Below are 112,719 nucleotides of genomic sequence, written 5' to 3' on the forward strand. Positions count from 1 at the left end.
CGCTCCGCCCCGAGGCCGCGCTGGGCGCGCTGCTGCGCGCCACCGGGGTGCCGCCGGAGGCGGTCCCGGAGAGCCTGGAGGAGCGCTCGGCGCTGTGGCGGGCCCGGCTGGCCGACCGCAGGGTCTTAGTGGTGCTGGACAACGCGGTCGGCCACGCGCAGGTCGCCGCGCTGCTCACCGCCGGTCCCGGGTCGCTCACCCTGGTCACCACCCGCAACGACCTGCCCGGCCTGGGCGGGGCCGGGTACGTCTCGCTGGGCATGCTCGGCGAGGACGAGTCGATGCAGCTGCTCGGCACGGTGCTCGGCACCGGGCGGGTGGAGCGGGAGCGGGACGCCGCGGCCGAGGTGGTCCGGCAGTGCGGCGGACTCCCGCTGGCGCTGCGCATCGTCACCGGCCGCATGCTGAGCCGGCCCCGGTGGACGTTCGCCCACGTCGCGCAGCGGCTGAGCGAGCAGCGGCGGCGCTTCCGCGAGCTGCAGGTGGAGGGGCAGAGCGTCGAGGCGGTGTTCGAGCTCTCCTACCTGAGCCTCACCCCGGAGCAGCAGCGCTCGTTCTGCCTGCTCGGCATGATGATCGGCGGCAGCGTCGACCTGTTCGGCGCGGCGGCGCTGCTGGACATGGAGGCCCCGGACGCCGACGACCTGCTGCAGGAGCTGGTCAGCGTCTGCCTGCTGGACGAGCCCGGTGCGGACCACTACCGGTTCCACGACCTGATCGGCGTCTACGCCCGGCACAAGGCGAAGAGCGCGCTGCCGGAGAAGGAGACCGACGCGGCCCGGTGGCGGCTGGCCGAATATTATCTGGGCACCGCGAATAGGGCCGCGGATTTCCTCGGCCCCCGGGCGCACGAATACGAGGTGTCCGTCGAGAAGAGGTCACGCTACGAAAGCGAAATCACCGAACGGAGTCAGGCGGTTTCCTGGTTCGATATCCATCAGGACAACCTCGCCTCCGTGGTGGATTTCTTCGCCTCCGTTCGGGCCGGCGAGCACGCCTGGCAGATCGCCGATTCGGTGTGGCTGTACTACGCCTCGCACGGCCGCACCGAGCTGCTGCTCGCCACCCAGGAGAAGGCGCTGGAGGTCAGCCGCCGCCAGGGCAACGAGCGGGGCAGCGCGGTGACGCTGGTCGGGCTGGGCATCGCGCAGTTCATGGCCGGGCGGTTCAACCTCGCCCTCGACCTGCTCAACGACGCCCGGGAGATCCTGGACCGGATGGGCGACCACCGCGGGCTGATCCGGGTCGACGCCAACCTGGGCATGATCTACGAGCGCCTCGGCCGGTTCGCCGAGGCGCTCGCCTCGCTGGAACGGGTGCTGGGCTTCGCCGAGGAGTCCGGCGACCGGCGGCTGATCCTGCTGCAGACCCTGAACATCGGCGCGATCAACCAGGTCATCGGCGAGTACGGTGCGGCGATCGCGGCCGGGAGGGCGGTGCTCGGCGCCGCCGAGGAGGACGGCGGGGCGGATCTGCGCTCGCCCGCGCTGCGGGTGATCGGCGAGTCCAGCGCCGGCCTGGGCGACCACGAGGCCGCCGTGCAGCACCTGGAGGAGGCGGTGGCGGTCGCCCGGGAGGACGGCAACCACTCCGACGAGATCTACGCCCTCAACGGCCTGGCCATCGCGCTGCGCGGGTCGGGCCGCGGCGGCGACGCGGTCGACGCCCACCAGAGCGCCTACGACCTGGGGCGCAGGGCCGGGGTGCGGAACGCCGACGCGGAGATCCTCACCGAACTCGGCCGGACGCTGGCGGTGCTGGGGCGCCGCGAGGAGGCCCGGACCGCCCAGGAGAAGGCGCTGCGCATCGCCCGGGAGCGCAAGGAGCGCTACCCGGAGGCCCGCGCCCTGCTCGGCCTCGGCCTCCTCGACCGGGAGGAGGGGGCCGAGGCCACCGCCGAGGACCGGCTCACCGCGGCCGCCGCCCTCCTCGGCGAACTGGGCGTCCCCGAGGCGGCCGAGGCCCGCGCCGCCCTGAACCGCTGACCCGGCCCGCCGGGCCGGAGGGGGTGCGGTCTCCTCCCGGTCCGGCGGGCCGGCACCACCCGGGGGAGGGGTCCGGGCACCCCTGACCGGGGCCGCTCCGCGGAGGAGACTCGAGGCGGAGAGCGCGAGGACGAGCCCCGGGAGGCGGACATGGCGCACACGGTTCACGGAGGCCCGCGGGGTACCGCACGCCCCGGTCCCCCCGGAGGCGTCCCTGCGGCGCTCCGGGCGGCCTGCCTGATGTGGCTGGCCGCGATCGGCTCCGGGGTCGCCGAGTCGGTCATCGGGGCCTCGGGCGTGCTGGCCGAGGACGGGTTCGGCGCCGGACTGGCCGCGAACATCGCGCTGCGGGTCGCGGTCTACTCCGGGGCCGCGGTGCTGGTGCTGTTCCTGTACCGGCGCCGGCCGTGGGCCCGCACCGCGCTGGCGGTGCTGCTCGGCTGCATCGGCCTGGCGACCCTGGTGGTGCCGCTCGTCTCCTGGCTCGCCGCGGGCGGCGACGCCGGAGCGGCGCTGGCCGCGGCGGACGGCGCCGACCTGGCCTACTACGCGGTGCGGGCGGTGCACATCGCCGCGGTGCTCGGGGCGATGACCGCGATGTTCCTCCCGGCGAGCCGCGCCGCGCTGCGGCGCGGGGGTCAGTACCCGGCCCAGGCCTCAGGGTCCTGCTCGTAGCCGATGACCGCGGGGTCGAGCAGGGTGGAGGGGCGGACGTCGCCGGTCGCCTCCAGGGAGCGGTCCTCCGGGAAGACCTCGGCCGCCCGCAGCACGGAGCCGCTGAGGAAGCGCAGGTCGGGGGCGTCGGAGGGGAGGCCCAGCGGGGGGCCGTCCCCCTCGCCGCCGTCGGGGGCGGCCAGGAAGTACCCCCAGTCGCCGAAGCTGGGCACGTCCACGTGGTACGGGGTGGTGGCCCAGCCGGCCTCCTCCAGGGAGGCGCCGATGCTCCAGTAGGCCTTCGGCGCGAAGAACGGCGAGCCCGCCTGGACCGCGAGCCGCCCCCCGTCGGCCAGCGCGTTGCGGACCAGCCCGTAGAACTCCACCGAGTAGAGCTTGGCGGTGCCGACGTCGTCGGGGTCGGGCATGTCGGCGATGATCGCGTCGTAGCGCCGGCCGTTCTCCCGGAGCCAGTTGAAGGCGTCGGTGTTGACCACCTCCACCCGCGGGTCGTCCAGGGAGTCGCCGTTGAGCCCGGAGATCTCGGGGTCGGCGCGGGCCAGCCGGGTGACGGCCGGGTCGAGGTCGACCAGGGTCACCGACTCGACGTCGGGGTAGCGGAGGATCTCGCGGACCGCCAGCCCGTCGCCGCCGCCGAGCACCAGCACCGAGCCGCGCGCCCCGTCCAGCACCGGGTGCACCAGCGACTCGTGGTAGCGGTACTCGTCCAGCGAGCTGAACTGCAGGTCGCCGTTGAGGAAGAGCCGGGTGTCCCGGCCGTCGGAGGTGCGGGTGACCACGATCTCCTGGTAGTCGGAGCGCTCCGCGTGCACGATCGGGGCCCGGTACAGCGCCTGCCGGGCGGTGACCTCGAACCGGCCGGAGTAGGCGAACGCGGCCGCGAGCACCGCGACCACCAGCACCATGGCCGAGGTGGTCAGCACCCGCGACCGGCGCCGCAGCGAGGAGCGGAACAGCCACAGCACCACCCACATGCCCACCACGGCGTTGACCGCGCCGACGATGAGCGCCCCCTCGACCAGCCCGAAGACCGGGAGCAGCAGGAAGGGGAAGGCCAGGCCGCCGATCAGGCCGCCCACGTAGTCGGCGGCGAACAGGTCGGCGACCGCGTCGGCCGCGTCCTGCCGGCGGATCCGCTGGATCAGCTCCATCAGCAGCGGGATCTCCGCGCCGATGAGCGCGCCCACGGCGAACGCGCACAGCACCAGCGCCGGCTGGTACAGCGACAGGTAGGCGTAGGCCGCGTACAGCGCCAGCACCGACAGCCCGCCGACCAGGGAGAGCGCCCCTTCGATCACGGCGAACCAGAACGCGGGCCGGGCGGTCAGCCCCTTGGACGCCAGCGAGCCGATGCCCATCGCGAACACCATCACGCTGAGCACGATGGAGGCCTGGGTGATGGTGTCGCCCAGCAGGTAGCTGCCCAGCGCGACCAGGGCCAGTTCGTAGACCAGGCCGCAGGCCGCGCAGATGAAGACCGCGAGCAGCACCAGGAAGCGTGCCGCCCGCGGCGGGACCGGGAGCCGGAGAGGGGATCCGGAGGGGCCGGTCAAGAGATGGCCGCGGCGACCACGAGGGCGACCGCGATGTGCGCCGATGCGTTGATCCAGGCGGCGGGCTGGAGGTCGGCGTGGGTCACCACGGCGCCCAGCCTGCCGGGGGTGAGCAGGTCGATGACGATGAAGGAGAGCCCCATCAGCAGCAGCCCGATCACACCGTAGACGCCGGTCAGCAGCAGGCCCTCGGCGAGGGGGCCGGTGCTGGTGTAGACGGCCATGGCCACCACCAGGGCGACGCCCAGGGTGTTGGCGGCCAGCACCAGGGTGGCGTTGGGGTTCTTGTCGGTCCAGATCAGGGCGTGCAGCTTGCCCGGGGTGAGCAGGTCGACCAGCAGGTACCCGAGGGCCATCAGGACCATGCCGAGTACGCCGTAGGCGAGGCAGGCGAGCGCCTCGTACACGATGAACACCGCTATCCACTCCTTTTCATGATGCTCGCGTTCACTTGCCCCAGCCCGGTCCGCCGCCGCGGTACCCCGAGCCGTTCCGGTGGCCGTCGCCTCCGCCGAAGAACCACCAGCCGCCGGAGGAGGAGCCGCTGGAGGAGCCGTGGGAGGTGCTCCGGCAGCCCACGTAGATGTATTCGCCGTCTTCGTACTCGTAGTCGCCGCGGTCGTCGTTGTGCACGTACCGGCCGTCGACCAGGTCGTAGTCGCCGCATTCCGGGCGCCCGACCCCGCCGCCGCTGCTGCAGGAGGCGATCAGGAAGACACCCAGGACCGCCAGCAGCCCCAGGGTCAGGAAGATCTTTCCGGCGCCGGCCGCGCCGTTCTCATCGTTCACGGTCGCTCGGTCCTCCCAGGGATGTCGGGGGAGAGAGGTGCGTCTCGGTGCGCACCAGCTCACCGCTCTGCGGATAGGAGTGCCAGGTCGTCCAGTGCAGCCGCCCCGGCCCCGGGGAGCAGGCGGCGAGCGCGGTGACGGCGGCCGGGTCGCCGGGGAAGGCCGCGGCGACCGAGGCCGGGTGCGCCTCGGCGGCGGCGATCAGGGCGGCCACCCGCTCGGTGAGGGCGCCCGCGCCGTGCCGCTCGACGGTGCTGCGGAACCGGTAGCCGAGCGGGCCGGGGAGATCGCGCCGGGCCGAGCCGGGGAGCGGCGGGGCGTCCCGGCCGGGGCCGGCCAGGCAGGCCACGGTCTCGGTGAGCAGCTCGGCCCCGGTGTCCGCCGCGGCGATCGCGACCTGGTGCGAGGCGCCGAGGACGCGCAGCTCGATCCGGTACCCGGCGATCAGGGCGCGGGTCCGGGCCAGCGCGGGGAGCTCGGTGCGCTCCAGCGACCAGGAGAGGTCGGCGGCGCGGGTGTCGGCGAACGGAGTGTCCACGGCGACCGCGCCGAGCAGGGGGGCGGGGGATGGCACGCGTCAGGCCTCCGGGTCGGCCGAGGACGGGTAGACGGTGATGTCGCCGCGGTGCACCACGGTTCCGGTGGCCGCCTCCCAGCGGCCGTGGTCGAAGCGCTCGAAGGAGAGCAGCGACCCGTCGGCGGCCTCGTAGTCGGCGTAGTCCATGCCGCCCTGGGCGCGCAGGCCGGTGGTGCCCTCGGAGCGGTAGGAGGCGCTGCCGCGCTCGGTCAGCCGGTAGGAGGTGCCCTCCAGCTCGACGGTGCGGCCGTGCGGGGTCAGCTCCAGGTCGGGGCGGCCGGTCCAGAGCGCCATCTGCAGGTCGGGGTCCTCCTCCACGGAGAGCCAGCGGCGGCCGCCCTCGACCTCGATGAAGTGCTCGGCCCAGACCGCGCCGCCCTCGGAGAGCCGCAGCGTGCCGCGGATCCAGGCCTGCTCCGCGCCGTACTCCAGCATGTCCCCGGCGCGCAGCGCGAGCGGGTCGCCGCCGGTCTCGCCGATGTCGGCGAACGGGTCGCGGGGCGGCTCGGGCGCGGCCGGAGCCGCGGCGGGCCGCCTCCGCAGCAGAACCACCAGGAGCGCCACGACCACGACCGCCAACACGGCCACCAGCAGGAACAGGATCACTGGGGTGTTCAAGCGGGGGCTCCCATCGGTACTTCGGCGTGCGCTGTCCGGCCCCGCCACCCGGGGCATCGGGGGGTAGGACGGGGGAGGGGCCCGGCGGGTTCCCGCCTGGCCGCGACCGGACGTATCGTCTCAGACCGCCCCCCGACCTGGGGAGGCCGGTCCCGGCCAGTGCCGCCGCCCGGGGCCGGCGGCGCCCCCGGGCCCCGCCGACCGGTTCCGCCCTGTCCGCTCCGCCCGCCCGCGCCGGGGACCGGCCCCGGGCCGGGGCGGTGAGAACGGCGGGCGGAAAGGCCCGCTCCGCCCGCCGACAGGGCTCCCGGGCCGCCGCTCCCGGCGGGAGGGCGCCTCCGCATGCGGCCGGCCGCTCCGGGGAGGGCGCTCCGGCTCAGGCCGTCCGGCGGTCCGGGGTCGGCGGCACGTCCCACCGCCCGGCGGACGCCCGCTCCCGGAGCAGCGCGTCGTCCCCGTGCGCCCGGCACAGGCCGCCGTGCACCGGGCCGCCGTCCCGCGGCCGGGGGCACCCCTCCCGGGCGCAGCGCCGGCCGCCCAGCCGCGCCCGCCGCTCCCGCACGTCATCGGCGTGCTCGGCGCAGTACGGCGACCCCTCCGCCAGTCCGATGCAGTCCGGCACCGCGCACACCCGGTCCCGGTTGAGCCACCTTCCCAGCAGCACCCACCAGGGGGCCTGCCACTCCTCGCCGTCCATGCCCAGAAGGTCCGCCGGAACCCGGCCCCCGGCAACCGCCGCGGCCGCCTCCGGCCGTTCTTCTCCATAGAGGTTTCACCCCGCGCCCCCGCCTCCCCTCCCGCCCCGCCCGCGGAAGGCGCGTGCCCGCGGTCCCGGCCGGACGGGTGTCGGACCCCGCTCGTACACTCCGCGCCCATGACGACGCCTGCCCTCTCCAGCCGGACCCCCTCCCAGGAGGTCTGCGACTTCGACATCGTCGCCGTCGGCGACCGCCCCCTCTTCGTCTGCGCGGACGGAGGCTCGGGGGTGTACACCTGGGACCCCTCCGACGACCGGTGGACCGAGCACCGGTTCCGCCAGCCGCACCGCCCGGACGAGTTCCACGAGCTCTACGGGGTCCTTCCGGACGAGGATGACGACTACCGGATCAGCGCCGTCTGCGCGGCCGTCGTGGACGGCCGGATCGTGGTCGGCGGCGGCAACTACGAGGAGTCCTTCGCGCTCTGGGACCTGCACACCGGCGCCGTCCGCATGCACACGAGGCTCGACCAGGGCGGGGTGCAGACGGCGGTGGCCGCGGAGCTGGACGGGCGCCCGCACTTCCTGGTCGGCGACCAGAGCGCGTTCCCCGCCTTCCTCCGGGTCTGGGACGCGACGTGCAGCGACGGCGACGGCGGCGGTGCAGCGGCCGCCGAGCCCGTCCGGTACGACGGGCACCGGGACAGCATCGGCGGCATCACGGCCGGAACGCTGGACGGCCGCCCGGTCGTGGTCTCCGGGGGCTGGGACGGCACGGTGCTGATGTGGGACGCCGGCAAGGGGGCCCTCCTCAGGGAGTTCGAGCCGGCCGCCTCCGTGGTGGGCCTCGCCCTGGCGGCCGTGGGCGGCCGGACCCGGGTGGTGGCGATCGGCGACGCGGAGGTGCTCCTGGGCGACCCCGACACGGGCGAGTGGCGGTACTGCGTCGACGTCTTCGGAGAGCTCTGCGGCGATGAGGACGACGCAGACGACGAGGACGACGATGACGGCCCCTCCGTCACCTGCGGGGACGTCGGCGTCGTGGGCGGCCGCCCGATCGCGGTGACCGGTTCCGACGACGGCGCGGTCTGCGTGTGGTCCCTGGAGGAGGGGCGCCTCCTGCTCGGCCCGCTCACCGCGCACGACGGGGAGGTCCGAGCCGTCCGCATCACCGAGCTGAACGGTCGCCCCGCCGTCGCCGCCGCAGGCCAGGGCGGGTACATGCACGTGTGGCACCTCGACTGACCCGCCCCTCCGGCCGAACCGCCGGACCCTCTCCTCTTTCGCGTGTGCGAGCACCCCCGAACGTCCGCTAGACTTGGGCTCGTTGCCACGGGGTGTAGCGCAGCTTGGCAGCGCGCTTCGTTCGGGACGAAGAGGTCGTGGGTTCAAATCCCGCCACCCCGACGTGGCGAAACGCCGGGTCCATACGGGCCCGGCGTTTCGTATTGGGGCCGAATTCGTCTCCATCGAGAGCCCCGGCGGGCCCGTCGGCGGCCTTCCTTTCGGTGAGGGCACCGCTGCGCGGGCGGTGCGGCAGGGCCGGGCCGTCTCCGGGCCGGGAACCGTTCCGGGGCCGCTCGCGTCCACTCGCACGCGAGCGGTGCGGAGGCGGGAGGCGGAGGCCATGGCCGAGGAGGAATCCGGCGGCGCCGGGCAGGGGGCGGCCCCGGTCGGTCGGGCGGCGGTGGCGGTGGGTGCGCTCATCGGGCTCGTCTGGCCTGCGGTGCTGCTGCCGGTGACCGGCGTACTGGTGCCGTTCTCCGACAAGCCCTGGGCATGGGACGGCGGTGAGGCCGCCGCCGTCATCGTGCCGTCGCTCGGGGGAGCGGTCCTGGCGGTCCTCCCGGTGGTCGGGCTGCTGCGTCGGCTGCGGGTGCCGAGCCCCTGGGCGACCGCGGCGACCGGACTGCTGCTGGTCTGCCCGGCGGCGCTCGCCCTGGTGTGGTGGGCATCCGAGGAGCTGTGGCCGGACCTGCCCGGACTGGCGGCGGCACTCGCCGCCGCCATCGGCTCGGCGGCGTTCGCCCTGGTGGTCCGCTGCTCCTCGGCCGGATCGCGGCTGCGCGCCGTCGCGGCGGTCGGCGCGGTCGCCCTGGCGGCCGGCGCCTCGGCCGTGCTGCTGCGGCCGGCGGCGGAGGCCCGCGAGGAGGCCGCCGCGGACTTCGACGCGTTCCCCGGCACCATGGTGGTGATGGACCGGGAGGGGTGGGAGATGACCGAGGCGGCGGCGGTCGGGGACTCCTACCTGGAGATCACCTACCGGTCCACCGCGGAGGACCCCCGGACGCTGCAGGTCACCGGCTACGCGGACCGCGACTACGCGGACTTCGGCGACCCGTGCGCCGGCCTCAAGCGCGTCACCTGCGAGGACGAGGGGGACGGCGTCCTGAAGCGCTCCGACGCCGGCCCCGAGCTGTACACCGGGTACGACGGCACCCCCGTCACGATCCAGGCGCCGACCTGGATGCCGGACGCCCGCGAGTCCGACCTGCTCGCCGCCGCCGGGCACCTGCGCGAACCGACCCCGGCCGAGCGGGAGGAGCTGCGCGACGCGGTGATGCGGCACGAAGCGGACATGAACCTCCCCGGGTAGCCGCCCCGAGAAGGAAGCGCCGGAGAGGAACCGCCCGGAGAGGAAGCGCCGGGGTCAGCACGACGCCGTGTAGCAGTCCACCTGGGTGAAGTCGCCCGCCCGCAGCGCTTCGGCCGGGATGTCGGAGGAGACCGTGCCGCAGTCGGCCCAGCTCCAGCCGTCGTCGCTGTCGAGCTGGAGCAGGTGGACGCGGTCGGGGTCCGGGGCGGGGCCTCCCTGCATGGCCCACGGCCGGCCGAACGCGCGGTGCCCGCTCTCGTCCCGCCACTCGCCCACGACTTCCTCGGAGAGGTTGAGGACCTGGGAGAGGGCCTCTCCTCCCCGCCCTCGATCCCGGGGAGGAGGACTTCGATCCGCTTGAACGCCTCCCGCAGCTCCGTGTGGTCCGCCTCGGCCCCGCGCCGTCGCCGACGGGGGCGTGGGTTCAGGCCCGGGCGGCCGGGGCGAACGCCGCGGCGTGGTCCCGGGCGAAGTCGGCGATGTCCCGCGGAGGGCGGCCGAGGAGGTCGGCCACCGCGCCGGTGGTGAAGTCCCCCCAGCCGGAGGCGTACGCCTGCGCGTACTCCTCCAGCATGTCCGCGATCCACTCCGGGACGCCGTGGCCGAGCAGCGCCGCGCGCTTGGCGCCGTCGCCGACCGGGCGGTAGGCGACGGGCCTGCCGAGCGCCTCCCCCAGCCGCCCGGCGACCTCGTCGAAGGTCACCGAGTGCGGGCCGCTGAGGGTGTAGGTCGCGCCGTGGTGCCGGTCCGGGTCGTCCAGGAGCACCCGGGCGGCGCACTCGGCGACGTCGCGCGCGTCGACCATGCCGAGCCGCGCCGAGGCCATGTTCAGCGAGAACGCGCCGGTGGCGGAGATCTCGGCCGCCTCGTTCAGCAGGTTCTGCATGAACCAGAGCGGGCGCAGGACCGTCCACCGCAGGCCGGACGCCTCGGTCTCCCGGTCCGACAGGGCGTGCAGCCGGCCGCTGCGGGTCGGCGCGTCGTGCGCCGCGCCGACGGCGGAGAGCCGCACGATGCGCTCCACCCCGGCCCGGCGCGCCGCCCACACCGCGTTCATGCTGTTCTCCGGGGCGCGCGGGCCGTTCGGGACGAGCAGCCAGACGTCCTGCACGCCCTCGAAGGCGGGCGGCAGCGAGCGGGCGTCGCCGAGGTCGCCGGTGACGGCCTCGACGCCCCGGCGGCGGAGGCCTTCGGCCCCCTTCTCCCCGCGGACCAGGGCGCGGAGGCGCACGTCGGCGCCTTCCAGCGCCTTCAGCAGTTCGGTGGAGACGGTCCCGGTGGCCCCGGTGACCAGTACGGTGCGCGGCATGCTCATGCTCCTTTTCGGGGGGAGGGGAGGCGGATCAGGGCGCGGGCGGCGCCGGGGGTCAGCTGCGCGGCGGCGATGGCGGCCAGCGCGAGCGCGAACCCGAGGCACTGCCACGGCGTCAGGGACTCGCCGAGGAACAGCAGCCCCAGGAGCGCGGCGACCACGGGGGAGAGCAGGGGGAGGAACGAGACGGCGACCACGGGCATCCGGCCGAGGCCGCGGAACCAGAGCGGGTAGGTGAGCAGGGCGCCCGGGATCGCCAGCCAGGCGTAGCCGCCGATCGCGGCGGGGTCCGGTGCGGGCGGGAGCCCTTCGAGGGCGAGGGCGAGCGGGAGGAGTACGAGGCCGCCGGCGGTGAGCTGCCATCCCGCGAAGGCGGCCGGTCCGGCGCCCCGGGGGAGCCCCCACCGCTTGGTCAGTACGAGCCCGCAGGCCATCGAGGCGGCCGCGGCGATACCGGCCAGGACGCCCCACGGGTCGACGGAGACCCGGCCCTGCAGGACGATCAGCCCGACCCCCGCCGCGCCGGCCAGGCCCCAGCCGAGCCGCCACCGGGTCGGCCTCTCGCCGAGCAGCAGGAACGCCAGGCCGACGACGAGCAGCGGCTGGATCGCGAAGAGGGTCGCCGCGACGCCGCCCGGCAGCCGGTAGGCGGCGGCGAACAGCAGCGCGAAGAGCGCCCCGATGTTGAGGGTGCCGAGCACCAGCGAGCGCCACAGCCACGCGCCGCGGGGCGGCGTGCGGGTAGCGGCGAGCAGGACCAGCCCCGCCGGCAGTGCGCGGATCACCCCGGACGCCAGCGGGTGGCCGGGCGGGAGGAACTCGGTGGTGACCAGGTAGGTGGTGCCCCACAGGGCCGGCGCGAGCGCGGTCAGCGCGGTCAGCGCCGGGCCGCCCGGAGGGGAGGCGCTGCCGGGGTCCGACCGGTTCGAGACCTGCGTCATCCCTGACTCCTTAATGTTGAAATGTTCAACGTTCGCGAGTCTAGGCGGGCCCTTAGAATGGCGTCAAACATTTTGATGTTGAGATGTCTCGGGGGTGGTGGAGCGTGCAGGACAACGTCGACCGGCGGCTGGAGCAGTGGCGGGCCGAGCGGCCCGACATCGACCCCGCGCCGATGGGGGTGGTGAGCCGGATCCAGCGCGCCTGCCGCCTGCTCGAACGCGAGCTCCGCGACAACTTCGCAAGGTTCGACCTGCAGATATGGGAGTTCGACATCGCGGGGACGCTGCTCCGGTCCGGGCCGCCGTACCGGCTCACCGCCGGGCAGCTGGTCGAGTCGTCGATGGTCACCTCCGGGGCGATCACCAACCGGATCGACCGCCTCGTCGCCAAAGGGCTGGTGACCCGCGAGGTCGATCCGGAGAACCGGCGCAGCGTGCTGATCACCCTGACCGAGCAGGGCAAGGAGCTGATCGACCGGGTCGTCGTCGAGCACGTCGCACTGGAGGCGCGGCTCCTCGCCGACCTGGGCGGCGGCGACCGGGAGCGGCTCGCCGGACTCCTGCGCGAGCTGCTCATCGGCCTCGGCGACCACGCGCCCGGCAACCCGCTGAAGCCGTAGCGGCGGCCCGGCGGAGCACCGCCCGGCCCCGGCCGCCGGGGCCGGGCGGCGGCCTGCACCCGCGGGGCGCCCGGACGGGGATCCCCGGACCGCTCCGCCCGGTGAAGGGCGTCACGCCGATATTCCCTCGACCCCGCGCCGGGCCCGGGGTAGTTTGACCCGCGTGTATGCGCAAACGGCGAGTACCGCCGCCGCCATGAGGCCCTGGGCCCGCGCCTGACGGCGCGGCACCGGCCCCCCTCCTTCTTCGCGTGTCCCGCCGTCCCGGCAGCCATGCCGGGCGGCCCTCTCGTGCTGCCCGGCTCCGCAGCGAAACGTGGAGCACACCGTGGACGCACTTCACTCACGCGACCGGCTCTCCGGCCGGTCGGCGCATGACATCCTCTCCGAACTGAACGCGGCCGGGCGGCTCCCGGCCGGCGCGAGCGCGCACGTCCGCGCCCGCGGGATCCGGGTGGCCCTCGGCGGGCGCACGGTCCTGTCCGGCGTCGACGCCACCGTCTCCCAGCGGTCCCGCCTGGCCCTCGTCGGCGAGAACGGGCGGGGCAAGACGACCCTGCTCCGCGTCCTCTCCGGCGACCTGGCCCCCGACGAGGGCCGGGTGGAGCGCACGGGCACGGTGGGCGTCGTCCACCAGTCGCTCGCCTCCCGCGGCGGCGAGACCGTCGGCACCCTGCTCGCCGGGGCGCTCCGCCTCCCGCACCTGGCGCTGCGCGCGCTGGACCTGGCCGCCGAGGGCCTGGAGAACGGGGACGGGGGCGCGGAGGAGCTGTACGCGGCGGCGCTGGAGGCCGCCGTGCGGCTCGACGCCTGGGACGCCGAGCGCCGGGTGGACGTCGCCCTGGACGGGCTCGGCGCCTGCACCGACCGGGACCGCGGACTGGCCGCCCTGTCCGTGGGCGAGCGCCACCGGGTGCGCCTGGCGTGCGTGCTCGGCGCCGCCCACGACGTCCTGCTCCTGGACGAGCCCACCAACCACCTCGACGCCGGCGCGCAGGCGTTCCTCGCCGACCGGCTGCGGTCGCACCCGGGCGGGCTGGCGATCGTCACCCACGACCGCGCCCTGCTCCGCGAGGTCGCCGAGGACTTCCTCGACCTGGATCCGAGCATGGACGGGCGCCCGCGGGTGTTCGCCGGAGGGTACGCGGGATGGCGGGAGGGCCGCCGCCGCGAGCGCGAGCGGTGGACCCGGGAGCACGAGGCCCAGCAGGCCGAGCACGCCAGGCTGGCGCAGGCCGCGGAGGAGGCGCGGAACCGGCTGTCCACCGGGTGGAGGCCGGACAAGGGGACCGGGAAGCACCAGCGCCAGTCGCACGCGGCGGGCGCGGTGCAGGCCTTCAAGCGCAGGCGGGAGGCGCTGGAAGCGCACCGGGTCACCGTGCCCCGGCCGCCGCTCTCGCTGCGCTGGCCGCGGCTGCCGGCCAAGCGCGGCGCCCCCGTTCTGAGCTGCGAGGGGGTGGCCGTCGAGGGGCGCCTGCACGGGCCGGTCTCCCTGGAGATCGAGGGCGGCGACCGGCTGCTCGTCACCGGCCCGAACGGGGCCGGGAAGTCGACGCTGCTCGCGGTGGTGACCGGCGCCGCCGCCCCGACGTCCGGGGAGGTGCGCAGGTCCGACGGCGCCCGGGTCGCCCACCTGTCCCAGGAGGCCCCGGACTGGGGGGATCGGCTCCAGCCCTGCGAGGTGCACCGGCGGCACACCGCGCGGCTCGTGTCGGAGGGGAGGGCGGCCGCGTCCGACATCGTGCCGCTGCGCGGCACCGGCCTGCTGGACGCCGAGGCGCTCCGCACCCCCGTCGGCCGGATGTCGGAGGGGCAGAAGCGCCGCCTGCACCTCGCGCTCTGCCTGGCCGAGCGGCCGCACCTGCTGGTCCTTGACGAGCCCACCAACCACCTGTCGCCGCTGCTCGTCGACGAGCTCACCGACGCGCTCCGGGAGACCCCCGCGGCCGTCGTCGTCGCCACGCACGACCGCCGGATGCTGGGCGACCTCGAGGACTGGCGGTCCGTCCGGCTCTCCCCGGACCCGGGAGGGAGCGGCGCCTGACCCGCCCGCCGGCGCGGGGGCGGGCTTTTCCGCCGACGGCGCCCGCACGGGCGCACGCCGCCCCGGCGGAGCGCCGGCGCACGGGCGCGGAGCGGGACGGCCGCCCGCGCCGGGGCCGGGGCGGCGGTCCGGCGTCGAGAGGGGCGCGGAAGGCGGAACCACCGGTCCGGGCCGCGGCCGGGACCCCGCTCCCGCGCCCCTCCGCCGGTATCCGGCCCGCCTGGGAAGCGGAGGCGCCGCCCCTGGGCGGCGGGGCCGATGCGGGCGGGGCGCCGCACCGCCCGCCGTCGATCGGGGCGCCGCCCCCTCTTCCCTGCTCCGCTTCCGGCGGGGAGCCGATGCGGGCGCCGCCCCGGCCCCTCCGACCCCGCGGGCGCCGCTCCGGCGGGAAAAGAGAGGGCTCGCCGGGATCCCCGCGCCGCCGGTGTGCGTCCGATCCGGGAGCGCCGCTCACGGCCGTGCGGCGGTCCCGCCGGGACCGCCCCCCGGAGCGGCGTGCGGCGCGGCGCCTCCGGGCCCGCCGCCGGCGCCGGGCGCCTCTCCCCGGCACACCCCCCGATACCCGGAAAGGCACGGTCTCCCCATGAGCGATGAGAGCTCCACCGCGGACGGCGGCCTCGGCGAGGCATCGCGCGGCGAGCGCCTGCAGCAGAGGCGGGAGCAGAAGCGCAGGCGGCTGACGGTCGCGGTGGTCCTCGGGGCCGGCACGGCGCTGACCGTCGCCCTGGCGGCCATGGCGCTGGGGTCCTCCCCCGACGAGCTGAGCACGTCCGCGGACGGCGGCGGCAGCGGCACCCCGTCCCAGAGCGCCGAGGCGAGCCCGCCGGCCCCCTCCGCGTCGTCCGGCCCGCCCGCCCCGCCCGTCTCGGCCCCGCCCTCCGCCCCGCCCCCGCCGTCCCCGACCGCCTCCGGACCCCCGGACCCGGAGCCCGAGGAGGAGCCGGAGGAGGCGCCCGCCGCCTCGGAGCCCCCGGCCGCCCAGGAGCCGGAGGCCCCTCCGGAGGACGCCCCCGAGCGCCCCGACCCCGCCCCCGGCGGCGGAGACGGGGACGGGGACGGCGGGCAGCGGCCCGGCACCACCCCGCCCGCCACCCCGCCCGGCGGCGGCGAGCCCCCGAAGGACGAGGACCCGGGCGAGAAGCCCCCGGGCGAGGACGACTGCTGGTGGATCTTCTGCTGACCCCGCCCCTCCGGCCCGGCGGCCCGCCGCCGGGCCGCGGCGCGGAAAGCGGAAAAAGCGGAGAGAACCGCCCGCGCGGGCCGGTCCCCCGTGCCTCCGCGCGGCCGCTCCCCTAGGTTCGGGTCAGGCGGAACGTGAGGGGGCCGCGGATGGGCGCGGGGATCAGGCGGGCGGCGGCGCACGGGGTGCTCGGCGGGGCCGGGCGGTGGGTCTCGTTCGTGGAGGCGGAGATGGCGGGGCTGCGCCGGGTGGTGCGGCCCGGGGACGTCTGCCTCGACGTGGGGGCCGAGTACGGGCTGTACAGCTACGCCCTCTCCCACCTGGTGGGGGAGGGGGGCGAGGTGCACGCGTTCGAGCCGCAGCCGGGGCCGTTCGGGGTGATCGGGGTCGGCGTCGCGGCGCTGGGCTGCACCAACGTGCGGCGGCACCGGGAGGCGCTGGGCGCGCGGGAGGGCGAGTCGGTGATGAGCGTCCCGGTCCGCCGGGGGCTGCCGGTGCACGGCAGGGCCTTCGTCACCGACGGCGCCTCCGGGAAGGGCCCGAACGAGGAGTTCGCCGGGGAGCGGTCGGTCCCGGTGGCGGTGCGGACCGTCGACGGCCTGCTCGGCTCCGGGGAGCTGGGCCGGGTGGACTTCGTCAAGGCCGACGTGGAGGGGGCCGAGCCGCTGGTGCTGGAGGGGGCGGAGAAGGCCCTGGAGCGATACCGGCCGGCGCTGCTGCTGGAGATCGAGGACCGGCACCTGGCCAAGTACGGCCGGAGCGCGGACGGCCTCACCGCCTGGCTGCGCGAGCGCGGGTACGCCATGCAGGCCTGGAGCCGCACCGGGTGGCGGCCGGTGGACAGGGTCGTCCCGCAGCGCCGCAACTACCTCTTCCGGGCTCAGTAGAATCCGGCCCGTGGCGTTCTCACGGATACGCAAGTCGCTGCGGGCGATGAAGAACCTGGAAAAGGTCGAGGCGGGGCTGCCCCCCGAGGACGCCGTCGTGCTCGACGCCGACGACGACGATCCGGAGCTGGTCGAGGCGGTGCACGCCGCCTGGGCCGGCGATCCGGGGCCGGTGGCGCGGCTGCTGGAGGCGGCCCGGCAGGCCGGCGACCGGGAGCTGTACGGGCACTACGCCGCCGAGGCGGCCGAGGCCGCGCTCGACCGGGACCGGTGGCTGCAGGACTGGCTGGCCGGTTCCCCCGACGACCCCGACGCGCTGCTGGTGTTCGGCGGATACCTGCTGGACCGGGCGTGGGAGTCGCGCGGCGGGGCCTACGCCTCCCGCACCTCCGACGAGCAGTTCGCCGGGTTCCACCACTACCTGGACCGGGCCGAGCCGGTGCTGCGCCGGGCGATCGCCGCGGACCCCGCCTCCCCCGCCCCGTGGGCCCTGATGATCACCTACGCGGTCGGCAGCCCCGGCGGGCGCCGCGACCTCTACGACGAGGCGTGGGCCGGCGTGCTCCGGCTGAACCGGTACGACCGGGAGGCGCACCGGGTGGCGCTGCAGTACAACTGCGCCAAGTGGCACGGGTCGAACGAGGAGATGTTCGCCTTCGCCTACGCGGCCTCCGACTCCGCCCCGGCCGGCTCGCCGCTGCACGTGCTCCCGCTGCGCGCCTGGGTCGAGCTGGACGTGCGGGAGAAGGGCAAGGTGCTGGACCGGCCGGAGTGCCGGGAGGCCGCCAACCGGGCGCTGACCGTGTGCCCGCCGGCCGCGCCGGCCGCCTACCGGTGGGACCGCGCCGACCGGAACATGCTCGCCCGGGTGCTCTGCGCCCAGGACCGCTACGACGAGGCCTACGCCCAGTTCCAGGCGCTCGGCGTGCACGCCACCTCGTTCCCGTGGACCTACTACGGGACCCGCGACGCCCGCGCCGACTTCCTGACCTTCCGCCAGGCGGCGGTGCTCAAGGTCGCCGAGGAGATGCGCTGACCGGTGCGCCGGACACGGCCGCGGAACCGGGTTTTTCCGGATAACCCCCGCGTGACCGGGGCCGCGGGCAATACGGTCGCTCTGTGCCGCCGCCCGCGGGCGGCGGCCGGCGGCGGGGCGGCGCCAGGACGGGGCTCCGCCCCGCCGCCCCGCCCCGCCCCGCCGGGTCACTCCCCGGCGAGCAGCCGCTCGAACGGCACCGGCTCCTCGTAGGGGTCCGGCCGGGCCGCGGCGGGCCGGCCCGCAACCAGGTCGGCGAACTCCCCGGCGGCGCGGTCGATCCGGGAGGCCAGGCCGCCGTGGGCGGCGCCGCCGGCCCCCCAGTCCTCCGAGGCCGCGTAGACCGCGGTCGGCACGGTCACCGCGCGCAGGTGGGCGAACATCGGCCGGAGCGCGTGCTCCAGCGCCAGCGAGTGGCGCGGCGTCCCGCCGGTGGCCGCGATGAGCACCGGCGTGCCCTGCAGCGCCCCCTCCTCCAGGACGTCGAAGAAGGTCTTGAACAGGCCGCTGTAGGAGGCGTTGAAGATCGGCGTCACCGCGATCAGCCCGTCGGCCCGGGAGGCGGCGTCCACCGCCGCCTTGAGGTCGCCGGAGGGGAACCCGGTGAGCAGGTTGTCGGTGAGCGCGTGGGCGTGGTCGCGCAGCTCGACCGTCTCGGCGGCGGGGGCCGCGCCCCGCTCGCGCAGGGCGCGGCCGGCGGCCCCGGTGAGCCGGTCGGCCAGCAGCCGGGTGGACGAGGGCACGCTCAGCCCGGCGGAGACGGCGGTGATGCGGGGCTCGGTCACTTCTCCTCCTTCGCGGTCGCCGGGACGGCGCCGCTCTCCTCGGCGGCGAGCAGGCTCGCGTGGGTGGGCGCGTCGGGAACGCCGGCCGGGCGGTTCGCGGCGAACTCGCGGCGGAGCACCGGGACGACCTCCTCGCCGAGCAGGTCCAGCTGCTCCAGCACGGTCTTCAGCGGCAGCCCGGCGTGGTCCATCAGGAACAGCTGGCGCTGGTAGTCGCCGAAGTCCTCGCGGAACCGCAGGGTCCGCTCGATGACCTGCTGCGGGCTGCCGACGGTCAGCGGGGTCTCCCGGGTGAAGTCCTCCAGCGACGGGCCGTGCCCGTAGACCGGTGCGTTGTCGAAGTAGGGCCGGAACTCGCGCACCGCGTCCTGGGAGTTCCGCCGCATGAACACCTGCCCGCCCAGGCCGACGATCGCCTGGTCGGCGCGGCCGTGGCCGTAGTGCTCGTAGCGGCGCCGGTACAGGTCGATCATCCGCTTGGTGTGCTCGGCCGGCCAGAAGATGTTGTTGTGGAAGAAGCCGTCTCCGTAGTAGGCGGCCTGCTCGGCGATCTCCGGGCTGCGGATGGAGCCGTGCCAGACGAACGGCGGGACCCCGTCCAGCGGGCGCGGCGTGGAGGTGAAGCCCTGCAGCGGGGTGCGGAACTTCCCTTCCCAGTTCACCACGTCCTCCCGCCAGAGCCGGTGCAGCAGGTGGTAGTTCTCCACGGCCAGCGGGACGCCCTGCCGGATGTCCTGGCCGAACCAGGGGTAGACCGGCCCGGTGTTGCCGCGGCCCATCATCAGGTCGACCCGGCCGCCGGCCAGGTGCTGCAGCATCGCGTAGTCCTCGGCGATCTTCACCGGGTCGTTGGTGGTGATCAGGGTCGTCGCGGTGGAGAGCACCAGCCGCTCGGTGCGCGCCGCGATGTAGCCGAGCATGGTGGTCGGCGAGGACGGCACGAACGGCGGGTTGTGGTGCTCGCCGGTGGCGAAGACGTCCAGGCCGACCTCTTCGGCCTTGAGCGCGATGCGCACCATCGCGGCGATCCGCTCGCCCTCGCTCGGCGTGCGGCCGGTGGTGGGGTCGGTCGTCACGTCGCCGACCGAGAAGATCCCGAACTGCATGTTCTCCGCCCCCTGGGCTCTCCGAGGTAGTTGGTTCCGTTTTCAACTACTTCCCAGGAACAGTATTGTCCGCCGATTCATTCCACAGCACCGCGGCCAGCGTGAGCAGCCCCCGCGAGGTCGCCGGATCGGCGCCGGTGAGCTCCCTGGTCCGGGCCAGCCGGTTGTCCACGGTGTTGGGGTGGACGCCCAGCGCCCGGGCCGCGGCCCGGCGGTCCATGTCGCACGCCAGGTAGGCCCGGACGGTCCCGGCCAGCTCCGGCCGGTCGAGCAGCGGGGCCAGCGCGGCGCGGAGCAGGGGCAGCCCGTCGCTCTCCCGGGCCAGGTGCAGCTCCAGCGCGACGTCGGCGGCCCGGACGGCGCGGCCGTGCAGGCCGCGGGCGCGCGCGGCCCGCAGCACCGCGCGGGCGGTACCGACCGCGCGGGCGACGTCGCCCGGTCCGGAGGCGTCCTCCGCGGCCAGCACCGCCTCGGCGCGGAGCGCGGCCCCGAGGTCGGCGGCGAGCCGGTCGAGCGGCTCGCCGGAGTGCCGGCCGGGCCCGGCGGGCCGCGCCCCGGTCCGCTCGGCGACCACCGTCCCGCCGCGCCCGGACAGGTCCATCAGCCAGGTCCCGGGCAGCGCCTGCTCGATCCGGGCGCGCATCCGCCGCACCGCGCGGCGCTCGGCCGGCCGGGCCGCGGCCGGATCCCGGTCCGCCGCATCGTCCGGCCCGGGGGCGCGCGCGGCCTCGACGACCAGCACCAGCGGCCGCTCCGGCAGCGGGCGGCGGGCGAGCCCGGCGGCCGCCCCGACCCGCCCCTCCGCCAGCGCCGCGACCACCCGGGAGGGCTCGGCGTCGGTGTCGTCCAGCAGCTCCAGGTAGCGCCGCTCGAACGCCTCCGCGGCGGCCCGCTCCACCGCGAAGTGCACCGACCGGATCCGCCGCAGCACCTCGCGGAGCAGGTCGGGCCGGTCGCCGAGGGCCGCGGTGAGCTCGTCGCCGAACACGGTGAGCGCGAGCTGCCAGGCGCGCATGTACTCGGCGAGCGGCACCCGCTCGTCGGCCCGGTCGGCGGCCCGCTCGGAGACCAGCCGGAGCAGCTCGGGATCGGGCGCCTCCGGCTCCAGGACGGCGCGCAGCGCCGACCGCAGCATCGCCCGGATCGTTCCGGCGGCGACCAGGTGCAGGTGGTCCAGCATCGCCGGGTCCCCGGTGCAGATCGGGGACTCCGCGGCGTAGCGCTCCACGATCAGCCGCGCCAGCGGCGGCACCCGCGGCTCCAGCGACGCGACGGTCCTGCGCAGCCGCTCCGGGTCCTCCATCGGCCTCCGCCCCCTGTCGCCTACCGCATCCGGCCGCCCGCGCGATCGTGACCGCGGCCGATGGCCCGGCGCCGGGCGAACCCGGTCGGCACCGGATGGAGCCGCGGCGGCGACCGACCGCCTGGTCGGTCATCGCGGGGAGGCGGTCGCACATGACCATGGTGGAGGAAGCGGGTCCGCCGAGCGGCGCCAGGGTGGCGGACTCCGGCCGGCGCACCGCCGTCCCGGGGCCGCCCGGCGGGGACCGCGCCTTGCGGCATCGGGGTCTGCGGCGAGGCGGCCATGCGCGAGTACGGCCGCCGGAAGGGACCGGTGCTCCTCGACCTGAAGGACCCGGACGGCCGGGCGCCCGCCCTGGAACCGGTGTGCGACGACGCCGGCGCCGCGCAGAACCCGCGCCCGGGAGGGACGGGCCGGCTCGGCCCGGACCCGGCGACGTGCACCGGGCCGAGACCCGCGCGGTCTGCCTGAGCGCCACCGGGTTCGGCGCCGCCGGCCCGTCCCGGGGGCGGCCCGGCCGGACATCGCCGCGCAGGCGGGGAGCGGCATCGCCTCCGTCACCGGCGGGGCCGGGCGCGGACCGCGGCGGGCCGGCCTCCCCCGGCGGACCACGCGACCTCGTACGCGGCGGCGCAGGCGGTGCTCGCCGCGCCGCCGCGCCGGGGGTGCCCGGCCGGGCGCCCCCGGGAGGAATCAGACGCCGATCTGGAACAGGGACCCGCCCAGCCTCTGCAGCTCCTCGACGGTGCCGGCGCCGCTCTGCGCGGCCCTGGACTCGGCGGCGGCCCAGCGGAAGACGCCCTGGGCCATGGTGGACCGCTCCGCGGCGACCCGGGCCAGGTTGACCTCGGCGCGGGCCTCGTGCGCCCCGGCGTCGTCCGGCGCGGCCTGCACCGCGAGCTCGGCGAGGTGCCCGGCCAAGCGGAGGTCGCCCTGCTCGGCGGCGGTGCGGGCGCGGGCGGAGAGCGCGGCCGCGCCGCCGCACAGCTCGGCGAGGGCGGCGGCCAGCCGGTCGGCCGGGGCCGGCTTGAGGTGCGACGGGTCGCCGTCGTACCAGCCGCCGTAGAGCCGCCAGACGTTGCGCACCACGAACTCCGGCTCGTCGTAGACGGGCTGGAGGTAGGGGCGGTCCGCCAGATGCGCGGGCGGTGCGACGGCGTGCACCGCCTCGTCCAGCCGGGCGCCGGAGTTCATCAGCGCCAGGGTCTGCTCGACCAGGCTCTCCAGGAACTCCGCGGTCTCGCTCAGCGCGGTGCGGACCCGGTCGGCGCCGATGACGGGCAGCCCGTGGCCGGGCAGCAGGACCTCGGCGCCGGTGGCGGCCATCGCGCGCAGCGCCTCCGCCCACTCGGCCGGGTGGCGCTGCGCCTTCTGCGGGTTGCCCGCGTTGGGCGCCACCCAGATGAACAGGTCGCCGGTGAGCAGCGCGCGGCGCTCCGGCAGGTAGGCCCAGGTGTGGTCGTCGGTCTCGCCCTTGGCGTGGAACAGCCGCAGGGCGGCGTCGCCCAGGTGCAGCTCCATGGAGTCCCGGTAGGTCTGGTCCGGGTAGCGGTAGGAGCGCGGCCAGCGCAGTTCGGAGCTGCCGAACTGGCGGCGGTTGACCACCTCGTTGTAGCCCGCGGTGCGCACGTAGCGGTCGAACCGGGCGGCCACCGCCTCGTGCGCGACGACCACCGGCCGGGGCAGGCCCGCGGCGTCGGCCTCGGCGTCGAACGGGCCGACGCCGAACACGTGGTCGACGTGGCCGTGCGAGTAGACCGCGAACCGCAGCGGCCGGTCGTCGTAGGCGCGGACCGCGGCGTGCAGCGCCTCGGCGGACGCCGCGGACCCGGTGTCGAAGAGGACCGGGCCCCGCTCGGAGCGGATGCAGAACGCGTTGCCGAAGCCCGGCCACATCCCGATCCCCTCGGCGACCTCCGCGATCCCGGCGCGCGCCGGTTCGCCCCGGTGGTATTCGGGGACCGGCTCGCCCCGCCATGCCTTCTCGGCCAGTTCCAGTACGGCGTTCACAGTGCCTCCGTCGGTCCGTTCGGTGCGTCGCGGCCGCGGGACCAGACTCGGCGGGGCGCGCCGCCCGGACAAGGCCCCGCCGTCACAGCGGGGTGCCGGAAACCCTGTCACGGGTCACAACGGGGCAGGCGGGGGAGGGGCGGGCACCGGGGCGGGCGGGGCGGGAAGAGGGGCGCCGAAAGCGGAGCGCCCCGCCCGCTCCGCGGTACCGGGGCACCGGGGAGCGGGCGGGGCGCTCCGGGGACCGCGGGGCCGGGGCCTCCGCACCGGGACGGTCAGCGGCGCTCCGGAACCAGGTCGATCAGGCTGGCCTCCGGGCGGCAGCAGAACCGGACCGGTGCGTAGGGCGAGGTGCCCAGGCCGCCGGAGACGTTCAGCCAGGCGTCGCCGTACCGGTTCAGCCCCCAGGCCCGGCGCCGGTCGATCCCGCAGTTGGTCACGAGCGTCCCGGAGAACGGCATGCAGATCTGGCCGCCGTGGGTGTGCCCGGCCAGCAGCAGCCGGTAACCGTCGGCGGCGAACCGGTCCAGGTTGGCCGGCTCGGGGGAGTGCAGCACGCCCAGCCGGAGGTCGGCCGAGGCCGCGGCGGGGCCGGCCACCTCCTCGTAGCGGTCCAGGCCGATGTGCGAGTCGTGCACCCCGGCCGCCGCGACGCTCAGCCCGCCGGCGCTGATCCGGCCCTTCCGGTTGTTCAGGTCCAGCCAGCCGGCGCCGGCCATCGCGGCGCCCAGCTCGCGCCAGGGCAGGTCCGGCTCGACCCGCTCGCGGTAGTCCTTCTTGCTGCTGCGCCACAGGTAGCGGGCCGGGTTCTTGGGGCGCGGCGAGAACAGGTCGTTGGAGCCGTAGACGAACGCGCCGGGCCGGTCCAGCAGCGGGCCCAGCGCCTCGATGAACGGCTCCACCGCGTCCGGGTGGGCCAGCGAGTCGCCGGTGTTGACCACCAGGTCCGGCTCGTACCGCTCCAGGCCGCGCACCCAGTCGATGAGCATCCGGCGGCCCGGGGTCAGGTGGGCGTCGGACAGGTGCAGCACCCGCAGCCGCGGGCTCCCCTCGGGCAGCAGCGGAAGCTCGTGCCGGCGCAGCCGGAACCAGTTCCGCTCGATGACCGCGGCGTAGCCGATCCCGGCGGCGCCGACGGCGCCGGCCACCGCCGCCGCCCGGGCGGCCCGCCGCCACCCCTCATGTCGCCTGCTCATTGCGGCTGCTCCCTCCGTGCCGCCCGGGTTCCGTCCACAGGCCGGGGAAAAGCCGTGGGGGCGCCGCGGGCGATCGCTCTATGATCAGTGCCATGTCCGAACTCAAAGACCGCCTGAAGTCCGACCTCACCGCCGCCATGAAGGCGCGCGACGCGGTGCGCCTCCGCACGCTGCGCATGGCCCTGACCGCCGTGTCCAACGAGGAGGTCGCCGGCGGTGCCGCGCGCGAGCTGGCCGACGACGACATCGTCCGGCTGCTCACCCGGGAGGCCAAGAAGCGCCGCGAGGCCGCCGAGGCCTTCGCCGCCGGCGGCCGTGCGGACAAGGCCGCCGACGAGCGGGCCGAGGCCGAGGTGCTCTCCGAGTACCTCCCGGCCCAGCTGGACGACGCCGAGCTCACCGCCCTGGTGGCCGACGCCGTCGCCGAGTCCGGGGCGACCGGCCCCAAGGGCATGGGCGCGGTCATGAAGCTGGTCAACCCCAAGGTCGCCGGGCGGGCCGAGGGCTCGCGGGTGGCCGCCGAGGTCAAGCGCCAGCTGGCCGGCTGAGCACCGCTCACTCGTCCTCGTGCGGAGGCCGGCCCGCCGGCACCACGCCGGCCTCGCCGCCGGTCTCCGCACCCTGCTCCGGCACCGAGCGGCCGGAGCCGCCGCTGAGGAACACGTTGACCGTGGCGCCCTCCGGCAGCACCGTGCCGGGGTCGGGGTTGATCGCGGCCACGGTGCCCTCGGCCTCGGTCGAGCGCACCCGGTTCGACGCCACGCTCACCTGGTAGCCGGCGTCCTCCAGGGCCGAGACGGCCGCGCTCTCCCGCTGCCCCACGACGTCGGGCACGCCGCCCTCGGCCGCCGCGTTGTTCGAGGTCGGCTGGGCGCTGCCGCCGCCCCCGCCGCGGTACTTGGACGGGGCGCCCGGGAAGCCCTTCTCCGGGACCTTCTTCACGGCCTCGGACATCGTCTCCTGCCAGATCGGGCCGGGGATGGTCGCCCCGTAGACCTGGCCGTAGTAGCGGTCGCCGATGGTGACGCCGCGCAGCGGGTAGTTCTGCGGGCCGCGCGGGTCGCCGACGAAGACCGCGCTGGCCAGGTTCGGGGTGAATCCGGCGAACCAGGCCGCCGCCGACCCGTCGGTGGTACCGGTCTTGGCCGCCGCCGGGCGGCCGATGCCCAGCCCGGAGGTGGTACCGCCCTTGAAGGTCTGCTGCAGCAGGTAGCTCACCCCGGCGGCGACGTCCTTGTCGATCGCCCGCTCGCACTCCGACTCGATCTCGATGGTCTTGCCGGCCTGGCGGTCGTTGATCGAGGTGATGGCCTGCGGCTCGCAGTAGGTTCCGCCGGAGGCGAAGACCGCGTAGGCGTTGGCCACGGTCATCGGGGAGACCTCTTCACTGCCCAGGGTGAAGGAGTTGTTGGCCTGGGTGTGCGGGTTGTCGAAGGACTGGCCGTCGGCCCGGTGCACGCCGAGCCTCTCCGACATCTTGATCACGTCGCACAGCCCGACGGACTTCTGCAGCTGCGCGAAGTAGGTGTTCACCGACCCCTTGGTTCCGGAGATCATGCTGCTCCCGCCGCCCTCGGTGTCGCCGGCGTTCTTCACCGGCCACGGGGCGAGCGGGTCGCCGTTGCAGTTGCGCTGCCCGGTCACCGTGGTGCTGCTGCCGCCCCCGAAGGAGGTGCCGAAGCCCTTGCCCTCGTCCAGCGCGGCGGCCAGGGTGAACGCCTTGAAGGTCGATCCGGCCTGGAAGCCGGTGCTGCCGCCCCGGTCGGCGTCGGTGGCGAAGTTGATCGAGGTCTCGCCGAGCTTGGACTCGTCCGGCCCGTAGTTGCGGCTCTGCGCCATCGAGCGGATCTCACCGGTGCCCGGCTCGATCAGCACCTCGGCGGCGACCTTCTTGGACTTGTTCTTGCGCGGCACCCACTTGTCGACCGCCTTCTGCGCGGCCTTCTGCATGTCCGGGTCGAGCGTGGTGTGGATCTCCAGGCCGGCGGTGCGCAGCCAGCGGGCGCGCTCGGTCTCGTTCTCGCCGAACTGCTCGTTCTTCTCGATCTCCTGGACCACGTAGTCGCAGAAGAACGGCTGCTTGCTGGGCACGCACCCGTTGGACTGGTCGGTGGGCTCCAGCTCGTCGGTGAGCTCGACCGACTTGGCCTCCTCGGCCTCCTTCTCGGTGACGGTGCCGACCTGCACCATCCGGTCCAGCACCACGTCCCGGCGGTCCTGGGCGTCCTCCGGGTTGAGCCGGGGGTTGTACAGGTAGGGGTAGCGCACCGCGCCGGCCAGCGTCGCCGACTGGGAGAGGTTCAGCTCGGAGGCGGGGATGTCGAAGAAGTGCCGGGCCGCGGACTCCACGCCGTAGGCGCCGTCGCCGAAGTAGGCGATGTTCAGGTAGCCCTCGAGGATCTCGTCCTTGCTCATCCGCTTCTCGATGGTGAGGGCGTAGCGCAGCTCGCGCAGCTTGCGGGCGAGGGTGGTCTCCCGGGCCTCCTCCTGCTCGGCCTGGGAGTCGGCGCTCTCCACCAGGACGTTCTTCACGTACTGCTGGGTGAGCGAGGAGCCGCCCTGGGTGGAGCCGCTCAGGGTGCGCAGCGCGGCGCGGAAGGTGCCCGAGATGTCGATGCCGCCGTGCTCGTAGAAGCGCGAGTCCTCGATCGAGATGATGGCGTCCTGCATCACCGGCGACATGTCGTCCAGCGAGACCAGCTCGCGGTTCTTGTCGTAGATCTCCGCGATCACGCCGCCCTCGCGGTCGTAGATCACCGACCGCTGCGGAGGCGGGGGCGTCTCCAGGTCGCTCGGCATGTTCATGAAGCCGGTGGCCACGTTGCGCGCGGTGATGCCCAGACCGCCCACGGCGGGCAGCACGATGGCCGCCACCAGCACGCCGGCGATCACGCCGACTCCCATCAGCTGACCGATTCTCTGCAGCATTCTCCCCTGACCCACCCCATCAGACTATGCGCCGCCCGACGCCGGCGCGGAGAGAGAAACGGACGGCCCGAATCGGCTGTGCCACAGGTCATTTCGGGCCCTGCTCCTCATCCTGGCACACCGTCCGGACCGGCCTCGCCCAGCGCCTCTCCCACCTCGCGCAGGGCGCCGATGTCGTACACGTCCTCCGCCCGCGCCGGGACCTCGGCGACCGGGATCCGCGGGTGCGCCGCGGTGAGTCGCCCGCGCAGCCCCGCCTCCCGGTCGCGCAGCCGGGCCGCGCGCGCGTGCAGCAGCAGCGCCGCCGCGGCCAGCGGGTGCTCGCCGCCGGCCTCCAGCTCCCGGGACGCGGCCAGCGCCTCCTCCGCCGGGGGGCCGTCCGCCTCGGGCCGGTGGGTCCGGTTCAGCACCACCCCCGCCAGCGGCATCCGGTCGGCCGCCAGCCGCTCCATGAAGTAGTCCGCTTCGCGCAGCGCGTCCGGCTCCGGGACGGCGACCACGAGGAACGCGGTCCCCGGGGCCTGCAGCAGCCGGTAGGTGCGCTCGGCGCGCTCCTGGAAGCCGCCGAACACCGCGTCGAAGGACGAGATGAACGACTGTACGTCCTTCAGCGCCTGGGCGCCCACGACCTTGGAGATGATTCCGGTCACCGCCCCGACGCCCGCACCGAGCAGCCGGAACGCCCCGGTCCGGGCGGGCGCGCCGAGGATCCGGATCAGCCGGCCGTCCAGGAACCGGCCGAGCCGCTTGGGCGCGTCCAGGAAGTCCAGCGCCGACCTGCTGGGCGGGGTGTCCACCACGATCAGGTCCCACTCGCCGCTCTCCCGGAGCTGCCCGAGCTTCTCCATCGCCATGTACTCCTGGGTGCCGGAGAAGCTGGAGGACATCGACCGGTAGAAGGGGTTGGCCAGGATCTCCCGGGCCCGCTCGGGGTCGGCGTGCGCCTCGACGATCTCGTCGAAGGTGCGCTTCATGTCCAGCATCATCGCGTGCAGCGAGCCGCCGGCCTCCGCGGCGCCCGGCAGCGGAACCGGGCGCGGGGTGTTGTCCAGCTCGGTCAGCCCCAGCGACTGGGCCAGCCGCCGCGCCGGGTCGACCGTGATGACCACCGCGCCCCGGCCCATCTCCGCGGCCCGAACCCCGAGCGCGGCCGCGGTGGTGGTCTTGCCGACCCCGCCCGAACCGCAGCACACGATGGTGCGCACCCCGGGGTCGGCCAGCAGGGCGTCCACGTCCAACCGCTCCGCGCTCACCCGGCGCCCCCCTGCCCGGCCAGCCGGTCGGCGAGCCGGTACAGCGCCGCGGTGTCGATCCCCTCGCCCAGGTAGGGCAGGTCCACCGCGGGCAGGCCGACCCCGTCCAGCCGGGCGCGGACGGCCGCCTCGGCCCGCACCCGGCGGGCGTGCGCGGCCACCTCCCGGGCCAGCCCGGCCGCGGTCTCGGAGGGCCGGTCCAGCCGGGCCGCCTTCACCCCCTGGACCAGCGACTCCACGTCGACCTCGCCGCGCTCCGCGGCGGCCAGCACCTCCGGGGGGAAGAGCGGCTCGCGGACCATGTTCACGATCAGCCGGCCCGGGTTCATCCCGGCCGCGCGGATCTCGGCCACCCCGTCCGCGGTCTCCTGGGCCGGCATCTCCTCCAGCAGGGTCACGAAGTGGACCGAGGTCCGCGCCGAGCGGATCGTCTCCATCACCTTGTCCGCCTGGGTGCGCACCGGACCGATCCGGGCCAGCCCGGCGACCTCGGCGTTGACGTTGAGGAACTGCGCGATGCGCCCGGTGGGCGGGGCGTCCATCACCACGGCCCGGTAGACGTGCGGCTCGTCGGCGGCCTGGCCGAGGGGGCGGCGGCCGCCCCGGCGGCGGCGCACCGCCTCCACCGCCTTGCCGGTGAGCAGCACGTCGCGCACGCCGGGCGCGATGGTGGTGGCGAAGTCGACCGCGCCGAACCGGGTGAGCGCCTGCCCGGCCCGGCGCATCCCGTAGAACAGCTCCAGGTACTCCAGCAGGGCCGCCTCCGCGTCGACGGCGAGCGCGAACACCTCGCCGCCGCCGCGGGCCTCGGCGACCTTGCGCTCCTCGTAGGGGAGCGGCGGCCGCCCGAACAGCTCGGCGATGCCCTGGCGGCCTTCGACCTCCACCAGGAGCACCCGCCCCCCGTCGGCGGCCAGGGCCAGGGCGAGCGCGGCGGCGGCGGTCGTCTTGCCCGTGCCGCCCTTGCCGGTCACCACGTGCAGCCGGACGCCGCCGCTCGGGTCGGGATCGCGTTGGCTCACCCCTCGGAGTCTATGTCGGGGCGCGGCGGCCGGGATGAGTAGGCTGGCGCCCATGACGAAGTGGGAGTACGCGACGGTGCCGCTGCTGTCGCACGCGACGAAGCAGATTCTCGACAACTGGGGCGAGGACGGGTGGGAGCTCGTCTCCGTCATCCCCGGCCCGTCCGTGGACGGAGACCCGCGCAACCAGCAGCTGGTCGCCTACATGAAGCGGGAGAAGTAGCGATGGCCACCCCCGAGGAGCGCCTCGCCGAGCTCGGCCTGGACCTGCCCGAGGTGGTCAAACCGCTGGCCGCCTACGCTCCGACGGTGCGCACCGGCGACCACGTCTACGTCTCCGGCCAGATCCCGATGGTGGACGGCGCCCCGGCCGGCACCGGCAAGGTCGGCGCCGAAGTGACCCCCGAGCGGGCCGCCGAGCTCGCCCGGATCTGCGCGCTGAACGGCCTCGCCGCGATCAAGGCCGAGGTCGGCGAGCTGTCCGCGGTGCGCCGCGTGGTCAAGCTGGTCGGTTTCGTCGCCAGCGATCCCCGGTTCAGCGGGCAGCCGCAGGTGATCAACGGCGCCAGCGAGCTGATCGGCGAGGTGTTCGGCGAGGCGGGCGTGCACGCCCGGAGCGCGGTCGGGGTCGCCGCGCTGCCGCTGGACGTCCCGGTCGAGGTGGAGATGGTCGTCGAGGTCGGCTGAGCCCTCCTCACAGGTCCCGGCGCCGCGGCCCCGCCAGAGCACTCTGGCGGGGCCGCGGCCTCATGGCCGCCGCTCCGGCGGCCGGGCCCGGCCGCACCCCGGGGGCCGTGCGCCCTCCTCCGGCGGGGTACCGTTCGGCCATCGCCCCCGGAGGAGGTCGAGGATGACGAAAGAGCCGGTGCGGCCGCGCGACGCCGCCACGGTGATGCTGCTCCGCGAGGCCCCCGGGCCCGGCGGCGGCATCGAGGTCTACATGCTGCGGCGCGCCCCGTCCATGCCCTTCGCCCCGGGCGCGTACGCGTTCCCGGGCGGCCGGGTGGACGGGCGCGACGCCGACCGGGACACCGGCTGGACCGGTCCGGGCCCCGAGGAGTGGGCGCGCATCCTCGGCACCGGGGTGCCCGCCGCCCGCGCCCTGGTCTGCGCGGCGGTCCGGGAGACCTTCGAGGAATCCGGCGTGCTGCTCGCCGGGCCGTCGGCGGACCGGGTCGTCGCCGACACCCGCGGCGACGACTGGGAGGCCGACCGGCTCGCCCTCATCGACCGCTCGCTCTCCTTCGCCGACCTGCTCTCCCGGCGCGGCCTGGTGCTCCGCACCGACCTGCTGCGCGCCTGGTCGCAGTGGATCACCCCGGCGGGCGAGCCGCGCCGCTTCGACACCCGGTTCTTCACCGCGCTGCTGCCGGAGGGGCAGCAGACCCGCGACGTCGGCGGGGAGGCCGACCGGGTGGCCTGGATCCGCCCCGCCGAGGCGGTCCGCCGGTGGCGCGCCGGTGAGCTGGCGATGCTCCCGCCCACCGTCGCCACCTGCATGGACCTCGCCGAATGCGGGTCGGTGGCGGAGGCGACCGCCGGCCACCGCAGCATCTTCCCGATCGAGCCGGTGCTCCGCGAGATCGACGGCGAGCAGCGCATCGTCGTCCCGGACGGCGCCGTCTACCCGCTGCCCGGCGGGCAGGAAGGAGGCACCCGATGAGGATCGACGGTTCCGGGACGCTCCGCGCCGGCTGCGTGCTCTGCCCCAACCCGGGCCCGATGACGCTGGACGGCACCAACACCTGGATCCTGCGCGAACCCGGCGCGCGCGACGTCGTCGTGGTCGACCCCGGGCCGCACGACGAGCGCCACCTGGAGCGGGTCGCCCGGACCGTGCAGGAGCAGGGCGCGCGGGTGGTGGCCACCCTCCTCACCCACCACCACTTCGACCACGGCGAGGGCGCCCGCTACTTCTCCGAGCTCACCGGGTCGCCGGTGCACGCGGTCGACCCGGAGCACCGGATCGGCGGAGAGGACCTGGAGGACGGCCGGACCATCGAGGCCGGGGGGCTGGAAGTGCGGGTGGTCGCCGCCCCCGGGCACACCGCCGACTCGGTCTGCCTGCTGCTCCCGGCCGACGGGGTGCTGCTCACCGGCGACACCGTGCTGGGCCGCGGCACCACGGTCATCATGGACGGCGACGGCGGCCTCGCCGCCTACATGGACACCCTCTACCGGCTGCGCGGGCTGGCGCGCACCGAGGAGCTGCGGGCCCTGCTCCCCGGGCACGGGCCGATCCTGACCGACCCGCTCGGCGTGCTGGAGGGCTACATCGCGCACCGGGAGGAGCGGCTGGCCCAGGTCGCCGAGGCGGTCCGCGGCGGCGCGGCCTCACCGGCCGAGGTCACCGCGGTGGTCTACGCGGGGGTGGACCCGGCGGTGCTCGGCGCCGCGGAGTCGTCGGTCCGGGCGCAGCTGCGCTACCTGACCGAGCGCGGCGACATCGGCCGCCTCCCGGCGGAGGCGGAGGAGGCATGAGAGCGCCGCCGGGGAGCCCGCCCCGGGCCGGGGCGGGCTCCCCGGCGGCGGTCCGGGGCGGCCCCTAGCGGGCCCGGCGGCGCATCCGCTCGATGTCGAGCAGGACCACGGCCTTGGCCTCGATGCGCAGCCAGCCGCGCAGCGCGAACTCGGCCAGCGCCTTGTTCACCGTCTCGCGGGAGGCGCCGACGAGCTGCGCCAGCTCCTCCTGGGTGAGGTCGTGGTGCACGTGCAGCCCGTCCTCGCCCTCCTTGCCGAACTTCTCGGCGAGCTCCAGGAGCTGCTTGGCGACGCGCCCCGGGACGTCGGTGAAGACCAGGTCGCTCATCACGTCGTTGGTCCGCCGCAGCCGGGCCGCGAGCGCCTTGAGCAGCTGCAGCGACACCTGGGGCTGGCTGGCGATGAACGGGCGGAGGTCGTCGTGGCCCAGCCCCGCCAGGACCGTGTCGGTCACCGCGATGGCGCTGGCGGTGCGCGGGCGGGGATCGAACAGCGACAGCTCGCCGAACATCTCGCCCGGGCCGAGGACGGCCAGCAGGTTCTCCCTGCCGTCCACGGCGGAGCGGGTCAGCTTCACCTTGCCGCTCAGCACGACGTAGAGGCGGTCCCCCTCGTCGCCTTCGGCGAAGAGCGTCTGCCCCCGACCGAGGCGCACCTCGCTCACCGACGCGCGCAGCGCGGCGGTCGCGTCCTCGTCCAGTGCCTCGAAGAGGGGCGCCTTCCGCAGCACCTCGTTGGTTTCGTCCACCGCTTCCTCCTTGCAACCTGACCGTCAACTACTGTGACCTATATCGCATCCGCGTGGGAAGCCAGGTCGTCGTTTCGGCTTGTCGTCCGTTCGGGCGACCGGCCCCGTCACAGCCGACGTCAGCCCTCACGATCTTAAACGGCTTCTCCCGCCCATGCCGTGCTGGCAGCGCCGTTCTCACGACATTGCGGACATAATCTGGATCACCGTCCGGGCGCCTCCCCTTCCAGGCCCTACCCTGGCGGCATGGCGACGAGTACGGCCGGGGCCGGGCGGATCCGCCCCAGGAAGCCCGAGACGCGAACGGGACTGGTGCGCAGGGCCCGGCGGATCAACCGCACCCTGGCCGAGCTGTACCCCGACGCGCGCTGCGAACTCGACTTCGAGAACCCTTTCCAGCTGCTGGTCGCCACGGTGCTCTCCGCGCAGACCACCGACACCCGGGTGAACCGGGTCTCACCGGCGCTGTTCGCGGCCTTCCCCGGACCGGACGACATGGCCGCCGCCGACCCGGAGCGGATCGAGGCGATCATCCGCCCGACCGGCTTCTACCGCGCCAAGGCCGCCTCCCTGCTCGGCCTGGCCGCCGCGCTGCGCGACCGGTTCGGCGGGGAGGTCCCCGGGACCCTGGAGGAGCTGGTCACCCTGCCCGGCGTCGGACGCAAGACCGCCAACGTGGTTCTCGGCAACGCCTTCGGGGTACCGGGGATCACGGTGGACACCCACTTCGGCCGGCTCACCCGCAGATGGGGCTGGACCGCCCGGACCGACCCGGTCAAGGCGGAGAAGGAGGTCGCCTCCCTGTTCCCGCCGAAGGACTGGACGATGCTCTCGCACCGGGTGATCTGGCACGGCCGCAGGGTCTGCCACGCGCGCAGGCCGGCCTGCGGCGCGTGCGCGCTGGCCCCGATGTGCCCGTCCTACGGAGAGGGGCCCACCGACCCGGAGACCGCCCGGTCGCTGCTGCGCGACGGGCCCCGGGCATGAGCGCCGGCACCGAGGAGAGGGAGCGGATGGACGGACGGACCCCGCCGGGATGGCTCACCGCGCTGGCCGAGGCCGGTGCCCGGATGGAGGTGCCGCCGATCATGCGCCCGCCCGCCGAGGGCGGCCGCCGCTCGGCCGTACTGGTGCTGTTCGGCTGCGGCGCGGCCGGCCCCGAGCTGCTGCTGATCCAGCGGAACGACGGGCTGCGCCGCCACTCCGGCCAGCCGGCCTTCCCCGGCGGCTCGTTCGAGGAGGGCGACCGGACCCCCGAGGAGTGCGCGGTCCGCGAGGCCGTGGAGGAGACCGGGGTCGACCCGGCCGGGATCGTGCCGCTGGGCCTCCTCCCCGAGCTCTACATCCGGCACAGCGGGTTCCGCGTCCGGCCGGTGCTGGCCTGGTGGCGGGAGCCCTCCGCGGTGCACGCCGCGGACGCCGGAGAGGTCGCCAACGCCGTCACCGTGCCGGTCGCCGAGCTCGCCGACCCGGCCAACCGGGTCGTGGTCGAGGTGTCCGGCCGCCGGACCGGCCCCGGGTTCCGCGCCGGCGGGATGCTGGTGTGGGGCTTCACCGCGGCGGTGCTGGACGCCCTGCTCACCCTGGGCGGATGGCAGCGGCCGTGGAACGAGGCCGGGCGGGCGGAGGTGGTGCGGCTGGTGCCGCCCGCGGAACCGGCCCGGACCGCCGCCGGCGGGCAGGGATAGCGTAACGGGATGGAAGGCATCGTGCTGGACGTGCTCCTCGTCGTCCTGGTGCTGCTGTTCGCGGGCTCCGGGTACCGGCAGGGGTTCATCGTCGGCATCATGAGCTTCGGCGGCTTCATCGGCGGCGGCGTGCTGGCGGCGCTCGGCGCGCCCCCGCTGATCCAGCAGCTGGTCGCCGACCCGGGGCGGCAGGCGCTGCTGGCCATCGCGGTGGTCTTCCTCTCCGCGGCGATGGGCCAGTTCCTCGCCTCCTACCTCGGCGCCCTGGTGCGCAACCGGGTCACCCGGGACTCCGCGCGGGTACTGGACGCGATGGGCGGCGCCCTGGTCAGCGCCGCGTCGGTGCTGCTGGTGGCCTGGCTGGTGGGCAGCGCGGTGGCCAACTCCTCGCTGCCGGTGGTCACCGGCCAGGTGCAGAACTCCCGGGTGCTGCACGCGGTCGACCGGGCCATGCCGGAGGCCGCGAGCACCTGGTTCTCCACCTTCCGCAAGATCGTCGACCAGAGCGCCTTCCCGCAGGTCTTCAGCGGCCTGGGCACCGGCGAGCCGGCCGAGGTCGCCCCGCCCGACCCCGCGGTGCTCACCACCGAGGAGCTCCGCGGCGCCAGCCAGAGCATCGTCAAGGTGCTCGGCACCGCGCCCAGCTGCCAGCGCCGGGTGGAGGGCACCGGCTTCGCCTACGAGCGGGACCGGATCATGACCAACGCGCACGTGGTCGCCGGCGTCACCGAGGACCTCCGGGTGGTCACCCGGGCGGGCAAGCAGCTCCCCGCCACGGTCGTGCTGTACGACCCGGAGATGGACATCGCCGTCCTGGACGTGCCGGGGCTGGGCCTGGACCCGCTGGAGTTCGAGCACGAGGCGGAGAAGGGCGACGACGCGGTGGTCGCCGGGTTCCCGAAGAACAACGGGTTCACCGCGGTGCCGGCCCGGATCCGGGCCGAGCAGACCGCCCAGGGCCCCGACTTCTACCACGAGAACCAGGTCAGCCGGGAGATCTACCAGGTCCGCGCGCTGGTCCGGCCGGGCAACTCCGGCGGCCCGCTGCTCTCCGCGGAGGGCACCGTCTACGGGGTGGTCTTCGCCGCCGCCACCAACGAGGACGAGACCGGCTACGTGCTCACCGCCGACGAGGTGGCCGGGAACGCCGCCGCCGGGGCCGAGGCGAGCGCCCCCGTCGACACCCAGAAGTGCGACTGACCCGCGGCTCCGGCCGGGGACCCGGCCGCGGAGCCGGCAGGGAGCGAACAGGAACGGAGCCCCGGTGGAACTGACCGTGCTCGGCAGCGCCTCGCCCTACGCCCGCCCGGGCGACCCCTGCTCGGGCTACCTGGTGCGGCACGGCGGCCCGGTCGCCTGCTGCTGATGCGCCCAGGCCCGGGCCCGAGCCCGCCGGAGAGGGCGCAGGGGGGCAAGGGGGCGCGCTTCCGTGTGGACCCGGGACGGAGCCTCACACTCGGCCGGGGCCTTCGCTACAGGCCGAGGTACAAGATGACCGCACGCTCGATCTGGCCCATCTCGTAGGGATCCAGGTAGTGGACGGGATCGCCGTGGATGTAATCGGTGTCGATGCTGCGGATCTGATCGATGAGAAACAAAGTCAGCCGACCGTCGACCTCCAACTCGGGGCGGAAAACGGCGGCCTGGGCACTCGTCGAGGTCGGAATGACCGTCGCGGTGCTCCACGGCATCGATGTCGGGCTGAGAACAAGGCCGTAGCGGCGTCCTCGCTGCTCGTGCCCGCGCTTGGCCTCTCCGAGATCAACTCGGTAGAGGGCCCCTCGGATCACCAGGCGTCCTCTTCGCTTGCAAGGTTCTCGTCGCTGAGCCGCTCGGCGTCCTTGCGCGCGCTCTCAAGCCAGCTTTCCCGCTCCAGGGCACGCAGCGCCCGGCGGATGACATCGCTGGTACGTTCCCCTTCTTGCAAGGCGAACCGGATGATTCGCTGATCTTCTTCCGTCGGGCGGAAACCGATCGTCTGAGCCATGACTCCGACTCTACGCGAGCGTTGCACACGCGTCTAGCAAATGTTGAACATGGCCGACTCGGTTCACTTCTCTGGAAGGCGGTGCCGTGCTTCGCGTAGGAGGGCGGGATCCAGAAAGGGGCATGTGATCGGAGATATTCGAATCAGCCTGTCTTGCGGTGGATCTCCACCGACTCCAGCACCACGTCCTCGACCGGGCGGTCCGCGCCTTCGGTCGGCACCCGGGAGATGGCGTCGGCCACCTCCAGGCTCTCCCCGTCGGCGACCTCGCCGAAGACGGTGTGCCTGCCGTTCAGGTGCGGGGTGGGCGCGGTGGTGACGAAGAACTGCGACCCGTTGGTGTCCGGCCCCGAGTTGGCCATGGCCAGCATGCCGGGCTCGGCGAAGGTGAGCGACTCGTCGATCTCGTCGTCGAAGGTGTAGCCGGGGCCGCCGGCCCCGGTGCCGTCCGGGTCCCCGCCCTGGATCATGAAGTCGGGGATGACCCGGTGGAAGACCGTGCCGTCGTAGAACCCGGGGTCGCCCTCGGCCAGCTCGGCGAAGTTGCCCACCGTCTCCGGGGCGCGGTCGGGGAAGAGGACGAGCTCGATGTCGCCCTCGCTGGTGTGCAGGGTGGCGCCCCGCACATCGGCGACGGACCCGCCGCCCGCTTCGGCGGAGGGGCCGCAGCCGGCGGCGAGCAGCGCCGCGGCGCAGCCCAGAGCGGCGGCCGTGAGGTGTCTGTGCATCACGGAGCAGAGTACCCGGGCGGAGCGCCACCGGCGCCCGGCGGTGCGGCCGAGCCGGCCGCCGGGCGGGGCGTCAGCCGACGAGCTGGGGGCCCTGGCCGTCCGGGGGGGTCAGGGGCCAGCTCATCCGGACCACGGTGCCGTCCTCGGCGGGCTCGATGCTCACCTCGTCGGCGAGCCCGATGATCACCGCCAGGCCGACGTCGGGGGAGAGGCCGGAGACGCCGCCGGGCGGCGTGTGCTCGCCCGGGTAGACGCCGTTGGCGGTGCCGCCGAGGGAGGCGGGGGAGCTCCGGTCGGCGTCGGGCTCCTTGGCCGGGGCCCGGTCGGAGACGACGACCTCGAACCGCTTGGCGGCGCGGCCGTTGGCGGGGGCGGGGATCGTCGGCCCGCCGCGCCCGGGCGGCCTGGCGTCCGATCCGTCGATGAGCTCGATCTCGATCGGCCGGCCGGGGCAGTGGGCTCTATGCGCCTCCACGGCGCGCGAGCATGCCTCACCGACGGCGAGCCTGATCTCGTCGAGGGCGGATTCGGCGATGCCCGCCCGGCGCGCGACGGCGGTCGCCATCAGGCGGGCCGTGCGCACGTGGGCGGGCAGCGCGCTGATCGTGAGCTGGACGAGGGCCATCTTCTCGCTCGCTAAGCGGCCGGCTACTTGGCGGCGCGCTTGTCGATGGCCTCCTGCACCGACTCATAGATGCCGAAGACCTTGGTCAGCCCGGTGATGCGGAAGATCTTGAGGATCCGCTCCTGGGTGCAGACCAGGTCCAGGGTGCCGTCGTGGGCGCGCACCCGCTTCAGGCCGCCCACGAGCACGCCGAGGCCGGTCGAGTCGAGGAACTCCACCTTCTCCATGTTCACCACGAGGTGGAAGTTGCCCTTGTTGACCAGGTCGATCAGGAGCTCACGCAGCCGAGGCGCGGTATAGACGTCGATCTCACCCTCGACGACGACGATCTCGGTGTCGTCCTTGGTGTAGTGATCCAGCTTCAAGTCCACTAGTCCTCCAGCGCCGAACCGCGAAAAACCGCGAGTGATCTGTGCCGGGCGTTACCCCACAGAGCGGCATTCAACCACGCTTTCACGTCCCGGCTTCCCGCTTCCCATGAGAAAACCGTGACACCGCGCGTCCCTTCCCCCGGATGCCACACTGAAACCGGTGGTCACCTGCCACTGCGCCGTTTCCGGTGCGCCGAAGGAGGGCTCCAGGTGGATCTGTGGGAATCGACACTCGGGCGATCGTGGCGTGACCATACCCCGAACCCGCAGGTGACACATGTGGAGCGGCTGGCGCGTAGCGAACCGGTAAGTGAAGAGTGGCCGGCATGGACACCGTCCTCGGTGCGGCGGAAGATGGCCGGCGCGGGCGTCGAGGCCCCCTGGTCGCACCAGGTGGCGGCCGCGAATCTGGCACGCTCCGGCGACAACGTGATCATAGCGACCGGTACCGCCTCGGGGAAGTCGCTGGCCTTCCTGCTCCCGGCGGCCGAGGCGGTGATCGGCGGCGGGACCGTGCTCTACCTCTCACCCACCAAGGCGCTCGCCGCCGACCAGCTGCGCGCGGTGCGCGAGGCGGGCCCGCCGGAGCTGATCGGCGCGGTCTACGACGGGGACACCCCGCGCGAGGAGCGGGCCTGGGTCCGCGCGCACGCCAACTACGTGCTCACCAACCCGGACATGCTGCACCGGGCGGTACTGGAGCGGCACCCCTCCTGGGCGGGCTTCCTGCGCCGGCTCCGCTACGTCGTGGTCGACGAGGCCCACCACTACCGGGGCGTGTTCGGCTCGCACGTCGCCCAGATCCTGCGCCGGCTGCGCCGGGTCTGCGCCCGGTACCGGGCCGCGCCCGTGTTCATCCTGGCCTCGGCCACCACCGGGGCCCCCGAGGAGAGCGCCTCCCGGCTGACCGGCCTGCCGGTGCGCGCGGTGACCGAGGACGGCTCGCCCCGCCCGGCCGTCGACTTCGCCCTGGTCGAGCCGGAGCTCACCGAGCAGACGGGGGAGCGCGGCGCCCCGGTGCGGCGCACCGCCACCGCGGAGGCCGCCGGGATCCTGGCCGAACTGGTCTCCCGGCGGGTCCGCACGCTGGCCTTCGTCCGCTCCCGGCAGGGCGCGGAGGTGGTCGCGCTGACCGCGCGGCGGGCGCTGGCCGACGCCGGCCGCCCGGACCTCGCCGAGAAGGTCGCCGCCTACCGGGCCGGCTACCTCGCCGCGGACCGCCGGGAGCTGGAGGACGGGCTGCGCGGCGGCGGGCTGCTCGGGCTGGCCACCACCAACGCCCTGGAGCTCGGCGTGGACATCACCGGGGTGGACGCGGTGCTGGTGGCGGGCTGGCCGGGTACCCGGGCCTCGCTGTGGCAGCAGGCCGGGCGGGCCGGCCGGCGCGGCACCGACGCGCTGGCGGTGTTCGTCGCCCGGGACGACCCGCTCGACACCTACCTGGTGCACCACCCGGAGGCGATCTTCGGCCGCTCGGTGGAGGCCGCCGTCATCGACCCGGACAACCCCTACGTGCTCGGCCCGCACCTGTGCGCGGCCGCCGCGGAGCTGCCGCTCACCCCGGAGGACCTGGAGCTGTTCGGCCCGGCGGCCGGGGAGGTCGCGGCCGGCCTGGTCCGCCGGGGCCTGCTCCGGCGCCGCCCCCGCGGCTGGTTCTGGACCCGGCGCGAGCGGGCGAGCGACCTGGCCGACATCCGGGGCGCCGGCGGCCCGCCGGTGCAGATCGCGGACGCGGAGACCGGGCAGCTGCTCGGCACCGTCGACGAGGCGGCGGCCTGCGGCACGGTGCACGAGGGCGCGGTCTACCTGCACCAGGGGGAGAGCCACGTGGTGCAGGAGCTGGACCTGGAGGAGCGGGTGGCGCTGGTCCGCGCCGCGGAGCCCGGCTACTCGACCTGGGCCCGGGAGGTCACCGAGATCGAGGTGCTGCGCTCCCGGGAGCGGCGCCCCTGGGGGCCGCACGAGGTGCACTTCGGCGACGTCCGGGTGGGCCGCCGGGTGGTCGGCTACCTCAAGCGCGACGTGCGCACCGGCACGGTCCTCGGCGAGCACCCGCTGGACCTGCCGGAGCGCTCGCTGGACTCGCGCGCGGTGTGGTGGACGCTGGCCCCGGAGACCGCCGAGCGGCTGCGCGCCGAGGGGGTGGAGCTGCGCGGCGCGGCGCACGCGGCCGAGCACGCCGCGATCGGCCTGCTGCCGCTCTTCGCGACCTGCGACCGGTGGGACATCGGCGGGGTTTCCACAGCGATGCACGCCGACACCGGGAGGCTGACGGTCTTCGTCTACGACGGCCACGAGGGCGGCGCGGGCTTCGCGGAGCGGGGGTACGCGGCCGCCCGGGAGTGGCTGGCGGCGACCCGGGCGGCCATCGCGGACTGCGAGTGCGCGGCCGGCTGCCCCTCCTGCATCCAGTCTCCGAAGTGCGGAAACGGAAACGATCCGCTGAGCAAGCCGGGGGCGCTGCGGCTCTTGGACGCACTGCTCGACGCGGCGGTGAACGACGCGGGAACGGGCCGTGATCGGGCCGTGATCGGCGGACCGGAAACCCCGGTAGAGGGAAGCTCGGAAAGCCGCCCGCCGAAGTTTTCCACAACGTAATTCACAGCCTGTGGGTAATCCGGCGGACGATTCCCCGGGTTGTCCACAGGTCGTGGATTTCCCATTCCGGTTCACCCCCTCCGCGGCCACCGTGGACCCGTGCCGCGCGCTCCGAGCACGTCGCGCGGCCCGGAACGGCCCCCAGGAGGTCCCAGTGAACCACCCCCGCCCCCTTCGCCCCGCGCGCACCGCGGCGCGTTTCCCCGACCGGGGAATGTCCACCGCCGAGTACGCGGTGGGCACCGTTTCCGCGGTGGCCTTCGCCGCGGTTCTCTACGCGATTCTGACCAGCGCCGAAGTGCGCGACGCGCTCACCCGGATCGTCATCGATGCGCTCCAGGCCGCCGGCTGAACCGCGCCGCGAACACGGGCAGGCCACCGCGGAGACCGCCGCCGCACTGCCCGCGCTCGCCGCCGTCCTCGCCCTGTGCCTGGCCGCGATCCAAGCGGTCGCGGCCGATCTGGCCTGCGTCGACGCGGCCCGCGCCGGTGCCAGGGCCCTGGCCCGCGGCGACGACCGGGCCGCCGTGCTCGCCGCGGTCGCCGAGGCCGCTCCGCCCGGAGCGGACGCCTCCGTCGTCCGCTCCGGCGGCTACGCCCGGGTCGAGGTCACCGCCAGGGTGCGGCTCGGCCCGGGGCTGCCGGCCCCGGTCGAGGTCGGCGGCCGGGCCGCCACCCCGCTGGAGGGCGTCGGCGCGGCCCGCCCGCCGGAGGGCGCCCCCGCGCCCGCGGAAGGCGCCCCGCCCGCCTCACCGGCACCGGAGGTACCGGACACGTCGGAGGAGCCCGGACCGGCGGAGGCGGCGGAGGAGCCCGGAACCGCGGAGGCATCGCCATGACCCGGCCCCGCCGCGACACCGGATCCGGGACGGTGTGGGTGCTCACCCTGTGCATGCTGCTCTGGTTCGCCGCGGCCGTCGCGGTGACCGTCGGCGGTGTCCGCACCGACCGGCACCGCGCCGCCGCCGCGGCCGACCTCTCCGCCCTGGCCGCGGCGGCCCGCGCCGTCGAGGGCCCCGAAGCGGCCTGCGCCGCCGCGGCCCGGACCGCCGCGGAGAACGGCGCGGACCTCACCGACTGCCGCGTCTCCGGCCCCACCGCCGCCGTCGAGGTGGCCCTGCCCGCCCGCACCTGGCCCGCCCCCATCACCGCCCGCGCCCGCGCCGGCCCCGCCACCCCCCTCCCGACCGGCGGCCCGGCCCCGGCCCCCGGCACCACGGCGCCGAGCACCGCCGCCCCGACGGCACACCGCCTCCCCCCCCGGACCCCCGAACGGAGCCCGCGAGAGCACGCCCCGGCGCCGCTCCGTCCCGTCCCGGCCCCTTCCACGCCGAAGCCGATGCCCGGGTCGGCCCGCCTCCTCCCCCCGACCGGTCGCCGAAGACCGCCGCCGCTGCCCCGAGCCGGGGCCGGGCGCCGCCCCGGGGCCGAGCGGCAGGAGGCGGGCCTGCCCCGTGGGAACGGCGCTCCCTCTCGGCCCCGGGCCCGAGTCGGCCGCTGGGCCGGGGCGGTCCGGCCGCTCTCCCGGGCGATCGGCCGGGGCGACGGCGGAGACGGATTCCGGTGCGGCGCTGCCGGAGCCGGACGGGGCCGCTCCCCGGCGCCATGCGGCGACCCCCCTGCAGCGGAGGGCGGGGCGGGCAGACCGTTCTCCGCGGTCGGCCCCCGGCCTCGGCGCTCGTGTCGTCCGGCCATCCGTGTCCCGCCACCACCGACTGCGCCCCGGGCCGGGCACCGCCCCCGGGCCGGGCCCGCTCACGAGGCGGTGCCGCCGGTGCTCTGCGGCGGGGCGGAGTCCCCGTCGGCCCGCCGCAGGTGCGTCGGCACGGCCCTTCGGCCATCCGAGGAAGACGAAGCGGAAGAGGAGGACGGCGGCATGCCGCCCAGGACACGCCGATCCCTGACCTCGCGGGCGGTGCCGCTGCTGTGCGCACTGTGCGGTGCCCTCGCCCCCGAACCGACGCCCACCGCGCCCCCGGACGGGCCCGAGTGCTCCTCCCCGGCGGCCCCCACCGAGACCCCCGCCGAGGAGAGCCCGCCGGAGCCGCCGCCCGCCCGGCCGGCGCCGCCTCCGCCCCGGAAACCCGCCCTCCCCGAGGAACCGGCCGCCCGGCCCCGGACCCCCGATCCGCGCTCCTCCGCCGAGGAGGGCGGCGCCCCCTCCCCGGCCCCGCCGTCGCCCTCCCCATCCCCCTCCCCGTCGCCCTCCCGGTCCGCGGCCCCCTCTCCGTCCCCGGCGTCCTCGGCGCCCCGGGCGGAACCGCCGGCCCGGTCCGGGCCCGCTCCGCGCATCGAATACGGGCACCTGGCCCCCAAGGCGGCCCTCGCCGACCCGCTGGCCACCGCCGCCGCATGGGCCGCCCCGCTGCTCGCCGCGGCCGTCCTCGCCCTCCGGCTGACCGTCGGCTGGCCCCGCTTCCCGCCCCGCTACCGGGGGCGGCGCAGGTCACGGCGGGGCGAGGCCGCCGAGCAGGCCGGCGACGAGGGGGACCACCCCGATGAGCACGAAAGCGGGCAGGAAGCAGAGCCCCAGCGGGGCGACGACCAGCACCGCGGTGCGCCGGGCCCGCTCCAGGGCCCTGCCGTGCGCCTCGGACCGGGCCTCGGCGGCCTGCCGCTCCAGCAGGTCGGCCAGCGGGGAGCCGGTCTCCGCGGCGCGGGCCAGCGCCCGCCCCACCGCGGCCGGCGCCGGTGCTCCCCCCGCCGCCCAGGCCTCCGCGGGGTCGGCGCCCAGCCGCTGCCGCTCGGCGATCTCGCCCAGTACCCGCCCCAGCGGCCCGTCCAGCGCGGCGGAGAGCACGGACAGCACCTCCACCGGCGCGCCCCCGGCCCGCACCCCCGCCGCCAGCAGATCCAGCGCGAGCGGGAGTTCCGCCGTGATCCGGGCGGCGCGCTCGCGCTCCCCGGCCCCCGCGGTGCGCCGCAGCCCCCACCACAGGGCCGCCCCCGCCGGCGCCCCCAGCAGGACCGCCGGCCCGACCCCGGCGACCGCCCACAGCGCGGCGGCGGGTGCGCACAGCACCGCCCCCGCCGCGGCCCGACGGGCGGTCCGGCCGTGCCGCGCCCCCGGCCGCGACCGCACCGCCGTCCGGCCGGGCACCGCCGCGGCCAGCCGCAGCCGCCCCACCGACGTCCCGGGAAAGAGCAGCAGGCGCACGGCGGCCCCGCCGAGCACCGCGACCGCGATCAGCAGCAGCACGGCGCCTCCCGCACACCACCGGTACCGCCTCCCGGGCCCTGGGGGCGTCCCGCCCCCGGAGCGCCGACCGGCCGCCTCCGCCGGCCCGGTGGCGCGCTCACCGGAGGCCGCCCTCGTCCAGGGAGCGGCGCACCATGCGGTGCACCCAGTAGAGGCCGGCGGCGTCCAGGGCCGCCCCGGCGGCCAGGCAGCCCAGGCCGGCGGGGGTGGTGAACAGGAACGCCACCGGGCCGCCGCCCATCGCGCCGGCCATCCCCAGCCCGGCCGCCGGCAGCACCGCCAGCAGCAGCGCGGTGGTGCGCGGGCCCGCCAGCTGGGCGGAGAGCTCCCGGCGGCGGCCCTCCTCCAGGTCGAGGGCGGCGGCCAGGCGCTCGGCGACGCCGGCGAGGCCGGCGCCGGACCGGGCCGCCACCGCCCAGCAGACGGCCAGCCGCGCCATACCGGCGCACCCGGGCGCGGCGGCGGCCCGGCGCAGCGCGCCTCCGGGGTCGGCGCCGCTCCGCCCCGCCGCGGCGACCGCGCCCATCCCCGCCGCGCCGACCGCCTCGGCCTCCGCGGCGGCCGACGCCAACGCCGGCCCCGGAGGCCGCCCGGAGCGCAGTTCCGCGGCGAACACCCGGCACAGCGCCACCGTCGCCCGCCGCCCGCGGGCCCGGGACCGGCCGGCCGCCGCGGCCGTCCGGGCGCGGACCCGGGCGGCGGCGGAGGCCAGGACGCCGGTCCGGCGCGGGGCCGGCCGCCGCACCGCGGCCCGCAGCCGGAGCAGCCCGCGAGGCGGGAGGAGCGCCAGCGCGACCAGGCCGAGCAGCCCCGCCCCCAGCGGCCACCACCCGCTCACCGGCCCTCCCTCCACCCGGTGCCCACCCGGGCCGCCAGGTCGGGGAGGCCCTCGCCCTCGGTCCACCCGCCGCCGGCGTCGAAGCGGACCGCGGGCACCGCCAGGGCCAGGCCGTCGGAGGCCCGGCGCAGCACGCAGACCTCGGACGGCGCCCGCCGCCCGTCCGGACCGCGCACCATGTGCACCGCCACCGCCCGGGTCGCGCACAGCTGGCCGTGCGCGGCCTCCCGGCCCAGCCCGGCCGCGCAGGCCAGCGCCTCGATCCGGGCGGGCAGCTCCGCGGCGGCGTTGGCGTGCACCGTGCCCGCGCCGCCCTCGTGGCCGGTGTTCATCGCGGCCAGCAGGCTCACCACCTCCGGGCCGCGCACCTCGCCGACGACCAGCCGGTCCGGCCGCATCCGCAGGGCCTGGCGGACCAGCTGGTCCAGGGTGACCTCGCCGGTGCCCTCGATGTTGGGCGGGCGGGCCTGCAGCCGGACGACGTGCGGATGGTCCGGGCGGAGCTCGGAGGAGTCCTCCACCAGCACCAGGCGCTCGCCCGGGTCGGCCAGTGAGAGCAGGGCGGACAGCAGCGTCGTCTTCCCGCTCCCGGTGCCGCCGGTGAGCAGCAGGGCGGCCCGGGACCGGACCAGCGCCGCCAGCAGCCGGGACGCGGCCGGAGGCAGCGCCCCGCGCGCGCTCAGCTCCGCCAGGCCGAGGCCGCGCCGCGGCGGAACGCGCAGCGACAGGCACGCCCCCTCCGGGGCGATCGGCGGGAGCACCGCGTGAAACCGGGCGCCGGACGGCAGCCGGGCGTCGCACCAGGGGGCGGAGGCGTCCAGCCTCCGCCCGGCCTGCGCGGCCAGCCGCCGGGCCAGCCCGCGCACCGCCTCCTCGCCGGAGAAGCGGACCCCGGCCGGGCGCAGCCCGCCGGCGCCGTCGACCCACACCTCCTCCGGGCCGTTCACCAGGATGTCGGTGACCTCCGGGTCGTCCAGCAGGGGCTCCAGCGGCCCGGCGCCGGACAGCTCGGCGCGGAGCGCCCGGACCACCTCCAGCACCTCGGCGTCGCCGAGCACCCCGCCCTCGGCGCGCAGCGCCGCGGCCACCCGGGCCGGACTGGGCTCGACCCCGTCGCGGGCCAGCCGGGTGCGGACCGCCTCCACCAGGTCGGGGCCGGGGCGCGGGGCACTCACCGGGCCCCGCTCTCCGGGGGACGGACCGGCCGGCCGCGCCGGTGCCGCCGCACCCGCGGAACGGCCACCGCACCGGTGGCTCCGCCCGCGCCGGGGCCCGCGGGCGCCCCCTCCGCCGGTCGGCGCCCCGACCGCCGCGGTCCGCTCCGGCCGGCGGCGCCCACCGCGGCCGCCGCCTCGGCGTGCGCGGGCGGTATCCCGGGACGGCGGCCCCGGAACGCCGATCCACGAGCACGGCGCCCGAACGGGGGCGAACCGGGCCGCGGAGGTCGGCTCCGCGGGCAGGGACCGGGGCGCCGCCCGCGGCTTCGGCCGGCCGGGGGATTCCCGGGGGCCAGGGGCCCTGGGCGCCGTTCCTCCAGGCGGAGGCAGCCGTCCCGGGGAGATGCGTCGGCGTTCCGCCCGCGCACCTGCGCGGCCGCAGGGACTCCGGCCGCCGTGCACCGCCGGGTTCCGCGTCCCGGCGTCAGCATCGGGCCCCCTCCCCGGACCGGGCCGCCGCCAGCAGCCGGTCGGCGGCGCGGGCCAGCACCGACGGCGGCCGCGCCCCGGGCAGGTCGCCCCGGTCCAGCGCGCGGACCAGCCGGGGGTCGTCGGGAACGTCGCCGAGGAGCGGCAGCCCCAGCGCGGAGGCGACCGCCGCGCCGGGCAGCGAGGCGTCCGCACCCCGGGTGACCAGGAAAGGGGACGCGGCCAGCGCGCGCAGCGCGGGCACCGCCCGGTAGGCGGCCATGACGGCCAGGAAATCGGCGGGCACCACCAGCAGGGCGGCGGTGCAGCGGCGCAGCGCCTCCTCCGCGCACGGGCCCAGCGAGCGGGGCAGGTCCAGGACGACCAGGTCGCAGCCGAGCGCCGCGGCCCCCAGCACCGCGCGCAGCGCGGCCGGCGGGACCTCCGCGGCCGGCCCGCGCGGCCAGGTGACCAGCGGGCACCCGCGCACCGACGGCAGCACGCCGCGCAGCGCGTCCCAGCTCATCCGGCCCTCGCGCGGGACGAGCGCGTCCCACCGGGTGCCGCCCAGGGAGTCCCCGCCGCAGAGCAGGTCCAACCCGCCGCCGAGCGGATCGGCGTCCAGCAGCGCGGTGCGCAGTCCGGCGCGCACCCCGGCCAGGGCGAGCGCGACCGAGAGCACGCTGGCCCCGGCGCCGCCGCGGCCGCCCAGCACGGCGAGGACCGTGCACGGCCCGGCGCGGTGCTGCGCGGAATCGGCCAGCAGGCCGGCCAGCCGCTCCTCGTCCTCGGGCAGCCGGAGCAGCGCCCGGGCGCCGATGCGCAGCGCGTCGGCCTCGGCGGGCGGGCCGGCGCCGTCCGGCTCCCCGCGCAGCGCGACGACCGCGTTGGGGTGCCGGTCCGGTTCCAGTCCGGCGAGGCCGGCCAGCAGGTCGCCGCCGACCACGGCCAGCGGGGCGCGGCCCCAGTCCCGCCCGGCCAGGGCGGCCGAGTCGGCGACGGAGACCTCCACGGACGCGGCGGCGGCCAGCCGGAGCAGGTCGTCCAGGAGGTCGGGGTCGGCGGTGGCGATCAGGGGGCGGGCGGGAGAGGCGTCGTTCATGGCCCGACCATCGCCCAACGGGCCGGGAGCCGGGAAGAACCGATCGGGGCCCTGTGGACGGACGGGGCTGTGGACAAGGACGGCCCCCGCCGGGGGGAGGGCGGGGGCCGTCCGCGGTCCGGCTCCGGGGGGGTAGAGCCGGCTCCGTTCCAGGAGAGGTCTGGGTCCGTCGGCGCACAGGGCGGCCGGTCACGGGCGGGAGAGGCGGGGGGACGTCCGCGAGCGGCGCGGGCGCTCGGTCGAGGTAACAAATCCGATACGCAACGTTACCACGCGGGCGGTGGGCGGAGGAGGGGAACGGAGACTCCGCCCCCCCTTTCCAAAGTGCCTGATCAGGCGTACAAAAGAAGACAGGAGGTGGGTGAGGACCCACTGGGCACGGCAACCGGGTACCCACGCGTCACTCAGGCCGCGGAAGGCCCGTCCAGACCAGGTCGCTCCTGGTCGGACCAGATATGGAGCACGCTTGATAGCCCGGGGCGACGTGCTCGCGGCGGCGCTCCGTCCGCACCCGTGGCGGATGCGGGGAGCGCCGTTCGCCGTGTTCGGGATGTGACCCAACCGAGACCTGCGCCGAGGTGCGGCCGGACTCCTTCCCCCGCTCCCTCCCCGGACCCGCCCGCATCCGCCGCCCCCGCCGACCAGGGAGACGAGAGGCGGGGCACCCCCGGAACCGCCGCCTTCCACCGCGCCCGGAGGGCCCGGGACCGGAGGCCGGATCCGGGCGGCGGCCCCGCGTCCTAGCCGCGCTTGAGCGCCTCGCAGGTGGCCAGGGAGTCCCGGGCGCCGTCGGCGACCGCGGTGCAGCAGTGCACCACCCAGGCGCCGACCCCCTCCGGGGTGCCGGACGTGTACCCGCGCAGCGCCCCGGCGTACTCCTCGTGCCGCTGCCGGTGGCCCAGCTCCGGCGGGACCAGCGACTTCGGGTCCAGGCCGCGGTCGATCAGGGTCAGCCGCCCGGCGGCCCGGGCCACCAGCCCGTCGCCCCAGCCGAACGGGCGGAGCGCCAACAGCTCGCCGTGCACGATCGCCGAGACCACCAGCGCGGGCACCGACGCGGGCGCGTCCAGCAGCCCGTCCAGGCCGTCCAGGCGCGCGGCCACCGCCCCGGGGGACGGGGGCCCGCCGAGGCCGAGCGGGTCCTGCGCCGGCTCCCCGGCGGCGCGCGGCCGGCCGAGCGCGTCCGCGCCGACCCCGTCCGCGGCGGCCAGCGTGTGCAGCCGGGCCAGTACCTGCCGAGGGGCCTTCCGCCAGACGTCCACCAGCTGGCCGAGCTCGCCGGAGACGCGCAGCGCGCCCTTGATCAGCGGGTCGTCCGCGGCACCGGAGCGGACCTCCTCCAGCTCCGCCCGGGCGCCGTCCAGCACCGCCGAGGCGTGCGCTCCGCGCAGCGCGGACTCCAGGGAGACGTCGGCGCTGCGCCGCCGCAGCACCCGATGGCCGAGGAGCCGGTCGACGACGGTCCGGGTCTCCTCGACCGCCTCGCCGACACCGGGAAGTTCCGCGATCCGCCGGAGCGGATCCGCTGTCACCGCGTTCACGGCCCCAACCCTACGTGAACGCTACGCGCGAGTAACCCCCGACCGGGGGTTTTCGCACCTGCGAGCACTTGTCGCACCGGCCACCCGGTTGATGGAGTGGGCCCCGCCACGTGATTCAGTACATACGTCGGCAACGGCCTTCGAGACGCTTAAGGAGCTGTGCACCGGTGGCTGAGACTTCGCAGGGGCAAGAGGCCCTGTCCAATCTGCTTCACGAGTCGCGTCGCTTTCCTCCGCCCGAGGACCTCGCCGCAGCGGCCAACGTGAAGGCCGATGCCTACGAGACCGCCGCCGCGGACCGCACCGCCTTCTGGGCGGAGCAGGCCGGCCGCCTGCGCTGGGAGAAGCCCTGGGACACCGTCCTGGACTGGCAGCCCCCCTTCGCCAAGTGGTTCACCGGCGGCGAGATCAACGTCGCGGTCAACTGCCTGGACCGGCACGTCGAGGCGGGCCTGGGCGACCGCGTCGCCTACCACTGGGAGGGCGAGCCGGGCGACACCCGCACCATCACCTACGCCCAGCTCAAGGACATGGTCTGCCAGGCCGCCAACGCCCTGCTCGAACTGGGCGTGACCAAGGGCGACCGGGTCGCCGTCTACATGCCGATGATCCCGGAGACGGTCGTCGCGATGCTGGCCTGCGCCCGCATCGGCGCCGTGCACATGGTGGTCTTCGGCGGCTTCTCGGTGGACGCGCTCGGCACCCGGCTCGACGACAGCGAGGCCAAGGTTGTCGTCACGGCCGACGGCGGGTACCGGCGCGGCGCGCCGAGCCCGCTCAAGCCCGCGGTCGACCAGGCGGTCGCCGAGCGCCCCGCCGTCGAGCACGTGCTGGTGGTCCGGCGCACCGGCCAGGAGGTCGACTGGACCGAGGGCCGCGACGTGTGGTGGCACGACATCGTCGACCGGCAGAGCACCGAGCACGCCGCAGAGGGCCACGACGCCGAGCACCCGCTGTACATCATGTACACCAGCGGCACCACGGCCAAGCCCAAGGGCATCCTGCACACCACCGGCGGCTACCTCACCCAGGTCTCCTACACGCACTGGGCCGTCTTCGACATCAAGCCGGAGACCGACGTGTTCTGGACCGCGGCCGACATCGGCTGGGTGACCGGGCACTCCTACATCGTCTACGGGCCGCTCTCCAACGGCGCCACCTCGGTCATGTACGAAGGCACCCCGGACACCCCGCACAAGGGCCGGTTCTGGGAGATCGTCGAGAAGTACAGGGTGACCATCGCCTACATGGCGCCCACCGCGATCCGCACCTTCATGAAGTGGGGCGCGGAGATCCCGGCCCGGTTCGACATGTCCAGCCTGCGCATCCTCGGCTCGGTCGGCGAGCCGATCAACCCCGAGGCCTACGTCTGGTACCGCAAGCACATCGGCGGCGACCGCACCCCGGTGGTGGACACCTGGTGGCAGACCGAGACCGGGGCGATCATGGTCAGCCCGCTGCCCGGGGTCACCGAGGGCAAGCCCGGCGCCGCCATGCGCCCGCTGCCCGGCCTGGCGGTGGACGTCGTCGACGAGAAGGGCGAGCCGGTCGGCAACGGCGAGGGCGGCTACATCGTCGTCCGCGAGCCGTGGCCGTCCATGCTCCGCGGCATCTGGGGCGACCCCGAGCGGTACAAGGACACCTACTGGTCCCGGTTCGACGGCCTCTACTTCCCCGGCGACGGCGCCAAGAAGGACGAGGACGGCGACCTCTGGCTGCTCGGCCGGGTCGACGACGTCATGCTCGTCTCCGGGCACAACATCTCCACCACCGAGGTGGAGTCGGCCCTGGTCTCGCACTCCGCGGTCGCCGAGGCCGCCGTGGTGGGCGCCAAGGACCCGGTCTCCGGCCAGGCCATCGTCTCCTTCGTGATCCTGCGCGGCGAGGCCGGCGAGGGCGGCGAGGCCCTGCTCAAGGAGCTCCGCGACCACGTCGCCTCCTCGCTCGGCCCGATCGCCAAGCCGCGCAAGATCATGGTCGTCCCGGAGCTGCCCAAGACCCGGTCCGGCAAGATCATGCGCCGCCTGCTCCGCGACGTCGCGGAGAACCGGGAGCTGGGCGACGTCTCCACCCTCACCGACTCCTCGGTGATGGAGGTCATCTCCGCCAAGCTGCCCGACGCCAAGGGCGACGAGTAGCGCTCCGCCGGCGCGCGGCGGGCACCGGGAAGCCGTTCCCGAGCGCCCGCCGCGCACCGCCGGCCGGGGCGCGGGGCGCGTGGAGGGCGTGCCGCAGAGAACCCCTGGGGCAGGGGATGTGGAAAGATGCGGGGGACGTTCGGCGGAAGGAAGGGAGCGACCGCGATGCCCGACAAACCGTCGGAAGGCCGGCCGGCCGACGAGTACGACGCCGCGGAGCTGTCCATCGGGCAGCTGGTCTCCGAGGCGAGCGGCGGCATGTCCAGGCTGGTCCGGCTCGAACTGGAGATGGCCAAGCTCGAACTGGCCCGGGACGCCAAGCAGGTCGGCAAGGGGTCGGGGCTGTTCGTCGCCGCGGCCGTCTTCCTCCACCTGGTCCTCGTCCTCGGCTCGATCACGCTGGGCTTCCTCTTCTACGAGGTGGTCGGCCTCTCCGCCACGCTGTCCTTCCTCATCGTCACGGTGATCTACCTCGTCGTCGCGGCGATCCTGATCGGCGTCGGCGTGCTCCACCTGCGGAAGATCCGCGGGCTCGAAGGCTTCGGCGCCACGATGGCCGACACCGTGGCGCTGTTCGACCGGGACCGCCCGGCCGCCGGGCGCTGACCGGGCCGGAGCCCGCCCCGCGCCCATGACCGACCCGACCGACGAATCGGCGGTCCTCATCGACGGGCCGTGGAAGCACCGCACGGTGAGCGCCGCCGGAACCCGGTTCCACATCGCCGAGGCCGGCGACGGCCCGCTCGTGCTGCTGCTGCACGGCTTCCCGCAGTTCTGGTGGACCTGGCACGGCCAGCTCACCTCGCTCGCCGAGGCCGGCTACCGGGCCGTCGCCGCCGACCTGCGCGGCATCGGCGCCAGCGACAAGCCGCCGCGCGGCTACGACCTGATCACCGCGGCCTCCGACGCCGCCGGCCTGGTCCGCGCGCTCGGCGCGGCCGACGCCGCCGTGGTCGGGCACGGCACCGGCGGGCTGATCGCCTGGACCATGGCCGGCTACTTCCCCTGGGTGATGCGGCGCCTCGCGGTGGTCTCCGCCCCGCACCCGGTCCGGCTCCGCCGGGCCGTGCTCACCTCGCCCGCCCAGGCCTGGGCGGCGCGCGGCCTCCTCGCCCACCAGGCGCCGATGGCCCCGGAGCGGATGCTGGCCGCGGACGGCGCCGCCCGCGTCGGGGCGCTGCTCCGCTCCTGGTCCGGGCCGGGCTGGCCGGACCCCGAGACCGAGCGGCACTGCCGGGCGGCGTTCGGCGTCCCCGGCGCGGCGCACTGCTCGCTGGAGTACCACCGCTGGCTGTTCCGCTCCCAGGCGCGACCGGACGGCCACCGCTACATGCGCCGGATGCGCGCCCCCATCGGCGTCCCCGTGCTCCAGGTGCACGGCGAGCGCGACCCGTTCCTGCTCCCGCGGGCGGCGCGCGGCTCCGGGCGGCACGTGGACGCGCCCTACCGGTGGCGGCTGGTCCGCGGCGCCGGGCACTTCCCGCACCAGGAGCGGCCGGAGGCCTTCGACGCCGCGCTGCTCGGCTGGCTCGGCGACGCCGAACCCGACGACTGGGGCCCGGAGCGGACCGGGCAGAATCGGTGATGCAGGGGGCGGAGAGCCGAGGAGGGGCCGTGGACGGGCAGCCGGGCGCACGCGATCGCAACATCGACGGAAGAGCGCAGAACCAGCGGCCGCGGGACCGCTACGGCCGGCCGCTCCCCTACGGCTCGCCCGGGGTCCCCCGGGTGCCCGACGACGCGGTCTTCGCCCCGGACGAGGGGCTGGACGAAGCACAGCGCCTGCTGGACGAGGGGTACGCCTTCCACGCGCACGAGGTCCTGGAAGCGGTGTGGAAGGGCGTCGAGGGGCCCGAGCGCGAGCTCTGGCGCGGCCTGGCGCAGATCGCCGTCGGGCTGACCCACGCCCAGCGCGGCAACCGGGTCGGGGCGGCGCGGCTGCTGCGCCGCGGCGCCGGCGCGGTGGAGCCGTTCGCCCCCGGCGCCCCGTTCGGCGTCGACGCGGCGGGCGCCGCGGCCTGCGCGCGCTCGGTCGCCGACGCGGTGGAGGAGGGGGCGGACGCCCCGGTGGACCCCGCGGCGCTGCGGCTCCGCCGCGGCGGCCGGGACCAGCCGGGCCTTCCGCCCGGGCCCTCCGGCCCGCCGCGGCCGCCCGGCCCCGCCTGAGTGCGCCGGCCCCTCCTTTCTCCCCGTCCCCGCCGGAACCGGCGGAAGGGGGAGCGGCGGGGTGTGCTGGGCCACACATGGGGCGAATCCGTGGCGCGCGGCGCCGAGGTCCGGTTTGCTGCGTTCGGGAGCCGTGCGCGGGAGCGCCGGCGGTGCCGCCGGGGACGGTGCGGCGCGGGGGGATGACGGGACGGATGGGGCCTCTGCCCGTTGAATGGGGCTTTGGGAATTTCCTCCGCATTTCATGTCAGAGGTTTCCGGGCGCACCGAATAGGGAATGACGTCGCCTATATAGGTAAATATCCTACCTGGAAGATCACCGGCGGGTCACATATTCCGCGTGGACGCGGTAACTCTGGACCCGGCCCTCACATTTCAACCCTCCGATGCGTAGAATCCCGGAACATCGTGCCCGTTGAAAACAGCGGAATCGGTGACCGGAAAAAGCTGTAAATGGTGGTGGCACCCGCATGACCCTGCTTCGTGCGCCGTCGGGCCGCTCCCACGGGCCCGTTCCGGGCGGCGGCGCGCCCTCGCGGGGCCGGAACGTGCCCGTCTCGTAGGAGGACGGATTGTCTGGGCTCAGCAGCCTCGCCGTTGACAACGGCCCGGCTCTCGCCCTGGACGGCATGAATTTCACGCTCGTCGTGGTGGTCCTGGCGGTGGCGCTGCTCGCGCTCGCCGTCGCCGGCGCCCTGGTGCGTGAAGTTCTCTCCGCCGGCCAGGGAACGGAGCGGATGCAGAACATCGCGCTCGCCGTTCAAGAGGGTGCGGGGGCGTATCTCAAACGCCAGTTCCGCACCCTGATCGTTTTCGTCGTCGTCATTCCGCTGCTCCTTCTGCTGCTCCCCGCGGACAGCGAAGCGGTCCGGTACGGGCGGTCGGTGTTCTTCGCGGTCGGCGCGGTCTTCTCCGCACTGACCGGATTCATCGGAATGTGGCTGGCGGTGCGGGGCAACGTCCGTGTCGCCGCCGCGGCCCGGGAGGGCGGACAGGCCGGCGAGCACCGCGCCATGCGGATCGCCTTCCGCACCGGCGGCGTGGCCGGCATGTTCACCGTCGGCCTCGGCCTGCTGGGCGCGGCCATCGTCGTGCTGGTCTACCGCGGCGACGCCCCCATCGTGCTGGAGGGCTTCGGCTTCGGCGCCGCGCTGCTCGCGATGTTCATGCGGGTCGGCGGCGGCATCTTCACCAAGGCCGCCGACGTCGGCGCCGACCTGGTCGGCAAGGTCGAGCAGGGCATCCCGGAGGACGACCCGCGCAACGCCGCCACCATCGCCGACAACGTGGGCGACAACGTCGGCGACTGCGCGGGCATGGCGGCCGACCTCTTCGAGTCCTACGCCGTGGTGCTGGTGGCCTCGCTCATCCTGGGCCGGGTCGCCTTCGGCGTGGAGGGCCTGGTCTTCCCGCTGCTGGTGCCGATGATCGGCGTCCTCACCGCGATGATCGGCATCTTCGTGGTCGCCCCGCGGGCCCGGGACAAGAACGCGATGGCGGCGATCAACCGCGGCTTCTTCATCTCCGCGGTCATCTCGGCCCTGCTGGTCACCGGGACCGCCTTCGCCTACCTGCCCTCCTCCTTCTCCGGGCTCACCGGGGTCGGCGAGGAGATCGCCGGACTGGAGGGCGACCCGCGGATCATCGCGGTCGGCGCGGTCCTGGTCGGGCTGCTGCTGGCCGCCGCCATCCAGCTGCTCACCGGCTACTTCACCGAGACCACGATGCGCCCGGTGCGGGAGATCGGGGAGAGCTCGCAGACCGGCGCGGCCACCGTCATCCTCTCCGGCATCTCGGTCGGCCTGGAATCGGCGGTCTACTCCGCGCTGCTCATCGCCGGCGCGGTGTACGCGGCCTTCGTCATCGGCGGCGCGTCCATCACGGTCAGCCTGTTCGCGGTGGCGCTGGCCGGCACCGGCCTGCTGACCACGGTCGGCGTCATCGTCGCGATGGACACCTTCGGGCCGGTCTCGGACAACGCCCAGGGCATCGCGGAGATGTCCGGCGATGTGGAGGGCAGCGGCGCCGACGCGCTCACCAGCCTGGACGCGGTCGGCAACACCACCAAGGCGATCACCAAGGGCATCGCCATCGCGACCGCGGTGCTCGCCGCGACCGCGCTGTTCGGCGCCTTCCGCACCTCGGTGGAGGGCGCCCTCGGCGACGCCGCGGGAACCTTCAGCCTCTCCATCGACCAGCCCAACGTGCTGGTCGGCGTGATCATCGGCGCCGCCGTCGTCTTCATGTTCTCCGGCGTGGCGATCATGGCCGTCGGCCGGGCCGCCGGCCGCGTGGTCCGCGAGGTGCGCGAGCAGTTCCGCACCCGGCCCGGGATCATGGACGGCACGGAGAAGCCGGAGTACGCCCGGGTGGTCGACATCTGCACCCGGGACTCGCTGCGCGAACTGGTCACGCCGGGCCTGCTCGCGGTGCTCACCCCGATCGCGGTCGGCTTCGCTCTCGGCTACGCGCCGCTCGGTGCGTTCCTCGGCGGTGCGATCGCCGCGGGCACCCTGATGGCCGTGTTCCTGGCCAACTCCGGCGGCGCCTGGGACAACGCCAAGAAGCTGGTCGAGGACGGCCACCACGGCGGCAAGGGATCGGAGGCGCACGAGGCCACCGTCATCGGCGACACCGTCGGCGACCCGTTCAAGGACACCGCCGGCCCGGCGATCAACCCGCTGCTGAAGGTGATGAACCTGGTGGCGCTGATCATCGCGCCGAGCGTGGTGCTCTACGCCGACAACACCGCCCTGCGGGTCGGCGTCACCGCGGTCGCGGTCGCGCTGATCGTCGGCGCGGTGCTCTGGTCCAAGCGGCGCGGCGGCGATGAGGCGGCGGCCCCGTCGGTCCCCGCCGCCCGGGAGGAGACCCCCGCCGTCGACTCCTCCGCGGCCTCCGCCCCGGAGGAGCCGGCCGCGGACGGCGGCCAGGAGGAGGAGCGCGACGCGGTCGGCGCGGCGCAGCACAACGGCTCCGCGTCCACCCGCCAGTCGAGCGAGGACGAGGCGCCGGTCTCCGAGGGCGGGTCCAAGGACTGAGGACCGCCCTGCGGCGAAGCGGCGGAGGGGCCGCCCGGACCAGAGGATCCGGGCGGCCCCTCCCGCATGGTGTCCATAGGCTTGGGGTGCGGCGCGGTTCTCAGGGGCGCCGCGGAACCGCGGGGAATGGGGAGAGTGGACGTGTCCGGAATGAAAGGCCTGGCCGTGGTCCTCGGGATCATGCTGGGCATGATGGCGGTGCTCGCGATCGTCGCCACGGTGCTGTCGCCGTGAGCGGGCGGCTGGTGATCCTCCGCCACGCGAAGGCGGAGCACGGGACGGGCGACGACCACGCGCGCCGCCTCACCGAGAAGGGCCGCGCCCAGGCGCGCGCGGTGGGACTGCGGCTGGCCGAGGCCGGCCTCCTCCCGGACCGGGCGATCTGCTCGACCGCGGCGCGCACCAGGGAGACCCTGGAACTCGCCCTGGGGGAGATGCCCGGCGGCCCGGCCCCCGGCTTCGAGGCCGAATACGAGGACGCCGCCTATGCCGCGGACGTGGACACCCTCTTCGACCTCGTCAACCTCGTCCCCCGGGAAGTGGGCACCCTGCTCCTGGTCGGACACAACCCGGCGGTGGCCCAGCTCGCCTCCGCGTTCGTCGACGGGGGAACCTTCGTCTCCTTCCCGCCGGCGTCGGCGGCGGTGGTCTCCCTGGAGGTCGACTGGCTCTACGCGGCCCCGGGAACCGGTACCGGGTACCTGCTGGAGGGGTGACGGCGCTGGTTTGTCAGGGGTTCACCTTGCGGCTATAGTCGTCCGAGTCGCCTGGAGCGGGGTCAACGACCCGGGGCCGGGCGGCGGTCTTCTGAGGCCGGAACGGACACCCGATCAGCGGAGCTGAAGAGGGTGGCCGGGGCCGCACCTTCTCCTGATCCTCCAGGAACCGGTACGAAGCACTGCTCCCAAGGTGGCATAATCATTTATGCCCACCGCAGCGGGAAACAGTCGCAAAAGACCGGAACCCGGAGCGAAAAGGGCAGGGCTTTACCGGGGGAACCGCGAGAAACCGCCGATTCGACGGGGCGCGGAACACCTGATAAAGTCGGAGACACAACAAAGCGGAAAGCGCCGCCTCTAGCGGAAGAGCCACCGGGCGAGGGGAAACCCGAGACCGGAGCTTGTACCAGATGAGCGGTTGTTTCTTGAGAACTCAACAGCGCGTGTTCAATACTTTATGTGCCATGTTTGTTTTGGCCCCGTCGGATCGCGGTCTTTCGGCCGATGGTCCGTAGGGTTCCTTTGATTGGATATCGGGTGGTTTTTCCGCCACCCGGGTTCGGTCAGGGTTTCTCTTCCAGGTTTCACCCCCGGCATCGCCCGGAGGGTGGGTTAGACCTTGATGGAGAGTTTGATCCTGGCTCAGGACGAACGCTGGCGGCGTGCTTAACACATGCAAGTCGAGCGGTAAGGCCCCTTCGGGGGTACACGAGCGGCGAACGGGTGAGTAACACGTGAGCAACCTGCCCCCGACTCCGGGATAAGCGGTGGAAACGCCGTCTAATACCGGATACGACCCGCACCCTCATGGGTTCGGGTGGAAAGTCTTGTCGGTCGGGGATGGGCTCGCGGCCTATCAGCTTGTTGGTGGGGTAACGGCCTACCAAGGCGATTACGGGTAGCCGGCCTGAGAGGGCGACCGGCCACACTGGGACTGAGACACGGCCCAGACTCCTGCGGGAGGCAGCAGTGGGGAATCTTGCGCAATGGGCGGAAGCCTGACGCAGCGACGCCGCGTGGGGGATGACGGCCTTCGGGTTGTAAACCTCTTTTACCACTCACGCAGGCCCCGGGTTCTCCCGGGGTTGACGGTAGGTGGGGAATAAGGACCGGCTAACTACGTGCCAGCAGCCGCGGTAATACGTAGGGTCCGAGCGTTGTCCGGAATTATTGGGCGTAAAGAGCTCGTAGGCGGCGTGTCGCGTCTGCTGTGAAAGGCCGGGGCTTAACCCCGGTTTTGCAGTGGATACGGGCATGCTAGAGGTAGGTAGGGGAGACTGGAATTCCTGGTGTAGCGGTGAAATGCGCAGATATCAGGAGGAACACCGGTGGCGAAGGCGGGTCTCTGGGCCTTACCTGACGCTGAGGAGCGAAAGCGTGGGGAGCGAACAGGATTAGATACCCTGGTAGTCCACGCCGTAAACGTTGGGCGCTAGGTGTGGGGGCTTTCCACGGTTCCCGTGCCGCAGCTAACGCATTAAGCGCCCCGCCTGGGGAGTACGGCCGCAAGGCTAAAACTCAAAGGAATTGACGGGGGCCCGCACAAGCGGCGGAGCATGTTGCTTAATTCGACGCAACGCGAAGAACCTTACCAAGGTTTGACATCACCGGTAAACCGCCAGAGATGGCGGGTCCTTCGGGGATCGGTGACAGGTGGTGCATGGCTGTCGTCAGCTCGTGTCGTGAGATGTTGGGTTAAGTCCCGCAACGAGCGCAACCCTTGTTCCATGTTGCCAGCACGTGATGGTGGGGACTCATGGGAGACTGCCGGGGTCAACTCGGAGGAAGGTGGGGATGACGTCAAGTCATCATGCCCCTTATGTCTTGGGCTGCAAACATGCTACAATGGCCGGTACAGTGGGCGTGCGATGCCGTGAGGCGGAGCGAATCCCTAAAAGCCGGTCTCAGTTCGGATTGGGGTCTGCAACTCGACCCCATGAAGGTGGAGTCGCTAGTAATCGCGGATCAGCAATGCCGCGGTGAATACGTTCCCGGGCCTTGTACACACCGCCCGTCACGTCATGAAAGTCGGCAACACCCGAAACCTGTGGCCCAACCTTCGGGAGGGAGCGGGTGAAGGTGGGGCTGGCGATTGGGACGAAGTCGTAACAAGGTAGCCGTACCGGAAGGTGCGGCTGGATCACCTCCTTTCTAAGGAGTCTTTTGCAGTCGGCTGTTTTCCAAGTTTGGCCGGCGGACTCGAAAGTGGACCCGGTGCCGGTGGGGGGTTTCCTTCACCTGGTTCGCCGGGATGGCCGTAGAGATTGAACTTCCCCGAGGTTTTCTGGAAGGCCTCGGGGCGCGCTGTTGGGTGTCTGAGGGAGCAACCGCTGGTTGTTTCCGGGTGCCACCCCGGTCGAAGACCCTGTCTTCCCTGGTTGTCCGGTTCCTGCCTGTTCGGGTTGGTGCGCCGGCTGGGTTGCGGGTGTTTTAGGCGGGTTCGTGGCTGGTGTTTTGATTCGTGGATAGTGTGCGCGAGCATCTTGTATCTGTGGTGGCCAAGTGAATGTGGCATACGGTGGATGCCTTGGCACCAGGCGCCGATGAAGGACGTGGGAGGCCGCGATAGGCCGCGGGGAGCTGTCAACCGAGCTGTGATCCGCGGGTGTCCGAATGGGGAAACCTAGCCCGAGTCGTGTCGGGTTGCCGCCGCCTGAATGTATAGGGCGGTCGGTGGTGACGCGGGGAAGTGAAACATCTCAGTACCCGCAGGAAGAGTAAACAACAGTGATTCCCTGAGTAGTGGTGAGCGAAAGGGGATGTGGCTAAACCGCGGGCGTGTGATAGACGGCGGTCGTTGCGTTCGCGGGGTTGTGGGATGTGCCTGTTCCCGGTCTGCCGGCCGGGTGCGCTGATGGTTCTTTTAGCCGAATCCGTTGGGAAGCGGAGCCGTAGTGGGTGAGAGTCCCGTAGGTGAAGGAAGAGCCTGGGCGTTGGCATGCTCCCGAGTAGCGCGGAGCCCGTGAAATTCCGTGTGAATCTGGCAGGACCACCTGCTAAGCCAAAATACGTCCTGGTGACCGATAGTGCACTAGTACCGTGAGGGAAAGGTGAAAAGTGCCCCGGTGAGGGGTCGTGAAATAGTTCCTGAAACCGTGTGCTGTCAAGCCGTCAGAGCCCCAAGCCGGGTGATGGCGTGCCTTTTGAAGAATGAGCCTGCGAGTTGTGGTGTGTGGCGAGGTTAACCCGGGTGGGGTAGCCGTAGCGAAAGCGAGTCTGAATAGGGCGCATGAGTCGCATGCTGCAGACCCGAAGCGGGGTGATCTACCCATGGCCAGGGTGAAGCGGCTGTAAGAGGTCGTGGAGGCCCGAACCCACCAGGGTTGAAAACCTGGGGGATGAGCTGTGGGTAGGGGTGAAAGGCCAATCAAACTCCGTGATAGCTGGTTCTCCCCGAAATGCATTTAGGTGCAGCGTCGCGTGTTGCCTGCTGGAGGTAGAGCTACTGTTTGGCTGATGGGCCCGACAAGGTTACTGACGTCAGATAAACTCCGAATGCCGGTCAGGTGGAGCGCGGCAGTGAGACTGCGGGGGATAATCTTCGTGGTCGAGAGGGAAACAACCCAGATCATCGGCTAAGGCCCCTAAGCGTGTGCTAAGTGGGAAAGGTTGTGGAGTTGCTGAGACAACCAGGAGGTTGGCTTAGAAGCAGCCATCCTTTAAAGAGTGCGTAATAGCTCACTGGTCAAGTGATTCTGCGCCGATAATGTAGCGGGGCTTAAGCACACCGCCGAAGCCGTGGAGCCTGCACGTTTGTGCGGGTTGGTAGGGGAGCGTCGTGCGTTCGGTGAAGCGGCCGGGTGACCGTGTCGTGGAGGGCGTGCGAGTGAGAATGCAGGCATGAGTAGCGAGAGCAACGTGAGAAACGTTGCCGCCGATTGACTAAGGGTTCCTGGGGCAGGTTAATCCGCCCAGGGTGAGTCTGGACCTAAGGCGAGGCCGACAGGCGTAGTCGATGGACAACGGGTTGATATTCCCGTACCCGTCCGTGCGCGTCCGATACCGAGTCCTTTGATGCTAACCACCACCGAAGCCGTTTTCTCCCTTCGGGGGGATGATGGTGGAGGCGTGGGACCCGATGGGGTAGTAGGTAAGTGATGGGGTGACGCAGTGGGGTAGCTCTACCCGGCGGTGGTTGTCCGGGGGTAAGCGTGTAGCCCGGGGTGCAGGTAAATCCGTGCCCCTCACAAGGGTGAGGCGTGATGCCGAGCTGTTTTCAGTGAAGTGAGTGATCCCGTGCTGTCGAGAAAAGCCTCTAGCGAGTTCGCGGGCGGCCAGTACCCGAAACCGACGCAGGTGGTCAGGTAGAGTATACCGAGGCGTTCGGGTGAACCATGGTTAAGGAACTCGGCAAATTGTCCCCGTAACTTTGGGAGAAGGGGAGCCCTGTCCGGTGATGGAACTTTGCTTTCTGAGCTGGGTGGGGTCGCAGATACCAGGGGGAAGCGACTGTTTATTAAAAACACAGGTCCGTGCGAAGTCGTAAGACGCTGTATACGGACTGACGCCTGCCCGGTGCCGGAACGTTAAGAGGACCGGTTAGATCTTTCGGGGTCGAGGCTGGGAATCTAAGCGCCGGTAAACGGCGGTGGTAACTATAACCATCCTAAGGTAGCGAAATTCCTTGTCGGGTAAGTTCCGACCTGCACGAATGGCGTAACGACTTCCCCGCTGTCTCAACCATGGGCCCGGTGAAATTGCACTACGAGTAAAGATGCTCGTTTCGCGCAGCAGGACGGAAAGACCCCGGGACCTTCACTATAGCTTGACATTGGTGTTTGGGATGGTTTGTGTAGGATAGGTGGGAGCCGGTGAAGCGGTCACGCTAGTGGCGGTGGAGGCGTTGGTGAAATACCACTCTGGCTGTTTCGGGCATCTAACCTTGGGCCGTGATCCGGTTCGGGGACAGTGTCTGGTGGGTAGTTTAACTGGGGCGGTTGCCTCCCAAAGGGTAACGGAGGCGCCCAAAGGTTCCCTCGGCCTGGTTGGCAATCAGGTGTTGAGTGTAAGTGCACAAGGGAGCTTGACTGTGAGACGGACGTGTCGAGCAGGTGCGAAAGCAGGGACTAGTGATCCGGCACCGGCGTGTGGAAGCGGTGTCGCTCAACGGCTAAAAGGTACCCCGGGGATAACAGGCTGATCTTCCCCAAGAGTCCGTATCGACGGGATGGTTTGGCACCTCGATGTCGGCTCGTCGCATCCTGGGGCTGGAGTTGGTCCCAAGGGTTGGGCTGTTCGCCCATTAAAGCGGCACGCGAGCTGGGTTTAGAACGTCGTGAGACAGTTCGGTCCCTATCCGCTGCGCGCGTTGGAGACTTGTGAAGGGCTGTCCCTAGTACGAGAGGACCGGGACGGACGAACCTCTGGTGTGCCAGTTGTTCCGCCAGGAGCATGGCTGGTTGGCTACGTTCGGGAGGGATAACCGCTGAAAGCATCTAAGTGGGAAGCCTGCTTCGAGATGAGGTCTCCTGCCCCTTCGAGGGGGTAAGGCTCCCGGTAGACGACCGGGTTGATAGGCCGGGTGTGGAAGCGTCGTGAGGCGTGGAGCTGACCGGTACTAATAGGCCGAGGGCTTGTCCGCCGCAGATGCTGGGTGTTCGCGCACACTGTTTTTCCCCCGCCGCCGGGGGTTCCGGGTTTTCTCGGGGCCGGGGTGGGGGGTCCGCGGGTCTGTTGGGTTTGCGGTGGTCATGGCGGGAGGGTCACACCCGGTCTCTTTTCGAACCCGGTCGTTAAGTCTCCCTGCGCCGATGGTACTGCCTCCATGGTGGGGGTGGGAGAGTAGGTCGCCGCCGCATTTCTTTTTCTGGGTTGGGCGGGGTTCTCTTCGGGGGGTCCCGCCTTTCCTTGTGCGCTTCCTTGTGAACATGTGAAAACTTGTCTGGGATTGAAGAAGGATTTGAAGGCCCGTCGGCTGCTTTTCTGCTCCGGGGGCCTTTCGGTGCCGTTATCGGATGTCTCTACTCTTGGGTTGCACATCCCCAGATCGGAGCACCATGCGCCCTATCCGCCTCACCTCCGCCCTCCTTCTCGTGGCCCTGGGTGCCACCGCGTGCGGCGGTGTCGAGCCCACCCCTGAGAACGCCGCGGCCGGGTGTGAGGACCACATCGAGCGCGCCATGGAGCGCGACCTGGAAACCCGGATCGATCTGGAGTTCGATGCCTCCCCCGAGGTCACCCTGACCAGTGCCGAATGGTCGGAGTACGAGGTCGTCGGCGGCTACGAAATGGAGAGCGGTCCCGGTGGGGCGGGGCACACCGACTACACGTGCGTGATCATCAAGCCGAGGTCGACCTCTGGCTGGACCGTGGTGGATCTGCGGACCACCGAGGAATAGCCGGACAGGACCGAGGCGGCCCCGGATCCCCTGTGATCCCGGGGACGCAGCCGCTTCTGGTGGGAATTCAGTCGGCAGGGCTCGCCCGGTCGGAGGGGCGCCCCGGGGTCAGCCGGCCCAGGGCGGGGCGACGATCGAGCCGTCGGCCAGTACGCCCGCCAGGCCGACACCGGTGGTCACCCAGGCCGAGGCGGGGCCGGAGGAGAGGTTGTCCAGACGGAGCTCGGAGCGGGCCGGGGCGATGGCGACGTCGCCCGCGCGGAGCCGCTCGGTCCGGCCTTCGATGGTCAGGTGGAGTTCCCCCTCGGTGACGAGGAAGACCTCCTCGCGGGTGATGGTGTGGGCGGCTCCCCGGGTGCCGGCCGGGGTCTGCACGCGCCAGGCGCACAGTTCCCTGCTTCCGGTGCCGGGGTTGGCGAAGGCGGTGAACGTGCTGCCGTGCATCTCGTGGACGACGGCGTCGGCGGGGCGAACGACGGGCATGGGGGCTCCTCGGGCGGTCGCGTCGAATGGTCAAGCTGCTTGACGGAAACTGATGGGAATATGGTCAAGGAACTTGTCTTTTCTGTCAAGATGGGGACATGGGCGATGACGACGGACTGAGGCTCGCGGCCCTGCTGCTGTCCGCGGCCGGGTCCCTGGTGGACCGGATCGACGAGGGGGTGGCCCGGCGGGGCTTCGGCGGACTGCGGCCGGCGCACGGCTTCGCCTTCGTGCGCCTCTCCCGGGGCGGGGCCTCCGTCACCGAGCTGGCCGAGCACCTCGGGGTGACCAAGCAGGCCGCCGGGCAGCTCATCGACGAGCTGGAGCGGAAGGGGTACGTGCGCCGCGGCCCGCACCCGGCGGACGCCCGGGCGCGCCTGGTGGTGCTCACCGACGCGGGGCGGGCCTGCACCCGGGCGGCGGAGGAGGCCGCGGCCGAGGCGGCCGCCGAGTGGGCCGGGGTGCTCGGCGAGCGGCGCCTGGCCGAGCTGCGGCGGAGCCTGGGGGAGGTCGCGCCCCCGGGGCTCATCCGGCCGACCTGGTGAGCGCGGCCCGCGCCGATTTGGCCTCGACCTGGGATGTTGCTATGCTCAGGGACAGCTGAAACGCACAGGTTTCCGCGCCCCTCACGGGGTGGCGGGCTAGGGTTTCGGCGGCCATAGCGGGAGGGCAACACCCGGTCTCATTCCGAACCCGGTCGTTAAGCCTCCCAGCGCCGATGGTACTGCCTCCATGGTGCGGGGTGGGAGAGTAGGTCGCCGCCGGACTTTCTTTCGAAGAGGGGATCCGCAAGGGTCCCCTCTTTCGTGTGCCCGGAGTCCCCTCCGGGGCCTCCCCCACGGCCGGCCCGTCAGGTGGAGGACCGGGGAGAACGGGCGCAGGGGGCGCCGCTCCAGGGGAACCGGATCCGGTGCGGGGCCGTCGGTACGGCCATGACCGGAGAAGGCATGACCGAAGAAGAGGACACCGCCGTCGGCCGGCAGGCCATCGGCGCCGCGCTGGAGCGGATCTACGGGGACGCGGTGCCGCTGCACGCGGGGACCGAGCACCCGTGGGCGCTGGGCGGGCCGGACCCGATCGACGGGATCGACTTCTACCCGCGCACCGAACCGGTGCCGCACTGGCACCTGGTCGGCTACGGCATGACCGAGCTCTACACCAAGCAGACCGACGACCCCGCCGAGTCCGGCTGGGGCTTCGAGTTCACCGTTCGGGTGGCCCGCGCCCCGGAGGACGAGCGGCCGCCGATGTGGGCGGCGGTCCTGCTGCAGAGCCTGGGAAGGTACGTCTTCCGGTCGGGCAACCCGTTCGCGGCCGGCCACACCATGCGGGTGGGTCGGCCCCTGGGCGGCCCGGACAGCACCTCGCAGGTGCACGCCCTGGCCTTCACCGAGGACCCGGAGCTGGGGGCGATCGGCACGCCGCACGGCCGCGTCCGGTTCCTCCAGGTCGTGGGCCTCACCCTGGACGAGTACGAGGCCGCCCGGGGCGGCAATGCGGCCGAGGTGCTCCGCGCCCTGGAACCGCGGCTGCCGCTGTACATCACCGACATCGGCCGGGGCTCCCTGCTGGCCGCCCCCTAGCGCCGCGCTCCGCCGCCGATCGCGGCCGCCCGCCCCATCGCCGGGGATTCCGGCGGGCGGCGCGGGCCGGGCGCCGTCTCAGGCCTGTTCGCGCGGCCGCCCGCCGGCCTCCGGCAGGCCGTCGAGGTCCTCCGGGGCGGGGGCGGGCCGAGCGTCCCCGCCGGCGTCGCCGCCGGGAGCGGTGCCGGTCCCGGTGCCGGGCTCCGGCCGTCCCCGGGTGCCGCGGCGGGCGGCGCGCTCGGTCGCCCAGACCGCCAGGACCACCAGCAGGCAGCCGGCGATCTGCAGGCCCGAGGGGTACTCGTCGAGGAACAGCGCGCCGACGCCGACCGCCAGCACCGGGGGCAGCACCAGCACGGCCGCGCCGGTGCTGGGGGCCAGCCGGGGCAGTGCGGCGCCGACCAGCAGCCAGGTCAGCACCTGCCCGGTGAGGGCGAGCAGGGCCAGCCAGCCCCATCCGGCCGGGTCCAGCTCACCGGGGTGGATCCCGGTCCAGAGGCCGCCGACGATCGCGGCGGCGACGGCGGCCCCCATGGTCGAGGTGCACACCGGGGTCGAGGAGTGCTCGCGGCCGCCGCCCAGCCGGGACAGGAAGAGGTAGCCGGCGTAGGCGACCCCCGCGGCGCAGCCGTAGACCAGTCCGAGGAGCGCGTCGCCGCCGTGCCCCGCGGTGCCGGAGCCGGGGTCGGCGATCCCGGCGGCCAGGGCCACCCCGGCGAGCATCACCGGGGCGGCGACCAGGAACGACCGGGGCACCCGGGCACCGGTGAAGACCAGGGCGAGCAGCGGGAACACCACCAGCTGGATGTTGAGCAGCACGGTGGCGATGCCCGCGCCGACCCGCTCGATGCTCGCGGTCCACAGCACGTAGTCGGTGCCCAGCAGCAGGCCGGCGGCGAAGTCGGCGGAGAGGAACCGGGCCGGGCGGCGGCCCAGCCGGCGCAGCTCGACGAGGGCCATCGGCGCCAGCAGCACCAGGGCGAGGGCGCAGCGCATGAAGGCCGCGGTGCCGGGGTCCGCCCCGGACGCCTTGACGAAGGCGCCGGAGACGGAGGTGCAGGCCGCGCCCGCGAGAGCGAGCAGTACCGGGTCGATTCGCTGGAGCATGATCCCTACTCTGGCCCCATCGACCGATCATTAAAAGCGATGATTCGTCGCCGGTATTCGGTAGATTCGGTGATGTGTTCAGTATCGAACGTCTCCGCGCCCTGGCCGCGGTCGCCGAGCACGGCTCCATCGCGAAGGCGGCGCAGGCCCGCAGCGTGACGCCGTCGGGCATGTCCCAGCAGCTCGCCAAGTTGGAGCGGGAGGCCGGGCGCCCGCTGCTCGAACCGGACGGCCGCACGGTCCGGCTCACCCTGGCCGGTCGGGTGCTGGTCGACCACGCCGAGCAGGTCCTCGACCGGCTCGCCCGGGCCCGCCGGGACCTGGACGACCTCGGCGAGGAGGTGATGGGGCCGCTGCGCATCGGCGGGGTGGGCAGCGCGGTGCGCTCGCTGCTGGTCGGGGCGCTCTCCCGGATGCTGGCCGAGCACCCCCGGGTCGAGCCGCGGGTGCGCGACGGAGAGGTGGTCGACCTGCTGCCCCGGCTGATGCGCGGCGATCTCGACCTGGTGCTGGTGGAGAGCTGGGCGTCCCGGCCGATCCCGCTGCCCGCCGGGGTCTCCGCCGTCGACCTGGTGGACGAGGAGGTCTACGTGGCCTTCCCGGAGGGGCACGGGCCGGCCGGGCGCGACCGGGTGGGCCTGGCGGAGCTCGCCGACGCGGTGTGGGCGAGCTGCCCGCCCGGCACCGGGCCCTGCGAGGGGCTGATCCAGGCGGCCCGCGCGGCCGGCTTCGAACCGCGGATCTCCTTCTCCCTCACCGAGCTGCCCACCCAGATGGCCCTGGTGGAGGCCGGGCTGGCGGTGGCGCTGGTCCCGGAGATGGGCCGCTCCCCAGGACCGGAGCGGGTCCGGTTCGTCCCGGTGCGGCCGTCGCTGCGCCGGACCATCAGAGCGGCCTGGCGGACCGCGGCCGAGGCGCCCCCGGTGACGGCCTGCGTGGACGCGCTGCGCGCCGCGGCCGCCGGCTGAGCGGGCCCCGCCGGCCCGCCGGGGGCGGTGATCGGGGGAGGGGGCTCACTCCACCAGGCCGGCGACCCGCTCGGTGAGGACGCGGCCGAAGGCGCGGGCGCGGGCGCCGGGGGCGGTGGCGGTGAAGGCGGGGGCGAGCTCCGGCGGCACCGGGTCGCCGTGCGGGTCGGGGAGCGGGGCGCCGATCGGGGTGTAGACGCCCCCCGCGGAGCGGACCAGGGCCGCGCCGCCGGCCACGTCCCAGGGATGGACGCCGGTGTTGCAGGCGGCGTCGGCGCGGCCCGCGGCGACCCAGGCCAGCGCCAGCGCGGTGGAGTAGATCCGGCGCACCTCGGCCAGGTCCAGCAGGTCGGCGAGGAAGCGCAGCTCCCGCTCGCCGGCCCGGCCGGGCAGCGGGATGTCGGTGAGGACCAGCGGGGCGGGCGCGCCGGCGGCGGCGATCGGCCGGACCGCGGCGTCGACCCGCAGCGGCAGCCCCGGCCCGCCGGAGAAGCACTCGTCCCGGGACAGGTCGTAGACGCACCCCGCGACCAGCCGCCCGCGCACCGCGGCGCCGACGGAGATGCAGGCGAGCGGGATGCCGCGCAGGTAGTTCCCGGTCCCGTCGATCGGGTCGACGTACCAGGTGACCCCGCCGGGGTCGGCGCGCCCGCCGCCCTCCTCGCCGACCACGGCGGAGGCGGGCACCGCGGTGCGCAGCGTCCGGCGGAGGTGCTCCTCGGCGGCGGTGTCGGCGTCGGTCACCGGATCGAACCTGCCCTTGGCGGCGACGGCCGGCGGCCCGGTGGCGGAGGCGAGCAGGCGCGCGGTGTCCCGTACGCAGCGCTCGGCCGCGGCGGCGAGCGCGGCCGGGTCGGGGCCGCCGGCGGTCCGGCGGGCGGTGCTGTCGGAGGGCAAGGGGGCCTCGCAGGGGAGGGGCGGAGGAGAGGGCCGGGGCCCATGTCGGTTCCGCAGCGTACGCGCTCGCTCACCCGTTGTGGAAGGGGTGGCCCGGTGCCGGGCCCGGCCGGCGTGCCCGCGATGGCCGCCGGAGGGGCCGGGTCAGCCCTGGCGGTCGGCGGCCTCGACCTCTTCGCGGGAGATGCCCAGCAGGTAGACGATGGTGTCCAGGTAGGGGACGTTCACCGTGGTGTCGGCCTGGGCGCGGACCACCGGCTTGGCGTTGAACGCGACGCCGAGGCCGGCGGCGCGGAGCATGTCCAGGTCGTTGGCGCCGTCGCCGATGGCGACCGTCTGGGAGAGCGGGACCCCGGCCTTCTCGGCGAAGCCCTCTAGGGCGACCGCCTTGCCCATCCGGTCGATGACCGGGCCGACCAGGCCGCCGGTGAGCTTGCCGTCGACGATCTCCAGGGTGTTGGCCGCGGAGTAGTCCAGCGAGAGCCGGTCCACCAGGGCGTCGGTGATCTGGGTGAAGCCGCCGCTGACGATGGCGAACTCGTAGCCGAGCCGCTTGAGGGTGCGCACCAGGGTGCGGGCGCCCGGGGTGAGGACCAGCCGCTCGCGGACCGCGTCCAGCGCGCTCGCGTCGAGCCCCTTGAGCAGGGCGACCCGGCGGCGCAGCGACTCCTCGAAGTCGAGTTCGCCGCGCATCGCCTCGGCGGTGACCCGGGCGACCTCGTCGGCGCAGCCGGCGTGCTCGGCGAGCAGCTCGATGACCTCGCCCTGGATCAGCGTGGAGTCGACGTCCATCACGATCAGGTGCTTGGCGCGGCGCTGCAGGCCGGCGGGCTGCAGGGCGACGTCGATCTGCTGGGTGGCGGCCTCCATGGCGAGGTCGCCGCGGAGCCGCTCCGGGTCGGCTCCGGAGACCTCCAGCTCGATGGAGGTGACCGGGTAGCTGGCCAGCCGCTCGATCCGCTCGATGTTGGCGCCGGCGCGGGCGACCGCGGAGGTGATCGCGCTCAGCGCGCCGGGGCGCAGCGGGTCGGCCAGCACGGTGACGTGCAGCCGGCCCTCGGAGACGGCGGTGACCCGGTCGTCGCCGGAGGCGAACTCGGCCTCCATCTCCAGGTCGATGGAGGTCTTCTCGACGGCGCTGCGGACCTCTTCGAAGACCCGGTCCCGGCTGACGCCGGGGGCGACGCCCTCGTCCACGGCGAGCAGTGCGCCGAGGACCAGCCGCCCTCCGATCACGACCTGGTCCAGGTCGACGAGGACCACGGGGAAGACGGAAAGAGTGGACAGCAGCCGGGCGCTCACGCCGGGGCGGTCGCGTCCGGTCACCGTGACCAGGAGGGTGGAGTGCTCGTTCATCGCGTTGACCACGGTACTCGGCCGCCCTGAGGCGCAGGTGTCCGGGGCGGCCGGGAGGCGCGCAGCGTTCCGCCCGACGTCACCCTGCCGTTACCTGCAGGTCACCACCAGGACGTGCCCTTCTTCCGCTTCGGTGACTTCGCCTTGGCGTCGATTCCGCCGAAGAGGCAGGTCCCGGTGAGCCGGACGACGGGCGCGTTGGGGTCGACCACGGCATCCGTGCCGTGCAGCGAGGTCCCCCCGAAGATCGCGGTTGTGTTGTTCACCACACGCACGCCCGGCGGGACGATGATGTCCACCCCGCCGAACAGCACCGCGCACTGGATGGTGACCTCGCGCTGGGAGAGCACCGCCTCGCGCAGGTCCAGCGAGATGCCGCCGAACATGGTGGAGGCGTTGGTGCGCGGCTCGACCAGCCACCGCCCCTTCCGCTCGGCCCCGCCGAAGACGGCGACGATGTTCTCCCGGCCCTGGCCCGAGGCGGCCAGCCGGCGGGCCTCGTCGGTGGAGAGGCCGGGGCGGTCCTGCCCGCCCGGCTCCTCCGCGGGGAGGTCCCGGGTGACCACGGCGAGTTCACCGACGGTCTTGGCCCGGTACAGCTCGTCCAGCCGCTCCTCGTGCTCGCCCTGGTCGAGCCGGCCTTCGGCGAGGGCCTCGCGGAGCCGGTCCGCGACGCGCTCCCGGTCGGCGTCGGAGGCGCGTATCTTCTCCGGGTCCATGACGGCCTTCCCCTGCTCGGTGCTGTGTGACGAATATGCCATGCCGGGGCTCAGGCCGGGGAGTCCGAGGGGGCCGCGGTGCGCACCGAGACCGAGCCGAGCAGGGTGATGCCGGTCAGGACGACCGAGGCGCGGCCGCCGCCGCCATCGGTGCCGGAGCGGGACACCTCGGAGTGGCCGAGCACGGAGGCGGTCCGGTCCTGGACGGTGACGCCGGGCGGCACGATCACCTCCAGGCTGCCGAGGAGCACGGCGCACTGGACGGTCGTGGAGGGCTGGGCGAAGACGGCCTCGCGCATGTCCAGCACCACGCTGCCCAGCAGGGTGGAGGCGTTGGTGCGCGGCTCGACCAGCCAGCGGCCGGTGCGCTCGGCGCTGCCGAGCACCGAGACGATGTTCTCACTGCCGGTCGACCGGGCCGGGTCGGCGGGGGCCGCCGCGGCCGCGCCGATCGGGGCGGCCTGGCCGAGGTCGGCGGTGAGCTCGGCCAGCTCGCCGACGGTCTTGGCCTCGTAGGCGGAGTCCAGTCGGCCCAGGTATTCCTCCTGGTCGAGGCGGCCGTCGCTGAGCGCGTCGGCGAGCACCGCGCCGGTCTGCTCGCGCTCGGCGTCGGAGGCGCGGATCCCGGACGGCACCGGCGTGCGGGGCGCGTCCGCGATGACGTGGGTTCCGGGAGAGTCGTTCATGGCTACGAGTATGGTCCGGCGGGCCGGCCGGGGGATCGGGAGGCGACCCTGGTGTTCCCCGGATCCGCGGACCGGGGCGCGTCAGGGTCGAGTAGGTTCGCTGGGGGTGGGAAGCCCGCGGCGTCAGGGAGGACGGGAGCGTCGATGAGGGGCCATGTACTGCGGATGAGCGGCGTGGGGGTGCGGCGCGACGGCGCCGATCTGCTGCGCGGTGTGGACTGGACGGTGGAGGAGGACGAGCGCTGGGTGGTGCTCGGCCCGAACGGGGCGGGCAAGACCACGCTGCTCGCCGTCGCCGCCACCGAGCAGCGCCCCGCCGAGGGCGCGGTGGAGCTGCTGGAGGAGTCGCTGGACGAGGCCGACCCGGCCGACCTGCGCCCGCTGGTGGGCTTCGCCAGCTCCGCGGTGGCCAACCGGATCCCCGACTCGGCCGCGGTGCTGGACCTGGTGATCAGCGCCTCCTACGGGCTGCTCGGCCGGTTCGGCGAGGAGTACCAGACCCCCGACTTCGGCCGGGCGCGGGCGCTGCTCTCCCAGTGGGGCGTGCTCTCCCTGGAGGGGCGGCGGTTCGGCACGCTCTCCGAGGGGGAGCGGAAGCGGGTGCTGATCGCTCGGGCGCTGATGGCCGACCCGGAGCTGCTCCTGCTCGACGAGCCGGCGGCCGGGCTGGACCTGGGCGGCCGGGAGGACCTGCTGCGCCGGCTGGGGCGGCTGGCCGGGACCCTGGACTCGCCCGCCCTGGTGGTGGTCTCGCACCACGTGGAGGAGATCCCGCCCGGGTTCACCCACGGGCTGCTGGTCCGCGGCGGCCGGGTGGTCGACGCGGGCCCGCTGGAGCAGGTGATGACGCCGGAGAACCTCGGCGAGACCTTCGGGCTGGCGCTGAAGGTGGAGCAGAACGGCGAGCGGTGGACGGCGCGCGCGGTGTGACGCGTGTAGCGGATGAGGGGAAAGGGGGCATCCCGGTCGGCCGCAATGGGCCGCCCTGGGATTTCCACTTCCTTTCCTGAACGGTGAAGAAGCAGGTTAGGGCGGGCGCCGGGCGGCTTTGCGGGGTACTTCCGCAAACGCCGCCGTTCTCCGGGTTTTATGATCGCGGCGTACGCCCGAACGTGCCGCCCCCGACAGGAGAGTCCGGAGTCGCCCCCGATGCTTCCCATAGTCCTCATCCTGCTGGTCTTCGTGGCGATCCTGCTCGTCATCGGCTGGCGCAGCGTGTGCATCGTCCCGCAGTCGATGGTGTTCGTGGTGGAGCGGTTCGGCCGCCACCACCGCGACATGAAATCGGGATTCAACATCGTGATCCCGTTCGTGGACCACATCCGGGAGCGCATCGACATGCGCATCCAGGTGGTGAGCTTTCCGCCGCAGGCGGCCATCACCCAGGACAACCTCTCGGTCAACGTGGACACCGCGGTCTACATCAAGGTGACCAATCCCTATAACGCCACCTATAAGGTCGCCAACTTCATCCAGGCCGTCGAGCAGCTCGCCTCGGCGACGCTGCGCAACGTGGTCGGCGGTATGGACCTGGAGCAGACGCTCACCTCCCGGGACCAGATCAACCGCGAGCTCCGGTCGGTCCTCGACGACGCCACCGAGGAGTGGGGCATCGAGGTCAGCCGGGTCGAGCTGAAGGCCATCGAACCCCCGGAGTCGGTCCAGGAGGCGATGGAGAAGCAGATGCGCGCGGACCGGGACAAGCGCGCCGAGATCCTCACCGCCGAGGGCCAGAAGCAGTCGGCCATCCTGCGCGCCGAGGGCGAGCAGTCGGCCGCGGTGCTCCGGGCCCGCGGCGAGGCCGACGCGGAGATGATCGCCGCCAAGGCGGAGGCCGACGCCAAGACGCTGCGCGCCCGCGGCGAGGCCGACGCCATCCAGATGGTGTTCAAGGCGCTGCGCAACGGCGACGTCAACAAGGACATGCTCGCCTACCACTACCTGCAGAAGCTCCCGGAGATCGCGCAGGGCGAGGCGAACAAGGTGTGGATCGTCCCCTCGGAGATGTCCCGGGCGATGGAGGGGATCGGTGACGCGTTCGGCCGGATGAGGCTCGGGGAGACCGACGGGGCCGGGCCCGGGGACTAGGGCGCCGGCCGCGGGGGAAGCGCCGCCTACCCGGCGGCGTCGACCCCCTCGTACTGGCGGCGGGCGCTCTCCAGCAGGTCCCACCACGAGGTCACATCGGGGCGGCGGCGCAGCAGCGCCCGCCGCTCCCTTTCCGTCATGCCGCCCCAGACGCCGTATTCGACCCTGTTGTCCAGCGCCTCGGCCAGGCATTCGGTGCGCACCGGGCAGCCGCGGCAGATGAGCTTCGCGCGGTTCTGCGCCGCGCCCTGCACGAACAGCGCGTCGGGGTCGGTCTCGCGGCAGTTGGCCTGGAGACTCAGTTCAGCGGTCCACATGTCGCCCCACTCCCAAGATCAGCATGTGTGTACACGTACGGGGGACGGGCGCCATCGGGCCGTGCGGGACGCGCTTGCTCCGGTCCGGTGCGGACACCGGCCCCTCCCGGAGAGCGGTCGAATCGGTCGTTTCGGCGCGCGGCGCCCCTCCGCACCGCTGGGGATGAAACTACGGACCTCGGCACATGATCAACAGTCCCCATTCGGCCCATTTCTGAAATAGCCCGTGTGGGCCATAGCCAAAACGGCGAAGAGCGATCACACGTCCACGGAACGTGATCGGGGCGCCCGGTGTCCGCCGGGGTGCGTCGAGTGCGTAGATTGTATGCAGTATTGCCCAGTGTGATCCGAACACCGAAGGTCGACCGATGGAACTGTGGGAAGCGCTCGCGATCCTGGCCGCGGGCATGGGGGCCGGCGCGATCAACGCGGTGGTGGGCTCGGGGACGCTCTTCACCTTCCCGGTGCTGCTCGCCCTGGGCTACCCGCCGGTGACCGCCACCATCTCGAACAGCATCGGGCTGGCCCCCGGATCGCTGAGCGGCGCCATCGGCTACCGGCGCGAGCTGCGCGGGCAGCGCCGCCGGGTGCTGCGCTTCGGCGCCATGTCGCTGCTGGGCGCGGTCACCGGCGGCGCGCTGCTGATCAACCTCCCGGCGGGGGTGTTCGAGCGGGTGGTCCCGGTGCTGATCGGCTTCGCCTGCGTGCTGATCATCGCCCAGCCGCGGATCGCCGCCTGGGCGCGGTCCCGCAGGGCCGCCGCCCGGCCGGACGGCGGCCCGCTGCTGCCCGTCGGGGTGTACAGCGCCGGGGTGTACGCCGGCTACTTCGCGGCGGCCCAGGGCATCGTCCTGCTCAGCATGCTCGGCACCGCGCTGGACGACAGCATCCAGCGGATCAACGCGCTGAAGAACGCGCTGGCCTTCATCGTCAACGCCACCGCGGCGGTCTTCTACACCGTCTTCGCCGACCCGGCCTGGGCCGCCGTGGGGCTGATCGCGGGCGGCTCGGTGGTCGGCGGCTACGCCGGCGCGAGCCTGGGCCGCCGGCTCCGCCCCGGGGTGCTGCGCGCCGTGGTGGTGGCGGTCGGACTGGCCGCGGTCGTGCAGCTGGTGGTGCAGTTCTGAGCGGGCCGGCGGCGGCTCAGCGGAAGTAGCCCCGCCGGTCGGCGTCCTCGATCAGCGCGGCCGCGTAGGCGCCCAGCGCCTCCGAGCCCTCGGCGATGACCTTGACCTTCTCCATCACCTGGGCGCGGGTGACCCCGTTGCGCACCCAGGTGCCGCCCTCGGTGTGCCAGTTGGCCAGCATCGGCGCCAGCCGGTCCACGGCCTTGGCGAACCGGGCCTCGGGGGTGGCGCGGGCCTCGAACTCGTCCCACAGCGCCCGGGTCTGCGCGGCCTGGTCCTCCGGCAGGATCGCGAAGATCCGGTCGGCGGCGGCCCGTTCCCGCTCGTCCTGGGTGGCGGCGCCCTCGCTGTCGTAGACGAAGGTGTCCCCGGCGTCGATCTCCACGATGTCGTGGAGCACCAGCATCTCCACCACGCGGTCGATGTCGGTGCCCGCGGGGGCGTACTCGGCGAAGATCCGCGCGGTCAGCGCCAGGTGCCAGGAATGCTCGGCGTCGTTCTCCCTCCGGGAGCCGTCGACCAGCAGATTCCGCCGGAGAATACGCTTGAGCTTGTCCGTCTCCAGGATGAACCGGAGCTGGGACGTGAGTCGTTCGTGGTCGACCCCGCCGGTGAATACCGGTGCCGGTTCCGTCACGTACGTCGCCCTCCTAGACAATCGTGGGTGATCACGGAGAAAGCCACCAAGTCGCCCGACCGTCGCTCAGGGATGATCCCATGGAACGCGGGCGGGCCGAAGCACCGGTATCCGGCGGGAGAGGCCGTATGAAGCGAGAGATGAACGCCCGGCCACGCCTCGTCGTCGTCGGCGGCGACGCGGCGGGCATGAGCGCGGCCTCCCAGGCGCGCCGACGGATCGGTCCGGAGGACCTGGAGATCGTCGCCCTGGAACGAGGCTCCCACACGTCCTACTCCGCATGCGGCATCCCCTACCTGGTCGGGAAAACCGTACCCAGTCCGGAGGACCTGATCGCCCGGACCCCCGCCGTCTTCTGGCGCGACCACGCCATCGAGGCGCGCACCGGAACCGAGGTCACCGCGATCGACACCGAGCGCCGCGAGGTCACCGCGACCGGGCCGGACGGCGAGTACACCGAGGGCTACGACCGCCTGGTGATCGCCACCGGGGCCCGACCCCGCCGCCCTGACCTGCCCGGATTCGACGCCTACGGGGTGTTCGGGGTGCAGACCCTGGACGACGGCACCGAGGTGTCGGCCTTCCTGGAGCGGCACGGGCCGCGCCGGGCCGTGGTGGTCGGCGGCGGCTACATCGGGCTGGAGATGGCGGAGGCGTTCCTCACACGCGGCCTGGAGGTCACCGTCATCGACTCCGGGCCCGAGCCGATGGGCACCCTCGACCCGGACATGGGCGCCCTGGTGCGCGAGGCGATGGAGGAGATGGGCATCGCGGTGCGCACCGGGGAGCGCGCCACCGCGGTCGCGGTCCACGGCGGCCGGGTGGGCGCGGTGCACACCGACACCGGCGGCGAGTACCCCGCCGACATCGTCTGCCTGGGCCTGGGCGTGCGCCCGGACGGCCGGCTGGCCGAGGAGGCCGGCCTGGAGACCGGCCCCACCGGCGGCGTCAAGGTGGACGCCCGGATGCGCACCTCGGTGCCGGGCGTGTGGGCCGCAGGGGACTGCGTGGAGGTGTTCCACCGGGTCAGCAGGGCGCCGGCCGCGATCGCGCTGGGCACCCACGCCAACAAGCAGGGCCGGGTCGCCGGCATCGACATCGGCGGCGGCTACGCCCGGTTCGAGGGGGTGGTGGGCACCGCCGTCACCAAGATCTGCGCGGTGGAGGTGGCCCGCACCGGCCTGAACGAGGCCGAGGCCGCGGCGGCGGGGTTCGCCTACGAGACGGTGGTGATGACGTCGGACTCCCGGGCCGGCTACTACCCCGGGGCCCGGCCGATGAAGCTGAAGCTGCTCGCCGAGCGGGACACCGGCCGGCTGCTGGGCGGCCAGATCGTCGGCCGGGAGAACGCGGCCAAGCGGGTCGACGTGCTCGCCACCGCGCTCTGGAACGGCATGGACGTCCTCGACATGAGCGGCATGGACCTCGGCTACGCCCCGCCGTTCTCGCCGGTCTGGGACCCGGTGCTGATCGCCGCCCGCAAACTCGCCGAGCGGGTGCACGGCTAGTCCCCGGCGGGATCCGATGATCTCGGCGTTGCGGGGGCATCAGAGCGCTCTGATGCCCCCGCAACGCCGAGATCATCGCCCTTCCGCGGGCCCGGTTCCGCGGAAGGGGCCGCGGGCTCAGTCCACGTGCCGGCCGAGGTAGGCGCGGAGCATCAGCTTGGTCTCCTCGATGAGGGCCGGGTCGCCGTCGGGGTCGCGGCGGAACGCCAGCTTCAGCACCGCGTCGGCGGCCTCCACCGCCACGGTGACCGCCCGGTCCAGCCGGTCCCCCTCGGAGGCCCCGGCCAGCGCGGTGAGCAGCTCGCGCAGGCGCGTCGCGATGACCCCGTTGTTGTCCGCGCCGGAATCGAGCAGGTTCACGTCGACCACGTCGCCGAAATGCAGGCTGCGGAATCCCGGGACGGTTCGGTGCATGTCGAGGTATTCGTCGATGACGACGTCGACGGCCTCGCTCCAATGGCCGAATCCGCCCTCTTCGATGCGGGCGCCCACCCGGGAGCTGAACATGTCCAGATAACGCAGGCCGAGGGCCTGGGTGATGGCGCGCTTGTCCGGGAAGAACTGGTAGACGGATCCGATGGCGACCCCGGCCCGCTCCGCGATCCGGGTGGTCGACAGCTCGCCGTAGCCGGCCTCGTCGAGCAGCTCGGCGCAGGCGTCGAGCATTCTGCGGACCCGCTCCCTGCTGCGCTGCTGCGCCGGGCGGCGGCGGAGCGGGGCGTGGGCCAGGGCGGGTTCGACGGACAGCGCCGTGCCGGTGGAACTGCGAGAGGTAGTCATCACGAACCTATGATGCCTTTCCGGAAACGGACGGTTCCCGTAATATCCGGGGCGGCCGCCCGCTACCGGCGGGGACACCGGTTTGGCCGATTCCGGCCTGTTAAGGAGCGCGCTTCGTGATCCCGTCCGGGCCGCAGAGCGTCCCGCAATTCCCGAGCGGTTTCCTGTGGGGCACCGCGACCGCCTCGCACCAGGTGGAAGGGGGCGCCGACGAGCGCGGCCCGTCGATCTGGGACGCCTTCGCCGCCGAACCCGGGCGGATCGCCGGCGGGGCCACCGCGCGCACCGCCTGCGACCACTACCGCCGCTACCCCGAGGACGTCGCGCTGATGGCGCGGCTGGGGGCGGACGCCTACCGGTTCTCGCTGGCCTGGCCGCGGATCCTGCCCGCCGGGCGGGGCGCGGTGAGCGGCGCCGGCGCCGCCTTCTACGACCGGCTCATCGACCGGCTGCTGGAGGCGGGCATCGAGCCGGTGCCCACCCTGTACCACTGGGACCTGCCGAGCCCGCTGGAGGAGGCGGGCGGCTGGCTCTCCCGCGGCACGGTGGACGCGTTCGCCGAGTACACCGCGGTCGCCCTGGAGCGCTACGGCGACCGGGTGCGGCGGTGGGGGACCCTCAACGAGCCGTTCGTGCACATGGCCTTCGGGTACGCCTTCGGTGTGCACGCACCGGGGAAGGCGCTGCTGGCCGGCGCGCTTCCGGCCGCCCACCACCAGCTGCTGGCGCACGCCCGCGCCGCGGCGCTGATCCGCGCCGCCGGCCGGGAGGCGATGCCGGTGAACAACCTGACCCCGGTGCGGCCGCTGCCCGGCGGCGGGGAGGCGGCCGAGGAGGCCGCCCGCGCCTACGACGCCCTGCACAACCGGGTCTTCCTCGACCCGCTGCTGCTCGGCGCCTACCCGGAGCTGCCGGACGGCTGGGCGGAGCCGCTCGCCGGCGCGGTCCGCCCCGGCGACCTGGCGGAGATCCACGGCTCGGCGGACGCGCTCGGCGTCAACTACTACAACCCGACCCTGGTCGCCCCGCCCGGCCCCGGGGACGGCCTGCCGTTCGCGCTGCCGCCCTACACCGACGCCTTCCCGGACACCCCGGTCACCGGCTTCGGCTGGCCGGTGGTCCCCGGCGGGCTGCACGAGCTGCTCACCGGGCTGCTGGAGCGGTACGGCGCCGCGCTGCCGCCGATCCTCGTCACCGAGAACGGCTGCTCCCGGGCGGACGCACCGGACGGCGCCGGACGGGTCGCCGACCCGGAGCGCATCGCCTACCTCGACGGGCACCTGCGCGCGCTGGCCCGCGCCGCCGCCGACGGGGTGGACGTGCGCGGCTACTTCGCCTGGTCGCTGCTGGACAACTTCGAGTGGGCCGAGGGCTACACCCAGCGGTTCGGCCTGGTGCACGTCGACTTCGGCAGCGGCGAGCGCACCCCCAAGGACTCCTTCGAGTGGTACCGGGCCTGGATCGGGCGGGCGCGGGCCGCCGACGCGGAAAGGACACGGCCATGACGGGCATCCCCGCCGACACCACCGAGGAAGCGCTGGACCGGGTGATGGAGCGGGCCGCCGGGGCGGCCCCGGTGCTGGCCGCGACGCGCCCGGCGGAGCGGGCGGCGCTGCTGCGCGCCGCCGCGGACGCGCTGGACTCCGCGGCGGAGGAGCTGGTCCCGATCGCGATCCGGGAGAGCTCCCTGCCCGAGCCGCGCTGCCGCGGCGAGCTCGGCCGCACCACCTTCCAGCTGCGGTTCTTCGCCGACCTGGTGGAGCAGGGCGGCTACCTGGAGGCCTCGATCGACCGGGCCGACGGCACCTGGGGGATGGGGCCGCGGCCGGACGTGCGCCGGATGCTGGTGCCGATCGGCCCGGTCTCGGTGTTCGGGGCGAGCAACTTCCCGTTCGCGTTCAGCACCGCCGGCGGCGACACCGCGTCGGCGCTGGCCGCAGGGTGCCCGGTGGTGGTCAAGGCGCACCCGGGGCACCCGCTGCTGGCCCGCGCGACCGGGGAGGCCGTCGCCGCCGCGCTGGCCGGGGCGGGCGCGCCCGAGGGGGCGTTCGCGGTGGTCTACGGGGAGGAGACCGGGCGCCGCGCGGTGCTGCACCCGCGCACCCGGGCGGTGGGCTTCACCGGGTCGATCCCGGGCGGGCGGGCCCTGTTCGACCTGGCCTCCTCGCGCCCGGACCCGATCCCGTTCTACGGCGAGCTGGGCAGCGTGAACCCGGTGTTCGTCACCCGGGCGGCGATGGCGGCCCGCGGCCCGGAGATCCTGGAGGGCTACGCCGGGTCGTTCACCCAGGGGGCGGGGCAGTTCTGCACCAAGCCGGGCGTGCTGCTGGTGCCCCGGGAGGCCGACCTGGGGCCGCTGGTCGCCGACGTCGAGGGCCGCGCCGCGGCCCGGCTGCTCAACGACCGGGTGGCCGGCGGCTTCGCCGCCGGGCTGGACCGGCTCTCCGCCCGCCCCGGCGTCGAGGTGCTGGTCCGGGGCGCCGACGGCGGGGCCGACGGGTGGACCCCGTCGCTGCTGGCCGCCGACGCCGACGCGCTGCTCGCCGACCCCGAGGGCCTGCTGGAGGAGTGCTTCGGCCCGGCGTCGCTGGTGGTCCGCTACGACGACGAGTCCCGGCTGCTGGACGTCGCCGGGGCGCTGCACGGCCAGCTCACCTCCACCGTGCACGGCGAGGAGTCCGACAAGGTCGCCCCCGCCCTGCTGGCGGCGGTCTCCGAGCACGCCGGCCGGGTGCTGTGGAACGGCTGGCCCACCGGCGTCTCGGTCACCCACGCCATGCACCACGGCGGCCCCTACCCGGCCTCCACCTCGGTGCTGCACACCTCGGTCGGCTCCACCGCCATCCGCAGGTTCCTCCGCCCGGTCGCCTACCAGTCCGTCCCCGACCCCCTCCTCCCGGAGGCCCTCCGCGACGCCAACCCGCTGGGCATCCCCCGCCTGGTCGACGGGGACCCGGAGTAGCCCCCGGCCCTGCTCCCCCCCGGAGAAAGAACGAAGAGAGCGGTGGTCGCCCGTTCCGTCCGCACCGCCGCGACCTCGCCCTGAACACGCCTGCCGGCCCGCCCGCCCTCCGGCGCCGCGGCGCGCGCCGTGCGCGCCGGGCCGGTCGGGGCGGGGCGCCGGGACCCGGTCAGAGGGGCATGGTGATGCGCTGGCCATGCGGGGTCACGCGGATCCGGTATTCGGCGATGCCGGGGCGCCCGGCCCTCCGCCAATCGCTGTGCGTGCTCTCGGCGACGGCCCACAGGTCCCGGGGGCCGGCCACGCGGACCTCGTCCGAGGGGGCGCCGATGATCGCCCAGGAGCCGTCCGGGGTGGAGAGGAGGCTCTGCGGCCCCGGCAGCAGGGTCATGTCCGGCAGCGCGTTCCACAGGGCGAAGGCGAAGCCCGGGTCCTCCAGGGCGCCGCTTCCCAGATCCGTCCGGCGCGGTGAGGCGTCGCGCAGGTCGAAGCCGGTGCGCCCGGTGAAGTGCGGCAGGCCCGTCCCGTTCCGGTCCGGCATGAACACGCCCGGGGCGGACACGTCGAAGCCGCCGTCGGCGGTCCCGTCGCCGCGGACGGTCAGCCGGGCGAGGTGGCCGATGCCGGGTGCGCCCACCGAGCGCACGTCGGCGAGGATCACCCCGCCGGGCCGGGTCTGGGCCACCCACGCGCAGGGCACCCGCTCGACCGCGTGGGTCGCGATCACCCGGTCGTAGGGCGCGTGCTCGGCGCAGCCGGCGGCGCCGTCGCCGGTCACGACGGTGGGGCGGTACCCGGCCTCGGCCAGGCGCTCGCGCGCGGCCCTGCTCAGCCGCGGGTCGATGTCCAGGGTGACCACGTGTTCGTCGCCGAGCAGCGCGGCCAGCACCGCGGCGTTGTAGCCGGTCCCGGTGCCGATCTCCAGGACCCGCATCCCGGGGGCCGGATCCAGGGCCTCCAGCATGGCGGCCATCAGGGACGGGCGGGTGGAGGAAGAGGCGGGGCGCGGCCCCAGCGGGGTCTCGCCGATCTGGACCGTCAGGGTCTCGTCGGCGTAGACGGCCTCCGGCCAGCGCGGGTCGCCGGAGGCCACTTCGCGGTGGTCCTCCCCGTCGCACTCATAGAAGGAGGGGACGAAGACGTGCCGGGGCACGCGAGCGAAGGCCGAGCGCACCGATGCGCCGGCGGGCAGCGGGTCGGCCAGTTCGCGGGCGAGGAGGCGCCACTCCCGCTCGGCGAGCGCCTCCGCTGAAGACTCTTCCGGCTCCGTCATCGCGGTGCCCTTCCCAAGGTGAGTTCGTCGGCGACCAGCCCGGCCATGGGCGCGCCGGTCTCCTCTTCGAGCCAGGCCCACTGCCCGGCCGGGTTGACCTCGTAGAACAGGAACCGCCCCTCGGGGGTGCGGGCGAGGTCGAACACGCCCAGCCGCAGGCCCAGTGTCCACAGCAGCCGCCGGCAGCACCGCTCGGTGCCGGGGTCGAGCCGGGTGCGCCGGTAGGCGAGCGCACCGTAGTGGGCGCGGTAGTCCAGGCGGGGGTGCCCGTCCGCGTAGCCGATCTCCACGGCCTCGCTGCCGTACGCGGTGACCAGCGCCCGCACGTCGCGGGCGCCGCGCACGCGCTGCTGGAGCTGGTGCATCGTCACCGCGATCCGCTCGTCGATCTCCTCTGCCTCGACGGGGGCGGTGTAGACGGTCTTGACGGCGCCCTCTTCGCTGAAGGCCTTGTGCATGATCGCCTTGTACACGGCGCCCTCCGGCTGCCCGGAGACGAACGCGGCGGCCCGCGCGGGGTGGTTGCCCGTCCACGTGGCCGGGACGGCGAATCCCGCGCGGGCGGCGGCCGCCAGCTGGAACGGCTTGTACTCGGCGTCGGCGACCGCGGAGGGCCGGGAGACCCAGCGCACGGGCAGGGAGGCGAGGACGCCGCCGATGCCGAAGCGCGCCTCCACCTCGGCGAATCGCCGCTCCGGAGGGCTCAGCGACGCGGGCGGGTCGAAGGGGGCCAGGTGCCGGTAGAAGACGGCGCCGACCTCCTCCAGGCCGATGCACCCTTCGGGGGTGCCGATCCGGCCCTCCCAGCCGCGGGGGCCCAGGCGCGCCGACACCTCGGCGCGCCGGGGGAACCAGGACAGGTCCAGCCAGGCGGGCTCCCGGCCGCGCTCCCGCAGGGCCCGGGCCACCCGCCGGGCTTCGCCGTCACCGGTGTCGGCGAGTACGAGGACGCGCCCGTCCATCAGTCGGTCACGGTGACGGTCTGGGTGTCGGGTTCCACCTTGTTGTCCACGTTGTGCTGGGTGGGGCGGGTCTCGACGCGGTTCTCGGTCGGCCTCTCGTGGCGCCCGTCGGCGGCGGCGGCGCGAACGGGGGTGACCGCGCGGTCCATGCCCCAGGGGCGGCCGGCGGTGGCGGCGTCGTCGGAGAGGGGGATGCGGCGGCCGGGCAGGCCGGTGGGGAAGCGGTCGCGGGACATGACCAAGGGGGAGTCCATGCTCGAACCTCGCGTTCAGAGTGCCTGATGGGAGGGGCTGCCGCGCCGGGCGCGGAGCCGGCCGGTCGAACTATTCCAGTCATGATGGCATAGCCCTCTACCCCCTGGAGGAGAAATGGCGCTGACCCGGATCGCGGGTGACTGTGACGATGGGCGTACCTGCCCCACCGTCTATGCGAGTGACCGCGGCACCCTGGTCGTTCAGGGCTGCGCTCTCGGAGCCGCCGACCTCGCCGAGATCACCCTGCCCGACGGCGAGCTCGCCGTGGAGATCCCCGTTTCCCTGCTGCTGGAGGCCGCCCGTGCTCACGGCCGATGAACTCGGAGCGTACTTCGACACCAAGCTGACCCGCTCCGCCTTCCGACTGGAGACGCTGGACCACTACGAGGTCGAGTCGGACGGAGGCGACTTCGCCCGGCACAAGGCGGGAGAGCCCGAGCCCGACTGGGAGCGGAAGAACGCCTGGCTCGAAGTCCTGCGTGCGGAGGAGAAGGCCGGGATTCGCGAGTACCGGGTGCATGTTCTCCGGACTCCGCTGAACGACTACCTCCGCTACGAGTGCGAGTGGGGTTACCTGTTCAACATCGAGGCCGGCGAAGAGGTCTTCATTCTCGACCTGGCCGAACGCGAGCTGCCGACCGAGGTCGTGGACCACGACTTCTGGCTGATCGACGACGAGCACCCGCTGCGCATGCACTACGGCGAGGCGGGCGAGTTCATCGGTGCGGAGCTGGTCCCCGATAGCCTGGATCGGTACCGGAAGGCGAGAGACGCCGCGCTCGCGGCGGCAGAGCCGTTCGAGCAGTGGTGGGCACGCCATCCGGAGGAATGGAGAGCGAACCGGAGCGTATGACCCCTGGTCAGGACAGCGCGGCCGGCCGCGGCCGGGAAGGCCGCGACCGGCTCGCCCGTGCACTGCGCGAGGCCCGCTCCCGCTCCGGGATCAGCGGGGTCCGCGCGGGCCGGGCGGCCGGCATGTCGCAGTCCAAGGTCTCCAAGATCGAGCGGGGGCTGCTGCTCCCCTCGGCGGACGACGTGGCGGCGCTGTGCCGGACCTACGAGGTTCCCGATGAGGAGCGCACCGGACTGGTGTCGCTGGCGGAGGCGCTGCGGGAGGAGACGGCCAGCCGGGTCATCCTGGCCCGCGGAGTCTCGGGCTTTCAGCGGCGGCTCAACCGGCTGGCCGCATCGGCGTCGCTGATCAGGTCGTTCCACCCGGTACTGGTACCGGGGGCGCTTCAGACGCGCGCCTACACCCGGGTGATCTTCGACGACCCCCGGGACAAGGTCTCGGACGAGGAGGCCGAGGCCGCGGTGGAGGCCAGGCAGGAGCGCCGCCGCATGCTGGCCGAGGGGGCGGTGCGCCAGCGCTTCGTCCTGCCCGAGGGGGCCCTGCGCTGGCAGCTCGGCTCCGCCGAGACCATGGCCGAGCAGATCGAGGACATCATCGAGACGGCCTCCCGGAAGGGCAGCGCGGTCATCGGCGTCATCCCGTGGACCACGCCCGTACACGTGCTGCCCGGCCACGGCTTCAACGTCTACGACGAGGACGCGGTGATGGTCGCGACCGAGACGGCCACGGCCACCCTCACCGGTGCCGCCGACATCGCGACCTACGCCGAGCTGTTCGCTGAACTGGAGAAGGCGGCCGACTTCGGGTCCGAGGCGGTGGCCCACCTGGAGCGCATCGCCGCGGACTACCGCCGACTGGCGGAAGAGCAGCGGATGCGCTGACGGCCATGCGGACCCGCTGCTTCGGGATGCGTGCGTCGACCGGGGAGGTCATTCCTGCGGGGAGTGAGAGGCCAGGTTTCCGCCCGCCCTGAACTCCCGCAGGTCCTCTGCCGTGTAGCAGACCGGCTCGTCTCCGGCCAGGCGCGCCATCACCCCGTCGAGCTCCGGAAGAGAGGCCTCCTCCAGGATCGGCTCGTGGAGATGGGCGGCCAGAGACCGCCCTCTGCGGGCGGTCCCGGCCGGACCCGGTCGGCGGGCGGGTCCGCGGATGCCCGCCGTGGTAGTACCGCATAACGGAGCTCATGGCGCCCAGGGCGGGGGAGAGCATGTCGGTGTTCGCGTGCGCAGGGTGCGGGGCCGTGCTGAGCGCTCCCGTGTCGCGGGTCGCGCTGCCCCTGCACGCCCGCCAGAGCTGGGGGAACGGGCTGCTGCTCCCGGCGCTGATGGAACCGGGCACCTATGCGGTCGACCCGGAGCCCTCCGGGCCTCCGTGGCGGCGGTGGGACGAGATCGGAGCGGACGAGGCGGCGGCCCGCGGCGTGTTCGCACCGGTGCACGCCCTGTCCTTCGGCGCCCCGGGGGCGATCGTCGTCGCGCCCGGCGACACGCGCGGCACCGCCCTGATCCCCGGAAGGTACGCGGGCAACTGCTGCGGGCTGGACGGAGGCGACGGGCCGAACCTCGCCTGCGAGCGGTGCGGGCGGGAGGTGGCCACCTGCATCGACGACTGCTCGTACTGGCGGGCGGTCTGGTTCGACCCGGAGGCCGTGCGCGATGCGGCGGACGGCGGGCCCGCCGCCCGGGCGACGGGCCGGGCGGCGGGCCGGGACGAGGCGCCGGCGTGCGAGCGGTGGGACGTGCCGCCGGTCGAGCAGACCGGGGGATGGAGCCCGGAGTGGTCGGCGGCCGTCGGCTCAGGCCTGGCGCACCTCCTGGCGGCCTCGGCGGGCGCTCCCGTGGCGGTTCCCGGCGGGCTTTTCGCCGAGCTGTTCACCCCGGCGCTGAACGCACTGCTGCCGGCCGACGAGCCGGTGCGAAGGGCGGTGTTCGCCGGTCCCGGCCTGCCCGCCCCGGCCGGCGCGTCCGACATCCCGGTGGTGCCGATCCACTCGCTGACCGGGGAGGCCTGGCGGCCGCCCGGTGCGGAGCGGCGGACCGTGCCCCTGCCCGCCGGCATGTGGGCGCGGCTGGTCGACCCCGAGGAGCGGCTGCCGGTCCCCGCGACGGGCGGACTGCCCGCCGGGGTCCTCCGCGACGATCCGCCGCCGATGCGCCCGATGACCCTGATGCGGCCGGACCCGCAGATCTTCCTGCACACCCTGGCGCGGCTGCCGGCGGTCCGGCGGCCGCGGCTGCGCGGAATCTACGACCGGGTGCGGAGCAGGCCGTACGGCCACCCGTTCTAGAAGCGGGCGCCTGCTCCGAGGTCTCGGAAAAACATGACGGCCCCTGTCCGGTTTCAACGGCACAGTCCTCCACGTCCCGATCACGGCGATCATCTGGAGGACCGAACCATGGCCAACCCGATCGTGTTCATCGTCTACGTCAACGACGCCCCCGCGGCCGCGCGCTTCTACGCCGACCTGCTGGAGGTCGAGCCGGCCTTCGAGACCCCGCGGTACATCTTCTTCGACCTGGCGGACGGCACCGGCCTCGCCGTGTGGAGCGGAGACGGGGCCGAGGTGGTGCCGGAGACGCGGCGCACCAGCGAGGTCTGCCTGACCCTGGACGGCGGCCCCGAGGCCGTCGACGCGAAGTTCAAGGAGTGGACCGGCAAGGGGGTCCGCGTGGTCAGCGAGCCGCGCGACGAGGTGTTCGGGCGGACCTTCGTCGTCGCGGACCCGGACGGCAACCTGGTCCGGGTGGCCCCCGTGGACTGACCCGGGCCGGCCGGGAGCCGGTGACGCGGGCGGGCCGAGGGCCGGAGGTGGCCGCCTCCGGCCCTCGGCCCGTTCGGGCGCTCTCAGCCGAGGAGGCCGAGGAGGTAGGCGGCGAAGAGCAGGCCGATGACGGTGCAGGTGTAGGGCGCGGTCTCGTGGCCGGGGAGGCGCGGGCCGGTCCAGCGGCGCGGACGGCGGGGTGCGCGCGGGGCCGCCTGCGGGACGGGCTTCCGGGGCGGGGCGGCGGAGCGCCGGACCGGGGGCGCGGGCGGCGCGGCGGCGTCGTCGGGCGCGAGTTCGGCGTGCAGCCGGGCCAGCCAGGGCGGGGTGTCGGTGCGGGCGTGGGCGGAGGCGCGCAGGGAGGCCGGGCGGTCGGGCGCGGTGGCCGGGCGGGGCCGGGTGTAGCGGCGCGGGTGGTTGAAGCGGCGCCCCTTGGGGGCGGTCAGCACCGCGCGGATGCGCGGGTCGATCGGAGCGGGGGACCCGGCGGGGGCCGGGGTCGGTTGCGTGTTCATCGCACTGGGTTCTGCTTCCCGCCGCCGGAGCGGCATAGGAGTGGTGGTCAGGAGGTGAAGACGTAGGGGTCCAGGCCGGTGGGGACGTGGTCGGGGTCGAGGGGGAAGTCGGCCCAGACGCACAGTCCGAGGTTGAGCGAGGTGTGCGGGAGGACGGGGTGGTAGCCCCAGGCGGTGGCGGTGGCGGTGAGCAGGAGGAGGCCGCGCTGGCCTTCGGCTTCGGCCCAGTCGTGTTCGCTGCGGTGGTCGGGGACGGCGGGGCGGCGCTGGGTCCAGCCGCCGTCGGTGACCTCCAGGCGGAGGAGGTCGGGGCGGAGCAGGTCGAGGCGGCGGACGACTTCGCCGCCGGGTTGGCCGGAGGCGGTGTGGGCGACGGCGTTGGCGAAGAGTTCGGAGCAGCAGAGCTGGAGGGTGTGGACGGCGTCGTCGGGGAATCCGGTGAGGTCGCGGCGGATGTCGCGGCGCAGGCGGGAGGCCTGGGCGAGGGAGCCGGGGTAGATGCGCGGCTCCCATCGGGTGGAGCGGAAGGAACGAGAGGTCTCGGGAGTAGCTGACATGGTGCCCCCAGAGGGTGATCCATGTTCGTGAGGCCACGAACGCTTAGAGTGAGCATCACGCTAAATGAGGCCGCCTCGTTTCTCAAGCGCCTCGGTTAGTATGTGCATCAAATTCGTTTTCGCACACTTCTGGGCATGGGAGTACTACGATCGCCACGTCGAAGACGCCGAGCGAGGAGAGAAAATGGCTGGTGGGATGCCTGTCCGGCGACGTCACCTGATCATTCAGCTCAGGCGCATGCGCCGGGACGCCGGCCTCTCACAGGATGAGGTCTGGAAGGCGCTCGGCTGGAGCAGGGCCAAGCTCCAGCGCCTGGAGGCGGGGGAGTTCCAGCGGCTCAAGGCCGGCGACGTCATGGCCCTCTGCCAGCTGTACGAGGCCGACAAGGCCGAAGCCGAAGAGCTGGTCCAGATCGCTCGGGACTCCCGCAAGAACCTGCCCTGGTGGTACCAGTACAAGGACGTGCTCCCAGGGGCGTTCATCGGCATGGAGGCCGAAGCGACCCTGATCCAGGATTTCAGCATCGGGCTGATACCCGGCCTGTTCCAGACTCAGGACTACATCACGGCCCTGTTCGAGCGAGCCGTCGGCGTTCCGAAACAGGAGGTCCCCAAGCGGCTGGAGATTCGCCTGGAACGCCAGAGGTCCGTCCTGGATCGTGAGCGGCCGCCCACGATCATGGCGGTCATCGATGAGTCCGCGATTCGCCGGGAGGTCGGCGGTGAAGAGGTCATGAAGGGGCAGATCCGGCATCTCCTGGATCTGTCAGAGCGACCAAACGTCGAGGTCCAGATCCTCCCGTTCAAAGCAGGTGCGCACGCAGGGACCTCCATCCCGTTCGTACTGTTCGGATTCGACGGAGGCGGCGCAGCCGGGAGTCTGGTGTACCTGGAGACGCGCAAGGACGGCTTCTATCTGGAAGAGGAGGAGGAAGTCACCGACTATAGGCTGGTTTTCAGCCGGATGCAGGGCACAGCGATGTCGGTTGAGGATTCCGCCGCTCTCTTGCGAACCGTTCTCTAAGTAGCAAGCAACGTTGAATCGAGGACACCATGGACCTGAGCGCGGCTGTGTGGCGCACGTCCAGTTACACCAGCCCGAACAGCAACAACTGCGTGGAAGTCGCGGATGTTCCGGCGGGAGCCGCTTTCCGCACGTCCAGCTACAGCAACGCCAGCAGCAACAACTGCGTCGAGGTCGCTGACACCCCCCGGGCCAGCGCCGTGCGCGACACCAAGAATCGCGGCCTCGGGGCGCTCCTCTTCACTTCCCCCGAGTGGCAGGCGTTCCTGGACGCGGCCAAGCGCGACGCCTTCTGACGGATCCTCGTCAAGTGCCGGGCCGAGGCATCGACGCCGGGGCCCGGCCGGAGTAGCTTCCCCGCATGGACCATCACCCCGAGGAACCGGTCGCGCCGGATGTCGAGGCGTTCATCCGGGAGCTGCCCAAGGTCGAGCTCCACGTCCACCTGGAGGGCTCGATGCGGCCGGAGCTGCTGCTCCGGCTTGCGCGGAAGCACCGCGTCGCCGGTATCCCGGCCTCCCCCGGCGAGCTGCGCGAGTGGTACGCCTTCACCGACTTCCCGCACTTCATCGACGTCTACCTCACCTCGGTCAACGCCCTCCTCGACGAAGAGGACTTCGCCGAGCTGGCCGCCGACGTCGCGAACAACCTCGCCGCGCAGAACGTCCGCTACGCCGAGGTGCACGTCAGCCTGTTCGGGCACCTGATGCGCGGGGTGGACGCCCGCACCGTCTTCGACGGGATCGAGCGCGGCCGCCGCGCCGCCGAGGCCGAGCACGGCATCCGGCTCCGCTGGATCCCCGACTTCCCCGGCGACTACGGCCTGGACAGCGCCGAGCAGACCCTGGACGCCACCCTCCGGCACGGACCGGACAGCGTGGTCGGGTTCGGCGTCGGCGGCATCGAGGTGTCCCGCGCCCCCTTCGCCGACGTGTTCGGCCGGGCGCGCGCCGCCGGGCTGCGCAGCCTGCCGCACGCCGGCGAGAACGGCGGCCCGGAGCGCATCCGCGAGGCCCTCGACCTGCTCGGCGCCGAGCGGATCGGGCACGGCATCGATGCGGCCCGCGACCCCGAGCTGCTGGCCCGGCTCCGCGACGAGCGGATCCCGGTGGACGTCTCGCCCACCTCCAACCTGCGCACCCGCGCGGTGGCCGAGCTCAAGGCCCACCCGCTGCCCGCCATGCTGGAGGCCGGCCTGATCACCACGCTGAACAGCGACGACCCGCCGATGTTCGGCACCGACCTGCTCGGCGAGTACCGCACCGCGCACCGGATGGGCCTGGGCCCCGCCGAACTCGCCGGACTGGCCCGCAACGGCGTGCACGCCTCCTACCTCGACCCGGCCGCCAAGCAGGCGCTGCTCGCCGAGATCGACGCGGTGGCCGCCCGGCACGGGGCCGGCTGAGAGGCCGTCGGGCATGCGGCCGCCCGCCCCCTTCGCCCCCGACCGCCCCAGTCCCCGATGATCTTGGAGTTGCGGGGGCATCAAAGCGCTTCGATGCCCCCGCAACTCCAAGATCATCGGGGGAGGCGCGGGGGGTCAGGCCTCCGGCTCCGCGGAGAGGCCGGTGGAGCAGGTCTCGCGGAGCGACTCCCAGTCGGCCGCGGCCCGCTCCGCCTCCTCCCCGGTGGCGGGGATCGGGACGCCGCCCTCCAGCCGGGCCGGGGTCCACTCGTCGCCGGTGACCTCGCCGTCCTCCAGGGTGAGGGTGAGCACGCCGCTCTCCGCGGTCGGCCCGGCGTGGCTGTAGAACACGAAGTTGCCCAGCCCGTAGTGGACGTAGCCGCCGCCCAGGTAGCCGCCGGGGGAGAGGACGTGGGCGTGCCCGCCGACGACCGCGTCGGCGCCCGCTCCGATCAGCCGCTCGGCCAGGTCCGGGGCGTGCGGCAGCGGGCAGTGGTCGCCCTCCAGGCCCCAGTGCAGGTTGACGATGACCGCGTCCGCCCGCTCGGCCGCGTCCTCCACCGCGGAGACGAGCCGGTCGGCCGCCCCGTACTTGGCCGACGCCAGCCCGGGGCGGTCCTCGCCGGCGGTCCAGGGCCCGATCAGGTGCTCGTCCATGACGTCGGCGGCACCGAGGAACGCCACGGTGTCCCCGCCCGCCTCGGCCAGGTGCGGGGCGTAGGCGGCCTCGGCGTCGCGGCCCGCGCCGACCAGCGGGAACCCGGCCCGGTCCGCGGCGTCCAGGGTGTCGGCCAGGCCCTCCCGGCCGTAGTCCATGCCGTGGTTGTTGGCGAGCGAGGCGACGTCGACCCCGGCCCCTTCCAGTGCGTCGAAGGCGGTGTCGGGGGCGCGGAACCGGAACTCCTTGCCGGGCGCCGGGGTGCCGCCGCCGGTCACCGCGGTCTCCAGGTTGACCAGGGCGAGGTCGGCCTCGGAGAGCACGTCCGCGATCGGGCCCATCGCGGTCGCCGGGTCCTTCTCCAGCCGGTCCCGCAGCACCCCCTCGAAGTGGACGTCGCCGCCGACGGCGATGGTGTACGGCTCCTTGGCCTCCGCCGACGGTGACGGTGACGGAGGGGCCTGATCGGTCGCGCTCTCCAGGTCGCCCTCGGCCCGGGTGCAGGAGGAGAGCAGTGCGGCGGCGGCCAGCAGGGCGGCGATCCGGATCGGGGTGGCGGGGGTCGTAGGCGTCACGCGCTGCTCCACGGGGGGACGGCGGCCGGGGAGGCCGTCGGGCGGGAGAGGGGGTGCGGGGCGGAGAGGGGAACGGGGGTCGTCAAGTGTGACGCCCGCCACTCGCCTCCGGTTGGCACGGTCTGCGCCGATATGGGGGGCATCGGCGGCGAGTGGGCCTGCGCGTGCGGTGAGCCGCGCCCCCTGTTCCGCGGACGGTCGAGGGGGTCGGCCGATCCCGCGCTTTCGGCCCGCTGTGCCCTGGAACGGGTCGCCTGTCCGTTCCGGGGCTTTTCCGTTGTACGGGGGAATGGCGGTGGTATTCGGCTTTCAGTGGCCGTTCGTCCGGCAAGGTGGCAGGGGGTTGCACGGAAAGGTCGAATGGGTGGACGGATCTCTTTTCGGGGGACTGAAAACCCTCGGTGACCTGCATAGTGCTACCGAGGGTAATGCGGGGCATACCCGGCCTCCGGTGGTCGAGCGGGGTGAATTCCGCAAAACTCCGGAGCGTTTCGGCCCGCGCTGCTAGCGTTGCGAAGCGCTGGAGGAGAAGGGCCCATTGCACCGGTTCGGCGGGATAAACCCGCAATCTGCGGACCCGGGCCCGTCCTCCCGCCGTGTCGGCGATCCACCGCGCCCGCTCTGGTGTGCTCTGCGGCATCGGTCAATCACCCGACGTAGTCTCGTTCGAAAGGCCATCCCTCACATGCACAAGCGGTTCTTCACCACCCCGGCGGCCCTGGCCCTGCTCACCGCCGGCCTGGTCGGCGCCTCCTGGCAGGCGGCCTGGGCCGACCCGCAGACCGACGGCTCCGGCGGCGTGGCCTCCGGGAACCAGATCAGCGTCCCGGTCGACGTCGAGGCCGACCTGTGCGGCAACTCCCTCGCGGTGCTCGGCATCTCCAAGGCCCAGTGCACCGAGGTGTCGAAGGTGCTCTACGCCTCCAGCGACGAGGGGAAGGAGAGCGCGCCGGCCACCGACGGCTCCGGCGGCGTCGCCTCCGGCAACCAGATCGACATGCCGCTCGACGCCGCCCTGGACATCTGCGGGAACTCCGCCGCCGTCGGCGGGGTCTCCGAGTCCGACTGCACCAAGGTGGTGAAGAAGCTCGCCGAGGAGAGCGGCGACGGCGGCTCCTCGCCGAGCACCGGCGGCTCCGGCGGCGTCGCCTCCGGCAACCAGATCAACCTCCCGGTGGACACCGCGGTGAACATCTGCGGCAACTCCGTCGCGGTGCTCGGCGCCTCCAAGGCGGAGTGCACCACCATCATCAACATCATCGGCGGCGACGGGGACGGCGGCGGCTCCTCGCCGGCCACCGGCGGCTCCGGCGGCGTCGCCTCCGGCAACCAGATCGACATCCCGGTCAAGGCCGCCGTGAACATCTGCGGCAACGCGGTGTCCGTGCTGGGCGTCGCCGAGGCCGAGTGCCTGGAGAAGGTCGGCCACCCCGGCGGCGACGACGGCGGCGAGGACGACGGGAACGACGACGGCGGCAAGGAGGACCCGCGCTCCGAGGACGGCGGGGACGACGGCGGCGAGGACGACGGCGGCGACCAGAACCCCGGCGGGGAGGACCCGGGCGAGGAGAAGCCGGGCGAGAAGCCCGGGGAGGAGCCCGGTTCCGACGACGGCGGGAAGTCCGACGACAAGCAGGCCCCGGCCGCCTCCTCCACCGGCTCCCTGCCGGTCACCGGCACCGCGCTGGGCGGCCTGGTCGCCGCCGCGGCCGCCGCGGTCGGCGTCGGCGCGGGCGCGATGTACCTCACCCGCAAGCGGCGCGCGGCCGCGGCCGGCGCCGCCGGCACCGAGGGCGCCGAGGACTGAGCCCCGACCGCGCATCGGCTCTCACCCAGGGCCGATGCGCGGTCCCCCGAGGCATCTCATAGCCTCGAAGGCGTGCTTCGCGTCCTGATCTCACCCCGCATGCTGGCGTTCCACGCGCTGGTGCTGGTGGTCGTGCCCTCCTTCATCTGGCTGGGCTTCTGGCAGCTGCACCGCTGGGAGGAGAAGTCCGCCGCGGCCGACCTCCAGGAGCACAACCTCGCCGCCGCCCCGGTGCCGGTGGACGAGCTCACCGCGCCCGGCACCGACCTCGACCCGGACGACCGCTGGCGCCGGGCCACCGTCACCGGCACCTACGACGCCGAGCACGAGCTGCTGGTCCGCAACCGGGACGGTTCGCAGGGCGTCGGCCTGCACGTGCTCACCCCGCTGGTCACCGAGGACGGCACGGCGCTGCTGGTCAACCGGGGGTGGGTGCGCCAGCCGCCCACCTCGACGGAGCAGCCCGAGGTCCCCCCGGCCCCCGAGGGCGAGGTGACCGTCACCGCCCGGCTCCAGTTCAGCGAGACCACGGAGAACACCGGGGTCCGGGACCGCGGCGGCCTGCCCGAGGGCCAGATCATGCTCATCGACGTGGACGGCCTCGCCGAAGACCTGCCCTACCCGGTCTACGGCGGCTACGGCGAGCTCACCGAGCAGGAGCCGGCCTCCGACCCGGCCCCGGAGCCCCTCGCCGCCCCCGAGACCAACCTGGGGATGAACCTCTCCTACGCGGTCCAGTGGTGGGTCTTCACCGTCATCGCCGTCGTCGGCTGGGTCTTCCTGATGCGCCGGGAGATCCGCGACGCCTCCGAGGAGGGCGCCGGGGACGCCGAGGGCGGCGCCGGGGAGTCCGGCGGCGAGGACCGCCCCGAGCGGTCCGACCGGGCGGACGAGTCGGTGGGATAGCCGCACCGGGGAGCCCCGCCGCCGGCCGCGCCCGGGGCCGCGGGGCGGTTCCCCGGCTCCGGTCCGTGCATACGATGGAGCGGGTGGACCACGACCCTTACCTGCGCGTACGCGGTGCGCGCCTGCACAACCTGCGCGACGTCGACGTCGAACTGCCCCGCGACGCGCTGGTCGCGTTCACCGGGGTCTCCGGGTCGGGCAAGTCGTCGCTGGCCTTCGGGACCCTCTACGCCGAGGCGCAGCAGCGGTACCTGGAGTCGGTCGCGCCGTACGCGCGCCGGCTGCTCCAGCAGGCCGCCGCCCCCGACGTCGACGAGGTCTCCGGGATGCCGCCGGCGGTGGCGCTCCGCCAGCAGCGGGCGGCGCCGTCCTCCCGCTCCACCGTCGGCACGCTCGCCCGCACCTCCAACACGCTGCGGATGCTCATGTCCCGCGCGGGCGAGTACCCGGAGGGCGCCGAGCGGCTCGACTCCGACGCGTTCTCCCCGAACACCCCGGCCGGCGCCTGCCCGCGCTGCGAGGGCATGGGCGCGGTGCCGGAGGCGACCGAGGCGTCCATGGTCCCCGACCCGTCGCTGAGCATCGCCGAAGGCGCCATCGCGTGCTGGCCCGGCGGCTGGCAGGGCAAGAACCTCCGCGAGATCCTGGAGACCCTCGGCCACGACGTGCACGCGCCCTGGCGGGACCTCCCCCGGGAGCTGCGCCAATGGATCCTGTTCACCGACGAGCGGCCGGTGGTCACCGTGCACCCGGTCCGCGAGGCGCACCGCATCCAGCGCCCCTACCAGGGCACCTACTCCAGCGCCGAGCGCCTGCTCATGCAGGCCTACGCCGGCTCCAAGAGCGAGGCGCGCCGGGCCAAGGCCGCCGCGTTCCTCTCCTCCGAGCCGTGCCCGGACTGCGGGGGCCGCCGGCTCCGGCCCGAGGCGCTCGCGGTGACCTTCGCCGGGCGCGACGTCACCGAGCTGGCCGCGCTCCCGATGAGCGACCTGGCCGCCCTGCTGGAGGAGCACACCGGGCGGACCGAGGGCGGCGCCGGGGTGCTCGCCGCCGACCTCGTCGGCCGGATCCGGGTGCTGGAGCGGCTGGGCCTGGGCTACCTGAGCACCGGCCGGCCCGCGCCCACCCTGTCCGCGGGCGAGACGCAGCGGCTGCGGATGGGCACCCAGCTGCGGTCCGGCCTGTTCGGCGTCGCCTACGTGCTGGACGAGCCCTCGGCCGGCCTGCACCCGGCCGACACCGAGGCGATGATGGAGGTCCTGGACGGGCTCAGGCGCGCCGGGAACGGCGTCTTCCTGGTCGAGCACGACATGGGCGTCGTGCGCCGCGCCGACTGGGCGGTCGACGTCGGTCCGGGCGCGGGCGCGCGCGGCGGCCGGGTGCTGTACAGCGGCCCGGTGGACGGGCTGCGGGGCGCCGCGGAATCGGCCACCCGCCGGCACCTGTTCGACCCGCCCCGGTACGCCTCCCGCGGCCGCGCCCCGAAGGGGTGGCTGAAGCTCCGCGGCGCCGCCCGGAACAACCTGCGCGGCCTCGACGCCGACCTGCCGCTGGGCGTGTTCACCGCGGTCACCGGGGTGTCCGGCTCGGGCAAGTCGTCGCTGCTGGCGGAGCTGGCGGCGGGCGGGCCCGGCATCGACCGGGTGGTCGAGGTGGACCAGCGCCCGATCGGCCGCACCCCGCGCTCCAACCCGGCCACCTACACCGGGATGTTCGACGCGGTGCGCCGGCTGTTCGCGGGCACCGGGGAGGCGCGGGCGCGCGGCTACGGCGCCGGCCGGTTCTCCTTCAACGTCGACGGCGGCCGCTGCGCCACCTGCCAGGGAGAGGGGTTCGTCTCGGTCGAGCTGCTCTTCCTGCCCAGCAGCTACGCGCCGTGCCCGGAGTGCAAGGGGGCGCGGTACAACGCCGAGACGCTGGAGGTCGCCTACCGGGGCGCCACCATCGCCCAGGTGCTGGAGATGACGGTGGAGGAGGCGCGGGGCTTCTTCGCCGACGTGCCCCCGGCCGCCCGCGCGCTGCGCGCCCTGGACGAGGTGGGCGTCGGCTACCTCCGCCTCGGCCGGCCCGCCACCGAGCTCTCCGGCGGCGAGGCCCAGCGCATCAAGCTCGCCTCGGAGCTGCAGCGCGGCCGCCGCGGCCACACCCTGTACCTGCTGGACGAGCCGACCACCGGGCTGCACCCGGCCGACACCGCGCTCCTCGTCGACCGGCTGCAGGACCTGGTCGACGGGGGCGCGACGGTGGTCGCCGCCGAGCACGACATGGACGTCGCGGCCGGCGCCGACCACGTCGTCGACCTGGGGCCGGGCGGCGGCGACGCCGGCGGCGCGATCGTCGCCCAGGGCCGCCCGTCCGCCGTCGCGGCCTGCCCGGAGAGCCGGACCGCCCCGTTCCTCCGCGCCCGCCTGGCGGAAGAGGGCTGACCGCCGGCCGGCGGCGGCGTCGTCCCGGTGCTGAAAAGTCCGGCGGGGACTGTGAAGATGGCTCCATGCCCGACGAAACGACGCCGCCGCAGACCGCCCCGTGGGCCGAGCCGCACGACGACCCGGCGGTCGCCCGGGTCTCCCGGCGCCCGGCAGGGGCGGCGGAGAGCGCCCGCGCCAACCGCGGGTGGTGGGACAGGGCCGCCGACGGGTACCAGGCCGAACACGGCGGGTTCCTGCAGGACAGCGGGTTCGTCTGGGGGCCGGAGGGGCTGACCGAGGCCGACGCCGGCCTGCTCGGCCCGCGCCCGGCGCTGCGCGGCGCCCGGGTCCTGGAGATCGGCTGCGGCGCCGCCCAGTGCGCCCGCTGGCTGGCGGCCCAGGGCGCCCGGGTGGTCGGCGTGGACATCGCCCTCGCCCAGCTCCGGCACTCGCACCGGATCGACGCGCGGACCGGCGCCGGCGTCCCGGTGGCCCAGGCCGACGCGCAGCTCCTCCCGTTCGCCGACGCCGCCTTCGACCTGGCCTGCTCGTCGTTCGGCGCGTTCCCGTTCCTGCCCGACGCCACCGCCGCCCTCACCGAGGCCGCCCGGGTGCTGCGCCCCGGCGGCCGGCTGGTCTTCTCCGTCACCCACCCGGTCCGCTGGATGTTCCCCGACGACCCCACCGAGGCCGGGATGACCGTGGTCCAGCCCTACTTCGACCGCCGCCCCTACATCGAGGAGGACGAGCGGGGCCGGGCCGTCTACGTCGAGCACCACCACACCCTCGGCGACTGGACCGCCGCGATCACCGCGGCCGGCCTCCGGCTGACCGCCCTCACCGAACCCGAATGGCCGAAGGAGAACCGGACCGTCTGGGGCGGCTGGGGCCCGCACCGCGGCCGCTACGTCCCGGGCACCGCGATCTTCACCGCGGAGAAGCCCGCCCGCCCGTGAGCGCGCCCGGACCGGGGCGCACGGGCGATCGGCGCCCCACCGCGCCGCCCCCGGTCCGGGCGCGGGCTCCGGGGGCCGCGCTTCTGAGCGGTGCGCTCCGAAAAACGGGGGTTCCGCGGTCGCCCCGTGCCCGGCGGCTCCGAATGAGGGGGAAGAGCGGGGCGACGGAGGAGGACGGCATGGGCGGGAACGGCGGAACCGGGCGGCGCGGCCTGAGGCGGCCGCTGCTGTGGGGGGCGGCCGCACTGGCGGCCGTGCTGCTCGCGGTGGGGCTGTGGGCGTTCGAGCCGTGGCGGCTGGTCACCACCAGGGTGGTCGACGAGGACCTGCCGGCGGTCAGCGGCCAGGCGGACCCCTCCCCTTCCGAAGGCGCCGGGGAGCCGGCCGGGGCGGGCGGCGGCAAGGAGGAGGCGCCCGCGGAGGAGGTCAGGCCCGAGGAGGCCGGGCCCGAAGTGCTCGCCGAAGGCGAGTTCGTCTCGCAGGAGCACGGGACCTCCGGCACCGCGAAGGTGATCGAGCTGGCCGACGGCACCCGGCACGTCAGGCTGGAGGGCCTGGCCACGAGCGACGGGCCGGACCTGTACGTCTGGCTGACCGACCAGGAGGCCGGCGGCGACTGGTTCAAGTACCGCGACGGGCGCCACCTCGACCTCGGCGACCTGAAGGGCACGCACGGCGACGCCAACTACGCGATCCCGGACGACGCCGACATCGACGGGATGACCAGCGTGGTGATCTGGTGCGACCGCTTCTCGGTGGCCTTCGGCTCCGCCCCGCTCGACCTGTGACGGAGCGGAGCCCGCGGCCGGCTACTGCCGGGAGACCGCCGAGGCGCCCTTGCGGAGGACGTACTTCTGGATCTTGCCGGTGGCGGTCTTCGGCAGCCGGTCGGCGAACTCGACCGAGGTGGGGGCCTTGAAGTGGGCCAGGTGGTCGCGGGCGAAGGCGATGATCTCCTCCGGGGTGGCCGAGCCGCCCTCGCGGAGGACGACGGTGGCCTTCGGGGTCTCGCCCCACCTCTCGTGCGGGACGCCGACCACGGCGGCCTCCTGGACCGCGGGGTGGCGCAGCAGCACCCCCTCGACCTCGATGGAGGAGATGTTCTCGCCGCCGGAGATGATGACGTCCTTGATCCGGTCCTGGATCTCCACGTAGCCGTCGGGGTGGGTGACGGCGGCGTCGCCGGTGCGGAACCAGCCGTCGCCCATCGCCCGCTCGGTGGCCTCCGGGTCGTTGTAGTAGCCGGCCATCACCACGTTGCCGCGCACCGCGATCTCGCCGATGGTGGCGCCGTCCCAGGGGACCTCCGCACCGTCCTCGCCGAGGACCCGCAGCTCGCCGGAGGTGATCAGCTCGACGCCCTGGCGGGCCTTGAGCGCGGCGCGGTCCGGCGCGGCCAGCCCGGCGTGCTCCGGGAGCGGCTCGCAGACGGTGATGAACGGCGCGGTCTCGGTCAGGCCGTAGACGTGCGTGACGGTCCAGCCGAACTCGTCCTCCAGCCGCTCGATGGTGGCCGCGGCCGGCGAGGCGCCCGCGGTGACGACGTGCACCCCCGGCGGGACCTCGCCGCGGGCCTCGGCCGAGGCGTTGGCCAGCATGATCAGCACGGTGGGCGCGGCGCACAGCCAGTTCACCCGCTCGGCGCGGACCAGCTCGAACGCCCGGGCCGGGTCGACGGCGCGCAGGCAGACGTGGGCGGCCGCGGCGGCGGTCGCCGTCCAGGTGTAGGTCCACCCGTTGGCGTGGAACATCGGCAGCGTCCACAGGTACCGGTCGCCGACGCCCATCCGCAGGTGCAGCAGGGTGCCGACCGAGTTCAGGTAGGCGTTGCGGTGGGTGATCATCACGCCCTTGGGGCGGGCGGTGGTGCCGCTGGTGTAGTTGATGGTCAGCAGGTCGGACTCGCCGATCTCGGGCCGGGGGAACTCCGGGCCGGCCGCGGCGACCAGCGCCTCGTAGTCCTCCCAGCCGTCCCGGGCGCCCTCCAGGGCGATGAACCGCTCCACCCCGGGCATCCGGTCGCGGACCGGGTCGACGGCGGGGATCTGGTCGGCGTGCACGCACAGCACCTTGGCGCCGGAGTGGTCGACGATGTAGGCGAAGTCCTCGGCGGTGAGCCGGAAGTTGATCGGCACCAGCACCGCGCCCAGCTGCGGGACCGCGTAGAAGGACTCCAGCTGGGCGTGGGTGTTGGGGGCGATGTAGGCGACCCTGTCGCCTTGGGCGACGCCCATCGCGTGCAGCGCGGCCGACCAGCGGTCGCACCGGTCGAAGAACTCCTCGTAGGTCAGCCGGAGATCGCCGTCGACCACCGCCTCGCGCTGCGGGTGCAGCCGGCGCGTGCGGCGGGCGAATTCCAGCGGGCTGAGAGCGGTTTCCATGGCGCCTTCCCTCCGGGTGAGACCTGCGCCACATGAAAATACGGGGCGGGTGCGCGGCGCGGCAAGGACCGGTTCCCGGGGCTGTGCACAGGGCTGTGCACGGCCGCCGGGTCAGGGAACGGGCGCGCCGAAGAGCCGCGCGGCGTTGCCGTACAGCACGGCGCGCAGCCAGTCGTCGCCCAGGCCCAGCCCGGCCAGCGCCTCCAGCTGCTCCAGGTAGGGGTAGGGGATGTTCGGGAAGTCGGTGCCGAGCAGCACCCGGTCGCGCAGCTCCGCCAGGCGGGGCAGCTCCCCGGCGGGGAACGGGGCCCAGCGCTCGGTGAAGGCGGTGAACACCATGGTGGTGTCCAGGTGGACCCCCTCGTACCGCTCGGCCAGGTCCAGGAAGGCGGCGTACTCGGGCGCGCCGGCGTGCGCGACGACCGCGGTCAGCCGCGGGTGCTCGCGCAGCACCTCCGCGAACGGCTCCGGCCCGGTGAACGGCCCCGGCTCCGGCCCCGAGCCGCAGTGCACCACCACCGGGGTGCCGGAGTCGGCCAGCGCGCCCCACACCCCGGCCAGCAGCGGATCCCGCGGATCGTACCCGCCGACCTGCAGGTGCGCCTTGAAGATCCGCGCCCCCGCGCCGATCGCCTCCGCGGTGCGGTCCGCGGCGCCCGGCTCCGGGTAGAACGTGGCGCTGTGCAGGCAGTCCGGGGTGCGCGCGGCGAACTCGGCGGCCCACCCGTTGAGCCACCCGGCCATCCCGGGCCGGTGCGGGTAGAGCAGCGAGGTGAAGCGCCGCACCCCGAACCCGCGGAGCAGCTCCAGCCGCTCGCCCTCGCCGACCCGGTAGGTGATCGGCCAGTACGGCTCGCCGTCGGCGCCGCGCACCGCGTCGAAGTAGGCCCACACCTTGCGCAGCACGTTGTCCGGCATGAAGTGGGTGTGCACGTCGATCAGGCCGGGCAGGCCGAGGCCCCGCCACAGCGCGCGGACCCGGTCCCGCTCGGCGCCTCCGGGGATGTGCCCTGCCGCCGCTCTGCTCACGGCGGCCAGGTTACGGGGCGCCCTCCCGGCCGGCCGAGGGCGGTCACCGGTTCCGCCGCAGCAGCCACTGCAGCCCCCGGATCGGGTGGCCGTTCATGCTGGTCATCTCCACCTCCTCGGCGTGCACCCGGGTGCAGCCGGGGAAGAGCGCGGCCAGGTGCGCGGGGTCGTGGTGGCGGAAGACGCCGCCGTCGGGGGTGGTGAAGACGCCGTGCACCGGGGAGGCGGAGGCCGCGTACCGCTCGGTGTGCCGGGGGTGGTCCTGCAGCGGGAAGTCGCAGAGGAGCACGGTGCCGCCGGGGGCGCAGAGCCGCTCCGCCTCGGCGGCGATCCGGCGCTGCTCCGCGCCGTCCGGGACGACGGCGAGCACCGAGACCAGCAGCACCGCGTCGAAGGAGCCGTCGGGGAACGGGAGCGGCGGCCCGGGGACGTGCCGCAGGTCCAGGTCGGGGCGCTCGCGCCGGCCGCGCGCGATGAGCGCCGCCGACGGATCGGTGCCGACCGCGCGGTACCCGGCGTCGGCCAGCTCCCGCAGCACCCGCCCGTAGCCGCAGCCCAGGTCGAGGACGCGCGCGCCGGGCCCCAGGTGCTCGCGGAGCAGCCGGTAGGGCACCGGGTGGGTGAAGTCCTTGGCCGCCCCCGGCCCCTCCCAGTACCCGCCGTGCTCCGCGGCCATGCCCGCTCCTCCCGCCGCCCGCCCCGGGCTCCCCGCCGGGAGCCCGGCCTCCGGGAAGGGTTCTGCCCCCCGTCCGCGCGGGCGAAGCGGCGGCCCCTCCGCCCGCCCCGGTGCGGCCGCGGAGCGGCACGGCCCGCGGAGCGCCGGCGGCGGGGTCAGCCGGCCGCCGGGTCCGCCGGGGAGGCGACGCGGCCGAGGAAGAGGACGGCCGGACCGCGGCGCAGCACGAAGCGGAACGGCCGGTCCGCGGTGAACCGCAGCGGCCGGAGCCGGACCGCGCCGCCGGGGGCGGCCGGGACGGCCGTCGCGGCCGCCCCCTCCGCGCCGTCCTCGTCCACCCGGAGCCGGGCCTGGTGGACCACGCTGTCGACGAGCAGCGGCGCGCCGGCGATCCCGGAGAGCTCCGCGGCCGGGGAGAACAGGGCGCGCACGCCGGCGGCCCGGAGCGGGCCGGCCAGGTCGGTGCGGTGGGAGGCCTCGAACCGGGGGAGGGCGACCGAGACGAGCCGCGGTCCGGCGGCCCGGTACAGGGCGTCCAGGTCGGCGGCGGCGGGCACGGGGGCCGCGGGGCCGTCCGGCAGCAGGACGTCCAGGAAGAAGCCGCCCCGGCCGGCGAGTGAGACCATCCGCCACCCGGCGGCCTCGGCGTAGGGCGCCTCCGCGGTCCGGCGCATCATCGGGACCCTCCGCTCGCCGCCCGGAGCGCGGAACGGGAGCGGCGCGGTCAGCGCGGGGTCGAACGGGTGCTTCCAGCGGAGCCGGACCAGCAGCGCCGAGAGCAGCAGCGCCCGGGTGCCCGGCCCGACGGAGCCCGGCCCGAGCAGCTCCGGGAGGAGCCCGCCGGTGGCCGCGGAGACCTCCGCGTTCACCTCCCGCCGCACCCCCTGCGGGTCGGCGGCGAAGTCGGCGGTGCGCACCGCCGCCCCCGGCCGCGCGGCGAGCGCGGCGGCGAACCCCGGCCGCACCCGCAGCCCGGAGCGGATCCGCAGCGAGACGGCGGCGCGCAGGCCGGGCGCGCCCTCGGCGGCGGCGCGCAGCGCGGCGGCGTGCCCGCACCGGTCGCCGCCGAGCACCTCGTCCAGCTCGGCGCGGGTCCGCCCGCCGGCCCCGGCGGCGACCAGGGTGAGCGCCTCGGCCGCCGAGTACGGCGACCAGACGTGCCCCTCGTCCCGGGGGAGCGCCTCTTCCGGGAGGCCTCCGGGGACCAGGGCGTCCAGCCGGGAGGCGAACTCCAGGTGCGCGGGGTGCGGCGGGCCGTCGATCATGCCGCTCCGACGGCCGCGCGCCGGGCCCGGTTCCCCGCACGGCCGCGGCGCTGCATCCACCACTCCACGGCGATCAGGTTGACGGTCCAGCTCAGCCAGCTGGAGCTGGAGGCGATGGTCATCATCATCGCGGCCTCGTCGCCGCCGAACGCGGTGTCCAGGAAGGGCGCCATGGCGGCGGCGCAGACGCCGGCCCAGATCCGGTTCAGCGCGATCGCGAAGATCAGCGCGAAGCTGCGCAGCATCCACGCCCGGTGCTCGGCGTAGCGGCGCCGCCGGGCCGCCGCATAGCCGGCGGCGGTGCAGGAGATCCAGAGCAGCGACCAGAGGACGTTGCTCACCGCGGTGCCGGGGCCGGTGCTGCTGAGCGGGGCGATCGCCAGCGAGGCCAGCCCGACCAGGGGGAGGCCCGCCCAGACGTAGACCCGGCCGCTCCACCGGTGCACCGCCGGGTGGCGGCGCCGCAGCCGCGGCCAGACCTGCAGGCAGACCGCGAGCATCGCCACCGCCCCGGCGAAGATGTGCGTGACCAGCACCGGGTAGTACCAGTCGTACCGCCACGCGGGCCCCTGGCCGTAGAAGATCGCCTGCTCCGGGTCGAGCGACGCGTAGCGCGGCAGGGAGAAGGAGAGGAAGACGAGGACCGCCAGGGAGAGCGGCGCCACCCAGGGCCGCCGCCACCAGGGGGTGCTCTTCTCCTCCGGGGGCCGCGGCCGTTCCGCCGGGGCCGGGCCGAGGGTGGGGGAGGCCATGGCGGCTCCTTCCGTGGGGTGGTGCGCAGAACGCTACGGAAGGCGCTCACCTGCGGCGATGGTGTGCACACCTGAACCGGGGTGGGAACCGGGGGCGTTCTTCGCGGTGGTGCGCGCACCACCGCGGCTCAGCCGCCGCGGCCGACCTCCGGCACCCGGGCGCGCTCCAGGCTCTCCGGGTGCAGCGCGCCGAGCAGGCAGTCCCGGTGCGCGACCACCGAGTGCGCCCCCGGGCCGCCGGCGGCGCGCACCTCCATGACCACGCCGTCCCCGCCGGGGCTCAGCACCGCATCGGCCATGCAGAAGTCGCACCGCCACCGGAGCCCGGCGAGGTCGGCGGCGCGGGTGGAGAGCCGGACCCGCCCCGGCCCGCTCCACTGCCGCAGCTGCTGGACGACGGCGGCCACCTCCTCGCCGACCCGGAGCCGCTCCTCGGGGAGCGCGATCCGGGAGCCGGAGGGGCTCTCCATCGCCGCGGCGTCGATGGAGGCGGGGACCCCCTCGTACCCGAGGACCCGGACGGTGGCGCCCCACGGGTGCTCCCCGGTGACCACGGCCCGCACCGGCGTCCCGGGGACCGGGAGGGCGGGGGCGGGCGGGGCGGAACCGTCGGAGGCCATGCCGGCACGGTACCGCCGGCTCTCCGCCGCGGCCGGGTCCGGGGCGGCCGCGCGCCCGGAAGCGGGGGCCGGAGCGGTCCGGCGGCGGCCCGCGAAGTTTTACCCGCCGGGCCGGCCGGCGCCGGCCGGCCCGGCGGAGGAGACCGGGCCGCGGATCCGCCGCCGTGCCGGGCTCACGCGGGAGGCGGCTACGCAGAGTCGTGAAAATGCGAATTCCAGGTAGGGAATTTCGTGATCCATGGCACGTCCCAGGGCGAAACCCGCCCCCTCCACCTGTGGTTACGCTTTCCGCTGGATCTGCGCCGCACCGGCGCGGCTCTCGGTTTCCCTCGGTAGCCGCCCCCCACCCTCGCGGGCGGCCGCCGCAGGCCTGCGCGCGGTGCCATCAGCACCGGCGGGGCCGGAGGCTCCCTCGCTGCGCGGGCGTGAGTTCGGCCCGCGGGCGAGGAGCCGTGCCCGCGTTCGTGCGGCGCGGTGGCGACAGCACCGCTCGACGACCAGGAAACGTGTACATGAGCGAAGAGACCCTCCCCACCGCGGAGCGGACCCGGCACGCCGATGCCGGGGACGCGGGGTACAGCAAGGCGCTGAGCGCGCGGCACATCAACATGATCGCCATCGGCGGCGCCATCGGGACGGGTCTCTTCCTCGGGGCGGGCGGGCGGCTGCACGACGCCGGCCCGTCGCTGGCCCTGGCCTACGCGGTCTGCGGCGTGTTCGCGTTCTTCGTGGTCCGCGCGCTGGGCGAGCTGATCCTGCACCGCCCCTCCTCCGGCTCGTTCGTCTCCTACTCCCGGGAGTTCATGGGGGAGAAGGGCGCCTACGTCGGCGGCTGGCTGTACTTCCTCAACTGGGCCACGACCGGCATCGCCGACATCACCGCGATCGCGATGTACACCCACTACTGGAGCCTGTTCTCCCCGCTGCCGCAGTGGGTGCTGGCGCTGGCGGCGCTGGCGATCGTGCTGGCGGTCAACCTGATCTCGGTGAAGATCTTCGGCGAGATGGAGTTCTGGTTCGCGATCATCAAGGTCGCCGCGCTCGTCCTGTTCATGCTCATCGGCATCGTCCTGCTGGCCACCGGCCACCAGGTGGGCGGGTACGACGGCGGGGCGCACCTGCTGCTCCAGGACGGCGGCTTCCTCCCGAACGGGATCCTGCCGCTGGTCCTGGTCGTCCAGGGCGTGGTCTTCGCCTACGCCTCGGTGGAGCTGGTCGGGGTGACCGCCGGCGAGACCGCCGAACCGGAGAAGATCATGCCCAAGGCGATCAACTCGATCATGTGGCGGATCGGCGTCTTCTACGTCGGCTCGGTGCTGCTGCTCGCGATGCTGCTGCCCTCCTCGGCGTTCAGCGCGGGAGAGAGCCCGTTCGTCACCGTCCTGTCCCGGCTGGGCGTGCCCGCCGCGGGCGACGTGATGAACCTGGTGGTGCTGACCGCCGCCATGTCCAGCCTCAACTCCGGCCTCTACTCCACCGGCCGGATCCTGCGCTCGATGGCGATGGCCGGCTCGGCGCCCCGCTTCACCGGGGTGATGAGCCGCAACCAGGTCCCCTACGGCGGCATCCTGCTGACCAGCGCGGCGTGCATCTTCGGCGTCGGCCTCAACTACGCCCTGCCGGAGAAGGCGTTCGAGATCATCCTCAACTTCGCGGCGATCGGCGTCCTCGGCACCTGGGGCATGATCATCCTCTGCCACCTCCTCTTCGTCCGGAAGGCCGGCGCCGGGCAGGTGGTCCGCCCCTCCTTCCGCCTCCCCGGCTCCCCCTGGACCGACCTCGCGACCCTGGCCTTCTTCGCCGCCGTCATCGTGCTGATGTGGTTCGACGAGGCGGGCCGCTACACCCTGATGTCGCTCCCGCTGCTGGCCGCGGCGCTGTTCGCCGGCTGGTTCGCGGTCCGCGGCCGGGTCACCGCCATCGCCGCCGAGCGCGACCGGGACGGGGACCGGTCCGCGGAGCCCGCCGAGTAGCCCCCGGAACCGGCCGCCCCGAGCGGAGCCCGCCCGCGGGCCCGGTGCGCGGAGTAGCGGGCCCGCGCACCGGGTAGGAGAGCGCGCATGGAGACGGCCTCCCCCATGGAGCTGCACCGGCTGGCGGTCCCCGCCCCGCAGCTCTTCCCGTTCGCCATCGGGACCTTCGACACGATCGGCCCGCTGTCCCGGGCCGCTTTTCCGCACCGGCACACCTTCCACGAGATCGTGCACGTCACGGCCGGCGCCGGCGAGCACGTCATCGACATGCGCCGGTGGCCGATCACCCCGCCCAACCTGGGCGTCCTCGCCGCCGGCCAGGTCCACCACTGGGCCGCCGCCCGCGGGGTGAACGGCCACGTCGTCCTGCTGGAGGACGCCTTCCTGCTGGACCGGCCGGGCGACCGCGAGCTGCTCCGCCGGCTGGCCGCCGAGCGCCCCTGGCAGCCGCTGGACCCCGAGGCCGCGGCCGAGGCGGCCGGGGTCCTCGGCGAGATGCTGCGCGAGTTCCGCGCCCGCCGGCCCGGCATGGCCTCGATCCTCCGCGCCTACCTGCACATCCTGCTCACCCGGGCGGCCCGGTCGGCCGGCCGGGGGCCTGCGGCGCGGCCCTCCGCCGCCGCGGACGCACCGGCCGAGCGCTTCCTCCGCCTGCTCGACGGCCCCGCCGCGGCCGCCGGCATGACGGTCGCCGAAGCGGCCGCCGGCCTCGGGGTGACCCCCGGCCACCTGGCCGACGCGGTGAAGCGGTCCACCGGCCGGACCCCCGGCGCGCTGCTCCGCGGCGCCCGCACCCTGGAGGCCAAGCGGCTGCTCTCCGGCACCGGGCTGACCGTGGCCGCGGTGGCCCGCGCGGTCGGCTTCACCGACCCCGCCTACTTCTGCCGGTTCTTCCGCCGGGAGACGGGGAGCAGCCCGGGGGAGTACCGCCGCCGGTCCCGCGCCGCCCCGGAGAAGGACCACGCCCGCCGGGATCCGTCCATCGCCCGCCCCGGGGACGGACCGTAGCGTCGTCCTCACCCGCAGGGAGTCCCGGCCGGGCCCCGCTCCGCACCTCCCCTCCACGAGGAGCGCCACCATGGCTGAGAACGACGACCGCCCCGACCGGCCGGAGCAGGGCGGGCCGACCCGCAAGGCCCTGCTGAGGGCCGCCCTGGTCGCGGCCCCCGCCGCGGCCCTGCTGTCCGCACCGGGAGCGGTCCCCGCGCTCGCCCGCGACCGGGCCCCGGGCGAGCGCCTGCTGGACCCCACCCCGCAGTGCGACGACGGCGACGACCCCACGCCCCCGCAGATGGAGGGCCCCTACTTCAAGCCGGACTCGCCGAACCGCTCCGACCTGGTGGTCCCGGGCGACCCCGGGGTGCCGCTGGCGGTCTCCGGGTACGTCTTCACCCGGGACTGCCGCCCGGTGGCCGGCGCCCTGCTGGACTTCTGGCAGGCCGACGACGCCGGGGCCTACGACAACGCCGGCTACGACTACCGCGGCCACCAGTACACCGCCGCGGACGGCGCCTTCCGCCTGACCACCGTCGTCCCCGGGCTCTACCCCGGCCGCACCCGCCACCTGCACGTCAAGGTGCAGGCGCCGAGCCGGCCGGTGCTCACCACCCAGCTCTACTTCCCGGGCGAGCCGCGCAACGGGACCGACCTGATCTTCGACCCGCGGCTGCTGATGAACGTCCGGGACGACGCCTCCGGCAAGGCGGCCGAGTTCGACTTCGTCCTGGACTTCACCGCCTGACCGCCGAACCGCGCGCGGCGGCCGGGCCCGCGGAGCCCTTCCGCAGGTCCGGCCGCGAAACCCTGGTTTGCATGATCATTCATCGGCATGCATACTTATCAACATGTCCAAGGTGCTCACTTCCCTGCCCGCCGGCGAACGCGTCGGGATCGCCTTCTCCGGGGGTCTCGACACCTCGGTGGCCGTCGCGTGGATGCGCGAGAACGGTTCCGTTCCGTGCGCCTACACCGCCGACGTCGGCCAGTACGACGAACCCGACGTCGCCTCGGTGCCGGGGCGCGCCACGGCCTACGGGGCGGAGGTCGCCCGGCTGGTCGACTGCCGCGCCGCCCTGGTGGAGGAGGGCCTCGCCGCCCTGGCCTGCGGGGCGTTCCACATCCGCTCCGGCGGCCGCGTCTACTTCAACACCACCCCGCTCGGCCGCGCGGTCACCGGCACCCTGCTGGTCCGCGCGATGCTCGAGGACGACGTGCAGATCTGGGGCGACGGCTCCACCTTCAAGGGCAACGACATCGAGCGGTTCTACCGCTACGGCCTGCTCGCCAACCCCGCGCTGCGGATCTACAAGCCGTGGCTGGACGCCGACTTCGTCAGCGAGCTCGGCGGCCGCAAGGAGATGTCGGAGTGGCTGCAGGAGCGCGGCCTGCCCTACCGCGACAGCACCGAGAAGGCCTACTCCACCGACGCCAACATCTGGGGCGCCACCCACGAGGCCAAGTCGCTGGAGCACCTCGACACCGGCGTGGAGATCGTCGACCCGATCATGGGCGTCCGGTTCTGGGACCCCGAGGTCGAGATCGCCGCCGAGGACGTCGTGATCGGCTTCGAGCAGGGCCGGCCGGTGACCATCAACGGCAAGCGCTTCCCCTCCGCCGTCGACCTGGTCCTGGAGGCCAACACCATCGGCGGCCGGCACGGCCTGGGCATGTCCGACCAGATCGAGAACCGGGTCATCGAGGCCAAGAGCCGGGGCATCTACGAGGCCCCGGGCATGGCGCTGCTGCACGCCGCCTACGAGCGGCTGGTCAACGCCATCCACAACGAGGACACCCTGGCCGCCTACTACAGCGAGGGCCGCCGCCTCGGCCGGCTCATGTACGAGGGCCGCTGGCTGGACCCGCAGGCGCTGATGCTCCGCGAGTCGCTGCAGCGCTGGGTCGGCACCGCGGTCACCGGCGAGGTGACCCTGCGGCTGCGGCGCGGCGAGGACTACTCCATCCTGGACACCACCGGCCCGGCGTTCAGCTACCACCCGGACAAGCTCTCCATGGAGCGCACCGAGGACTCCGCCTTCGGCCCGGTGGACCGGATCGGCCAGCTGACCATGCGCAACCTGGACATCGCCGACTCCCGCGCCAAGCTGGAGCAGTACGCCGGCCTCGGCATGGTCGGCGGCGGCCCGCACCCGACCCCGATCGGCGCCGCCCAGGCCGCCTCCAGCGGCCTCATCGGCGCCATGCCCGAGGGCGGCGCCGAAGCCATCGCCTCCAGCGGCCAGGCCTCCACCGAGGACGACCCCCTGGACCGCGCCGCCATGGAATCCGGCACCGACTGACCTGCGCACTCCCGCAGCAGCACCGCCCCCGGCCCTGGATGGGACCGGGGGCGGTCGCCTTTCTCCATGGCGGACTCTCCCGGAACGGCGGTGCGGGGGACGTGCGCCGGCAAGGAGGAATCGGAGGTTTGTCAGAGAATGGGATTTATTTGATCGAATTTCCTGAATCTCCTTATGGTAGTGCTGGATCGGTTGGTGAATCGTTGCTCCGAGTGTAGATTTTCCAGGCGAAAAGGGAAGTTGACCGAAGGGTGGATGTCTGAGAATCTGAAAGGCTCACTTCGGAATGGTGGGCTCCGTTCCCTGGCGTGGAGCGGAAAGAGGAAAGCCGTTCCCGGTGGAGGCCCCCCGTGCCCGAAAACGCTGATCGCCGCCGATTTGAGCTCGTCAATTCCAAGGTCGAAGAGTGGGCGAGCGATCTCATAGATCTCGGGCCCCGGAACGCGCTGGTCAAGTTCAAGGGGGGCCGAAAATCGAGCCTTGAGCTGGCGGGTTGCGAGCAAGAAGCGCTTTCTGGGTTTTTTTCTGGAAAGAAGACCGGACTTCACAGGCTCTTCCAGGATGAAGCCCGCTTTCAGGACGCCGTCTCCCGGGTGCGCTCACTCCACCGCAAGGTCAGAGAGCTCGCCGAGGAGCAGGGAGTGGACGTCGCAAGGGTCGCCTTCGGCCTCGTGGAAGTCACAGGAGAGCGGCGTCGCCGCGGTTCCGACCGCCCTCTCGTGCTGCGCTCCCCGCTCCTGCTGCAGCAGGTCGCCTTCGAGGCCCGGTCAGTGGCGGATAAAGGGCTCTGCATGCAGCTGTTCGGGGAGACGGAGATCAATCCGGTCCTCCTGCACGCGCTCCGCCGCGGTTACTCGCTGGACATCGATACCGAACGCTTCACCGGCAAGGTGGCACGGATCCTGGACGAGCAGGTGGACCGAGGAGAGCAGACCCGGAGCGTCTTCGATGAACTGCGGCAGCTCGCCGCGGAGCAGGGCGTCGACCTCGCCCTGCAGCCGTCGGCCGTTGTCGGGATGTTCAACTACGAGAAGTTCGCCATGGTCCAGGACCTGCAAGGAGCGGCGGACCTCCTGGCCGGGAACGACCTCGTTGCGGCTCTCGCCGGGGACTCCTCCGCGGTAGCGGCCATCCGCGCTGAAGACGGCTCCCCCACGTTCGGCGATGTCGACACGGTCCGTCCGGAAGAAGAGTTCCTCGTCCTCGACGCGGACTCTTCGCAGCACCGCGCGGTCGACGCAGCGCTGAGCAAGCGGTACGCCCTGATCGAAGGCCCTCCGGGGACCGGCAAGAGCCAGGCGATCGCGAACATCATCGCCGGTGCGGCGGCACGTGGAAAGCGGGTCCTCTTCGTCGCGGAGAAACGGGCGGCGATCGAAGCCGTCACGAACCGCCTGGCCGATGCGGGCCTCGGAGACCTGGTACTCGACGCGCACCGGCTCCGCGGCAGCCGGCGGCATCTCGCACAGCAGTTCGCCGAGAGCCTCGACCGCATTCCGAGCGAGCCGCCGGTGGAGGCGGCGGACACCCACGCCCGACTCATGGACCGGAGGCGCCGACTGGCCGCCTACGCCCGAGAGTTCCATGCCGACAGGGCGCCCTGGGGAATCAGCCACTACGAGGTGCGCGCACGGCTCCTTGGGAGCGAATCCGGGCGGTTCTCCGTGCCCGCCTTCCCGCGGGACCGGCTCGACGCACTGAACGCCGAGGTCGTTCAGCGGGCTGCGGACGAGCTCCGCGGCTTCGTGGAGAAGGGGGGACTGCGGCTCGTACGGAAGGAGACCCCCTGGTGCCACGCAGAGGTGAGCAGCGCAGAGGAGGCGGAGAAGATCCACCGGAGGCTGAGCGACCTGGTGGAGAGGAAGCTGACCCGGAGCAGTGCGGAGATGCGTGCTCTGCTCTCCCGCGCAGGTCTCGAAGTCCCCGATGATCTGGCCGCATGGGAGAAGGCACTGGAACTGCTCGACAGGGCCGAGAAGATCAGCGACCGCTTCGGCCCCGAGCTGTTCGGTGAAGACCTTGAAGAGCTGTGCGGCGCCACCGCGCCGTGGTCGCAGCGTGCCCGGTTCCCCCGGCGGCCGTCATGGTGGCGGCGGCGCACTCTGCTGAAGTCGTTGCGCCGGAGCGGTATCGGGGCCAAGGCCGAGCTGCACGGGCAGATGCTGGAAGCGGCAGCGGTGTGCGACCGCTGGCGGGAAATGGGCGGCGCCCAGGGGCGGCCGGGGAAGATCGAAGGACTGGCGGAGGCAGGCGGTTCCTATCGGGAACTGCGGCGCGAGCTCACCGCGGTCGCCATGGTCACCAACTCCGACGACCTGCGCGATTCCCGGCCGGAACGGCTCCGAACGGCCTTGGGCGAACTCCACGGTGACCAGGAGATGCTGTTCTACCTCCCGGGGCTGAACCAGTCGCGTGCCCTGTTCAGCAGGCTGGGGATGGACGATCTGCTCGCCGAGATCGCGGAACGGGGCGCAACTCCTGACGAGGCGGTTTCGGTGTTCTGGCATACCTGGCTCCGCTCTTTGGACCAGCGGTTCCGGTTCTCCTGCGGAACACTGCGCGAATTCAACGGAGTCCAGCATGAACGGGTTGCGGCGGAGTTCCGAGATGTCGACAGGGAGCACAGGGAGACAACCGCCCGCCGGGTCCGGCGCAGGGTCGCCTTCGGATTGCGGAAGGCGATGGACGACTTCCCCGGGCAGGCCGAGCTGATCCGCAAACAGGCGGCGAAGAGAACACGCCACCTTTCCATGCGCAAGCAGGTGGAACAGGCGTCCGAAATGATGATGGCGCTGCGGCCGTGCTGGGCGATGTCCCCGCTCGTGGTCAGCCAGGTGCTTCCCGCGCGCCGTCTCTTCGACCTCGTGGTCTTCGACGAGGCCAGCCAGGTTCAGCCGCATGACGCGATCACCTCCATCATGCGCGGTGAGCGGCTGGTGGTCGCCGGGGACGACCATCAGCTTCCCCCGTCGTCCTGGTTCACCCGGCTGCTGGCAGACGATGATGACACCGGAGAGGAGCAGGAGACCGAACTCCGCGATTACGAGTCGATACTGGGAGCCCTGAACGGGTTCCTGCCCCCGTCGGGCCGGCATCGGCTCCGCTGGCATTACCGCAGTCGCGACGAGCGGTTGATCGCCTTCTCCAACAGGGAGATCTATGGCAATGACCTGGTGACCTTTCCCGGTCCGGAACAGGAGGACCCGCTGCGGCTGGAGGTCGTGGACGGGACGGTCCCACCGGGGCGGAACGGCTCATCGTCCGTTGAGGCGCGCAGGGTGGCGGAACTCGTGCTCGAACACGCCGAGCAGCGTCCGGACGAGAGCCTCGGAGTCATCACGCTCGGGGACCCGCACCGGGCCCGGATCGAGCAAGCGGTGCGCGAGGCGCGCAGGGAGCGCACCGATCTGGAGGACTTCTTCACGGAAGAAGGCGGGGCGTCCAGCAGGTTCTTCGTGAAGAACATCGAGACCGTCCAGGGCGACGAACGGGACGCCATCGTGCTGAGCATCGGCGTCGCGAAGGCCGCCACCGGGAGGATCGAC

At 74.0% G+C, this 112,719-nt stretch carries 103 protein-coding genes, 1 tRNA gene, 4 rRNA genes and 1 pseudogene (2 of these 109 running past the window's edge); 60 read left to right on the forward strand and 49 right to left on the reverse strand.

Annotated elements, in window-relative coordinates; all coding sequences use genetic code 11:
* Positions 1–1,985, forward strand: partial view of an AfsR/SARP family transcriptional regulator gene (locus J0910_RS02420; RefSeq protein WP_420156865.1) — the 3' portion only. It extends 979 nt beyond the left edge of the window; 1,985 of the gene's 2,964 nt are visible here — the last part of the coding sequence; its start codon lies beyond the left edge, outside the window; its stop codon occupies positions 1,983–1,985.
* Between the two features lie 240 nt (positions 1,986–2,225).
* Positions 2,226–2,660 (forward strand): hypothetical protein, encoded by a 435-nt coding sequence (locus J0910_RS02425; RefSeq protein WP_420156866.1) that lies wholly within the window; start codon positions 2,226–2,228, stop codon positions 2,658–2,660.
* On the opposite strand, the gene J0910_RS02430 is transcribed toward J0910_RS02425, so the two are convergent.
* The 6 genes from J0910_RS02430 to J0910_RS02455 form a co-directional block, all read right to left on the reverse strand.
* Positions 2,624–4,213 carry a polyamine aminopropyltransferase gene (locus tag J0910_RS02430; RefSeq protein WP_420156867.1) on the reverse strand — a complete coding sequence of 530 codons (1,590 nt, stop codon included), beginning with the start codon at positions 4,211–4,213 and terminating at the stop codon, positions 2,624–2,626. The two genes, J0910_RS02425 and J0910_RS02430, sit on opposite strands and share 37 nt — an antisense overlap.
* The gene (locus J0910_RS02435) at positions 4,210–4,629 is read right to left on the reverse strand and encodes a DUF350 domain-containing protein (protein ID WP_420156868.1); all 420 of its coding nucleotides are present in this window, start codon (positions 4,627–4,629) and stop codon (positions 4,210–4,212) included. The genes J0910_RS02430 and J0910_RS02435 overlap by 4 nt, the downstream gene beginning before the upstream one ends.
* Before the next feature lie 31 nt (positions 4,630–4,660).
* A complete protein-coding gene (locus J0910_RS02440; RefSeq protein ID WP_420156869.1) occupies positions 4,661–5,002 on the reverse strand; it encodes a hypothetical protein in 342 nt (113 codons plus the stop codon).
* On the reverse strand, positions 4,992–5,576 hold the full coding sequence (locus J0910_RS02445) for a DUF2617 family protein (RefSeq protein WP_420156870.1): 585 nt from the start codon (positions 5,574–5,576) through the stop codon (positions 4,992–4,994). Before J0910_RS02445 ends, J0910_RS02440 begins: the two co-directional genes overlap by 11 nt.
* A 3-nt stretch (positions 5,577–5,579) precedes the next feature.
* Entirely contained in the window at positions 5,580–6,197 is a 618-nt protein-coding gene (locus tag J0910_RS02450) for a DUF4178 domain-containing protein (protein WP_420156871.1), read from the reverse strand.
* A 376-nt stretch (positions 6,198–6,573) separates the two neighbouring features.
* The gene (locus tag J0910_RS02455; protein ID WP_420156872.1) at positions 6,574–6,894 is read right to left on the reverse strand and encodes a hypothetical protein; all 321 of its coding nucleotides are present in this window, start codon (positions 6,892–6,894) and stop codon (positions 6,574–6,576) included.
* Between the two features lie 177 nt (positions 6,895–7,071).
* Here J0910_RS02455 and J0910_RS02460 point away from each other — a divergent pair, with 177 nt between their 5' ends.
* The 3 genes from J0910_RS02460 (at position 7,072) to J0910_RS02470 (ending at position 9,490) form a co-directional block, all read left to right on the forward strand.
* Entirely contained in the window at positions 7,072–8,139 is a 1,068-nt protein-coding gene (locus tag J0910_RS02460) for a WD40 repeat domain-containing protein (protein WP_420156873.1), read from the forward strand.
* 88 nt (positions 8,140–8,227) lie between these two features.
* A tRNA-Pro gene (locus J0910_RS02465) sits at positions 8,228–8,301 on the forward strand.
* Positions 8,302–8,521: 220 nt separating this feature from the next.
* Entirely contained in the window at positions 8,522–9,490 is a 969-nt protein-coding gene (locus tag J0910_RS02470) for a hypothetical protein (RefSeq protein WP_420156874.1), read from the forward strand.
* Between the two features lie 54 nt (positions 9,491–9,544).
* On the opposite strand, the gene J0910_RS02475 is transcribed toward J0910_RS02470, so the two are convergent.
* The 3 genes from J0910_RS02475 to J0910_RS02485 all read right to left on the reverse strand — a co-directional run bounded on the left by J0910_RS02475 (position 9,545) and on the right by J0910_RS02485 (position 11,743).
* Positions 9,545–9,766 (reverse strand): DUF1963 domain-containing protein, encoded by a 222-nt coding sequence (locus J0910_RS02475; RefSeq protein ID WP_420156875.1) that lies wholly within the window; start codon positions 9,764–9,766, stop codon positions 9,545–9,547.
* 148 nt (positions 9,767–9,914) lie between these two features.
* Positions 9,915–10,799 (reverse strand): NAD(P)H-binding protein, encoded by an 885-nt coding sequence (locus J0910_RS02480; RefSeq protein WP_420156876.1) that lies wholly within the window; start codon positions 10,797–10,799, stop codon positions 9,915–9,917.
* Positions 10,800–10,801: 2 nt separating this feature from the next.
* Positions 10,802–11,743, reverse strand: coding sequence for an EamA family transporter (locus J0910_RS02485; protein ID WP_420156877.1), 942 nt, complete (start codon positions 11,741–11,743; stop codon positions 10,802–10,804).
* 83 nt (positions 11,744–11,826) lie between these two features.
* Here J0910_RS02485 and J0910_RS02490 point away from each other — a divergent pair, with 83 nt between their 5' ends.
* The 5 genes from J0910_RS02490 to J0910_RS02510 all read left to right on the forward strand — a co-directional run bounded on the left by J0910_RS02490 (position 11,827) and on the right by J0910_RS02510 (position 17,510).
* On the forward strand, positions 11,827–12,363 hold the full coding sequence (locus tag J0910_RS02490) for a MarR family winged helix-turn-helix transcriptional regulator (protein WP_420156878.1): 537 nt from the start codon (positions 11,827–11,829) through the stop codon (positions 12,361–12,363).
* 328 nt (positions 12,364–12,691) lie between these two features.
* Complete coding sequence (locus J0910_RS02495; protein WP_420156879.1) at positions 12,692–14,407, forward strand: ABC-F family ATP-binding cassette domain-containing protein; 1,716 nt, start codon at positions 12,692–12,694, stop codon at positions 14,405–14,407.
* Positions 14,408–14,990: 583 nt separating this feature from the next.
* Positions 14,991–15,587, forward strand: coding sequence for a hypothetical protein (locus J0910_RS02500; protein ID WP_420156880.1), 597 nt, complete (start codon positions 14,991–14,993; stop codon positions 15,585–15,587).
* A 149-nt stretch (positions 15,588–15,736) separates the two neighbouring features.
* Entirely contained in the window at positions 15,737–16,474 is a 738-nt protein-coding gene (locus J0910_RS02505; protein ID WP_420156881.1) for an FkbM family methyltransferase, read from the forward strand.
* 10 nt (positions 16,475–16,484) lie between these two features.
* Positions 16,485–17,510 (forward strand): hypothetical protein, encoded by a 1,026-nt coding sequence (locus J0910_RS02510; protein ID WP_420156882.1) that lies wholly within the window; start codon positions 16,485–16,487, stop codon positions 17,508–17,510.
* A 167-nt stretch (positions 17,511–17,677) separates the two neighbouring features.
* On the opposite strand, the gene J0910_RS02515 is transcribed toward J0910_RS02510, so the two are convergent.
* The 5 genes from J0910_RS02515 to J0910_RS02535 all read right to left on the reverse strand — a co-directional run bounded on the left by J0910_RS02515 (position 17,678) and on the right by J0910_RS02535 (position 23,910).
* Positions 17,678–18,295 carry an FMN reductase gene (locus tag J0910_RS02515; protein ID WP_420156883.1) on the reverse strand — a complete coding sequence of 206 codons (618 nt, stop codon included), beginning with the start codon at positions 18,293–18,295 and terminating at the stop codon, positions 17,678–17,680.
* Positions 18,292–19,401 carry an LLM class flavin-dependent oxidoreductase gene (locus tag J0910_RS02520; protein WP_420156884.1) on the reverse strand — a complete coding sequence of 370 codons (1,110 nt, stop codon included), beginning with the start codon at positions 19,399–19,401 and terminating at the stop codon, positions 18,292–18,294. The genes J0910_RS02515 and J0910_RS02520 overlap by 4 nt, the downstream gene beginning before the upstream one ends.
* Positions 19,402–19,447: 46 nt before the next feature.
* A complete protein-coding gene (locus J0910_RS02525) occupies positions 19,448–20,704 on the reverse strand; it encodes a helix-turn-helix domain-containing protein (protein WP_420156885.1) in 1,257 nt (418 codons plus the stop codon).
* Positions 20,705–21,397: 693 nt separating this feature from the next.
* Positions 21,398–22,714, reverse strand: coding sequence for an alkyl sulfatase dimerization domain-containing protein (locus J0910_RS02530; RefSeq protein ID WP_420156886.1), 1,317 nt, complete (start codon positions 22,712–22,714; stop codon positions 21,398–21,400).
* A gap of 275 nt (positions 22,715–22,989) precedes the next feature.
* Positions 22,990–23,910, reverse strand: coding sequence for a metallophosphoesterase (locus J0910_RS02535; RefSeq protein WP_420156887.1), 921 nt, complete (start codon positions 23,908–23,910; stop codon positions 22,990–22,992).
* A gap of 92 nt (positions 23,911–24,002) precedes the next feature.
* Here J0910_RS02535 and J0910_RS02540 point away from each other — a divergent pair, with 92 nt between their 5' ends.
* A complete protein-coding gene (locus J0910_RS02540) occupies positions 24,003–24,458 on the forward strand; it encodes a GatB/YqeY domain-containing protein (RefSeq protein ID WP_420156888.1) in 456 nt (151 codons plus the stop codon).
* 7 nt (positions 24,459–24,465) lie between these two features.
* On the opposite strand, the gene J0910_RS02545 is transcribed toward J0910_RS02540, so the two are convergent.
* The 3 genes from J0910_RS02545 to bagA form a co-directional block, all read right to left on the reverse strand.
* Positions 24,466–26,838: a penicillin-binding protein gene (locus J0910_RS02545; protein ID WP_420156889.1), complete on the reverse strand. Its 2,373-nt coding sequence runs from the start codon at positions 26,836–26,838 to the stop codon at positions 24,466–24,468.
* Between the two features lie 107 nt (positions 26,839–26,945).
* Positions 26,946–28,091 carry an ArsA family ATPase gene (gene bagB, locus J0910_RS02550; protein WP_420156890.1) on the reverse strand — a complete coding sequence of 382 codons (1,146 nt, stop codon included), beginning with the start codon at positions 28,089–28,091 and terminating at the stop codon, positions 26,946–26,948.
* Positions 28,088–29,113 carry an ATPase BagA gene (gene bagA, locus J0910_RS02555; protein ID WP_420156891.1) on the reverse strand — a complete coding sequence of 342 codons (1,026 nt, stop codon included), beginning with the start codon at positions 29,111–29,113 and terminating at the stop codon, positions 28,088–28,090. Before bagA ends, bagB begins: the two co-directional genes overlap by 4 nt.
* 52 nt (positions 29,114–29,165) lie before the next feature.
* Here bagA and J0910_RS02560 point away from each other — a divergent pair, with 52 nt between their 5' ends.
* From J0910_RS02560 to J0910_RS02575, 4 genes are all read left to right on the forward strand, one after another.
* On the forward strand, positions 29,166–29,336 hold the full coding sequence (locus J0910_RS02560; protein ID WP_017595461.1) for a Sp36 family protein: 171 nt from the start codon (positions 29,166–29,168) through the stop codon (positions 29,334–29,336).
* A gap of 2 nt (positions 29,337–29,338) precedes the next feature.
* On the forward strand, positions 29,339–29,800 hold the full coding sequence (locus J0910_RS02565) for a RidA family protein (RefSeq protein ID WP_420156892.1): 462 nt from the start codon (positions 29,339–29,341) through the stop codon (positions 29,798–29,800).
* A 163-nt stretch (positions 29,801–29,963) separates the two neighbouring features.
* Positions 29,964–30,776, forward strand: coding sequence for an NUDIX hydrolase (locus tag J0910_RS02570; RefSeq protein ID WP_420156893.1), 813 nt, complete (start codon positions 29,964–29,966; stop codon positions 30,774–30,776).
* A complete protein-coding gene (locus J0910_RS02575; RefSeq protein WP_420156894.1) occupies positions 30,773–31,594 on the forward strand; it encodes an MBL fold metallo-hydrolase in 822 nt (273 codons plus the stop codon). The genes J0910_RS02570 and J0910_RS02575 overlap by 4 nt, the downstream gene beginning before the upstream one ends.
* Positions 31,595–31,658: 64 nt before the next feature.
* On the opposite strand, the gene J0910_RS02580 is transcribed toward J0910_RS02575, so the two are convergent.
* On the reverse strand, positions 31,659–32,342 hold the full coding sequence (locus J0910_RS02580; RefSeq protein ID WP_420156895.1) for a Crp/Fnr family transcriptional regulator: 684 nt from the start codon (positions 32,340–32,342) through the stop codon (positions 31,659–31,661).
* A 246-nt stretch (positions 32,343–32,588) separates the two neighbouring features.
* Here J0910_RS02580 and nth point away from each other — a divergent pair, with 246 nt between their 5' ends.
* Genes nth through J0910_RS02595 form a run of 3 tightly spaced genes read left to right on the forward strand, consistent with a single transcriptional unit; the run spans position 32,589 to position 35,230 of the window.
* Positions 32,589–33,329, forward strand: a complete 741-nt coding sequence (nth, locus tag J0910_RS02585) for an endonuclease III (RefSeq protein WP_420156896.1) — start codon at positions 32,589–32,591, stop codon at positions 33,327–33,329.
* A 26-nt stretch (positions 33,330–33,355) separates the two neighbouring features.
* Complete coding sequence (locus tag J0910_RS02590) at positions 33,356–34,030, forward strand: NUDIX hydrolase (protein WP_420156897.1); 675 nt, start codon at positions 33,356–33,358, stop codon at positions 34,028–34,030.
* Positions 34,031–34,051: 21 nt separating this feature from the next.
* Positions 34,052–35,230, forward strand: coding sequence for a MarP family serine protease (locus J0910_RS02595; RefSeq protein ID WP_420161869.1), 1,179 nt, complete (start codon positions 34,052–34,054; stop codon positions 35,228–35,230).
* Between the two features lie 272 nt (positions 35,231–35,502).
* On the opposite strand, the gene J0910_RS02600 is transcribed toward J0910_RS02595, so the two are convergent.
* The 5 genes from J0910_RS02600 to J0910_RS02620 all read right to left on the reverse strand — a co-directional run bounded on the left by J0910_RS02600 (position 35,503) and on the right by J0910_RS02620 (position 37,744).
* On the reverse strand, positions 35,503–35,820 hold the full coding sequence (locus J0910_RS02600) for a type II toxin-antitoxin system PemK/MazF family toxin (RefSeq protein WP_420156898.1): 318 nt from the start codon (positions 35,818–35,820) through the stop codon (positions 35,503–35,505).
* Complete coding sequence (locus tag J0910_RS02605) at positions 35,817–36,017, reverse strand: hypothetical protein (protein WP_420156899.1); 201 nt, start codon at positions 36,015–36,017, stop codon at positions 35,817–35,819. Before J0910_RS02605 ends, J0910_RS02600 begins: the two co-directional genes overlap by 4 nt.
* A gap of 143 nt (positions 36,018–36,160) precedes the next feature.
* Positions 36,161–36,745: a peptidylprolyl isomerase gene (locus tag J0910_RS02610; protein WP_420156900.1), complete on the reverse strand. Its 585-nt coding sequence runs from the start codon at positions 36,743–36,745 to the stop codon at positions 36,161–36,163.
* 73 nt (positions 36,746–36,818) lie between these two features.
* Positions 36,819–37,373 carry an ATP-binding protein gene (locus J0910_RS02615; RefSeq protein ID WP_420156901.1) on the reverse strand — a complete coding sequence of 185 codons (555 nt, stop codon included), beginning with the start codon at positions 37,371–37,373 and terminating at the stop codon, positions 36,819–36,821.
* A 23-nt stretch (positions 37,374–37,396) separates the two neighbouring features.
* A complete protein-coding gene (locus tag J0910_RS02620; protein WP_184393734.1) occupies positions 37,397–37,744 on the reverse strand; it encodes an STAS domain-containing protein in 348 nt (115 codons plus the stop codon).
* 270 nt (positions 37,745–38,014) lie between these two features.
* Here J0910_RS02620 and J0910_RS02625 point away from each other — a divergent pair, with 270 nt between their 5' ends.
* From J0910_RS02625 to J0910_RS02640, 4 genes and pseudogenes are all read left to right on the forward strand, one after another.
* Entirely contained in the window at positions 38,015–40,342 is a 2,328-nt protein-coding gene (locus J0910_RS02625) for a DEAD/DEAH box helicase (protein WP_420156902.1), read from the forward strand.
* 154 nt (positions 40,343–40,496) lie between these two features.
* Positions 40,497–40,694: a DUF4244 domain-containing protein gene (locus J0910_RS02630; protein WP_420156903.1), complete on the forward strand. Its 198-nt coding sequence runs from the start codon at positions 40,497–40,499 to the stop codon at positions 40,692–40,694.
* The gene (locus tag J0910_RS02635; RefSeq protein ID WP_420156904.1) at positions 40,672–41,181 is read left to right on the forward strand and encodes a TadE family type IV pilus minor pilin; all 510 of its coding nucleotides are present in this window, start codon (positions 40,672–40,674) and stop codon (positions 41,179–41,181) included. The genes J0910_RS02630 and J0910_RS02635 overlap by 23 nt, the downstream gene beginning before the upstream one ends.
* A gap of 53 nt (positions 41,182–41,234) precedes the next feature.
* A pseudogene (locus tag J0910_RS02640) lies at positions 41,235–41,453 on the forward strand (Rv3654c family TadE-like protein); the annotation flags it as partial.
* Between the two features lie 1,335 nt (positions 41,454–42,788).
* Here the strand turns inward: J0910_RS02640 and J0910_RS02645 are convergent.
* From J0910_RS02645 to J0910_RS02665, 5 genes are all read right to left on the reverse strand, one after another.
* Complete coding sequence (locus J0910_RS02645) at positions 42,789–43,541, reverse strand: type II secretion system F family protein (RefSeq protein ID WP_420156905.1); 753 nt, start codon at positions 43,539–43,541, stop codon at positions 42,789–42,791.
* A 97-nt stretch (positions 43,542–43,638) separates the two neighbouring features.
* On the reverse strand, positions 43,639–44,379 hold the full coding sequence (locus J0910_RS02650; protein WP_420156906.1) for a type II secretion system F family protein: 741 nt from the start codon (positions 44,377–44,379) through the stop codon (positions 43,639–43,641).
* Positions 44,376–45,554, reverse strand: a complete 1,179-nt coding sequence (locus J0910_RS02655) for a TadA family conjugal transfer-associated ATPase (RefSeq protein ID WP_420156907.1) — start codon at positions 45,552–45,554, stop codon at positions 44,376–44,378. Before J0910_RS02655 ends, J0910_RS02650 begins: the two co-directional genes overlap by 4 nt.
* 466 nt (positions 45,555–46,020) lie before the next feature.
* Positions 46,021–47,106 (reverse strand): septum site-determining protein Ssd, encoded by a 1,086-nt coding sequence (ssd, locus tag J0910_RS02660; protein WP_420156908.1) that lies wholly within the window; start codon positions 47,104–47,106, stop codon positions 46,021–46,023.
* A gap of 740 nt (positions 47,107–47,846) precedes the next feature.
* Positions 47,847–48,647 carry a Fic family protein gene (locus tag J0910_RS02665; protein ID WP_420156909.1) on the reverse strand — a complete coding sequence of 267 codons (801 nt, stop codon included), beginning with the start codon at positions 48,645–48,647 and terminating at the stop codon, positions 47,847–47,849.
* Between the two features lie 167 nt (positions 48,648–48,814).
* Here J0910_RS02665 and acs point away from each other — a divergent pair, with 167 nt between their 5' ends.
* The 10 genes from acs to J0910_RS02715 all read left to right on the forward strand — a co-directional run bounded on the left by acs (position 48,815) and on the right by J0910_RS02715 (position 63,049).
* Complete coding sequence (acs, locus tag J0910_RS02670) at positions 48,815–50,785, forward strand: acetate--CoA ligase (RefSeq protein WP_420156910.1); 1,971 nt, start codon at positions 48,815–48,817, stop codon at positions 50,783–50,785.
* Between the two features lie 165 nt (positions 50,786–50,950).
* The gene (locus tag J0910_RS02675) at positions 50,951–51,391 is read left to right on the forward strand and encodes a phage holin family protein (RefSeq protein WP_420156911.1); all 441 of its coding nucleotides are present in this window, start codon (positions 50,951–50,953) and stop codon (positions 51,389–51,391) included.
* Positions 51,392–51,416: 25 nt separating this feature from the next.
* Positions 51,417–52,370: an alpha/beta fold hydrolase gene (locus tag J0910_RS02680; protein ID WP_420156912.1), complete on the forward strand. Its 954-nt coding sequence runs from the start codon at positions 51,417–51,419 to the stop codon at positions 52,368–52,370.
* On the forward strand, positions 52,370–52,951 hold the full coding sequence (locus J0910_RS02685; protein WP_420156913.1) for a DUF309 domain-containing protein: 582 nt from the start codon (positions 52,370–52,372) through the stop codon (positions 52,949–52,951). Before J0910_RS02680 ends, J0910_RS02685 begins: the two co-directional genes overlap by 1 nt.
* A 572-nt stretch (positions 52,952–53,523) precedes the next feature.
* Positions 53,524–55,992: a sodium-translocating pyrophosphatase gene (locus J0910_RS02690; protein ID WP_420156914.1), complete on the forward strand. Its 2,469-nt coding sequence runs from the start codon at positions 53,524–53,526 to the stop codon at positions 55,990–55,992.
* Positions 55,993–56,222: 230 nt separating this feature from the next.
* The gene (locus J0910_RS02695) at positions 56,223–56,708 is read left to right on the forward strand and encodes a SixA phosphatase family protein (protein ID WP_420156915.1); all 486 of its coding nucleotides are present in this window, start codon (positions 56,223–56,225) and stop codon (positions 56,706–56,708) included.
* Between the two features lie 622 nt (positions 56,709–57,330).
* Positions 57,331–58,862: ribosomal RNA gene (locus J0910_RS02700) — 16S ribosomal RNA — on the forward strand.
* 344 nt (positions 58,863–59,206) lie between these two features.
* Positions 59,207–62,293 (forward strand): 23S ribosomal RNA (locus J0910_RS02705).
* 98 nt (positions 62,294–62,391) lie between these two features.
* A 5S ribosomal RNA gene (gene rrf / locus J0910_RS02710) occupies positions 62,392–62,509 on the forward strand.
* A gap of 198 nt (positions 62,510–62,707) precedes the next feature.
* Positions 62,708–63,049, forward strand: a complete 342-nt coding sequence (locus J0910_RS02715) for a hypothetical protein (protein ID WP_420156916.1) — start codon at positions 62,708–62,710, stop codon at positions 63,047–63,049.
* A gap of 108 nt (positions 63,050–63,157) precedes the next feature.
* Here J0910_RS02715 and J0910_RS02720 read toward each other — a convergent pair whose 3' ends face one another.
* Positions 63,158–63,532 carry a cupin domain-containing protein gene (locus J0910_RS02720; RefSeq protein WP_420156917.1) on the reverse strand — a complete coding sequence of 125 codons (375 nt, stop codon included), beginning with the start codon at positions 63,530–63,532 and terminating at the stop codon, positions 63,158–63,160.
* Positions 63,533–63,630: 98 nt separating this feature from the next.
* Here J0910_RS02720 and J0910_RS02725 point away from each other — a divergent pair, with 98 nt between their 5' ends.
* From J0910_RS02725 to J0910_RS02735, 3 genes are all read left to right on the forward strand, one after another.
* Positions 63,631–64,077: a MarR family winged helix-turn-helix transcriptional regulator gene (locus J0910_RS02725; RefSeq protein ID WP_420156918.1), complete on the forward strand. Its 447-nt coding sequence runs from the start codon at positions 63,631–63,633 to the stop codon at positions 64,075–64,077.
* Between the two features lie 103 nt (positions 64,078–64,180).
* A 5S ribosomal RNA gene (gene rrf, locus J0910_RS02730) occupies positions 64,181–64,299 on the forward strand.
* The 16S, 23S and 5S rRNA genes sit together here, the layout of an rRNA operon.
* A gap of 180 nt (positions 64,300–64,479) precedes the next feature.
* On the forward strand, positions 64,480–65,115 hold the full coding sequence (locus J0910_RS02735; protein ID WP_420156919.1) for a suppressor of fused domain protein: 636 nt from the start codon (positions 64,480–64,482) through the stop codon (positions 65,113–65,115).
* A 78-nt stretch (positions 65,116–65,193) separates the two neighbouring features.
* On the opposite strand, the gene J0910_RS02740 is transcribed toward J0910_RS02735, so the two are convergent.
* Positions 65,194–66,222 (reverse strand): DMT family transporter, encoded by a 1,029-nt coding sequence (locus J0910_RS02740; protein ID WP_420156920.1) that lies wholly within the window; start codon positions 66,220–66,222, stop codon positions 65,194–65,196.
* A gap of 74 nt (positions 66,223–66,296) precedes the next feature.
* On the opposite strand from J0910_RS02740, the gene J0910_RS02745 reads away from it, so the two are divergent.
* The gene (locus J0910_RS02745; protein ID WP_420156921.1) at positions 66,297–67,190 is read left to right on the forward strand and encodes a LysR substrate-binding domain-containing protein; all 894 of its coding nucleotides are present in this window, start codon (positions 66,297–66,299) and stop codon (positions 67,188–67,190) included.
* Between the two features lie 45 nt (positions 67,191–67,235).
* On the opposite strand, the gene J0910_RS02750 is transcribed toward J0910_RS02745, so the two are convergent.
* The 4 genes from J0910_RS02750 to J0910_RS02765 form a co-directional block, all read right to left on the reverse strand.
* Positions 67,236–68,087, reverse strand: coding sequence for an inositol monophosphatase family protein (locus J0910_RS02750; RefSeq protein WP_420156922.1), 852 nt, complete (start codon positions 68,085–68,087; stop codon positions 67,236–67,238).
* A 144-nt stretch (positions 68,088–68,231) separates the two neighbouring features.
* Positions 68,232–69,443 carry a phosphoserine phosphatase SerB gene (serB, locus tag J0910_RS02755; RefSeq protein ID WP_420156923.1) on the reverse strand — a complete coding sequence of 404 codons (1,212 nt, stop codon included), beginning with the start codon at positions 69,441–69,443 and terminating at the stop codon, positions 68,232–68,234.
* A 101-nt stretch (positions 69,444–69,544) separates the two neighbouring features.
* A complete protein-coding gene (locus J0910_RS02760) occupies positions 69,545–70,162 on the reverse strand; it encodes a DUF1707 SHOCT-like domain-containing protein (RefSeq protein WP_420161870.1) in 618 nt (205 codons plus the stop codon).
* Between the two features lie 50 nt (positions 70,163–70,212).
* Complete coding sequence (locus J0910_RS02765) at positions 70,213–70,848, reverse strand: DUF1707 SHOCT-like domain-containing protein (RefSeq protein WP_420156924.1); 636 nt, start codon at positions 70,846–70,848, stop codon at positions 70,213–70,215.
* Between the two features lie 144 nt (positions 70,849–70,992).
* Between J0910_RS02765 and J0910_RS02770 the strand changes: the two genes are divergently transcribed.
* Together J0910_RS02770 and J0910_RS02775 are read left to right on the forward strand one after the other, a co-directional pair.
* Positions 70,993–71,778, forward strand: a complete 786-nt coding sequence (locus J0910_RS02770; protein ID WP_420156925.1) for an ABC transporter ATP-binding protein — start codon at positions 70,993–70,995, stop codon at positions 71,776–71,778.
* A 219-nt stretch (positions 71,779–71,997) separates the two neighbouring features.
* A complete protein-coding gene (locus J0910_RS02775) occupies positions 71,998–72,936 on the forward strand; it encodes an SPFH domain-containing protein (protein WP_420156926.1) in 939 nt (312 codons plus the stop codon).
* A gap of 26 nt (positions 72,937–72,962) precedes the next feature.
* On the opposite strand, the gene J0910_RS02780 is transcribed toward J0910_RS02775, so the two are convergent.
* Complete coding sequence (locus tag J0910_RS02780) at positions 72,963–73,253, reverse strand: WhiB family transcriptional regulator (RefSeq protein WP_420156927.1); 291 nt, start codon at positions 73,251–73,253, stop codon at positions 72,963–72,965.
* A gap of 368 nt (positions 73,254–73,621) precedes the next feature.
* Here J0910_RS02780 and J0910_RS02785 point away from each other — a divergent pair, with 368 nt between their 5' ends.
* Positions 73,622–74,380, forward strand: a complete 759-nt coding sequence (locus J0910_RS02785; RefSeq protein ID WP_420156928.1) for a sulfite exporter TauE/SafE family protein — start codon at positions 73,622–73,624, stop codon at positions 74,378–74,380.
* Positions 74,381–74,396: 16 nt separating this feature from the next.
* On the opposite strand, the gene J0910_RS02790 is transcribed toward J0910_RS02785, so the two are convergent.
* On the reverse strand, positions 74,397–75,017 hold the full coding sequence (locus J0910_RS02790) for an HD domain-containing protein (protein ID WP_420156929.1): 621 nt from the start codon (positions 75,015–75,017) through the stop codon (positions 74,397–74,399).
* A gap of 140 nt (positions 75,018–75,157) precedes the next feature.
* Between J0910_RS02790 and J0910_RS02795 the strand changes: the two genes are divergently transcribed.
* A complete protein-coding gene (locus tag J0910_RS02795) occupies positions 75,158–76,525 on the forward strand; it encodes an FAD-dependent oxidoreductase (protein ID WP_420156930.1) in 1,368 nt (455 codons plus the stop codon).
* A gap of 117 nt (positions 76,526–76,642) precedes the next feature.
* Here the strand turns inward: J0910_RS02795 and J0910_RS02800 are convergent, their stop codons facing one another.
* Positions 76,643–77,191 (reverse strand): TetR/AcrR family transcriptional regulator, encoded by a 549-nt coding sequence (locus J0910_RS02800; protein ID WP_420161871.1) that lies wholly within the window; start codon positions 77,189–77,191, stop codon positions 76,643–76,645.
* Between the two features lie 230 nt (positions 77,192–77,421).
* Here J0910_RS02800 and J0910_RS02805 point away from each other — a divergent pair, with 230 nt between their 5' ends.
* A complete protein-coding gene (locus tag J0910_RS02805) occupies positions 77,422–78,810 on the forward strand; it encodes a GH1 family beta-glucosidase (protein WP_420156931.1) in 1,389 nt (462 codons plus the stop codon).
* Entirely contained in the window at positions 78,807–80,267 is a 1,461-nt protein-coding gene (locus J0910_RS02810) for an aldehyde dehydrogenase (NADP(+)) (RefSeq protein ID WP_420156932.1), read from the forward strand. Before J0910_RS02805 ends, J0910_RS02810 begins: the two co-directional genes overlap by 4 nt.
* Before the next feature lie 169 nt (positions 80,268–80,436).
* Here the strand turns inward: J0910_RS02810 and J0910_RS02815 are convergent, their stop codons facing one another.
* From J0910_RS02815 to J0910_RS02825, 3 genes are read right to left on the reverse strand one after another with little or no spacing between them, the layout of a single operon-like run.
* Positions 80,437–81,540: a methyltransferase domain-containing protein gene (locus tag J0910_RS02815; RefSeq protein ID WP_420156933.1), complete on the reverse strand. Its 1,104-nt coding sequence runs from the start codon at positions 81,538–81,540 to the stop codon at positions 80,437–80,439.
* Positions 81,537–82,502 (reverse strand): MvdC/MvdD family ATP grasp protein, encoded by a 966-nt coding sequence (locus J0910_RS02820; RefSeq protein WP_420156934.1) that lies wholly within the window; start codon positions 82,500–82,502, stop codon positions 81,537–81,539. The genes J0910_RS02815 and J0910_RS02820 overlap by 4 nt, the downstream gene beginning before the upstream one ends.
* Entirely contained in the window at positions 82,502–82,756 is a 255-nt protein-coding gene (locus tag J0910_RS02825) for a hypothetical protein (protein WP_420156935.1), read from the reverse strand. Before J0910_RS02825 ends, J0910_RS02820 begins: the two co-directional genes overlap by 1 nt.
* 115 nt (positions 82,757–82,871) lie before the next feature.
* Here J0910_RS02825 and J0910_RS02830 point away from each other — a divergent pair, with 115 nt between their 5' ends.
* The 5 genes from J0910_RS02830 (at position 82,872) to J0910_RS02850 (ending at position 86,371) form a co-directional block, all read left to right on the forward strand.
* The gene (locus tag J0910_RS02830; RefSeq protein WP_420156936.1) at positions 82,872–83,075 is read left to right on the forward strand and encodes a hypothetical protein; all 204 of its coding nucleotides are present in this window, start codon (positions 82,872–82,874) and stop codon (positions 83,073–83,075) included.
* A complete protein-coding gene (locus J0910_RS02835) occupies positions 83,059–83,610 on the forward strand; it encodes a DUF6879 family protein (protein WP_420156937.1) in 552 nt (183 codons plus the stop codon). Before J0910_RS02830 ends, J0910_RS02835 begins: the two co-directional genes overlap by 17 nt.
* Entirely contained in the window at positions 83,607–84,491 is an 885-nt protein-coding gene (locus J0910_RS02840) for a helix-turn-helix domain-containing protein (protein ID WP_420156938.1), read from the forward strand. Before J0910_RS02835 ends, J0910_RS02840 begins: the two co-directional genes overlap by 4 nt.
* Positions 84,492–84,850: 359 nt before the next feature.
* Positions 84,851–85,897, forward strand: a complete 1,047-nt coding sequence (locus J0910_RS02845) for a hypothetical protein (RefSeq protein ID WP_420156939.1) — start codon at positions 84,851–84,853, stop codon at positions 85,895–85,897.
* A 108-nt stretch (positions 85,898–86,005) separates the two neighbouring features.
* On the forward strand, positions 86,006–86,371 hold the full coding sequence (locus J0910_RS02850; protein WP_420156940.1) for a VOC family protein: 366 nt from the start codon (positions 86,006–86,008) through the stop codon (positions 86,369–86,371).
* An 83-nt stretch (positions 86,372–86,454) separates the two neighbouring features.
* Here the strand turns inward: J0910_RS02850 and J0910_RS02855 are convergent, their stop codons facing one another.
* Both J0910_RS02855 and J0910_RS02860 read right to left on the reverse strand, forming a co-directional pair.
* Positions 86,455–86,886 (reverse strand): hypothetical protein, encoded by a 432-nt coding sequence (locus J0910_RS02855; RefSeq protein WP_420156941.1) that lies wholly within the window; start codon positions 86,884–86,886, stop codon positions 86,455–86,457.
* Positions 86,887–86,933: 47 nt separating this feature from the next.
* On the reverse strand, positions 86,934–87,443 hold the full coding sequence (locus J0910_RS02860) for an ATP-binding protein (RefSeq protein WP_420156942.1): 510 nt from the start codon (positions 87,441–87,443) through the stop codon (positions 86,934–86,936).
* 100 nt (positions 87,444–87,543) lie between these two features.
* Here J0910_RS02860 and J0910_RS02865 point away from each other — a divergent pair, with 100 nt between their 5' ends.
* The 3 genes from J0910_RS02865 to add all read left to right on the forward strand — a co-directional run bounded on the left by J0910_RS02865 (position 87,544) and on the right by add (position 89,872).
* On the forward strand, positions 87,544–88,467 hold the full coding sequence (locus tag J0910_RS02865; RefSeq protein WP_420156943.1) for a helix-turn-helix domain-containing protein: 924 nt from the start codon (positions 87,544–87,546) through the stop codon (positions 88,465–88,467).
* 29 nt (positions 88,468–88,496) lie between these two features.
* Positions 88,497–88,763: a DUF397 domain-containing protein gene (locus tag J0910_RS02870; RefSeq protein WP_420156944.1), complete on the forward strand. Its 267-nt coding sequence runs from the start codon at positions 88,497–88,499 to the stop codon at positions 88,761–88,763.
* Between the two features lie 65 nt (positions 88,764–88,828).
* Positions 88,829–89,872, forward strand: a complete 1,044-nt coding sequence (gene add, locus J0910_RS02875) for an adenosine deaminase (protein WP_420156945.1) — start codon at positions 88,829–88,831, stop codon at positions 89,870–89,872.
* Positions 89,873–90,007: 135 nt separating this feature from the next.
* Here add and J0910_RS02880 read toward each other — a convergent pair whose 3' ends face one another.
* Positions 90,008–91,105, reverse strand: a complete 1,098-nt coding sequence (locus J0910_RS02880; protein WP_420156946.1) for a CapA family protein — start codon at positions 91,103–91,105, stop codon at positions 90,008–90,010.
* 685 nt (positions 91,106–91,790) lie between these two features.
* Here J0910_RS02880 and J0910_RS02885 point away from each other — a divergent pair.
* The 5 genes from J0910_RS02885 to J0910_RS02905 all read left to right on the forward strand — a co-directional run bounded on the left by J0910_RS02885 (position 91,791) and on the right by J0910_RS02905 (position 97,970).
* Positions 91,791–92,912, forward strand: a complete 1,122-nt coding sequence (locus J0910_RS02885; protein WP_420156947.1) for a chaplin family protein — start codon at positions 91,791–91,793, stop codon at positions 92,910–92,912.
* A gap of 72 nt (positions 92,913–92,984) precedes the next feature.
* Positions 92,985–93,818 carry an SURF1 family cytochrome oxidase biogenesis protein gene (locus J0910_RS02890; RefSeq protein ID WP_420156948.1) on the forward strand — a complete coding sequence of 278 codons (834 nt, stop codon included), beginning with the start codon at positions 92,985–92,987 and terminating at the stop codon, positions 93,816–93,818.
* A 74-nt stretch (positions 93,819–93,892) separates the two neighbouring features.
* Positions 93,893–96,244: an ATP-binding cassette domain-containing protein gene (locus J0910_RS02895; RefSeq protein ID WP_420161872.1), complete on the forward strand. Its 2,352-nt coding sequence runs from the start codon at positions 93,893–93,895 to the stop codon at positions 96,242–96,244.
* A gap of 65 nt (positions 96,245–96,309) precedes the next feature.
* Entirely contained in the window at positions 96,310–97,182 is an 873-nt protein-coding gene (locus J0910_RS02900; protein WP_420156949.1) for a class I SAM-dependent methyltransferase, read from the forward strand.
* A gap of 179 nt (positions 97,183–97,361) precedes the next feature.
* Entirely contained in the window at positions 97,362–97,970 is a 609-nt protein-coding gene (locus J0910_RS02905; protein ID WP_420156950.1) for a DM13 domain-containing protein, read from the forward strand.
* Positions 97,971–97,991: 21 nt separating this feature from the next.
* On the opposite strand, the gene J0910_RS02910 is transcribed toward J0910_RS02905, so the two are convergent.
* The 6 genes from J0910_RS02910 to J0910_RS02935 form a co-directional block, all read right to left on the reverse strand.
* Positions 97,992–99,563: a long-chain-fatty-acid--CoA ligase gene (locus J0910_RS02910; protein ID WP_420156951.1), complete on the reverse strand. Its 1,572-nt coding sequence runs from the start codon at positions 99,561–99,563 to the stop codon at positions 97,992–97,994.
* 111 nt (positions 99,564–99,674) lie between these two features.
* On the reverse strand, positions 99,675–100,592 hold the full coding sequence (locus tag J0910_RS02915; RefSeq protein WP_420156952.1) for an amidohydrolase family protein: 918 nt from the start codon (positions 100,590–100,592) through the stop codon (positions 99,675–99,677).
* 43 nt (positions 100,593–100,635) lie between these two features.
* The gene (locus J0910_RS02920; RefSeq protein WP_420156953.1) at positions 100,636–101,268 is read right to left on the reverse strand and encodes a class I SAM-dependent methyltransferase; all 633 of its coding nucleotides are present in this window, start codon (positions 101,266–101,268) and stop codon (positions 100,636–100,638) included.
* A 155-nt stretch (positions 101,269–101,423) separates the two neighbouring features.
* Positions 101,424–102,533, reverse strand: a complete 1,110-nt coding sequence (locus J0910_RS02925; protein WP_420156954.1) for a serpin family protein — start codon at positions 102,531–102,533, stop codon at positions 101,424–101,426.
* Positions 102,530–103,285 carry a DUF2306 domain-containing protein gene (locus J0910_RS02930; protein WP_420156955.1) on the reverse strand — a complete coding sequence of 252 codons (756 nt, stop codon included), beginning with the start codon at positions 103,283–103,285 and terminating at the stop codon, positions 102,530–102,532. Before J0910_RS02930 ends, J0910_RS02925 begins: the two co-directional genes overlap by 4 nt.
* A 128-nt stretch (positions 103,286–103,413) precedes the next feature.
* Positions 103,414–103,905: a hypothetical protein gene (locus tag J0910_RS02935; RefSeq protein ID WP_420156956.1), complete on the reverse strand. Its 492-nt coding sequence runs from the start codon at positions 103,903–103,905 to the stop codon at positions 103,414–103,416.
* A gap of 512 nt (positions 103,906–104,417) precedes the next feature.
* On the opposite strand from J0910_RS02935, the gene J0910_RS02940 reads away from it, so the two are divergent.
* The 5 genes from J0910_RS02940 to J0910_RS02960 all read left to right on the forward strand — a co-directional run.
* Positions 104,418–105,878: an amino acid permease gene (locus tag J0910_RS02940; protein ID WP_420156957.1), complete on the forward strand. Its 1,461-nt coding sequence runs from the start codon at positions 104,418–104,420 to the stop codon at positions 105,876–105,878.
* 87 nt (positions 105,879–105,965) lie between these two features.
* The gene (locus J0910_RS02945) at positions 105,966–106,886 is read left to right on the forward strand and encodes a helix-turn-helix domain-containing protein (protein WP_420156958.1); all 921 of its coding nucleotides are present in this window, start codon (positions 105,966–105,968) and stop codon (positions 106,884–106,886) included.
* A 70-nt stretch (positions 106,887–106,956) separates the two neighbouring features.
* Entirely contained in the window at positions 106,957–107,619 is a 663-nt protein-coding gene (locus J0910_RS02950) for a dioxygenase family protein (RefSeq protein ID WP_420156959.1), read from the forward strand.
* 103 nt (positions 107,620–107,722) lie between these two features.
* Entirely contained in the window at positions 107,723–109,174 is a 1,452-nt protein-coding gene (gene argG / locus J0910_RS02955; protein ID WP_420156960.1) for an argininosuccinate synthase, read from the forward strand.
* A gap of 350 nt (positions 109,175–109,524) precedes the next feature.
* Positions 109,525–112,719, forward strand: partial view of an AAA domain-containing protein gene (locus J0910_RS02960; RefSeq protein WP_420156961.1) — the 5' portion only. Its footprint extends 858 nt past the window's final position; the window shows 3,195 of its 4,053 coding nt (coding positions 1–3,195); the start codon lies at positions 109,525–109,527; the stop codon falls past the right edge of the window.

It is taken from the genome of Nocardiopsis oceanisediminis (assembly GCF_048595525.1).
In the GTDB taxonomy this organism is placed as follows: Bacteria; Actinomycetota; Actinomycetes; order Streptosporangiales; family Streptosporangiaceae; genus Nocardiopsis_A; species Nocardiopsis_A oceanisediminis.

Bases quoted from the DNA above. Each gene is read 5' to 3' on its own strand.
- J0910_RS02885 (WP_420156947.1), top strand. From the start codon at position 91,791: ATGCACAAGCGGTTCTTCACCACCCCGGCGGCCCTGGCCCTGCTCACC.
- J0910_RS02945 (WP_420156958.1), top strand. From the start codon at position 105,966: ATGGAGACGGCCTCCCCCATGGAGCTGCACCGGCTGGCGGTCCCCGCC.
- J0910_RS02795 (WP_420156930.1), top strand. From the start codon at position 75,158: ATGAACGCCCGGCCACGCCTCGTCGTCGTCGGCGGCGACGCGGCGGGC.
- J0910_RS02425 (WP_420156866.1), top strand. From the start codon at position 2,226: ATGTGGCTGGCCGCGATCGGCTCCGGGGTCGCCGAGTCGGTCATCGGG.
- J0910_RS02815 (WP_420156933.1), bottom strand. From the start codon at position 81,540: ATGACGGAGCCGGAAGAGTCTTCAGCGGAGGCGCTCGCCGAGCGGGAG.
- J0910_RS02925 (WP_420156954.1), bottom strand. From the start codon at position 102,533: ATGATCGACGGCCCGCCGCACCCCGCGCACCTGGAGTTCGCCTCCCGG.
- J0910_RS02590 (WP_420156897.1), top strand. From the start codon at position 33,356: ATGGACGGACGGACCCCGCCGGGATGGCTCACCGCGCTGGCCGAGGCC.
- J0910_RS02535 (WP_420156887.1), bottom strand. From the start codon at position 23,910: ATGAGCAGGCGACATGAGGGGTGGCGGCGGGCCGCCCGGGCGGCGGCG.
- J0910_RS02680 (WP_420156912.1), top strand. From the start codon at position 51,417: ATGACCGACCCGACCGACGAATCGGCGGTCCTCATCGACGGGCCGTGG.
- J0910_RS02485 (WP_420156877.1), bottom strand. From the start codon at position 11,743: ATGACGCAGGTCTCGAACCGGTCGGACCCCGGCAGCGCCTCCCCTCCG.
- J0910_RS02860 (WP_420156942.1), bottom strand. From the start codon at position 87,443: ATGTCAGCTACTCCCGAGACCTCTCGTTCCTTCCGCTCCACCCGATGG.
- J0910_RS02825 (WP_420156935.1), bottom strand. From the start codon at position 82,756: ATGGACTCCCCCTTGGTCATGTCCCGCGACCGCTTCCCCACCGGCCTG.
- J0910_RS02725 (WP_420156918.1), top strand. From the start codon at position 63,631: ATGGGCGATGACGACGGACTGAGGCTCGCGGCCCTGCTGCTGTCCGCG.
- J0910_RS02635 (WP_420156904.1), top strand. From the start codon at position 40,672: ATGCGCTCCAGGCCGCCGGCTGAACCGCGCCGCGAACACGGGCAGGCC.
- J0910_RS02770 (WP_420156925.1), top strand. From the start codon at position 70,993: ATGAGGGGCCATGTACTGCGGATGAGCGGCGTGGGGGTGCGGCGCGAC.
- J0910_RS02560 (WP_017595461.1), top strand. From the start codon at position 29,166: ATGACGAAGTGGGAGTACGCGACGGTGCCGCTGCTGTCGCACGCGACG.
- J0910_RS02840 (WP_420156938.1), top strand. From the start codon at position 83,607: ATGACCCCTGGTCAGGACAGCGCGGCCGGCCGCGGCCGGGAAGGCCGC.
- J0910_RS02470 (WP_420156874.1), top strand. From the start codon at position 8,522: ATGGCCGAGGAGGAATCCGGCGGCGCCGGGCAGGGGGCGGCCCCGGTC.
- J0910_RS02785 (WP_420156928.1), top strand. From the start codon at position 73,622: ATGGAACTGTGGGAAGCGCTCGCGATCCTGGCCGCGGGCATGGGGGCC.
- J0910_RS02865 (WP_420156943.1), top strand. From the start codon at position 87,544: ATGTGCATCAAATTCGTTTTCGCACACTTCTGGGCATGGGAGTACTAC.
- J0910_RS02610 (WP_420156900.1), bottom strand. From the start codon at position 36,745: ATGCACAGACACCTCACGGCCGCCGCTCTGGGCTGCGCCGCGGCGCTG.
- serB (WP_420156923.1), bottom strand. From the start codon at position 69,443: ATGAACGAGCACTCCACCCTCCTGGTCACGGTGACCGGACGCGACCGC.
- J0910_RS02740 (WP_420156920.1), bottom strand. From the start codon at position 66,222: ATGCTCCAGCGAATCGACCCGGTACTGCTCGCTCTCGCGGGCGCGGCC.
- J0910_RS02935 (WP_420156956.1), bottom strand. From the start codon at position 103,905: ATGGCCTCCGACGGTTCCGCCCCGCCCGCCCCCGCCCTCCCGGTCCCC.
- J0910_RS02850 (WP_420156940.1), top strand. From the start codon at position 86,006: ATGGCCAACCCGATCGTGTTCATCGTCTACGTCAACGACGCCCCCGCG.
- J0910_RS02675 (WP_420156911.1), top strand. From the start codon at position 50,951: ATGCCCGACAAACCGTCGGAAGGCCGGCCGGCCGACGAGTACGACGCC.
- J0910_RS02765 (WP_420156924.1), bottom strand. From the start codon at position 70,848: ATGAACGACTCTCCCGGAACCCACGTCATCGCGGACGCGCCCCGCACG.
- argG (WP_420156960.1), top strand. From the start codon at position 107,723: ATGTCCAAGGTGCTCACTTCCCTGCCCGCCGGCGAACGCGTCGGGATC.
- J0910_RS02490 (WP_420156878.1), top strand. From the start codon at position 11,827: ATGTCTCGGGGGTGGTGGAGCGTGCAGGACAACGTCGACCGGCGGCTG.
- J0910_RS02575 (WP_420156894.1), top strand. From the start codon at position 30,773: ATGAGGATCGACGGTTCCGGGACGCTCCGCGCCGGCTGCGTGCTCTGC.
- J0910_RS02940 (WP_420156957.1), top strand. From the start codon at position 104,418: ATGAGCGAAGAGACCCTCCCCACCGCGGAGCGGACCCGGCACGCCGAT.
- J0910_RS02500 (WP_420156880.1), top strand. From the start codon at position 14,991: ATGAGCGATGAGAGCTCCACCGCGGACGGCGGCCTCGGCGAGGCATCG.
- J0910_RS02720 (WP_420156917.1), bottom strand. From the start codon at position 63,532: ATGCCCGTCGTTCGCCCCGCCGACGCCGTCGTCCACGAGATGCACGGC.
- J0910_RS02950 (WP_420156959.1), top strand. From the start codon at position 106,957: ATGGCTGAGAACGACGACCGCCCCGACCGGCCGGAGCAGGGCGGGCCG.
- J0910_RS02820 (WP_420156934.1), bottom strand. From the start codon at position 82,502: ATGGACGGGCGCGTCCTCGTACTCGCCGACACCGGTGACGGCGAAGCC.
- J0910_RS02910 (WP_420156951.1), bottom strand. From the start codon at position 99,563: ATGGAAACCGCTCTCAGCCCGCTGGAATTCGCCCGCCGCACGCGCCGG.
- J0910_RS02540 (WP_420156888.1), top strand. From the start codon at position 24,003: ATGTCCGAACTCAAAGACCGCCTGAAGTCCGACCTCACCGCCGCCATG.
- J0910_RS02900 (WP_420156949.1), top strand. From the start codon at position 96,310: ATGCCCGACGAAACGACGCCGCCGCAGACCGCCCCGTGGGCCGAGCCG.
- J0910_RS02460 (WP_420156873.1), top strand. From the start codon at position 7,072: ATGACGACGCCTGCCCTCTCCAGCCGGACCCCCTCCCAGGAGGTCTGC.
- J0910_RS02780 (WP_420156927.1), bottom strand. From the start codon at position 73,253: ATGTGGACCGCTGAACTGAGTCTCCAGGCCAACTGCCGCGAGACCGAC.
- J0910_RS02800 (WP_420161871.1), bottom strand. From the start codon at position 77,191: ATGCTCGACGCCTGCGCCGAGCTGCTCGACGAGGCCGGCTACGGCGAG.
- ssd (WP_420156908.1), bottom strand. From the start codon at position 47,106: ATGAACGACGCCTCTCCCGCCCGCCCCCTGATCGCCACCGCCGACCCC.
- J0910_RS02545 (WP_420156889.1), bottom strand. From the start codon at position 26,838: ATGCTGCAGAGAATCGGTCAGCTGATGGGAGTCGGCGTGATCGCCGGC.
- J0910_RS02685 (WP_420156913.1), top strand. From the start codon at position 52,370: ATGCAGGGGGCGGAGAGCCGAGGAGGGGCCGTGGACGGGCAGCCGGGC.
- J0910_RS02505 (WP_420156881.1), top strand. From the start codon at position 15,737: ATGGGCGCGGGGATCAGGCGGGCGGCGGCGCACGGGGTGCTCGGCGGG.
- J0910_RS02565 (WP_420156892.1), top strand. From the start codon at position 29,339: ATGGCCACCCCCGAGGAGCGCCTCGCCGAGCTCGGCCTGGACCTGCCC.
- J0910_RS02570 (WP_420156893.1), top strand. From the start codon at position 29,964: ATGACGAAAGAGCCGGTGCGGCCGCGCGACGCCGCCACGGTGATGCTG.
- add (WP_420156945.1), top strand. From the start codon at position 88,829: ATGGACCATCACCCCGAGGAACCGGTCGCGCCGGATGTCGAGGCGTTC.
- J0910_RS02930 (WP_420156955.1), bottom strand. From the start codon at position 103,285: ATGGCCTCCCCCACCCTCGGCCCGGCCCCGGCGGAACGGCCGCGGCCC.
- J0910_RS02760 (WP_420161870.1), bottom strand. From the start codon at position 70,162: ATGGACCCGGAGAAGATACGCGCCTCCGACGCCGACCGGGAGCGCGTC.
- J0910_RS02520 (WP_420156884.1), bottom strand. From the start codon at position 19,401: ATGCAGTTCGGGATCTTCTCGGTCGGCGACGTGACGACCGACCCCACC.
- J0910_RS02775 (WP_420156926.1), top strand. From the start codon at position 71,998: ATGCTTCCCATAGTCCTCATCCTGCTGGTCTTCGTGGCGATCCTGCTC.
- J0910_RS02615 (WP_420156901.1), bottom strand. From the start codon at position 37,373: ATGGCCCTCGTCCAGCTCACGATCAGCGCGCTGCCCGCCCACGTGCGC.
- J0910_RS02830 (WP_420156936.1), top strand. From the start codon at position 82,872: ATGGCGCTGACCCGGATCGCGGGTGACTGTGACGATGGGCGTACCTGC.
- J0910_RS02855 (WP_420156941.1), bottom strand. From the start codon at position 86,886: ATGAACACGCAACCGACCCCGGCCCCCGCCGGGTCCCCCGCTCCGATC.
- J0910_RS02455 (WP_420156872.1), bottom strand. From the start codon at position 6,894: ATGGACGGCGAGGAGTGGCAGGCCCCCTGGTGGGTGCTGCTGGGAAGG.
- J0910_RS02905 (WP_420156950.1), top strand. From the start codon at position 97,362: ATGGGCGGGAACGGCGGAACCGGGCGGCGCGGCCTGAGGCGGCCGCTG.
- nth (WP_420156896.1), top strand. From the start codon at position 32,589: ATGGCGACGAGTACGGCCGGGGCCGGGCGGATCCGCCCCAGGAAGCCC.
- J0910_RS02735 (WP_420156919.1), top strand. From the start codon at position 64,480: ATGACCGAAGAAGAGGACACCGCCGTCGGCCGGCAGGCCATCGGCGCC.
- J0910_RS02715 (WP_420156916.1), top strand. From the start codon at position 62,708: ATGCGCCCTATCCGCCTCACCTCCGCCCTCCTTCTCGTGGCCCTGGGT.
- J0910_RS02920 (WP_420156953.1), bottom strand. From the start codon at position 101,268: ATGGCCGCGGAGCACGGCGGGTACTGGGAGGGGCCGGGGGCGGCCAAG.
- J0910_RS02525 (WP_420156885.1), bottom strand. From the start codon at position 20,704: ATGGAGGACCCGGAGCGGCTGCGCAGGACCGTCGCGTCGCTGGAGCCG.
- J0910_RS02480 (WP_420156876.1), bottom strand. From the start codon at position 10,799: ATGCCGCGCACCGTACTGGTCACCGGGGCCACCGGGACCGTCTCCACC.
- J0910_RS02870 (WP_420156944.1), top strand. From the start codon at position 88,497: ATGGACCTGAGCGCGGCTGTGTGGCGCACGTCCAGTTACACCAGCCCG.
- J0910_RS02605 (WP_420156899.1), bottom strand. From the start codon at position 36,017: ATGGCTCAGACGATCGGTTTCCGCCCGACGGAAGAAGATCAGCGAATC.
- J0910_RS02895 (WP_420161872.1), top strand. From the start codon at position 93,893: ATGGAGCGGGTGGACCACGACCCTTACCTGCGCGTACGCGGTGCGCGC.
- J0910_RS02810 (WP_420156932.1), top strand. From the start codon at position 78,807: ATGACGGGCATCCCCGCCGACACCACCGAGGAAGCGCTGGACCGGGTG.